This is a genomic window from Microbacterium sp. lyk4-40-TSB-66 (assembly GCF_030209475.1).
GTDB lineage: Bacteria > Actinomycetota > Actinomycetes > Actinomycetales > Microbacteriaceae > Microbacterium.
In genome coordinates, this window is record NZ_JARVRW010000003.1 from 461,374 (window position 1) to 563,730 (window position 102,357).

At 70.4% G+C, this 102,357-nt stretch carries 71 protein-coding genes (1 of these 71 only partly in view); 46 read left to right on the forward strand and 25 right to left on the reverse strand.

All coding sequences use genetic code 11. The features are described 5' to 3' along the window. Positions 1-64: the beginning of a LacI family DNA-binding transcriptional regulator gene (locus QRO03_RS07195; RefSeq protein WP_285136835.1), read on the reverse strand. 971 nt of this gene lie to the left of the window's left edge; only the first 64 of its 1,035 coding nucleotides appear in the window; the start codon lies at positions 62-64; its stop codon lies off the left edge, out of view. 12 nt (positions 65-76) lie between these two features. On the opposite strand from QRO03_RS07195, the gene QRO03_RS07200 reads away from it, so the two are divergent. Next, a complete protein-coding gene (locus QRO03_RS07200; protein WP_285136836.1) occupies positions 77-754 on the forward strand; it encodes an MFS transporter in 678 nt (225 codons plus the stop codon). Positions 755-793: 39 nt separating this feature from the next. Here the strand turns inward: QRO03_RS07200 and QRO03_RS07205 are convergent, their stop codons facing one another. After that, positions 794-973, reverse strand: coding sequence for a hypothetical protein (locus QRO03_RS07205; RefSeq protein WP_285136837.1), 180 nt, complete (start codon positions 971-973; stop codon positions 794-796). Positions 974-1,173: 200 nt separating this feature from the next. Beyond that, complete coding sequence (locus QRO03_RS07210; RefSeq protein ID WP_285136838.1) at positions 1,174-5,514, reverse strand: family 43 glycosylhydrolase; 4,341 nt, start codon at positions 5,512-5,514, stop codon at positions 1,174-1,176. Between the two features lie 373 nt (positions 5,515-5,887). Here QRO03_RS07210 and QRO03_RS07215 point away from each other — a divergent pair, with 373 nt between their 5' ends. The 12 genes from QRO03_RS07215 to araA all read left to right on the forward strand — a co-directional run bounded on the left by QRO03_RS07215 (position 5,888) and on the right by araA (position 21,420). After that, positions 5,888-8,869 (forward strand): immunoglobulin-like domain-containing protein, encoded by a 2,982-nt coding sequence (locus tag QRO03_RS07215; protein WP_285136839.1) that lies wholly within the window; start codon positions 5,888-5,890, stop codon positions 8,867-8,869. A 312-nt stretch (positions 8,870-9,181) separates the two neighbouring features. Continuing rightward, the gene (locus QRO03_RS07220) at positions 9,182-9,820 is read left to right on the forward strand and encodes a hypothetical protein (RefSeq protein WP_285136840.1); all 639 of its coding nucleotides are present in this window, start codon (positions 9,182-9,184) and stop codon (positions 9,818-9,820) included. Between the two features lie 127 nt (positions 9,821-9,947). Then, the gene (locus QRO03_RS07225) at positions 9,948-11,063 is read left to right on the forward strand and encodes a hypothetical protein (RefSeq protein WP_285136841.1); all 1,116 of its coding nucleotides are present in this window, start codon (positions 9,948-9,950) and stop codon (positions 11,061-11,063) included. Further along, positions 11,060-11,302: an LPXTG cell wall anchor domain-containing protein gene (locus tag QRO03_RS07230; RefSeq protein ID WP_285136842.1), complete on the forward strand. Its 243-nt coding sequence runs from the start codon at positions 11,060-11,062 to the stop codon at positions 11,300-11,302. The genes QRO03_RS07225 and QRO03_RS07230 overlap by 4 nt, the downstream gene beginning before the upstream one ends. A 195-nt stretch (positions 11,303-11,497) precedes the next feature. After that, complete coding sequence (locus QRO03_RS07235) at positions 11,498-12,529, forward strand: LacI family DNA-binding transcriptional regulator (protein WP_350224125.1); 1,032 nt, start codon at positions 11,498-11,500, stop codon at positions 12,527-12,529. A gap of 198 nt (positions 12,530-12,727) precedes the next feature. Then, positions 12,728-13,735: a substrate-binding domain-containing protein gene (locus QRO03_RS07240; RefSeq protein WP_285136843.1), complete on the forward strand. Its 1,008-nt coding sequence runs from the start codon at positions 12,728-12,730 to the stop codon at positions 13,733-13,735. Between the two features lie 112 nt (positions 13,736-13,847). Continuing rightward, positions 13,848-15,419 (forward strand): sugar ABC transporter ATP-binding protein, encoded by a 1,572-nt coding sequence (locus QRO03_RS07245; protein WP_285136844.1) that lies wholly within the window; start codon positions 13,848-13,850, stop codon positions 15,417-15,419. Next, positions 15,419-16,456 carry an ABC transporter permease gene (locus tag QRO03_RS07250; RefSeq protein ID WP_285136845.1) on the forward strand — a complete coding sequence of 346 codons (1,038 nt, stop codon included), beginning with the start codon at positions 15,419-15,421 and terminating at the stop codon, positions 16,454-16,456. Before QRO03_RS07245 ends, QRO03_RS07250 begins: the two co-directional genes overlap by 1 nt. Next, positions 16,453-17,505 carry an ABC transporter permease gene (locus QRO03_RS07255; protein ID WP_285136846.1) on the forward strand — a complete coding sequence of 351 codons (1,053 nt, stop codon included), beginning with the start codon at positions 16,453-16,455 and terminating at the stop codon, positions 17,503-17,505. The genes QRO03_RS07250 and QRO03_RS07255 overlap by 4 nt, the downstream gene beginning before the upstream one ends. Further along, a complete protein-coding gene (locus QRO03_RS07260; protein WP_285136847.1) occupies positions 17,502-18,263 on the forward strand; it encodes an L-ribulose-5-phosphate 4-epimerase in 762 nt (253 codons plus the stop codon). Before QRO03_RS07255 ends, QRO03_RS07260 begins: the two co-directional genes overlap by 4 nt. Then, positions 18,260-19,867: a xylulokinase gene (locus QRO03_RS07265; protein WP_285136848.1), complete on the forward strand. Its 1,608-nt coding sequence runs from the start codon at positions 18,260-18,262 to the stop codon at positions 19,865-19,867. Before QRO03_RS07260 ends, QRO03_RS07265 begins: the two co-directional genes overlap by 4 nt. Positions 19,868-19,908: 41 nt before the next feature. Next, positions 19,909-21,420, forward strand: a complete 1,512-nt coding sequence (araA, locus tag QRO03_RS07270) for an L-arabinose isomerase (RefSeq protein ID WP_285136849.1) — start codon at positions 19,909-19,911, stop codon at positions 21,418-21,420. A 685-nt stretch (positions 21,421-22,105) separates the two neighbouring features. Here araA and QRO03_RS07275 read toward each other — a convergent pair. The 3 genes from QRO03_RS07275 to QRO03_RS07285 form a co-directional block, all read right to left on the reverse strand. After that, positions 22,106-25,033, reverse strand: coding sequence for an immunoglobulin-like domain-containing protein (locus QRO03_RS07275; protein ID WP_285136850.1), 2,928 nt, complete (start codon positions 25,031-25,033; stop codon positions 22,106-22,108). Between the two features lie 327 nt (positions 25,034-25,360). Continuing rightward, complete coding sequence (locus tag QRO03_RS07280) at positions 25,361-28,753, reverse strand: family 43 glycosylhydrolase (RefSeq protein WP_285136851.1); 3,393 nt, start codon at positions 28,751-28,753, stop codon at positions 25,361-25,363. A 35-nt stretch (positions 28,754-28,788) separates the two neighbouring features. After that, positions 28,789-32,001, reverse strand: a complete 3,213-nt coding sequence (locus QRO03_RS07285) for a LamG-like jellyroll fold domain-containing protein (RefSeq protein WP_285136852.1) — start codon at positions 31,999-32,001, stop codon at positions 28,789-28,791. Between the two features lie 380 nt (positions 32,002-32,381). On the opposite strand from QRO03_RS07285, the gene QRO03_RS07290 reads away from it, so the two are divergent. The 6 genes from QRO03_RS07290 to QRO03_RS07315 all read left to right on the forward strand — a co-directional run bounded on the left by QRO03_RS07290 (position 32,382) and on the right by QRO03_RS07315 (position 42,636). After that, positions 32,382-35,090 carry a LamG-like jellyroll fold domain-containing protein gene (locus QRO03_RS07290; RefSeq protein ID WP_285136853.1) on the forward strand — a complete coding sequence of 903 codons (2,709 nt, stop codon included), beginning with the start codon at positions 32,382-32,384 and terminating at the stop codon, positions 35,088-35,090. A 53-nt stretch (positions 35,091-35,143) separates the two neighbouring features. Further along, the gene (locus QRO03_RS07295) at positions 35,144-38,110 is read left to right on the forward strand and encodes an immunoglobulin-like domain-containing protein (protein ID WP_285136854.1); all 2,967 of its coding nucleotides are present in this window, start codon (positions 35,144-35,146) and stop codon (positions 38,108-38,110) included. 101 nt (positions 38,111-38,211) lie between these two features. Further along, positions 38,212-39,264, forward strand: coding sequence for a permease (locus QRO03_RS07300; protein WP_285136855.1), 1,053 nt, complete (start codon positions 38,212-38,214; stop codon positions 39,262-39,264). Continuing rightward, a complete protein-coding gene (locus tag QRO03_RS07305; protein ID WP_285136856.1) occupies positions 39,257-40,006 on the forward strand; it encodes a TIGR03943 family putative permease subunit in 750 nt (249 codons plus the stop codon). Before QRO03_RS07300 ends, QRO03_RS07305 begins: the two co-directional genes overlap by 8 nt. After that, the gene (locus tag QRO03_RS07310; RefSeq protein WP_285136857.1) at positions 39,987-41,366 is read left to right on the forward strand and encodes a hypothetical protein; all 1,380 of its coding nucleotides are present in this window, start codon (positions 39,987-39,989) and stop codon (positions 41,364-41,366) included. Before QRO03_RS07305 ends, QRO03_RS07310 begins: the two co-directional genes overlap by 20 nt. 208 nt (positions 41,367-41,574) lie before the next feature. Continuing rightward, complete coding sequence (locus QRO03_RS07315; RefSeq protein WP_285136858.1) at positions 41,575-42,636, forward strand: PDDEXK nuclease domain-containing protein; 1,062 nt, start codon at positions 41,575-41,577, stop codon at positions 42,634-42,636. Between the two features lie 278 nt (positions 42,637-42,914). Here QRO03_RS07315 and QRO03_RS07320 read toward each other — a convergent pair whose 3' ends face one another. After that, positions 42,915-47,060: a beta-L-arabinofuranosidase domain-containing protein gene (locus QRO03_RS07320; RefSeq protein ID WP_285136859.1), complete on the reverse strand. Its 4,146-nt coding sequence runs from the start codon at positions 47,058-47,060 to the stop codon at positions 42,915-42,917. A 284-nt stretch (positions 47,061-47,344) separates the two neighbouring features. Continuing rightward, positions 47,345-48,775: a hypothetical protein gene (locus tag QRO03_RS07325; RefSeq protein WP_285136860.1), complete on the reverse strand. Its 1,431-nt coding sequence runs from the start codon at positions 48,773-48,775 to the stop codon at positions 47,345-47,347. Between the two features lie 362 nt (positions 48,776-49,137). On the opposite strand from QRO03_RS07325, the gene QRO03_RS07330 reads away from it, so the two are divergent. The 4 genes from QRO03_RS07330 (at position 49,138) to QRO03_RS07345 (ending at position 53,045) form a co-directional block, all read left to right on the forward strand. After that, on the forward strand, positions 49,138-50,445 hold the full coding sequence (locus QRO03_RS07330) for an ABC transporter substrate-binding protein (RefSeq protein ID WP_285136861.1): 1,308 nt from the start codon (positions 49,138-49,140) through the stop codon (positions 50,443-50,445). A 91-nt stretch (positions 50,446-50,536) separates the two neighbouring features. Beyond that, the gene (locus QRO03_RS07335) at positions 50,537-51,409 is read left to right on the forward strand and encodes a carbohydrate ABC transporter permease (RefSeq protein ID WP_183418823.1); all 873 of its coding nucleotides are present in this window, start codon (positions 50,537-50,539) and stop codon (positions 51,407-51,409) included. Beyond that, on the forward strand, positions 51,406-52,305 hold the full coding sequence (locus QRO03_RS07340; protein WP_285136862.1) for a carbohydrate ABC transporter permease: 900 nt from the start codon (positions 51,406-51,408) through the stop codon (positions 52,303-52,305). Before QRO03_RS07335 ends, QRO03_RS07340 begins: the two co-directional genes overlap by 4 nt. A 2-nt stretch (positions 52,306-52,307) precedes the next feature. After that, entirely contained in the window at positions 52,308-53,045 is a 738-nt protein-coding gene (locus QRO03_RS07345; protein WP_285136863.1) for an alpha/beta fold hydrolase, read from the forward strand. Positions 53,046-53,178: 133 nt separating this feature from the next. Here the strand turns inward: QRO03_RS07345 and QRO03_RS07350 are convergent, their stop codons facing one another. The 3 genes from QRO03_RS07350 to hisD (QRO03_RS07360) are packed head-to-tail and all read right to left on the reverse strand — an operon-like array spanning position 53,179 to position 56,014. Then, positions 53,179-53,946: an HpcH/HpaI aldolase family protein gene (locus QRO03_RS07350; protein ID WP_285136864.1), complete on the reverse strand. Its 768-nt coding sequence runs from the start codon at positions 53,944-53,946 to the stop codon at positions 53,179-53,181. After that, a complete protein-coding gene (locus QRO03_RS07355; protein WP_285136865.1) occupies positions 53,943-54,701 on the reverse strand; it encodes an SDR family NAD(P)-dependent oxidoreductase in 759 nt (252 codons plus the stop codon). The genes QRO03_RS07350 and QRO03_RS07355 overlap by 4 nt, the downstream gene beginning before the upstream one ends. Next, positions 54,698-56,014 carry a histidinol dehydrogenase gene (hisD, locus tag QRO03_RS07360; protein WP_285136866.1) on the reverse strand — a complete coding sequence of 439 codons (1,317 nt, stop codon included), beginning with the start codon at positions 56,012-56,014 and terminating at the stop codon, positions 54,698-54,700. The genes QRO03_RS07355 and hisD (QRO03_RS07360) overlap by 4 nt, the downstream gene beginning before the upstream one ends. A 109-nt stretch (positions 56,015-56,123) precedes the next feature. On the opposite strand from hisD (QRO03_RS07360), the gene QRO03_RS07365 reads away from it, so the two are divergent. From QRO03_RS07365 to QRO03_RS07380, 4 genes are all read left to right on the forward strand, one after another. Then, positions 56,124-57,122 (forward strand): LacI family DNA-binding transcriptional regulator, encoded by a 999-nt coding sequence (locus QRO03_RS07365; protein WP_285136867.1) that lies wholly within the window; start codon positions 56,124-56,126, stop codon positions 57,120-57,122. 118 nt (positions 57,123-57,240) lie between these two features. Then, positions 57,241-58,221: an ester cyclase gene (locus QRO03_RS07370; RefSeq protein WP_285136868.1), complete on the forward strand. Its 981-nt coding sequence runs from the start codon at positions 57,241-57,243 to the stop codon at positions 58,219-58,221. A gap of 20 nt (positions 58,222-58,241) precedes the next feature. Then, complete coding sequence (locus tag QRO03_RS07375) at positions 58,242-59,408, forward strand: cupin domain-containing protein (protein WP_285136869.1); 1,167 nt, start codon at positions 58,242-58,244, stop codon at positions 59,406-59,408. Further along, on the forward strand, positions 59,300-60,223 hold the full coding sequence (locus tag QRO03_RS07380; RefSeq protein WP_285136870.1) for a nitrilase-related carbon-nitrogen hydrolase: 924 nt from the start codon (positions 59,300-59,302) through the stop codon (positions 60,221-60,223). The genes QRO03_RS07375 and QRO03_RS07380 overlap by 109 nt, the downstream gene beginning before the upstream one ends. Positions 60,224-60,242: 19 nt before the next feature. Here the strand turns inward: QRO03_RS07380 and QRO03_RS07385 are convergent, their stop codons facing one another. After that, entirely contained in the window at positions 60,243-61,169 is a 927-nt protein-coding gene (locus QRO03_RS07385; RefSeq protein ID WP_285136871.1) for a LysR family transcriptional regulator, read from the reverse strand. Between the two features lie 78 nt (positions 61,170-61,247). On the opposite strand from QRO03_RS07385, the gene hisD (QRO03_RS07390) reads away from it, so the two are divergent. Continuing rightward, on the forward strand, positions 61,248-62,570 hold the full coding sequence (gene hisD / locus QRO03_RS07390; protein ID WP_285136872.1) for a histidinol dehydrogenase: 1,323 nt from the start codon (positions 61,248-61,250) through the stop codon (positions 62,568-62,570). A gap of 67 nt (positions 62,571-62,637) precedes the next feature. On the opposite strand, the gene QRO03_RS07395 is transcribed toward hisD (QRO03_RS07390), so the two are convergent. Continuing rightward, positions 62,638-63,852 carry an amidohydrolase gene (locus QRO03_RS07395; protein ID WP_285136873.1) on the reverse strand — a complete coding sequence of 405 codons (1,215 nt, stop codon included), beginning with the start codon at positions 63,850-63,852 and terminating at the stop codon, positions 62,638-62,640. A gap of 278 nt (positions 63,853-64,130) precedes the next feature. On the opposite strand from QRO03_RS07395, the gene QRO03_RS07400 reads away from it, so the two are divergent. Continuing rightward, the gene (locus QRO03_RS07400; protein WP_285136874.1) at positions 64,131-65,324 is read left to right on the forward strand and encodes an NAD(P)/FAD-dependent oxidoreductase; all 1,194 of its coding nucleotides are present in this window, start codon (positions 64,131-64,133) and stop codon (positions 65,322-65,324) included. Between the two features lie 108 nt (positions 65,325-65,432). Further along, on the forward strand, positions 65,433-66,527 hold the full coding sequence (locus QRO03_RS07405) for a DUF4190 domain-containing protein (protein WP_285136875.1): 1,095 nt from the start codon (positions 65,433-65,435) through the stop codon (positions 66,525-66,527). Between the two features lie 32 nt (positions 66,528-66,559). On the opposite strand, the gene QRO03_RS07410 is transcribed toward QRO03_RS07405, so the two are convergent. Further along, positions 66,560-68,467, reverse strand: a complete 1,908-nt coding sequence (locus tag QRO03_RS07410) for a DUF4012 domain-containing protein (protein ID WP_285136876.1) — start codon at positions 68,465-68,467, stop codon at positions 66,560-66,562. Positions 68,468-68,803: 336 nt separating this feature from the next. Between QRO03_RS07410 and QRO03_RS07415 the strand changes: the two genes are divergently transcribed. Further along, positions 68,804-74,203 (forward strand): FlgD immunoglobulin-like domain containing protein, encoded by a 5,400-nt coding sequence (locus QRO03_RS07415; RefSeq protein WP_285136877.1) that lies wholly within the window; start codon positions 68,804-68,806, stop codon positions 74,201-74,203. 24 nt (positions 74,204-74,227) lie between these two features. On the opposite strand, the gene QRO03_RS07420 is transcribed toward QRO03_RS07415, so the two are convergent. Next, complete coding sequence (locus tag QRO03_RS07420; RefSeq protein WP_285136878.1) at positions 74,228-75,217, reverse strand: glycosyltransferase family 2 protein; 990 nt, start codon at positions 75,215-75,217, stop codon at positions 74,228-74,230. Beyond that, positions 75,214-76,311, reverse strand: coding sequence for a glycosyltransferase family 4 protein (locus QRO03_RS07425; protein WP_285136879.1), 1,098 nt, complete (start codon positions 76,309-76,311; stop codon positions 75,214-75,216). The genes QRO03_RS07420 and QRO03_RS07425 overlap by 4 nt, the downstream gene beginning before the upstream one ends. Before the next feature lie 111 nt (positions 76,312-76,422). Here QRO03_RS07425 and QRO03_RS07430 point away from each other — a divergent pair, with 111 nt between their 5' ends. From QRO03_RS07430 to QRO03_RS07450, 5 genes are all read left to right on the forward strand, one after another. Then, on the forward strand, positions 76,423-77,112 hold the full coding sequence (locus tag QRO03_RS07430; RefSeq protein ID WP_285136880.1) for a Pr6Pr family membrane protein: 690 nt from the start codon (positions 76,423-76,425) through the stop codon (positions 77,110-77,112). Positions 77,113-77,255: 143 nt separating this feature from the next. Next, positions 77,256-78,389: a glycosyltransferase gene (locus tag QRO03_RS07435; RefSeq protein WP_285136881.1), complete on the forward strand. Its 1,134-nt coding sequence runs from the start codon at positions 77,256-77,258 to the stop codon at positions 78,387-78,389. Then, on the forward strand, positions 78,386-79,669 hold the full coding sequence (locus QRO03_RS07440) for a hypothetical protein (protein ID WP_285136882.1): 1,284 nt from the start codon (positions 78,386-78,388) through the stop codon (positions 79,667-79,669). The genes QRO03_RS07435 and QRO03_RS07440 overlap by 4 nt, the downstream gene beginning before the upstream one ends. Continuing rightward, a complete protein-coding gene (locus QRO03_RS07445; RefSeq protein WP_285136883.1) occupies positions 79,666-80,940 on the forward strand; it encodes a lipopolysaccharide biosynthesis protein in 1,275 nt (424 codons plus the stop codon). The genes QRO03_RS07440 and QRO03_RS07445 overlap by 4 nt, the downstream gene beginning before the upstream one ends. Beyond that, on the forward strand, positions 80,937-82,454 hold the full coding sequence (locus QRO03_RS07450; RefSeq protein WP_285136884.1) for an O-antigen ligase family protein: 1,518 nt from the start codon (positions 80,937-80,939) through the stop codon (positions 82,452-82,454). The genes QRO03_RS07445 and QRO03_RS07450 overlap by 4 nt, the downstream gene beginning before the upstream one ends. On the opposite strand, the gene QRO03_RS07455 is transcribed toward QRO03_RS07450, so the two are convergent. The 3 genes from QRO03_RS07455 to QRO03_RS07465 form a co-directional block, all read right to left on the reverse strand. Then, on the reverse strand, positions 82,383-83,729 hold the full coding sequence (locus tag QRO03_RS07455) for a tyrosine-protein kinase domain-containing protein (protein WP_285136885.1): 1,347 nt from the start codon (positions 83,727-83,729) through the stop codon (positions 82,383-82,385). The genes QRO03_RS07450 and QRO03_RS07455 overlap by 72 nt on opposite strands. Before the next feature lie 247 nt (positions 83,730-83,976). After that, positions 83,977-84,978 (reverse strand): LacI family DNA-binding transcriptional regulator, encoded by a 1,002-nt coding sequence (locus tag QRO03_RS07460; protein WP_285136886.1) that lies wholly within the window; start codon positions 84,976-84,978, stop codon positions 83,977-83,979. 44 nt (positions 84,979-85,022) lie between these two features. Continuing rightward, a complete protein-coding gene (locus QRO03_RS07465; RefSeq protein WP_285136887.1) occupies positions 85,023-86,702 on the reverse strand; it encodes a glycoside hydrolase family 13 protein in 1,680 nt (559 codons plus the stop codon). 152 nt (positions 86,703-86,854) lie between these two features. Between QRO03_RS07465 and QRO03_RS07470 the strand changes: the two genes are divergently transcribed. Next, positions 86,855-87,379 carry an adenine phosphoribosyltransferase gene (locus QRO03_RS07470; RefSeq protein WP_285136888.1) on the forward strand — a complete coding sequence of 175 codons (525 nt, stop codon included), beginning with the start codon at positions 86,855-86,857 and terminating at the stop codon, positions 87,377-87,379. A gap of 211 nt (positions 87,380-87,590) precedes the next feature. On the opposite strand, the gene QRO03_RS07475 is transcribed toward QRO03_RS07470, so the two are convergent. Beyond that, positions 87,591-88,154 (reverse strand): FAD-dependent monooxygenase, encoded by a 564-nt coding sequence (locus QRO03_RS07475; protein WP_285136889.1) that lies wholly within the window; start codon positions 88,152-88,154, stop codon positions 87,591-87,593. On the opposite strand from QRO03_RS07475, the gene QRO03_RS07480 reads away from it, so the two are divergent. Further along, positions 88,153-88,629, forward strand: coding sequence for a MarR family winged helix-turn-helix transcriptional regulator (locus QRO03_RS07480; RefSeq protein ID WP_285136890.1), 477 nt, complete (start codon positions 88,153-88,155; stop codon positions 88,627-88,629). The genes QRO03_RS07475 and QRO03_RS07480 overlap by 2 nt on opposite strands. Positions 88,630-88,717: 88 nt before the next feature. On the opposite strand, the gene QRO03_RS07485 is transcribed toward QRO03_RS07480, so the two are convergent. The 5 genes from QRO03_RS07485 to QRO03_RS07505 all read right to left on the reverse strand — a co-directional run bounded on the left by QRO03_RS07485 (position 88,718) and on the right by QRO03_RS07505 (position 92,301). Continuing rightward, positions 88,718-89,221 carry a GNAT family N-acetyltransferase gene (locus QRO03_RS07485; protein ID WP_285136891.1) on the reverse strand — a complete coding sequence of 168 codons (504 nt, stop codon included), beginning with the start codon at positions 89,219-89,221 and terminating at the stop codon, positions 88,718-88,720. Positions 89,222-89,364: 143 nt separating this feature from the next. Continuing rightward, complete coding sequence (gene hpxO, locus QRO03_RS07490) at positions 89,365-90,549, reverse strand: FAD-dependent urate hydroxylase HpxO (protein ID WP_285136892.1); 1,185 nt, start codon at positions 90,547-90,549, stop codon at positions 89,365-89,367. A gap of 9 nt (positions 90,550-90,558) precedes the next feature. Beyond that, a complete protein-coding gene (uraH, locus tag QRO03_RS07495; RefSeq protein WP_285136893.1) occupies positions 90,559-90,879 on the reverse strand; it encodes a hydroxyisourate hydrolase in 321 nt (106 codons plus the stop codon). A gap of 34 nt (positions 90,880-90,913) precedes the next feature. Next, positions 90,914-91,441, reverse strand: a complete 528-nt coding sequence (gene uraD, locus QRO03_RS07500) for a 2-oxo-4-hydroxy-4-carboxy-5-ureidoimidazoline decarboxylase (protein ID WP_285136894.1) — start codon at positions 91,439-91,441, stop codon at positions 90,914-90,916. A 200-nt stretch (positions 91,442-91,641) separates the two neighbouring features. Further along, entirely contained in the window at positions 91,642-92,301 is a 660-nt protein-coding gene (locus QRO03_RS07505; RefSeq protein ID WP_285136895.1) for a helix-turn-helix domain-containing protein, read from the reverse strand. Between the two features lie 159 nt (positions 92,302-92,460). Between QRO03_RS07505 and QRO03_RS07510 the strand changes: the two genes are divergently transcribed. The 8 genes from QRO03_RS07510 (at position 92,461) to QRO03_RS07545 (ending at position 102,296) form a co-directional block, all read left to right on the forward strand. Beyond that, on the forward strand, positions 92,461-94,173 hold the full coding sequence (locus QRO03_RS07510) for an NCS1 family nucleobase:cation symporter-1 (protein ID WP_285136896.1): 1,713 nt from the start codon (positions 92,461-92,463) through the stop codon (positions 94,171-94,173). After that, on the forward strand, positions 94,170-95,123 hold the full coding sequence (locus QRO03_RS07515; protein ID WP_285136897.1) for an aspartate/glutamate racemase family protein: 954 nt from the start codon (positions 94,170-94,172) through the stop codon (positions 95,121-95,123). The genes QRO03_RS07510 and QRO03_RS07515 overlap by 4 nt, the downstream gene beginning before the upstream one ends. 51 nt (positions 95,124-95,174) lie before the next feature. Then, positions 95,175-96,509, forward strand: a complete 1,335-nt coding sequence (gene allB, locus QRO03_RS07520; protein ID WP_285136898.1) for an allantoinase AllB — start codon at positions 95,175-95,177, stop codon at positions 96,507-96,509. Continuing rightward, positions 96,506-97,909, forward strand: coding sequence for an acetamidase/formamidase family protein (locus QRO03_RS07525; RefSeq protein ID WP_285136899.1), 1,404 nt, complete (start codon positions 96,506-96,508; stop codon positions 97,907-97,909). Before allB ends, QRO03_RS07525 begins: the two co-directional genes overlap by 4 nt. Then, positions 97,906-98,085 (forward strand): hypothetical protein, encoded by a 180-nt coding sequence (locus QRO03_RS07530; RefSeq protein ID WP_285136900.1) that lies wholly within the window; start codon positions 97,906-97,908, stop codon positions 98,083-98,085. The genes QRO03_RS07525 and QRO03_RS07530 overlap by 4 nt, the downstream gene beginning before the upstream one ends. Further along, complete coding sequence (locus QRO03_RS07535; protein WP_285136901.1) at positions 98,082-99,710, forward strand: AtzH-like domain-containing protein; 1,629 nt, start codon at positions 98,082-98,084, stop codon at positions 99,708-99,710. Before QRO03_RS07530 ends, QRO03_RS07535 begins: the two co-directional genes overlap by 4 nt. 44 nt (positions 99,711-99,754) lie before the next feature. Further along, complete coding sequence (locus QRO03_RS07540) at positions 99,755-100,942, forward strand: pyridoxal-phosphate-dependent aminotransferase family protein (protein ID WP_285136918.1); 1,188 nt, start codon at positions 99,755-99,757, stop codon at positions 100,940-100,942. A gap of 70 nt (positions 100,943-101,012) precedes the next feature. After that, complete coding sequence (locus QRO03_RS07545) at positions 101,013-102,296, forward strand: allantoate amidohydrolase (RefSeq protein ID WP_285136902.1); 1,284 nt, start codon at positions 101,013-101,015, stop codon at positions 102,294-102,296. The last annotated feature ends 61 nt before the right edge of the window (positions 102,297-102,357 follow it).

The following is a 102,357-nucleotide window of genomic DNA, read 5'->3' on the forward strand; positions in this document are numbered from 1 at the left end:
CCGAGACCCCCGCCCGCGCAGCCACGTCGGCGATGGTCGCCGGTTTGGTGCGGGGGGTGTCCATCGTGCTCCGTCCGTGCTCGCCACCGTCGCCGCGATCGCCACCGCGTGGCGGGTGCCCGCGCTCCCCGTGCTTCCGAAGCAGCGCGTCACCGTGATCGAGTTGTTCCGTCAGTCGACCGCGGCAGCGTTCCTCGGGCCGGTCATCCTTCTCGCCGTCGCCACCTCCGCCCTCGGGATCGCCGTCGGATTCTTCCCGCTCATCGCCGCGCAGCTCGGGGTGAACCCCATCGTGGGAATGGGGATCGTCAGCGTCACGGCGGTGGTCTCGGCCGTCATCCAGCCGCGCATCGGGCGGATGCACGACGTCGCCGCCCACCGAACCGGCGCACTCATGGTGGCGGGAGCCGCCACCCTCGTGCTCGCGCTCGTCCTCCCGGCTCTCGTGCCCGCGTTCGCGGTCCTGATCGCGGCGGCGGCCCTGGTCGGTGTCGGCGTGGGTGTCATCACGCCCCTGGGCTTCGCCCGTCTGGCCGCCACCACTCCGCCCGACCGCATGGGACGCACGATGGGCAGCGCCGAACTCGGCCGTGAGATCGGCGATGCCGGTGGCCCGATCCTGGTGGGCGCCGTCGCCGCCGCGGCGAGTCTCCCGCTCGCCCTCGTCGTCGCCGCCGTCGCGACCGCCGCTTCGGCGGCACTGGGGTCGACGCTGACCCGTCGAAAGGCGCCCGCGCCGCAACGCGACGACTGATCGACGCGATCGCCGGCGATCACGCCTCGCGCACGCGCCTCACTCGAGGACGAAGGCGCGACCGTTGATGAACAACGTGTCGGGCTCCGCGGCATCCATCTGGAAGACGGCGCTGCTTTCGACCTCGGCCTGCTCCCAGGCCATCAGTCCCACGGGGGCGACGGCGGATGTGACGAGGAGGCCTCGGGCGAGGACGGAGAGAATCTGTCGACGGGTCATCGGGAATCCTTCTCGAAGCCGTCGACGTCGACGGCCCCTTCGCGGGTTCGGGGGAACCCTGGTCGGTGGGTGAGCGTGAACTCGCATCTACGCTAACCCGGTCCTGTTCTCGGTAACAAGAGGTTTTCCTGGGAGAACGACAAGTGGGCCCCGGCCGAAGCCGGGGCCCACTTCCTCACCGACTCGTGAGGCTCATCGTGTCAGCCGCACGTGCGCGCGCCGTACGTGGTCTTCACCTCCGTCGCGGCACCTCCCGCGTCGGTGGCGGTGACCGTCACCGCGCCGGCCGCCAGCGACGGCTGACGCACCGTGAAGCTCTGCGTCGTCGTCTTGCCCGCGGCGAGGGAGGCCACCGTCTTCGACCCGTGATCCGAGGTCATCGAGAGCGACACCGGGGCATCGTCGCGGTTGGTGACGGAGACGGTCAGCACGACCTTGCCCGCCACGCACCGGCTGGTCGCCGCGGCCGTGACCTCGGGACCCGCCGCGGGAACGGTCTGCGGCTTCACGCTCTCGAGCGTGGGGGTGACCTTCTGCATGAGACCGTCGGCGCCGAAGGTCACCTTGTCGATGGTGGTCTCGCGGTTGTTGCCGTTCCCGCCCGGGATCGCGAAGCGGTGGTAGGCGATGTACCAGTCGTCGGTTCCGGGCACGTTGATGATCGAGCTGTGACCGGGCCCCTTGATGCCGAGGGACAGATCCTTCTCGAGGATCACGCCGCGGTAGGTCCAGGGCCCGTTCATGCTCGTCGCGGTCGCGTATCCGACGCGGTAGTTCTCCGATCCGGTGTCGTCGATCGCGTAGGTCAGGTGGTACAGACCGTTGCGGTAGTTGAAGAAGACGCCCTCACGGAAGTCGGTCAGCCCGTTGATCCGCTGGTACGTGCCCGGCTTGATCGACTTCATGTCATCGGCCAGCTCCGCCAGCACGGGGGAGCCGTTGCCCCAGCCGAGGTACCACTTGCCCGTCACCGGGTCGTGGAAGGCGGCGGGGTCGATGGCCTGGCCCGAGGTGACGGCCTCGTTGTTGAGGATCATCGCGTTCGGCTCGGCCGTGAAGGGCCCCTCGGGGCTGTCGGCCACGGCGACGCCGATCGTCTTGCGGTCGACGGCGGCGTTGTGTCCGCTGAAGTAGAAGTAGTACTTCCCGTCGCGCTCGATGATGGTGGGCGCCCACGCGTTGCCCGTGGCCCACGGCACGTTGCCGTTGGCTCCGTCGAGCGTGAGGAACGGCTTGTCCGACCGGGTCCAGTCGGTGAGGTTCTTCGACTTCCAGACGTAGAACTCCTTGCCGCCCCAGCCGGGGAAGCCGTCGGACGTGGCGTAGATGTAGTACGTGTCGCCGAACACCGCGATGTTCGGGTCGGCGTACAGACCGGGCAGCACGGGGCTGTTGACCACGCGCGCCTCGATCTTCCACTCCGCCTTGGCACCCTTGGGTGTCGTGACCGTGTACGTCACTGGCTTCGTGAGGTCGACGGTGGTGCCCGAGGCGGGCGACACCGTGGAGCCGGGGACCGTGGTGAAGGTGGGTGCGAGCTTGGACACGTCGGTGCCCTTGACCACCGGCAGGATCGCGGTGCGCGCCTTGCTGTCGATGATCGGCGCCATCTTCAGCTTCTCCGGCTGCGTGAGCGACACGTCGAGCAGCTGGTCCTCGACGCCCGCGTTCTGCAGGATCTCGGTGTTGGAAAGCGCCCGGTTGTACACCCGCACGTTGTCGAACCAGCCCTTGAAGGCGGGGTCGCCGCTGTAGAAGGACTTGCCGAGGTACCCCGCGAGGTTGGTCCCGAGCTCGCTCACCGAGGTGTTCAGCGCCAGGTTCTCCGACACCTTCACCCCGTCGATGTACATGCGCATGGTCTTGCCCTCGTAGACGAGGTCGTACTTGTGCCACTGGCCCTGGGAGATCTGACCCGACACCGCCGACTCGTTCTGCCACGACGCCTTCGTGATGGCGTTGCGGGCCTCGCTGCCGCGCACCCGCAGGAACGAGTAGCGGTCCTGGTTCTGCCCGAACGCGAAGGTGAAGAAATTGCCGCTGGAGAGCTCCGACTTGATGTCCAACGACACCGTCATCGTGTCGCGGCGATCGAAGAAGCCGGTGGGGAACGAGGCGAACCCGTTGGCCGCTCCCGTGAGACGCAGGGCGGAGCCCTTCTCGGCGTCCGTCGCGACGGATGCCGCGCCGGAGGCGGTGAGGTCGGCGTCGCCCACGGTGTCGGCGAGCGAGCCGTTCTCGAAGGTGTACTCCGCGATCGGACCCTGTTGAGGCTGCTCGGGCTCGGTCGGCTCGACCGGCGCGTCGCCGTACTTCGCGAGCAGGCGCGCCTCCTCCGCCTTCGACAGGCGCAGCACCGAACCGTGGCGGAACTTCTCGTCGAACGAGAACTGGTTCGCTCCCGATCCGGCGCTCAGCTGGGTGTACTTGTTGCTCGCGAGAGTGTCGGCGGTGTGGGCGTAGTAGTTGAACTCATCGCCCATGACCGACCAGCGACCATCGGGCAGCTGGTAGACGGTGAGGCCCTCCATGCGGCCGCGCAGACCCGCCGCGGCAGCTTGCCCCGGAGCGATCTTCTGCGTCCACGGACCGTCGAGCGACGGGGCGGTGTCGACGACCGTGTCCCAGTCGGAGGTCGAGAACCGGTAGTAGGTGTCGCCTTCCTTCGCGATGGTCGAGTCGATGATGTTGCGACCGCCCTGGCCGTCGCCCTTGGGGTTCAGCGTCGTCCAGATCTCGGGCTTGGTGAACGTCGTGAAGTCTCGGGTCTTGGTCAGGTACATGCGCAGCGCCCAGTCGGGCGTGTTGTTGTCGGTCTGGTCGCGAGCGGCCCAGTACACGTAGTACTCACCGGTCGCCTCGTTGTAGATCGCCTCGGGCGCCCACACGCAGCCGGCCTTGTCGAAGCCGGCGAAGACGATGCGCTGGTCGCTCCAGTTCACGAGGTCGGTGGATTCCCACACGACGATGTTCTGGCTGGCGTTCAGCTGGTCCCAGCCCGAGCCACCCGCGCCGCCGCCTTCGGCGTGCAGGTCGGTGCCGATGATCCAGTACTTGTCACCCTCGGGGGAGCGCACGAGGTGCGGGTCGCGCACGCCGAGGTCGCCGCCCAGGTTGGCGAGGATCGACTTGTTGTCGTTCAGCTTCTCCCAGTGCAGACCGTCGGTGCTGTGCCCCATGAAGATCTTCTCGTAGCCGCCCTCGGTGGCGAAGTGGGTCCACAGGTAGCCGGCCGTGTAGTCCTTGTCGAGACCCGCCGGAGCGGCCTTGACGGTGACCTCGATCTGTCGGGTGACGGAGGTTCCGGATGCCGCGGCGGTCAGCGTCACCTTCGTGTCGGTCGCACCGCGCGTGACGACACCGGCGGCCTTGCCGCCGGCCGGGGCCGTCGAGACCACACCCGACGGCGAGGCAGACCACGTGATGGCCGTGCCGTTGACCGACCCGGTGGCGGGGAGGGTGATGTTGCCGCGTACGTCGGTGGCGTTCGGGATGCTGATCTTGTCGAGATCGGCCTTCGCGAGCTCGGCGCCACCCGGCATCGCGGCCACGGTGACGGCGAACGTGCGGGTCTCGGTGGCCGAGCCGCGTGTGAGGGTCGCCGTCAGCGTCGCGGTGGCGGGCTGCTGCCCGGCCGCCGGGCGCGTGACCTTGCCGGCCGCGCTCACCGCGGCGGTGTTGCTGGAGGCCCAGCTGATGGCGGCTCCGTTGACGCCCGTCGCGGGAAGACGCAGGTCGGCGGTCACGGCGCTGAGGTCGCCGAGCGAGAGGGCCGCGGCGTCGCGCTGCAGGCGGGTGGTGTCAGTGGGTACGAGGGCGGCGACATCGGATGCCGACAGGGCGGCGTTGTAGACCCGGAAGTCGCGCACGCTGCCGGCGAGGCGGCGGTCGGCGTTGTAGACCGAGCGGCCGATGTAGTTCGCGGCGGTGGATCCGCCGCCGATGGCGCTCGGCTTCGTGGTGACGCCGGTGGCCTGACCGACCTGGGCGCCGTCGAGGTAGAGGCGAGCCGTGTCTGTGGCGTCGTCGAGCGTGTAGGTGAGGGTCTTCCACACGTCGCGCTGCAGGTTGGCGTTGCTGTTCACCGTCTGCTCGGTGCTCCAGTTGCCGGTGGCGATCGACGACTTGAACGTGTTGCCGGTCGCGTACAGGTATCCGTTGCCGACTCCGGCGGCGTCGGTGTTGCCGAGTCCGTAGATGAAGTACGGCGTGCCCTGGTCTGCGCGCACCAGGACGTCGGTGCTGATGGTGATCGAGTCGAGGCCCGCCAGCAGGTTGTCGGGGAGGTCGACGTAGTCGTCGGTGCCGTCCAAGCGCACGCCCTCGCCGCCCGTCAGGGCCGCGCCGCCGACGTAGGTGGCGTTGCGACCCTTGCCGGACGCGTCGACGGCCGTGGTGCCGCTCGCGTCGGTGAGGGGGTAGTGGGCGACGAGTCGGTCGTCGGCGGCGGCAGCGGGCTGCGCGGCGACGAGGGCGCCGGTCAGCGCCAGGGCCAGTGTCGCGACGCTCGCGAGCGCGCGGCGGGGCAGGGGGTGCTCCATTGCGATCCTTTCGGGCGGCCCTCGTTGGCCGTCGTCATGCGGGGATGCTGAATGTTATCGCTCACAGGCGGCTGAAACAAGACCTCGCAGCCTCACCGCCCGCGCGGGCGGTGACGCAGCGGGTGCCCGTCGCAGTCGCACGGGAGCACGCGGATGTTGACGTCAACGAATGATTGCCCCGCGCGACTGGTACCGCTAACGTGTGCAGCACGATCGGCATCCGCCGTCGCCTCACGGGAGCGCGCGAGCGCTTCCGAGGTCGTCCTTCCCGGGGGCGACCGACGCGCCGCCGCCTCGGCGCACCACCCCACCGCTTCGCCTCGGCCCCCACCGTCGAAGCCGCGCGCACAGCGCCGAGAGAAAGGTCTCGAAGATGAGATCACCGGTCACCCGCCCACCCCGAGCCGTGCGTTCGCGTCGTGTGTCGAAGGCGCTGACCGCGTCTGTCACCGGCGTGCTCGTCGCCTCGACGATGAGCATGGTCGCGCCCGCCGCGCACGCCGCCGACGTGCCGGCACCGACGGCGCACTACGACATGTCGCACTCCGGCACGTCGCTGCTCGACGTCTCGGGCAACGGTCGCAACGCCTCGCTCACCGGTTTCACCGACGCGTCGTTCGCCGACGCCGCCGGTGACTCCGTGCTGCGGTTCAAAGCCGACGGCTACGCCGCGCTTCCCAAGGGCCTGGTCACCGGAACCGACAACGACTTCACCGTCGAGTACACGGTCGCGGCACAGTCCGCGGCGAACCACTTCGGGTGGGTCATCGGCGACGGCGTCGGGCCGTGGAACACCACGCAGCTCGGCAACCACATCTTCCTCAGCCCGCGCTCGGCGCAGGGCGGCTACACCGACCAGGTGCTCGCGGCGATCCGCGTCAAGAGCGGCACGAGCAACGGCGAGACGCGCATGCCCGCGGGCGGCGGGCTCAACCCCGGCTTCACCACCCTCACGATGGTGGGCGCGGGCAACACCCTGACCCTCTACCGCGACGGCAGCGTCATCTCGACCCTGACGCACGCGAACTCGCTGAGCTCGATCATCCCCTCGGGCAACGTGCTCGGCTACCTGGGTCGCTCGCTCTACCAGGGCGACTCGCTGCTGCGTGCCGACGTCACCGACGTCAAGTTCTGGGACGCGGCGCTCACCTCCGACCAGGTCGGGTCGAGCATGCCGACCGCGTCGCAGAAGTCGTCGACCACCTCGGCGCTGCTGCGCGGCGACGTCGCGGCCACCATGCTGCGCTCCAACACCTCGCTCGACAGCGTCTCGAGCAACCTCAACCTCGCCTCGTCCGTCAATGGCGTCGCACTGACCTGGGCGTCGTCCAACCCGGCCGTCGTGTCGACCACCGGTGTCGTCTCGCGCTCGATCACGGCGAACACCCCCGTGACCCTCACGGCGACGAGCTCGCTCGGCGTCCTGACGTTCGACGTCACCGTGATCGCCCCCGACGTCGCAACCGACCTGAATGCCATCTCCCTGGCATCCCGCACGACCGAGAACCTGCCACTGGCGACCAAGGGCGCCGTCAACGGCGCCGCGATCAGCTGGACCTCGTCGAACCCCGCGCTGGTCACCTCGACCTCGGCCGCGTACGTCGCTCCGGCCGTGGGTGCCGCCGACCCGTATCGCGGCGGCGGTCTCGTCGCACGTCCCGCCTACGGCGCGGGAGACGCGAAGGTCACGCTGACGGCGACGGCCACCCTCAACGGTCAGTCGGCCCAGAAGACGTTCGACGTCACCGTCGCCGAGAAGGGTCGCTGGGCTCCGGATGCCGGATACGCCGCGGCGTACTTCAAGTCCGACGGCGACGAGAAGATCTACCAGGCGGCGACGTCGGGCAACGACTTCTTCTCGTTCTCGCCGGTGAACTCGGGCCAGCCCGTCATCACGTCGACGACCGACACGAAGGGTCTGCGCGACCCGTACATCCTGCGGTCCAAGGACGGCGACAAGTACTACATGGTCGCCACCGACCTGTGCATCAGCTGCGGCACGGGCTGGGGTCCGGCGCAGTCGAACGGTTCGCTGAAGATCGAGGTCTGGGAATCGACCGACCTGGTGAAGTGGGACCGCACGAACGGAGCCAACGAGGGCATCACGGTCAACCAGCCCGAGGCGGGCATGACCTGGGCGCCCGAGGCGTACTGGGACGACGCGCTGCAGTCGTACGTCGTGCACTTCTCGTCGCGTCTGTACAACAGCGCGGCCAAGACGAACACCGATAACCTGCACGCCCGGGTGTTCTACGTGCTCACGCGCGACTTCAAGACGTTCACCTACCCGCCCACCGAGTGGCAGAACACCGGCTTCGCCCGCATCGACTCGACCGTGCAGAAGATCGGCGACTACTACTACCGCTTCACCAAGAACGAGGAGGGCGGCGCAGCCGACGGCCTCGAGGCGGGCAAGGACATCTTCCTCGAGCGGTCGAAGGTGCTGACCGCGCCGACGACGCGCTCGAACTGGAACGCCGACCCCGAGAAGACGTGGCAGCTCACCGACACCTACATGACCCGTCTCGAGACGAACGAGGTCGGCGAGGGTCCGCAGATCGTCAAGCTCAACGAGGGCGACCCGAACAACGCCGGGGGCGACGGATACGCCTTCCTCGTCGACAACTTCGGGGCGGGCGGCTACCGCGCGTTCGTCACCACCGGTGGCGCCATCGCGAGCAGCTCGCAGAACGACCGTCTGTCGCGTCGCGCCGACTGGAACGTCCGACCGGTCGGCGGCCTGCCCGCCAGCCCGCGTCACGGTTCGTTCGTGAGCGTGAACCAGTCGGTCCTCACCGCGATGCGCGAGTGGACGTCGGTCAAGGCGGTCGCCTCGACCACCACCCTCACGCGTGAGGGGCGGACGGCCACGGCCGTCGTCGCCGCCGCCGACCGGGGCGACGTCGCGGGCACCGTGACCTTCACGGGCGAAGGCTGGACGCAGACGGTGAAGCTCAGCCAGCGCTCCGCCTCCGTCGAGGTGCCGGCCACGGTGCGATCGGTGACCGCGCGGTACGACGGATACACCGACGGCCGGGTCACCGCGTCGTCGTCCGACCCGCTGTCGCTGGGGCTCGACCTGTCCGCCGCCGTCGCCAACCGCTGCATCGCCGGAAAGGTGACGCAGGTGGTCACGGTGACCAACGCCGACTCCGTCGCGGCCGACGTCACGGTCGCCGGCGCCTTCGGCAGCAAGAAGATGACCGTCGCCGCGGGCAAGACCGCATCGGCGACGTTCTCGACCCGCGCGACGTCGGTCGAGGCCGGCACGATGTCGATCGACGCAGTCACCAGCGGTACCAAGAACGACGCTACGACGTTCACCGTGCCGGCCCCCCGGGGCAGCTGCGGCTGATCCCACGTCACCGGTGGGCGGCCCGACTCGTTCGGGTCGCCCGCCGGCGCGTGCGTTGTCCCGAAAGCCCCTGGGGTCGGGCGCCACCGCTCGTGAGGGCAGTGGTGCCGCGGCCCACGCGCGCTTCGCCGCGCACCCCACGATCCCGATTCCCCGTCCGCTGACGAAACTCTTGTCATCGGATGGTGTTCTCGCTAACATTCATGATGTCGCGGGGCGGGGATGACCCGGATCCTTCCCGCAACGACCGGAGCGTCCGGTGAGCTTGCTAGTCGTTCGACGTCGGTGTCGAGCGAAGAAACGGAGTACACAATGAAGTTTTCCAAGGGTGCCGCGGCTCGTATCGCCGTGGCTGCTGCCGGTGGTCTGGTGCTCGTGGGCACGGCTGGTGCCGCGTTCGCCGCCGAGGTCGACGACTCGGACGTCAACGTCAACGTGCAGATCGCGCCCGTCGTGGGCCCGGGCAGCCTGAGCCTGACGGTCGCCGGCACGTCGGCCACCCTGACGGAGTCGGCATCCGGTGACGCCGACGTGCGTCAGTTCGACGGCGCGCTGCCCACCGTGACCGTCACCGACACCCGCGACGTCGACGACATCCCCGCGAACCACGCCTGGTACGTGGTCGGGCAGGCCTCGGCCTTCACCAGCCCCGGCGGCGCCACCATCTCCCCCGATCACCTGGGCTGGACCCCCCGCGTCGTCGACGGCGGCGACACCGGCCTCGTGGCCGAGGGTGAGCCCGTCGGCACGTCGGAGGACACCGGCGCCGACGCCGTCGGCCTCGTAGACCAGGAGCTGCTGTACCTCACGGTCGACTCGACCGACGTCCGCGCCGATGGCGAGTCGTCGTGGACCGCGGACGCCGCGCTGGTGTTGAAGACCGGCTCCGACGTCACGCCCGGCGCTTACTCCTCCACGCTGACGCTGTCGCTGTTCGAGGACGTGTACTGAGTCGCCTCGGCGTAAGCTCGACTGACCCGTGGGCCGAGTCCTCGATGAGGGCTCGGCCCACCTCTGTACGCGCGACGACGACGTCGCGATAGACGAAGATCCGGGATGGTGACGTAGCGACATGTTCGTGATCCGTACATTTCTCACGCGCATGGCCGTCGCTCTGGTGGCGGTCACCGCGGCGGTGTCCTTCGGGGCGACCGCGGCGTCCGCGGCATCCCCCGACGACATCACATGGTCCGTCACTCCGGCCGACGCGTCCGGCGCCGACAATCGCGGCGTCATCGAGCAGGAGATCGACCCCGGGGCATCGCGCGCGGACTTCCTCGCCGTCCGCAACCTCAGCCGCACGGAGGTGACGTTCGCCCTTTCCGCTGCGGACGGGTACTACACCGACAAGGGGCGGTTCAACATGCTGCCCTCCGATAAGGAGTCGGTCGACGCGGGTCTGTGGATCGACCTGCCCGACTCGGTCACGGTCGGCCCGAACGGCACCGTCGTCGTGCCCTTCACCACCACGGTGCCGGAGGGTGCCATTCCGGGTGACCACGCGGCGGGCATCGCCGCATCCGTCTCCTCCACCGGTACCGACGCCGGCGGCTCCCAGGTCGGCGTCGAGAGCCGCGTCGGTTTCCGCGTGATGACGCGCGTCACCGGCGACATCGTCCCCTCGTACTCCGTGTCGGGAGTCGAGTCGGGGTACGACCTGTCGTGGAACCCGTTCCGCCCGGGCTCCGCGAACACGTCGTTCACGGTGGAGAACACCGGCAACGCCAGCCTGCTCGTCACCGGGGTGACGACGATCGGCACCGGGTCCGCGGCCTTCCCCGCCGAGGGTGCACCACGACAGGAGCTCCTGCCGGGGGAGTCGCGTTCGTTCACCGCCGAGGTCGCCGACGTGTGGCCCACGTTCTTCGTGCCGGGATCCATCGACCTGGCGCCGACGGCGACCGATCTGGGCGGCGGTGCCGTCGAGGTCGCACCCCAGTCGGCGGATGCGTCTCTCTGGGCGCTCCCCGTGCCGCAACTGCTCGTCCTGCTCGGGATCCTGCTCATCATCGCGGCCCTGTTCTGGCGCCGTCGCCGCTTCTCCGCCGCCCTCGACCGCGCGCGCGAAGAAGGGCGTCTCGCGGCGAACGGCCCCGCCGATGTCGCACTCGCCGACGTCTCGCCCGCGGCGACCGGCGCGGGTCCCGTCCGCGCTGAGGCCGCGGATGCGCCCCCGGCCGAGGGGCGCCGGTGACCCTCGCCGCGACGGCGCCGCAACGAGACGACATCGTCTCGATCCACGTCGACATCGTGCCTCTGCCGACGCACCTGCCCACAGCCCCCGCGGGTGCCGTGCCGTCGCCGTCCGGTGTGCCCGACCACGGATGGCTCGCGGCGACCGGCTTCGAGCCGGCCTGGCTGATGGCCGCCGGGGCCGTCGTCGTCGTGGCCGTCGGCGTGGCTCTGCTGCATCGTCGCCGCCGCCGCGCGTGAGAGCGCGGCCTCTTCGCGACGCGTGTCGCGGGGCGGCCGGGGCAGGGGGCGCAGACCCGTCGTGCGGCCGTGGGGCGTGCGGGCCCGGCGCATAATATGGAATGTTGTGATCAGGCCTTTCTTCGGCGTGGTCCGTGGCCTGCCGTGTGCGTCGGGATCGTCCGGTGCGCACCTCGCCCATGATGTTCGGATCGGATGACCTCAATGCCCCAGTCCTCGAGTCGCGGGTGGCAGCGGCCCAGCATCTACGACGTCGCGCGTCGCGCCGGTGTGTCGCACATGACGGTGTCACGGGTGCTGAACGGTCATCCGAACATCCGCGAGACGACGCGTGCGCGCGTCCTGCAGGCGATCGAGGAGATGAACTACACGCCGAGCTCGATCGCGCGGGCCCTCGCCACACGGAGAGCCCGTCGGATCGGCGTGCTCATCGACGGCCCCGTGCAGAACGGTCCGAACAGCACCCTCCGCGCCCTCGAGAAGGCCGCGCGAGAGGTCGGCTACGCCGTGAGCGCGTTCTCGATCGGCGATGACGACGCGTCGCAGATGGACTCCGGCGTGATGGAGCTCGTCACTCAGGGGGTCGACGCGCTGTGCGTCATCGCCCCGCGCGAGTCGTCGCTCGATCTGCTGCGGCAGCAGACGACGGGACTCCCCACGATCGTCATCAAGGCCGAGGCGGATGCCGCGTGGCACACCGTCGGCGTCGATCAGCGTGAGGGCGCGCGACTGGCTGTGCGTCATCTCATCGGTCTCGGACACCGCCGCATCGCCCACCTGGCGGGTCCGATGGACTGGTTCGACGCCCGCGAGCGCATGGAGGGCTGGCGCGAGTGCCTCGCCGAGGCGGGTCTGCCGGAGGGACCGATCATCATCGGCGACTGGACGTCGGATTTCGGCTTCGAGTTCGGGAAGTCCTTCGACCTCGCCGACACCTCCGCCGTGTTCGCGGCGAACGACCAGATCGCGCTGGGCGTCATCCACGGGCTGCACGGTCGCGGCATCCGGGTCCCGGAAGACGTGAACGTGGTCGGGTTCGACGATCTGTCCGACGCGCGACACTTCCTCCCCCCGCTCACCACGGTCCGCCAGAACTTCGCCGAACTCGGCGAGTTGGCGCTGCAGCAGCTCATCGCCGCCATCGAGGGCGACACCGATCCGAGCCACGACACGATCCAGCCGAAGCTCATCGTGCGCGAGTCGACGACGGCCGTCGTACCCGGCTGACGCCTCCCGATCGTCGCGCCCGAACGGCCCGATCGGGCCGTGATCGAGTTGTGATCTGAAACCGGGAAATTCTCGTGAAAAAGTCTTGCGCTCTTGAATGTTAGCGCGCACACTGGTCAATACCAGGAGTGCCGCTCACAGCTGCACAGCATCCCCTCTCCAACCCGAATGCTGGAGAGATCTCAAGGAGGAGAACAAATGTCGATTTCGAAGCGCATGCGCGGCGTCGTCGGATTCATCGGTGTGGGCGTCGTCGCCCTGGGCCTGGCCGGCTGTGCCGGTGGCGCCGACGCGGGCAGCGACGGCGGTGCCGCCGATGACGGCGTCACCACGGTCGGCTTCGTCGCCGTCGGCCCCGAGGGCGGATGGCGTAACGCCAACGAGCAGGCGATCAAGGACGCGTTCACCGCGGATGCCGGCTTCGACCTGAAGTACGCCCCGGCGGCCAGCCCCAGCGACCAGAAGTCGCAGCTCGACGCCTTCGCGACCTTCGTCAACGACGAGGTCGACGTCATCCTGCTCACGGCCACCGAGGCGTCGGGCTGGGAGTCCTCGCTCGAGCTCGCCAAGGAAGCGGAGATCCCGGTCGTGCTCCTCGACCGCGGTGTCGACGCGTCCGACGACCTCTACGTCACGCGCATCGCCCCCGACAACAAGCAGGTCGCGGAGTCGGTCGGCTCGTGGGCCGTCTCGGCCTTCCCGTCGGGTGCGAAGTACTTCGTCCTCGAGGGCGTCCCCGGCCTGTCCGTCGTGAACGAGCGCAACGAGGGCTTCGACGCCGAGGTCGCCAGCGCTTCGGGCTTCACCAAGGTCGGCGCTCAGACCGCCAACTGGAAGACCGACGAGGGCAAGTCCGTCGTCGAGACCGTCCTGAAGGCCAACAATAACGACATCCAGTTCATCTTCGCCCAGAACGATGAAATGGGCATCGGCGCCGCTCAGGCCGTCTCCGCCGCGGGCCTGACCCCCGGCACCGACGTCAAGATCGCCACCATCGACGGCACCAAGGGTGCGCTCGAGGCCCTGGCCGCCGGCCAGCTCAGCTTCGTCGCCCAGTACAACCCCTTCTTCGGTGACACCGCCGTCGACGCCGTGAAGTCGGCCATCGCCGGCGACACCGTCGAGAAGACGATCATCGTCGACAGCGCGACCTTCGACTCGCCCGAAGCCGCCGAGACGGCGCTGTCCGAGGGCCTGGGCTTCTAAGCCCCGTTCCACCCGCTCGACAGCACCACTTCAGGAGTGGGGGCGGCCTGCCCGGGCTGCCCCCACTCCGCATTCCCCACCCGCTCCGTACCAGCGAGGAAGTTCGTCAGCGATGACAGAATCCCTACCGATCGTCGAAGTCCGCGGCGCATCGATCACGTTCCCCGGCGTCAAAGCCCTCGACGAAGTGAACTTCCGACTCCTGCCGGGAGAAGTCCACACCCTCATGGGCGAGAACGGCGCGGGCAAGTCCACCCTCATCAAGGCGCTCACCGGCGTCTACCAGATCGACTCCGGATCGATCCTCATCTTCGGCGAGGAGCGACGCCTGACCGGCACCGCTTCGGCGCAGGCGGCCGGTATCTCGACCGTGTACCAAGAGGTCAACCTCTGCACGAACCTCACCATCGGCGAGAACGTCATGCTGGGCCACGAAGTGCGCGGTCCGTTCGGCATCAACTGGCGCGCCACGCACGCCCGCGCCAAAGAGGCGTTGACCGGCATGGGGCTCGGCCACCTCGACCCCCGTGCCCCGCTGTCGTCCATCTCGATCGCGCTGCAGCAACTCGTCGCCATCAGCCGCGCCATGGTCACCGACTCGAAGGTGCTCATCCTCGACGAACCGACCTCGAGCCTCGACGCCGCCGAGGTCGAGGTGCTCTTCACCGTCATGCGTCGCCTGCGCGACCAGGGTGTGGCCATCCTCTTCGTCTCGCACTTCCTCGATCAGGTGTACGCGATCAGCGATCGCATCACCGTGCTGCGCAACGGCGGCTTCGTGGGCGAGTACCTGACCCGCGACCTCGACCGCACCCAGCTCATCTCGAAGATGATCGGCAAGGACATCGAGGCGCTGCGCGCCCTGGGCTCCAACCGTCAGGTCGACGCCCGCGATCGCAACGCGACCCCCGTCTACGCCGCCGAGGGCATCGCCCGCGCGGGAGCGCTCGCCCCCACCGACATCGAGATCCACAAGGGCGAGGTGGTCGGGTTCGCCGGTCTCCTCGGCTCGGGTCGCACCGAGCTCGCCCGCCTGATCGCCGGCGCCGACCGCGCCGACGCGGGCACCGTGCGCCTCAAGGGCAAGAAGGTCAACGTCACCTCCCCGGTCTCGGGCCTGGGCAACCACATCGCCTACTCGACCGAGAACCGTCGCGACGACGGCATCATCGGCGACCTGAGCATCCGCGAGAACATCATGCTCGCGCTGCAGGCCAAGCGCGGATGGCTGCGCCGCATCCCCGCCAAAGAGGTGGACCAGCTGGTCTCGACCTACATGGAGCGCTTCAGCGTCCGGCCGAACGACCCCGAGCGCCCGATCCGCCTGCTCTCCGGCGGCAACCAGCAGAAGGTCCTGCTCGGCCGCTGGCTGGCGACCGACCCCGAGCTGCTGCTGCTCGACGAGCCGACCCGCGGCATCGACGTCGGCGCCAAGGCCGACATCCAGGAGACCGTCGCGGAGCTCGCCGAGGCGGGGATGAGCGTCGTCTTCATCTCGTCCGAGCTCGAAGAGGTCGTGCGCCTGTCCGAGCGCATCGTGATCATGAAGGACCACGAGAAGGTCGGCGAGATCGTCAACGGCCCCGACGTCACCGCCGAGCGCGTCGTGTCGATCATCGCGGCCGAGACCGAAGAAGAGGCGGAAGCCCAGACCGAGGCCCTCGCCGAAGGAGAGACCCGCTGATGTCCGTTTTCAAGTCGCTCCTGCGCACCCCCTGGTTCTGGGGCATCATCGGCATCGTCCTGCTGCTGTCGCTGAACGTCATCAAGGACCCGACCTACCTCTCCGTCGGCATCAACCCGACCACCGGGCAGCTCTCGGGCAACCTCCTCGACATCCTGCGGGTGTCGGCGCCGATCATCATGATCGCCCTCGGCATGACCTTCGTCATCGCCACCAAGGGCATCGACCTCTCGGTCGGATCGATCATGGCCGTCGGCGGTGCCGCCGCGATGGAGCTCCTGCGTTCGCTCAACGAGGCGAGCTCCTTCGGCGCCATGTTCATGGCGATCGGCCTCGCGCTCCTGCTCGGCGCCGTCCTCGGCCTGGTCAACGGCCTGCTCGTCTCGGTCGTCGGCCTCCAGCCCTTCATCAGCACCCTGGTGATGATGCTCGCCGCCCGCGGTATCGCCCGCGTGATCACGGGCGGTCAGAACACCAACTCGCAGAACCAGCCGTTCCAGCAGATCTCCAACGGTCAGGTGCTCGGTCTCCCCATCAGCTTCGTCACCGCGATCGTCATCGTCGTGGTCGTCACGGTGATCATGCGCCGCACCGCCCTGGGCCTCATGATCGAGTCGATCGGCGTGAACCCCGACGCGAGCCGCCTCGCCGGCATCCGCCCCCGTCCGATCCTCATCACCGTCTACGTGCTCTCGGGCATCCTCGCCGCCGGCGGTGGTCTGTTCACGGTGTCGGAGGTCATGACGGTCGACGTCTCGGGCACCGGCTACCAGATGGAGCTCGACGCGATCCTCGCCGTCGTCATCGGCGGCACCTCGCTCGCCGGAGGCAAGTTCTCCATCCTCGGGTCGACCATCGGGGCGCTGCTGATCGCGACCCTGAACAAGACCGTTCTCTTCCTCGGGGTCTCCGCCGCGGCGACCCCGGCCTTCAAGGCCATCGTCATCGTGCTGCTCGTCCTGCTGCAGTCCGAGCGGGTGAGGACCTTCGTCCTCCAGGCCGGACGCCGCCGTACCCGTAAGGAGGTCGTCGCATGAGCACGACCGTCTCACCCCCGTCGCCCTCGCACGGCACCGAGGTCCCGGTGCGGGGCCTGGCGATCTCCCGCATGTGGGGTCGCAGCCAGTCCGCCGTCCCGACGCTGGCCGCCGTCGTGCTCCTCGTCGCGATGCTCGTGTACGCCGAGTTCGCGTACGGCCGCGTGTTCCACGCCGGCACCATGTCGAGCCTGCTGGTCAGCTTCGCGCCCACGATCATCCTCGCCGTCGGCATGACCATCGTCATCCTGTCGGGAGGCATCGACCTCTCGGTCGGCGCCGTCGTCGCCTTCACCTCGGTGTCGGGCGTGATGCTGATGAACAACGGCGTCAACGGCTGGGTCGCCGTCATCCTGATGATCGTGTTCGGAGCGCTGTTCGGCCTGGTCTCGGGCGTGCTCATCCAGTACTTCAACGTGCAACCCTTCATCGCCACGCTGGCGATGATGTTCCTCGCCCGAGGTCTGGCATCCATCCTCTCGACCGTGCCGGTGCAGGCGCCCGACAACTCCCCGATCCTGGTGCTCGCCACCGACTGGAAGCTGTACGACGGCCCGAAGACGAACGACCTCGTGCTCACGCCCGGCTTCTTCATCGCCGTGCTCGTCGTCGCCGCGGCCTTCATGCTGCTCCACCGCACCCGCACCGGCCGCACGGTGTACGGCATCGGCGGGGCCGAGAACTCGGCGCAGCTGATGGGTCTCCCCGTCGCCCGCACCCGCGTGCTCATCTACGTGCTCAGCGGTGCCCTCGCCGGCCTCGCGGCCGTCGTGTACACGGCAGAGGTGGGCGGCAAGGCGCAGAACGTCACCGGTATCGGATGGGAACTGGATGCCATCGCCGCCGTCGTCATCGGCGGAACGCTCCTGACCGGTGGCGCCGGGTACGTCCTCGGGTCGGTCGTCGGCTCGCTCGTGCTCGCAGCCCTGGCCATGATCATCACCAAGGACGGCGGCATCCGCCCCGAGTACTTGACCATCATCACCGGCGGTATCCTGCTCGCGTTCGTCCTGCTGCAGCGCGTGCTGACCGCGCGGCGCCGAAAATGAGCACCGTCGTCGACCCGCACCCCCTCAAGGAGAACCCCGTGGCAGCGTCCCCTGCTGACATCACCCCCGACGTCCAGGAAGCCATCGACCGCGTCCGCGAGGACGTCGCCCGGCTGCACGCCGAACTGGTGCGCTACAACCTCATCGTGTGGACCGGTGGGAACGTCTCGGGCCGCGTGCCCGGGGCCGATCTGTTCGTCATCAAGCCGTCGGGCGTCTCGTACGACGACCTGGCGCCCGAGAACATGATCCTGTGCGACCTCGACGGCAACACGATCCCCGGTACGCCGGGCAGCGAGCGCAGCCCCTCGAGCGACACGGCGGCCCACGCCTACGTCTACCGCCACATGCCCGAGGTCGGCGGCGTCGTGCACACGCACTCCACCTACGGGGTCGCGTGGGCGGCCCGCGGCGAAGAGATCCCCTGCGTGATCACGGCCATGGCCGACGAGTTCGGCGGGCCCATCCCGCTCGGGCCGTTCGCCATCATCGGCGACGACTCCATCGGTCGGGGCATCGTGGAGACCCTGCGCGGTCACCGCTCGCGCGGCGTCATCATGCAGAACCACGGTCCGTTCACGATCGGCTCGAACGCGAAGGACGCCGTCAAGGCGGCCGTCATGCTCGAGGACGTCGCGCGCACCGTGCACATCGCCCGTGAGGCGGGACCGCTGATCCCGATCCCGCAGGAGCACATCGACGCGCTCTACGACCGCTACCAGAACGTCTACGGCCAGAACACGGACGCGCGTCGGTGAGCGCCGTCACCACCTCGCCCGCCGAGGTCATCGCCTCCGGCCGCGCCGTGCTGGGCATCGAACTCGGTTCGACGCGTATCAAGGCCTGCCTCGTGGATGCCGACGAGCCCACCCGCGTGCTGGCCACCGGCTCGCACGCCTGGGAGAACCGCTACCGCGACGGCAACTGGACCTACTCGCTGAACGACGTCTGGACCGGTGTGCAGACCGCCTACGCGGCGCTCGTCGACGACGTGCAGCGTCGACACGGCGTCGCGATCGAGACACTCGCTGCCGCGGGCGTGTCGGCCATGATGCACGGCTATCTCGCGTTCGACGCGGAGGGGGAGTTGCTGGTGCCGTTCCGCACCTGGCGGAACACCTCCACCGAGCGGGCCGCCGGCGTGCTGTCGGAGCTGCTGGGCACGAACATCCCGCTGCGCTGGTCGATCGCGCACCTGTACCAGGCGGTGCTCGATGAGGAGGACCATATCCCCGACGTGGCGTCCTTCACCACGCTCGCCGGGTACGTCCACGAGAAGCTGACCGGACGCCGGGTGCTCGGCATCGGCGACGCCTCCGGCATGTTCCCCATCGACGTCGCCACCCACGACTACGACGCCGTCATGGCGGCGAAGTTCGACCGCCTCGTGGCGGAGCGGGCCCCGGGCCTGCGCCTCCGTTCCCTGCTGCCCGACGTGCTCGTCGCCGGCGAGGCCGCCGGAGAGCTGACGACCGAGGGCGCGGCGCTGCTCGACCCGACCGGCGCACTGCGTCCGGGCGTGCTCTTCTGCCCGCCCGAAGGTGACGCCGGCACCGGGATGGTCGCGACGAACTCGGTCGCCCCCCGTACCGGCAACGTCAGTGCCGGGACGAGCATCTTCGCCATGGTCGTGCTCGAGGGGCCTCTCCGCCGCGCGCACGACGAGCTCGATCTCGTCACGACCCCCGCCGGCGACCTCGTCGCGATGGTGCACTGCAACAACGGTGCGAGCGAGCTCGCCGCCTGGGTGGGACTGTTCGAACGCTTCGCGGCCATCGCCGGCGGCACGCTCGACCCCGACGAGGTGTTCGAGGCGCTCTTCGTGGAGTCGCTGGACGGCGCACCCGATGCCGGCGGCCTGCTCGCCTACAACCACCTGGCGGGTGAACCCATCGCGGGTCTCCCGGAGGGGCGGCCGCTCTTCGTCCGTACGCCCGACAGTCGCTTGACGCTGGCGAACTTCATGCGCGCGCAGCTCTACGGCGTGTTCGGCACGCTCGCCCTGGGCATGCGCGTGCTCGCCGCCGAGGGTGTGGAGCTCGACCGCATGTACGCGCACGGCGGAGTCTTCCGCACCGCCGGCATCGCGCAGCGCTTCCTGGCCGGTGCGCTGGACGCGCCGGTCGCGGTCGCGGCGACCGCGTCCGAGGGCGGGGCGTGGGGGATCGCGGTGCTCGCCGCGTTCGCCGCGGACACCGCGGGCGACCCGATCGACACCTACCTCACCGACCGTGTCTTCGCGCAGACGCCCTTCGTCTCGATCGACCCCGATCCCGAGGACGTCCCCGGGTTCGCCGCGTACCTCACCCGATACCGCGCGGGGCTCGCCATCGAGCACGCCGCGATCGCGGCGACGTCCTGACCTCGGCCGTCGCCACTCCCACCACAAGAAGGAAATCCCGCATGACCCGCACCACTCTCCGGAACGATCTCGACGGCTACGAGGTCTGGTTCGTCACCGGCAGCCAGAACCTCTACGGCGAAGAGACGCTCAAGCAGGTCGCCGAGCAGTCGCAGACCGTCGTCGAGGGCCTGAACGGCTTGCCGGTGAAGGTCGTCTGGAAGCCCGTGCTGAAGGACTCCGACAGCATCCGGCGCATGGCGCTCGAGATCAACGGCCGCGACGACGTCATCGGCGTGATCGCCTGGATGCACACCTTCAGCCCCGCGAAGATGTGGATCTCGGGTCTCGACGCGCTGCAGAAGCCGCTGCTGCACCTGCACACCCAGGCCAACGTCGAACTGCCGTGGAACGACATCGACTTCGACTTCATGAACCTGAACCAGGCCGCCCACGGCGACCGCGAGTTCGGCTACATCCAGACGCGCCTGGGCATCTCGCGCAAGACCGTCGTCGGCCACGTGTCGAACCCGGCCGTGCGTCAGCAGATCGAGGACTGGGAGCGCGCCGCCGCCGGCTGGACCGCCGCCCGCACCCTCAAGCTCGCCCGCTTCGGCGACAACATGCGCTTCGTCGCCGTCACCGAGGGCGACAAGACCGAGGCCGAGCTGCGCTTCGGCGTGCAGGTCAACACGTGGGGCGTCAACGAGCTCGTCGAGGCCGTCGAGAAGGCATCGGATGCCGACATCGACGCGCTCGTGCAGGAGTACGTCGACACCTACGACGTGGTCTCCGAGCTGCTTCCGGGCGGCGCACGCCATCAGTCGCTGCGCGACGGTGCGGCGATCGAGCTGGGCCTGCGCTCGTTCCTGGAGGAGGGCGGCTTCGGCGCCTTCACCACGTCGTTCGAAGACCTCGGTGCGCTGAAGCAGCTGCCCGGTCTCGCGGTGCAGCGCCTCATGGCCGAGGGCTACGGCTTCGGCGCCGAGGGCGACTGGAAGACCGCGATCCTCGTGCGCGTCGCCAACGTGATGGGCGCGGGTCTGCCCGGCGGTGCCTCGCTGATGGAGGACTACACCTACGACCTCGTGCCCGGTGCCGAGCGCATCCTCGGCGCCCACATGCTCGAGGTCTCGCCGTCGCTGACGTCGAAGAAGCCGCGTCTCGAGATCCACGCGCTGGGTATCGGCGGCAAGGACGACCCGGTGCGCCTGGTCTTCACCGCCGACCCCGGCCCCGCGCTGGTCGTGGCGATGAGCGACATGCGCGACCGTTTCCGCCTGACCGCGAACGTCGTCGAGAACGTCGACGCGCCCGACCTGCCGAAGCTGCCCGTGGGCCGCGCGGTGTGGAAGCCCGCGCCCGATTTCGCGACCTCGGCCGCCTGCTGGCTCGCCGCCGGAGCCGCCCACCACACCGTCATGACGACGGCCGTGGGCATCGAGGTGTTCCGCGACTTCGCCGAGATCGCCAAGACCGAGCTCGTCGTCATCGACGAGGACACCACGGTCCGCGGTTTCCAGAGCGAGCTGCGCTGGAACCAGGCGTACTACCGCCTGGCCCAGGGCCTGTAAGACCCATCGTCCCGGGCGCCGCATCGCCCCGGGACGATGCGGCACTCGCGCGTTCCGGTCACCCGGAGCGTGTGCCGCGTGCCGGTTCGCCGGCGCACGGACAGTGCCCCGGACTCGAGGTGGCGGTGGGCCATCGGAGAGTCCGGGGCACTTCTGTTTCCGGGGCATGCGTGGCGGCTCGGCCGGCGGTTCGGGGGCTTCGGGGCGGGATTCGCGCTTCGGGGCGGGTGTCGCGCGCCCCGAACGGGCGGAACGCGCCCCAAACGGCGGAACGCGCCCCAAACGGCGGAACGCGCCCCGAACGGCGGAACGCGCCCCGGACGGCGGAGCGCGCCCCGGACGGCGGAACACGCCCCGGACGGCGGAACACGCCCCGAACGGCGGAACACGCCCCGAACGGCGGAACACGCCCCGAACGGCGGAACGCGCCCCGAACCCGGATGAGGTGGAAACCGAGTGCGGTGGGGGCGTGGCGCGGTGAGGCTGCTTCTCCCCAACCCGTCGGTTGCAGGGTGCGGCCTTTCCTCCGGACGGATGCCGTCTCGCGGCGCCTCGTGGCCGCGCTGTGCCGAGCGCCCGCGAGGGAGGGAAGCCGGCGACTCGCGCCGAGAACGACAAAGGCCCCGGTGGAGGGGGAATCCACCGGGGCCTTCACCGTCTCACCAGGGGTGGACGGTGCGGGGGGTCAGCTGCAGGACTTCGCGGGGTAGGCGGCCGTGACCGTCCCCGTCGCCGATCCCTGGGTCACGTTCGCCGTCGCCTCGCCGGCGGTGACCGACGCGGAGCGGGTGGCGAAGACGGCCGAGGTGGTGGCGCCCGCGGCGACCGTCGCGTTCTTCGAACCGTAGGTCGACGACATGGCAAGCGTGGCCGCCGCGTCACCGTTGTTCACGGCCTTGAGAACGAGCTGCACCTTGCCGGCGACGCAGCGCGCCTCGGCCGAGAACTGCACCTTCACGAGCGGGCGGACGGTGACGGTGGCCTCGACCGGCATGCGCGAGTCGTCCTGTGCGACACCCGACACCGTGAAGGTGCCCGCGGCGGCGTACGCGGCGGCATCCACGGCGTCCCACTTCACGTCGACCGTCTGCACCGAACCGTCGGCCTTGGTCAGGCGCGCCTGGGGCAGCACGGGAGCCGTGCCGGCGTCGGTGGCGACGTCGATGGCATCCACGGTCTTCACCGCGATGTTCGGCGCGTACGCCTCGAGCACCTTCTGGTACTCGGCGCGCGTGACGGGGATGACGGTGCCGTGACGCGGCTTGCCGCCGTCGGCGTTCTGCGGCAGGCCCTGACGGAGCTTGCTGCCGAGCGCCTGCCAGCTGCCGGCGCGGTCGAGGTCGTTCGTGCCGAACGGCACGTAGTGGTTGGGGCCACCGTGGTAGTTCGGCTGGTCGATGAAGAGGAACCAGTCGAGGTTGTTCACGTCGCCCTCGTTGGCCGCGAAGATGTTCGCGCCCTCACCGCTGGAGTACGTGCCGCCCGGCTCGCCGTTGGGCAGGCCGCTGGCGACGCGCTCCTCGACGAGGGTCCACTGGTTCGCGGGTCCCGTCGTGCCCGGCAGCGTGCCCGAGATCGTGGCCAGCAGGTCGGTGGACTTCTCGTGGCGGATCGTCATGCTCGCCTCGTCCTTGGTGAAGCGGTGGTAGACGCCGTCCTTCTTCGCCACGGTCGAGTCGATCAGGCCGAGACCGTTGCCGCGACGCACGTCGCTCCACACCTTCGCGTCGGAGAAGGTGACGAAGTCGTCGGTGGTGGCGTACATCATGCGGTTGTATGTGACACCGGTGCGGTCGGCCACGTTGGTGGTCGGGTACAGGTTCGATGCCCAGAAGACCACGAACGTGTCGAGCTCTTCATCCCAGTACGCCTCGGGCGCCCAGGTGTTGCCGGCGAAGTCGGACGACACCTTCACGTGACGCTGCTCCGACCACGTCACCATGTCGTCGGACTCCCACACCTCGATGTACTTCGAGCCGGAGATCTGCGCGGTGGTGAAGCCGCCGGCCAGGCCCGCGACCTTGAGGTCGGTGGCGATCATATAGAACTTGTCGCCGTGGGGCGCGCGGATGATGAACGGGTCGCGCAGACCCTCGGTGCCGACGGTGGAGCTGAAGATGGGCTTGCCCTGGTTCAGGGTGTTCCAGGTCAGCGCGTCGTTGCCCTTCGACGCGGCGATGCTGACGCGCTCGGCGCCGTCACCCTCGCCGGTGAAGAAGGTCCAGAAGTACGCCTCGGTCTCCTGCGATCCACCCGGCATCGGCTGGATGCGGGCGGTGAAGCTCCGGCTCGACGTCGCGCCGCCGTTGGTGGCGGTGGCGGTGAGCTGCACGTCGACGGCGGGGGAGCCCGCGGCCGGACGCTTGACCTCGACCGTGCGGGAGTCGTCGCGGACGCCCGCGCGCAGTTCGGCGTTGGCCGCTCCGGCGGCGGCGATCGACCAGGAGATGCTCGAGCCCTCGGCGCCGGTGGTCGGCACCGAGAAGTTGCCGCGGACGTTGTCGAGGTTGCGGATCGAGACCGCGGCGAGGTCGCGCGACACCTTCTCGGCGTCGGAGAGCTGCTGCGGCACGGTCACGCGATAGGTCTGGGTGCGGGTGTCGGTGCCGACGGTGAAGGTCGCCGTCAGGGTGACCGACGCGTCGCCCGCACCGGCGGTCGGGCGGACCACGGTGGCGGTGGTGCCGTTGACGGCGATCGCCGCGTTGTCGGACGCCCACGTGACCGAGGCGCCGGCGCTGGTCGTCGGAACGGTGAAGTTCGCCGTGGCCGTCGCCGGGACGCTCACACCGGCGACCGCGCGGTCGAGTGCCTGTGCGCCGTAGAGGGCCTTGACGTCGTTCTCGCTGAGGGCCGAGGCGTAGACGGCGTAGTCGTCGACGAGACCGTTCCAGCCGGCGTCGGGGTAGGTGGAGCGTCCGAGGTACGAGACGAGGTTCTGGCCGAACGAGGCGACGTCGCGACCGATGGCGTTCTGCGCGATGCGCGTGCCGTTGACGTAAACGCTCAACTGGCCGGTGGTGCCGCTGATCACGGTCGTGTAGAGGCTGAGTCCGGCGGGGGTGCGGGCGCCGGTGGATGCCGCGTTGGTCGCGCCGGGGCCGACCTCGGTGCCCCACGGGGCTCCCGCGTTCACCGTGTTGGTGACGACCGACTTGACGTAGCCGTTGGGGTTGGCGGGGTTGAGCAGCCAGTAGCCCGAGGAGAACGAGGCGCCGGAGGCGACGGGGGCGCCGATGAAGGCGGCCGCGACGTTGCCGTTGCCCGAGCGCGGCGAGAGCCACGTCGAGATGGTGAGGTCCTTCTTGCCGACGAGGCCCGCGGTGGGGATGTCGAGGTAGGCCGCGGTGCCGGCCGAACCACCGGGCAGCGACAGGGCGCCGCCGGTGACGGAGCCGCCGTTCTGGCGGATGGTGGCGTTGTAGTTGTTGCCGCTGCTGTCGGCGACGGTGGTGCCGTTGGCGCCGTCGAAGGAGTAGTGGATGAGCGGCTGTGGACCGTCGGCGGCCTGGGCGGCCGTCGCGGTCGCGCCCAATCCGGTCAGGGAGACGGCCATCGCGGCCGAGACGGCCAGGCCCTTCCTCCACAGGGGTGAACGTGTGCGGGTGCGCATGGGCGGGCGTCCTTGCTCTCTGGGCGACGCGAGGCGCATCCGGGCCCGGGACGGCGACGTCGGGAGCGCCGGGACACGCGTCTTCGCGGTCTTCGGGTGACCGCGGGGCGGTCGAGGGGCTGTGTTGTTACCGGAAACACCCGGTGGATTCACGGTAGAACCGGCGCCGTTTGGTGTCAAGCACGGATGCGTGGACGCGCGGAATCATCCCGCGAACGCAACGCCCGTCCGCGATAGACGACCATTCCGAGGCCCTGCGATGGTCGACCCGGACGACGAAGGGTGCGCCCGGCCCACGGCCGGACGCACCCTCGTGTCCAACGCTGCTCAGCCGCAGCTGCGCGCGGCGTAGTCGGCTGTCACCGTGTCCTGCACCCGCGTTCCGTTCACCTCGGTCGACACCGTCGCCGTGAGCGATCCGGCGGCGAGGCCGGCCGACCGGGTGGCGAAGGTCACCGACTTCGACTTCCCCGCCGCGATGCCGTTCGCCTCGGCGGAGCCGAACGGCGAGGTCACGCGGGCGTCCGCCGTCACGGTGCCGGTGTTCTTCAGCGTCGCGAAGAGGGTCACCTTGCCCGCGACGCAACGGCTGCCGGCGACGACCTCCACGGCGGGCTCCTCCGGGCTCGTCACCGTGACCGTCGTGGTGACCGTGCGGTTGCCCGCGGCGAGCCACTCGGCATCCGTCATGTCCAGGATGGGGGTGTCGTCCTGACGGAAGTAGACCATCCGGATGCCGGAGTCCCGGCTGCCGTTCTGCGTCGCCTTGGCGTGGAAGACGTTGAGCAGATTGCCGTCATCGTCGTAGGTGTACGAGTTGTGGCCCGGACCCCAGTTGTTCGCGAACGCGCCCTCGTAGCTCCAGATGGAGCTGTTGCGCACGTTCCAGACGGCGGGGTCGAGCAGGTCGGCACCCGACTCGGCGGTCAGAAGGCCCACCGCGTAGGTCCAGTCGACGCCCGAGCCCGAGAACGTGATCATGACCTTGCCGTCGCGCTGGATGACGAAGGGTCCCTCGACCACCGGGGTGGTGTTGTTCGACCAGCCGCGGTCGGGGAAGGCGACCGTCGAGCGCGGGCTCGCCAGCTGCCACGAACCGGACGCCTTGGGGGTGACCTTCGCGATCTTCAGCACGGCGGGTCCTGTCGAGGGCGCGACCACGCGCTCCGACCACATCACGTAGTCGGTGCCGTTGTCCTCGAAGTGCGTCATGTCCAGCGTGATGCCCTGACCGTACGTGGTGAGCGGCTGACCGGCCTGATCGACGACGCGCTGCGGGGCCTCCCAGTCGGCGCGCACGAGCGGGTTGCCTCCCGGCTTCAGCCGCATCGTGTACGACTGCACACCGGCCCACCAGTTGCTGCTCTCGGCGTTGGCGGCGAACAGGATGTACAGGTCGCCGTCGACGACGTGCAACTCGGGTGCCCAGAGCTGGGCGTTGACGCTGTTGCCCGAGAGGCCGAAACCGAGGATGCGGTTGTCGGGGGCGCTCGAGATCCCCGCGATCGTGTCGGCCTGACGGATGAAGAATTCGTCCTGGCCGGCGTCGTCGGTGGCGATGTACAGCCACGTCTTCTTGCCGTCGGGCAGCGTGTAGCGCAGCACGTGCGGGTCGGCGCGGTTGGCGATGAGCGGGAAGGTCGTGTCGGTGCGCTGCAGCGTTCCGGTGGCCGTGTAGGTGCCGGGCGTGGTCGTGTCGACCTGCGAGGTGTCCCATGCCACGCGGAAGTCGTGCGTGCCGCCATCGGAGTAGTCGGCGGTGACCTTCTCTGGCAGCGACAGCGTGTCGCCGGCGGTCACGCCGATCGGCTTCGGAGCCTGCAGTCCCGTGTTGCGCACGCGGCCGAGTCGATCGGATGCCGCCTCGGCCTCGGCCGCGGTCACCGGGATGGCCGTCGCGTTCTCGGCGTACGCGACGCCGATGCTCGCCGATCGGCCGCTGGGCTGCTGCCCGGCGCCCTGCGCGGTGACCGACTCGAACGCGGTGGTCGTGCCGGTGAGGGCGGAGCCGGCGGGGCTCGTCCATACGACGCGATACGCGCTCGCGCGGGCGTCCCACTCGGCCGACACGGCGCCGGTCTGCCCCTGCCCGGGCAGAGGCAGGTAGCTGCGCTCCGACCAGGTGACCAGGTCGGGGGAGGTGAACACGAGCGCACCGTCGGTGTCGGCGGCACCCGCGGCGTTGGTGCGCCGGGCGATGAGGCCGTACCCCTGGTCGCCCTCCAGGCGGAACACGTAGGGCGAGCCGAGGTAACGGGTGGTGCCGTTGGTCTGCTCGGTCATACCGGTGACCCGGGGGAACACCACGCCCGCACCGCTGTTCAGCGGGGTGTAGGCGGTGCCGTCGCCGCTGAGCGCGAGGTGGGCGCTGCGCGTCACCTCGGGGTCGTCTCCCCCGCGGGTGTTCTTCGACGTCGTGTACGTCGCCAGCCGCGAGGCGCCGGCCTCGGCGATGCGCACCGGGATCTCGGTGGTCACCGCGTCGGCGCCGGTGCCCACGACGGCCTTGAGGGTGGCGGCGGCGAGACCGGTGGCGGGGGCGGTGGCGATGGTGCCGTTCGCGACGGAGCCGGCACCCGAGACGTGCGACCACGCCACCGGCAGGCCCTGCGCGGTCGTCGGCAGAACGTAGCCCTTCTCGAGCACCGACGGCAGCAGCAGGGTCGCGGCCACCTTCGCTGCCTGCTCGGCGGGGGTGGCTGCGGGCAGCACGGTGACGGTGAAGGCGCGGGTGGCGGTCTTGCCTCGGACCGTCGCCGTGGCGGTGAGGGTCACCGAGGTCGACGAGGCCGGTCGGGTGACCTTGCCGTCGGCGGCGACGACGCCCGAGGGCGACGAGGTCCAGGTCACGCCGCCGGCCGACGGCAGGACGAGGTCGGTCTCGACGGACGAGAGGCTCTGCGCGTTCGCGCCGGCCAGGTCGATGGATGCCACGACCTCCGACGCCGTGGCGGTGGCATCCGTCGCCGACGCCGTCGCGATGTCGGTCGCCGACAGGGCCGCGTTGTACACGCGGAACGACGAGACGCCGCCCTGGTACAGCGAGTCCTCGTTGTACGCGCTTTTGCCGATGTAGTTCATCGTGTGTGTCGCGAGATCGCTGAGCGCGGTGGCCGAGTCGGCCTTCTGCGCGACGAGTGCCCCGTCGATGTAGAGCTTCAGCGTCGAGGTGGTGGCGCCGGGGTTCTTCTCGATGGTTGCGGCGACCGACTGCCAACGCCCCTCGGCGAGCTTCGTCGACGAGGTGACGCTCTGTTCGCCGGCCCAGTTCGTCTTCGAGATCGCCAGACGCGGCGCGACGGGCTGGATGAAGAACTGTCCGGTGGCGTTGTTGCCGGATCCGCCGATGTTCCAGAGGAACTTCGCGCCTGACAGGGCGGTCGGACTGGTCTCGATGATGACGGTGGCCGCGCTCTGCCCGGCGAGCAGGTTGTCGGGCAGTTTCACGTGGTTCGCGCCGGTGAACTGCATCGAGCCGCCGCGCCAGGCGGCTCCCCCCACGACCGCGGCGTCGCGGCCGGCGCCCGAGGCGTCGCGCACGACGGTGCCGCCGGTCTCGGAGAAGTCGTAGGACGCCACGAGCGAGGCGGGTTCGGCGGCGCTCGCCGCGGAGACCCCCACGCCGCTGACGACGAGGGCGAAGCCGAGGGCGCTGGAGATCACCCCCGCACAGCGTCTGCGGAACGCGCCTCGGGCGGGCGCGATGGTCTTTCGGGTCACGGTGTTTCTCCTCTTCGTCGAGTCGAGCTGATCGGTCACTTGCAGGTGGCGGCGCGGTAGTCGGCCGTCACGGGGGTGGGGCTGCCCTGCACGGTCACGGTGACGGTTCCTCCGTCGACGGATGCCGCACGGGTGGCGAGCGTCTTCGAAACCGACTTGCCCGCCCCGAGGCCCGTGAAGGTCGTCGAGCCGTAGGCGCTCGCGATGGTTCCGGACACGGCGCTCGTGCCCGTGTTGGTGACGGTGGTGACGAGCGTGACCTTGCCCGCGACGCAGCGCGTGGTGGCGCTCGCCTGAACGGTCGTCGGGGCTGCCGCCACGATCACCCGGGCGGTCACGCTCCGGTTGGCCGGCGCGACCTCCTGGGCCGCCGTGAGCGAGAGGTCGAGCATGCCGTTGGCGCGCACGTTGACCGCCTTGAACCAGCTGTTGCGGTCGGGGTCGAACAGGCCTCCCGCCGCACCGCCGCTGTGCGGCTCGGGGTACGGGCGCGCGTGGTACGCCAGCACCAGGTTTCCGGCCGGGTCGGTCGCGAACGAGTTGTGCCCGGTGCCGCCTTGACCCGTGCCGCCGATGCGGCCGGTGAAGGTGTCGTTGGTGGTGAGCACGGGGGAGGGCACGAGGGTCCAGCTCGCCGGGTTCTTCAGGTCGGCCGTCTTGGCGGCGCGCAGCATGCCGATGTCGTAGTACTTGTCGACCGTGCCGCCCGAGTAGGTGAGGTAGATGTAGTCACCGTGCTCGACCATGTAGGGCGCCTCCACGATTCCCTGGTCGCCGCCTTCGTTGGTGTCGGACGGCGTGGGAGCCTGCTTGCCGTACTCCCACGGCTGGCTGATCGCGTAGACCTCGCTGAGTCCTCCGTCGATGAGCGGAACGGTGCCCTTCGGGCCCATCTTGGCCTTGCCGATGAGCAGCTTCGCGCTGTTCGGCATGACCCAGTAGCCCTGCGTCACGCCGTTCTCCTCGCGCTCGAGATACGAGACGTCGAACGCGGCGCCCTCGAGGATGGTCGGCTCGCCCCAGTTCTCCTGGTTCGTGAGGCCGCCGGCTCGCAGCGACTCCTCGGTGCCGGTGTAGGGGATGAGGACGGTGTTGTCGCACCAGCCGTTGGTGGGGGCGTAGCCGCGGTTCATGCCGGCGACGATCCACCACTGCCCGTTGATCTTGTGGAACTCCTGCGCCCAGATGTAGCCGCCCCAGCCGTAGAAGGTGTTGGGGTACTGGGCCTGCTTGCCGGGGGTCCCGGCATCCGGATCGATGACGATCTGCTCGGGGGCGTCCTTCAGGCCCGCGATGGTGGTCGCGCGCTTCAGGCCGATCTTGCGGTAGGCGTTGGCGTCGATCAGCTGGTCGTTCGAGGCGGTGGAGGGGATCGAGTAGTGCGAGCCCGTGAGGTACCAGAAACCGTCGTCCTCGTTGAAGAAGAGGTGCGGATCGGCCCGGGCGTCGTTGACCATCTGCTCGGCGGTCTGCTGAACCGAGCCGGTCACCTCGTACGTGCCGGGGGTGCGCGAATCGATGGATGCCAGGTCGTCGGCGTCCCACGTCACGGGCAGGTTCTTGGTGGAGCCGTCGTTGTAGTCGAGGGTGACGGTGGAGGGGAGGGCTGCGGCATCCACCCTCTTCCCGTTCTCGACCTGCACGTCGGCGGGGGCGCGGACGCCGGTGTTCTGCAGGTCGACGTAGTTCTTGAAGAAGACGTCGAACTCGGTCTTCGAGAGGGCGAACGAGCTCGCCTGCGACTGCGCGGTGAAGCCGGGCAGCCCCGCGCCGGTCACGCCGAGCGTCCGCACGTCGGCCTTCGTCGCCGCGGTCGGGGTGCTGGTGGCGGTGAGCCCGTCGAGTCGCGCGACGCGCCCTTCACCGGTGAGCTCGTCGGTCCAGTACGCCTTGTACTTCTGGCTGGCGGCGTCGAACTCGATGCGCGGGTTCTTCACGATCGATCCGTCGGAGGCGATCTTCACGGTGCGCTGGTTGCGGAAGGTGGCGCCGTCGGGGGCGTCCCAGACGTACACCGAGTCGGTGGCGTTGTTCTGCGCCGCCATCGCGCCGAGGGTGCCGTCGGCGAAGCGGAGGAGGGTCGGCGAGCCGACCTGGGCGTTCGGGTTCGCGGTCTGGGAGCCGTTCCATGTCGCGTACAGGATGGCCTGCGAGCGGTTCAGCGGCTCCCAGGTCGAGGTGCCGGACGGGCGGGCCGAGACGTACAGGGCGTCGGCGCGGCGGTCGTCGTTGTAGGCGAGCGGGTCGTCCTTCACGCCGTTGATCGTCGTGACCGTCTTGACGTAGGTGGCGATGTCGCCGCCGGCGTCGAGGATCTGCGCCGATGCCGTGACGGGGGTGGCGACACCGGCGATCGTCGCGGTCAGCTCGACCGCGACGGGACCTGCGGCGGGGCGGGTGACCGTGCCGTCGGCGGCGACCAGCGAGGAGCCGGCGCCGGTCGCCGTCCAGGTCACCGCGCTGCCGAGCACCGTCGAGGGGAGGTCGCCCGAGATGCGCGCGGGGATGCTCAGCGCCGCGGCCGGGTCGGCGGCGACCGTCGCCACGCCGAGTTCGGAGGGGGTGAGGGCGCGGTTGTAGACGCGCAGGTTGTCGAGGAGGCCCGAGAAGAACTCGCCGCCGCCCCAGTTGGCCTTGCCGACCTGCAGGACGCCGCCCGAGGACCCGAGGATCTTTGAGAGGGCGGGCCCGGCCGCGTTCGTGGACACGAGCTTCTTGTCGACGAACAGTCGCGCGGTGCCGCCGGAGAGCACGAGGTCGACGTGCTTCCACTCGGCGTTGGCGCTGGTGGCGGCGAGGTTGCCGGAGGAATTGCGCGAGCCCGCGTTGTCGTAGCGCTCGACGGTGACGCCGGTGGTGCGGTCGAGGAAGCCGAGGTAGTGCTCCTGGGCGTACGTCTGCGTCGCGGCGCTGCGGGCGGCGAACACCGTCCACCCGGTGTTGCCCGAGGCCGCGGGCTTGCTGTCGTACGAGATCGTGACGTCGTCGAGCCCCGCGAGCAGGGGGGAGCCGTTCGTCTTGGCGACGTTCAGCCAGAACCCGCTGCCCAGTTGGGCGGCGTTGCCGCTGACGCCGGGGACCAGTCGGGCGGTGCCCTGGGTGGTGGCGGTGGCGCCCGCCCCGGTGAAGCTGGTCGTGCCGCTGTCGAACGTGAAGTCGGCGATCAGCGCGTCGTCGGCGCCGGCGGCGCTGGCGGCCCCGGGCGTGAGCAGGCCCGCGCACAGGGCGGCGACGGCGGTGGTGCCCACGGCGACCGCGGCCATTCTGCGTCGCGCGCGTCTGGGCGGGGTTTCGAGGTGTGCGGGGGGCGTCGTCGAACGGGCCGCGAAAGGCAGGCGCATAACCACTCTCCATTAAGTGACTGACCACAGGTGCTGTGTTATCGCTCACAATAACCACATGGATGCCGTCTGGCCACCGCGATTTCCGTTCGCGTCGAGGCCGGGCGCCCGGTCGGCGCGATGCGGGGAGTGACCGTTCGCGGACTCCGCGCCGGTGCGGCGGTGATCGCCGCACCGTCGCCCGACCACGACGGGATGGATCTTGCCCCCATCCGAAGTGAGCGGTAACATCCAGAATGTTCCTGCGTCTCAGGGGCCCCGATCATCCTGGCAAAGGAGCTGGAGTGATGACCGCACACTCGACCGCCCCCACCGCACCCGCGCGACCGTCGACCCGACGCCGGAGGAGCGCGATCCTCAGCCTCGCCACCGGGGTCGCCCTGCTCGCTGGCGGCCTCGTCCCCCTGACGGCGGTACCGGCCGTGGCCGAGACGGCGATCCCCTCTTCGGGCCTGCGCGCGGAGTACGTCTTCGACGAGACCGCCGGCGCCAGCGTGCCCAACAGCGCACCGACGACGCTGGGGGCGGCGACCGTGGTGAACGGCACCGACGCCCTGTGGACGGGATCGTCGCTCGTCTTCACCGGGGGCGCGAAGACCAGCCCGACCGCCAGCTGGGTCCGACTGCCGAACGACGCCCTCGCCGGCGCACGATCGGCGACGGTGACCATCGAGACCAAGCTCGACGCGTCGATGAAGAACAACTTCCACTTCCTCTGGAACATCGGAAGCGACTCCCCGACGCGGTCGTACTTCGCGTCGGTGCGCGACAACCCCCGAACCGTCATCACCACGAACGGCGGCGGCGGCGAGGTCAACGCCCGTTCCGGCTCCGCCCTGTCGGCCGACCGCTGGTACAGCCTCACGTCCGTCATCGACGGAGCCGCCGGCCGCATCACCTTCTTCGTCGACGGGGTGCAGGTGGCATCCACCCGGACGACCCTCTCGCCCGCCGACATCACCGATCAGACCCTGAACGCGATCGGCCGCGCTCCTTACCCCGACCCCATGTACAAGGGCGAGGTGTCGACGTTCCGCGTATACGACCGGGCGCTGTCGGCCGACGAGGTCGCACAGGTCTCGACGGCGGATGCCACGATCCACGCCGGCGCGCACCGTCAGGCGGCGCAAGCCGTGGTGGACACCGTGTCGCCGGTCACCGTCGACGAGAGCACGACCACCCTCCCCACCTACGGCGGGCGCGTGAGCTGGGCCGCGACCGACGCGAGCGCGACGGTCGCCGCTGACGGCACGACCCTGAGTACGACGCTTCCCGCCGCAGGCTCTGCCGCGCGGACCACCACGCTGACGGCGACCGCGACGGTCCGCGGGGTCACCGCGTCCCGCGCCGTGGCCGCGACGATCCAGCCCGCCCGCACCGCCGACGACGCGTTCGGGTACGCCATGGTCCACTTCATCGAGGATGCCAACGGCTACGCCGAGAAGATCTACCTCGACGTCTCGCGGGGCGACGACCCCGAGGCCTGGGACCCGCTCAACGGCGGCAAGCCCATCCTGGCGTCGCAGCTGGGCACGACGGGCGTGCGCGACCCCTACCTGACCTACAATCCCGAGACGAAGACGTACTACATCATCGCCACCGACCTCCGGGTCTTCGGCGGCGACCGCGGCGCAGCCGGCTGCACCGACTGGTGTTACTGGAGCTCGCAGGGCAGCACGAAGCTCAATGTCTGGGAGTCGAAAGACCTCGTGAGCTGGAGCGACCTGCGCCAGTTCGACGTTGCGCAATCGCCCGCCGGTTCGAAGGTCGCCGAGCTCGGCATGGCCTGGGCGCCCGAGGCGACGTGGGTCCCCGGCTACAACGCCGACGGCAGCGGAGCGTTCGTCATGTACTGGTCGTCGAACGTCTACGGCAACTCCGCCCACACCGGGTCGACCTACTCCCGCGTGCTGTGGGGCGCGACGACCGATTTCACCCAGCAGACCTACCGCTACGGCGGCACCATGATCGACACCGGCGGCAACGCCATCGACACCACGGTCATCCAGAACGCCGGCAAGACCTATCGCGTGACGAAGGACAACTCCTTCGGCCGGGGCATCTACATGGAGTCGACCACGGCCACCGACTGGTGGAAGCAGACGACGTCGTGGACGACGGTGCAGGAGCGCATCGGCGCCAACTACGCGGGCGGCAACCCCGGCGGCGTCGAGGGCCCCGCGGTCTTCCAGCGCCACGGTGAGAACGAGTGGTACCTCTACGTCGACGTGATCCCCTCGATCGGCTACCGGCCGATGCAGACGACGAACCTGGATGCCGGGTTCACCCCGCTCGTGTCCGACACCTTCTCGATGGCGCCCAGCACCAAGCACGGCGGCATCGTGCCGCTGACCTTCGGCCAGTACGACGGGATCCGGAAGGCGGATGCCGCGGCCGTCGTCACCACGGACCTCGGTGACGCCACCGTCACGCAGGGCGCCACGGCACCGACCATCACGGCCGCCCTGCCGCGGGAGGCGCAGGTGACCCTGGCCTACGGTCGGGGCACCGCCGCGCAGCCGGTGACCTGGAACCTCGCCGGCGTCGACGCGACCACGCCCGGGACCTACCCGGTCACCGGGACGGTGCGCACGATCGGCGCGAACCTGAACCAGTGGTCCGGGACCAATGGATCGACCGCGTACAACGCCCCCGATCGACGCCTGTTCAGCTCGACCGCGCTCACGGTCACCGCGGACGTCGTCGTGACGGCCCCCGCGCTGGCCGTCACGGCCACGGCCGAGACGCGGTGCGCCGCGGGCAAGCCGATCGTCGTCACCCGCATCGCCAATGGCGGAGCGGCCCCGGTCGCCCTGCAGGTGGACTCCGCGCACGGCTCGAAGACGATCGCCTCCCTCGGCGCCGGCAAGAGCACGGTCGTGACCTTCACGGCGCGGACCACCCCGCTGGCGGCGGGCGAGGTCACCGTCGCCGCCAGCGCCGGCGGCGCCACCTCGTCGGTGACGGCGCCGTTCGCGGCGACCACCTGCCGCTGACCTCGCGGCACGCCCCGCATCGCCCATCGACGTCGACCGACGGTCAGGACACCATGCCCTCCCACACCCCCTCTCGCCACACCCACCGCGACGGGAGCGATGAAGGCCGCTCCACCGGGGCCGCTCCCGGCGCACGGCGCATCCTCTCGATCGCGGTGTCCGCGGCCGTCGCGGTGAGTGGCGTTCTCGGCGCGGGGGCCGCGACCGCAGCGGCACCCGCCGACGCGCGCGACGACGGTCTCGTCGCGCGGTACACCTTCGACGAGACCTCCGGCGAGGCGGTCCGCAACACGGCCGACGGTTCGGATGCCGCCGGCGACCCGCTGGATGCCACGGTGCGCAACTACACCGCGTCGCAGCGGTCGGAGGCGGGGACGCTGCAATTGACCGGGGGTGCCAAGACCTCGACCGGCAACTGGGTGGAGCTGCCCGACGATCTTCTGAAGACGGCGACCTCGGCCACGGTGTCGATCGACGTCAAGGCGGACGCCTCGATGCTCGGCTCGAACCACTTCCTGTGGAACATCGGCAACGACACGACCCAGCAGTACTGGTTCGCGAACGTACGGGCGCCGCGATCCGGCATCACGACGGCCTCGGCCGGTGGCGAGAAGAACGCGACCGCCTACCCGGTCAAGGCGAACAGGTGGCACAGCCTCACGGCCGTCATCGACGCGGATGCCGACACCCTCACCTTCTACACCGACGGTCAGCTGTCGGGGGTCGTCAAGACGACCCTCACCCCCGCCGACATCCCGCAGACCCTCAATACGATCGGACGCGCCCCGTGGCCCGATGCGCTCTTCAAGGGCACGGTCGGCGCGTTCCACGTCTACGACCGCGCGTTGTCGAGCGGTGAGGTCGTCTCGCTGTCCGAGAGCGACGCCACCCCCCATCAGGCCGCGCTCCGCGCCGTCGCCGATGCCAAGGCCGCGGTCATCGACCTCGGTGACACCTCTGCCGTGACCTCCGATCTCGACCTCGGACTCTTCGGCATCCGGGAGATCTCCTGGTCGTCGTCGAACCCCGCCGTCGTCTCCACAGACGGCGTGGTCACGCGCCCGGCGGTGGGGGAGCCCGCCGCGACGGTCACGCTGAGCGCGACGGCTGAGGCTCGCGGGGTCGCCGCGACGACGCCGCGCACCTTCACGGTGATGGTGCCGGCGCTGACCGCGGCCGACGTCGCGGCCGATCGCGACACGATCGGGGTGCCCTCGGTCGTCCGAGGGAACGTCACGTTGCCCACCCGGGGCGCCGCGGGGGCGCCGATCGAATGGACCTCGTCGGCCCCCGCAGTGATCTCCGACCGTGCAGTCGGCGCCGCCGCCGCCGGCGTCGTCACGCGTCCCGCGTGGGGTGCGGACCCGGTGCCCGTCACCCTGACCGCGACGATCGGCACGGGGGCCGCTGCCGTCGCGCGCAGCTTCGCCGTCACCGTCGAGCCGGCTCAGCGTCCGGCCGTCGACAGTCGCTACATGTTCGCCTACTTCACCGCCGACACCGTCGAGGGTGAGAAGGTCTCGCTCGCGGCGTCGCAGGGGAACAGCGCGATGACGTGGGACGTGCTCAACAACGGCGCCCCGATCCTCTCCTCGACGCAGGGCACGCGTGGGCTCCGCGACCCCTTCGTCATCCGCTCCGCCGAGGGCGACCGCTTCTTCCTGATCGCCACCGACCTGTCGATCGGCGGGGGGACGTCGTGGGAGTCGTCGCTGGACGACGGCAGCCGGCACCTCGAGATCTGGGAGTCCACCGACCTGAAGAACTGGTCGGCTCAGCGGCACGTGCCCGTGTCGGGGCCGTTCGCCTCGATGACGTGGGCGCCCGAGGCGTTCTACGACACGGACGCCGGTGAGTACGTCGTGTACTGGTCGTCGCGGGTGTTCCTGGATGCCACCCGCCCCTACGACAAGGTCGGCACCCCCGATCACACGTACTCGAAGGTCATGTACGCAACCACACGGGACTTCGTCACGTTCTCGGATGCCAAGATCTGGCAGGACGCGGGCGACCGGATCGACTCGACGATGATCGAGGATGACGGCACCTACTACCGGTTCACCAAAGAGATCACCGGCTGCAACGACGTGGTGCAGGAGTCCGCAGCATCGCTGTACGACCTGTCTGTCCCCGGCGACTACGCGTGGTCGACCGACGCGACGTGCGTCTCGAAGACCGCTCGCGCCACCGGTCGTACCACCGAGGGGCCCACCATCTTCCGCGCGAACGCGGGCGACACGTCGCTTCCGGCGGGCGTGAACGAGGGCTTCTATCTCTTCGTCGACGACTTCACGGGGCAGGGGTACCTGCCGCTGTTCACCGAGTCGCTGGCCGCTCCCGCGTGGCGCACGGTCGCCGGCGCACTGCCGAAGTCGCGGCACGGCAGCGTCATGCCCGTCACCCTCAACCAATGGGAGGCGGCGAGAGGCGTGGCCGCCACGCGCACGGCATCGGCGACGACCCTCGTCGATGTCGCGGGCGGCGCCGTGCTCGTGCCGGGCGCGAAGATCACGGCTCAGGTGACCGCGAACGACGGCGGTGCCGTCGCCGGAACGGTGCGGTTCACCTTCGGCGACAGGACCGTCGATGCGCGTGTGATTCCCCGCGACGGGACGTTCGTCGCGGAGGCGGCGGTTCCGGACGCCACCGGCGACCTGCGTCTCTCGGCCGCGTACCAGGGCCTCGACGTGCTGTCGGCCTCGACGTCGGCATCCATCGATGTCCGTGTCGGCGACGCCGCGGCCCCGAGCGTGGACGGTTCCGTGTCGTCGCGCTGCGTCGCCGGCAAGGTCACCGTGATGGTGAAGGTGACCAACACCGGGTCCGCTCCCGTCTCGGTGACGGCGGCCAGCGTGTACGGCACCAAGACCTTCTCGGCTCTCGCGGCCGGCGGCACCGCGACCGCTGCGTTCTCGACGCGCGCGGTGGCGATCCCACCGGGGTCCATGTCCCTCCGCGTGGAGGGTGACGGGCAGACGCGGGAGCTGGCGGTGCCCATCGAGGCGCACCGATGCTCCTGACGGGCCGCGGTCGCGTGCGGCGGCGTCCCCGACCCGCGGGTGAGGTCGCCGCCGACGACCTCGGCGCGACCGCCGCGAGACCCCCCGGATAGGACCGCCCCATGCCCACCGCGCGCAGCTCCTCCGCAGCGCCCGCGCGCGCCCGGCCCGAGCCCGCACCACCGCAACCCGGCTCAGGTGCGCGGCGGGTGCTCCTCGTCGCCGCGGCGCTGATCGCCGCCGCCATCGTCATCCGGTGGCTGACCATCGACGCCGACGGCTCCCTCCCCAGCGCTCTCTCCGACGGCATCACCCTCGCCGCGAGCGTGATCATCGAGTCGCTGCCGTTCGTCTTCCTCGGCATCTCGATCTCGATCGCCGTGCAGCTGTGGGTGCCCTCTCGAGTGCTGGATGCCGTCATCCCGCGCGCCGGCATCCTCCGACGTGCCGTCCTCTCCCTGCTCGGGGTCGTCCTGCCGGTGTGCGAGTGCGGCAACGTGCCCCTGGCCCGCGGGCTGATGATGCGCGGGTTCACCGTTGCCGACTCGGTGACGTTCCTGCTGGCGGCACCCATCCTCAACCCGGTGACCCTCATCACGACGTACCAGGCGTTCGGGTGGAACGACGGCATCCTGATCTCCCGCCTGGTCGGCGGGTTCGTGCTCGCCAACCTCGTGGGATGGCTCGTCAGCCTGCACCCGGAACCGCAGCGGCTGCTCACCCCGCAGTGGGCGGCGGCCTGCGCGTCGGCGGCGTCATCGGCGCGGGAGCCGGCGACCCTGCGGCGCGCGGCCGTGATGTTCCGCGACGAGGTCTCGGCCATGCTGCCCGCGCTCTTCCTCGGCGCCGCGGTCGCGGGTGTCCTCCAGGTGGCGGTGTCGCGCGACACGTTGACGGGGATCGGCGGGCATCCCGTGCTCGGCATCCTGGCCCTGATGGTGCTGGCCTTCGTCATCGCCATCTGCTCCAACGTCGACGCGTTCTTCGCGCTGTCGCTCGCGTCGTCGTTCTCGCCGGGCGCGCTGGTGGCGTTCCTCGTGCTCGGTCCGATGATCGACGTGAAGATGCTCGTGATGCTCTCGACGACGTTCCGTCTGCGCGCGCTCGCCGGGATCACCCTCGTCGTGGCGCTCGGCGCCCTGACCCTCGGTCTGGTGGTGAACCTGCTTGTCTGAACTCGTCTCGCGCTGGGCGGGTCTCGCCCTGTGCGGCATCGGTCTCGTCGCCACCCTCGCGCTCGCCGCCGCGGGCGACCTCACGCTGTACATCCACCCCCGTTACGTCGTCTTCACCGTGGTGCTGAGCATCGTGGGGGTGATTCTCTTCGCCGCGGCCGTGTGGGTGACCGCGACCTCACGGCGGGCGGCCCACGATCACGATCACGATCACGATCACGACCACGGCCCCGGTCCGCGAGGGCGCGCCCGGACGCTCTCGACCCTCGTGACGGGAGCACTCGTCGTCGTCGCCGCGGTCGCCCTGCTCGTCGCGCCCCCGACGACGCTGAGCGCCGAGCGGGCGTTGTCGACGGCGAGCGCGGCCGACGGCGGAGGCGATGCGCCGCGTCCGTCGCTCGTGGGCAGCGACCCGACCCGTTTCTCGGTCCGCGACTGGGCGAGCATCCTCGGAAGCGGCGCCTCCGCCGGCGATCTCGTCGGACAGCAGGCCGACGTGACGGGGTTCCTGCTGATCGACGATGCCGGCGCCGTCCGCGTCGGACGCTACGCGGTCACCTGCTGCACGGTCGACGCCCAGCTGTTCGCCGTGCCCGTCGTGGCATCCGGTGTTCCCGACGATCTCCGCTCGGGCGACTGGGTGCGCGTGACCGGGACGTTCACCGACGACGCCGGTGCCACTCACCTCAGCCCCGCGACCGTCGACGCCGTGGAGGAGCCCGATGCCCCCTACCTCTCCTGATCCGGATGCCGCCCGCCCGCGCTCCTCGCGCCGCTGGGCCGTGGCCTCGATCGCTGTCGTCGTCTGCCTCGCCAGCGTCAGCGCGACCCTCGCCGCGGCGGCTCTCGAGCGCGGGCCGCGCATCCGAGGTGTCGACGGCGACCCCTCGCTCGCGGTGGAACAGGCGGGCGTCACGCTGGTGTTCCACGCCGATCAACCCCTCGACCCGCGCTCCGCGGAGGGGGTGCGAGTCGAGCCCGCGGCGCCGTTCGAGGTGGAGGTCACCGGATCGACGCTGCGTCTCCGATTCGCCGACACGGTCGACCACGCGCGCGACTACCGCGTGAGCGTGCCCGCGCTGCGCGGCCGGGCGACGGGCGCCACCGCGGAGGCCGCCTTCGACTTCACGACACCCCCGCTGACGGTGACCACCCTCGAGCGCGGCGGGAGCTTCGACCGCGCCGGCGGTGACGACGATCGGATCGTGCGGCACGACCTGTCATCCGGCGCCGACGAGGTGGTCTTCGCCGCTCCCCGCATCCAGGAGTACGCCGACGACGGTGCCGGGGTCGTCGCCGCCGTGGTCGACGAGGACGGACGCGCCACGCTGACCCGCGCCGGCCAGGGGGCGGACCCGGTGCCGCTGCCCCTCCCCGGCGACGGAACGGTCGGACTGCTGCGGGCCTCGGCCTACGCGGGTCGCGCGGGCTTCGTCTTCACCGGCACGGGGGCGGACGCGCAGACGTACATCAGCACCCTGTTCCTGCTCGACCCGGCCGACCCGGATGCCGGCGCGCGTGCCGTGCTCGACCTCGACGGTCTCCCGCTGCAGGCCGACTCGTGGTTCTTCGTCCCCGGCAGCTCGTACCTCGTCGCGCAGACGCCCACGGGCTCGCTCATCCTGCTGGATGCCACCGGCTCGGCGCCCCCGCGTCTGCTCGGCGAGGTCGGGGGGCTGCGCGCGGTCCTTCCCGCCTCGACCTCGCTCGTCGTCGACGGTGCTGCGGGTCCCGCCGTGCTCGATCTGACGAACGGGACGCTGAGCGACATCGTCGGGGCCGCCGCCGACGATGTGTCGACGGGCACGGTGTTCCTCTCCGATTCCTCGTCGGTGCAGTGGACGGCCGACGACGTCGTGCGCCGGACCGCCGCCGAAGCGCCGGCCGGGGTCTTCCAGGTCGGCGCCGGCGACCGGATCGAAGAGGTCTGCGTCTCGACGAGCGGGCGGTACGCGGCGGTCGGCGTCGTCCCGACGGACGACGAGATCGACGACTACCCCACCCGCGCGGAGTGGCTGGGTCGCACCTCGACCGTGATCGACGTGTTGTCGGGTGACGTGCTCGCCGAGGTGGCGGGCACGCGTCCGGACTGGTGCGCCTGAGGCGTGGATCACCCTTGCACTGGCTGCGTGCTGATCGCACGCGGGCGACGGCATCCGGGTGAGGTGAACCGCGCTGGTGTGCGGTGCGCGGGCGCGCGTCACCTGCTGTGACATGCGCATCCTGGCGACTCATCGCCATTCGGTGACGACGTGTCGGTGACCTGTGGAAAGGGCTCAGCTCCCCGGGGCGGTAGGGGATGCTCACAGGATGACTGAGACCCTGCCCTCCGGCTACGCACAGACCCTTGCGCTGATCATCGAGCGTGCTCATCGGGCTCGGTTCGCGGTGCAGCGAGCAGCGAACACGGAAGTCGTCGCGCTCTGGTGGTACATCGGACACACACTCATCGAGCGGCAGAGAGTCGAGCCCTGGGGGAGCGGGGTGCTGGCGCGCCTTGCAGCCGACCTTCGCGCCCAGTTCCCTTCCATGAAGGGCTTTTCGGAGTCGAATCTCCGATACGCCCGACGATTTGCGGAGGCGTGGCCCGACGAGAAGACAATCCGCCAACAGCCCGTTGGCGGATTGCCGTGGAGTCATACCATCCAGCTGCTCGACAAGCTGGACGACCAGAACCTGCGGGACTGGTACGCCGCCCAGGATGCGTCGAATGGATGGAGCCGTGCGGTTCTGCAAAACCAGATAGCCACACGACTTCACGAGCGAGCGGCGGCAGCCCCGTCCAACTTCGCATCAACGCTGGGTGCCAGCGACTCCGAGCTGGCTCAACAACTCACCAAGGACCCATACACCCTGGACTTCCTGGCTATCGGCGTAGGCGTCAGTGAACGAGAGCTCGAGGAGCGGCTCGCTCTCCGCGTCGTGGAGACGCTCCGTGAACTGGGGGCCGGATTCTCTTTCGTCGGCCGCCAGGTGCATCTCGATGTAGATGGTGACGATTTCTATGTCGATCTTCTGTTCTTCAACTGGCAGCAGGTGCGCTTCGTCGTCGTCGAGCTGAAGACGAGCAAGTTCGACCCTAGGGACGCCGGGCAGCTGGGGTTCTACGTTGCCCTCGTGGACGACCGATTGCGGATTCCTGAGCTGCACGCCCCCACGGTCGGCATCCTGCTGGTCGCGGACAAGAACGAGACTGTCGTCCGATACTCGCTGGCGGGTTCGAAGCAGCCGGTGGCGGTCAGTAGGTATGAACTTTCGCTCACCGAGCAGGCGACGCTCCCGGCGGAGGAGACGCTGACGAAGATCGCCGCTGACGCGGTAGACGGTGCCGTCCGATCGATCCTCGGTGTCTCGGCGGATGGGGCCGGCTGATCATCCGTGCAGCGTCCTCTCCTCCCGCGTTCGATCGTGGCCTTCCGCGTTTCGAAACTCGCGACGCCCTCGATGTGACCGCCTCCGGCCAGCTCAGGGGTGCGCGCGTCCTCGCCTTGGAACGGGGCGTCGACCGGACATCACCTGCGCGCGATCGTGTGGCGCACCCCACGCTGCACGCCGAAACGCCCCGGGCCATCCGTGAAGGATGCCCCGGGGCGTTCCCGGTGGATGCACCGGGCGGCTGAGCGTCGACGCGTCAGCCGCCCGGTGACGGTTCAGCCGCAGCTACGGGCGTCGTACCCCGCCTTCTGCGTCGCGGTCGCCGACGTGCCGTCGACCTGACCGGCGGCGGTGATCGACACCTCGCCCGCGGCGATCTGCGCCTGGCGGGTCGTGAACGCCTGGCTGACGCTCTTGCCCGGAGCGAGGCTCGCGATGCTCTTCTTGCCGTAGGCGCTGGTCATCTCGATCGAGACGGGCACCGTGCTGGTGTTCTTCACCGTGGCGGTGAGGGTTACCTTGCCCGTGATGCACCGCGTCGCGGCCGAGAGCTCAGTCGTGAGCGCGGGGGCGGCGGGGGCACGGACGATCTGCACGTTGTACGTCTTCGCCGTCGTGTGATCCTGTGCCAGCGATCGCATCGTCACCGTCGTCGGCGCGCCGTCCGCGGCCAGGGCGACCGTGCGCTTCTGCGTGTCGTCGATGAGGATGTCACCGAGGTAGACCAGGCCGCTGGGGGTGGCCGGGTCGGCGTCGAACGTCGCCGTCGTCGCGTCGTGGGGAACCGTGACGGTGTAGTCGTAGGTTCCGTCGGTCAGCTTCGGGCTGATGGTGCCACTGTCGAAGGTGAGAGCGTTCAGGTCGGCGTCGGTGGCGTACGTCGTGGTCGTGGTCGTGTAGACCCCGAACACGCCGCCCACGAAGCTCGCGCCGGTGCCCTGGAAGCGCACGGTGATGATGGGGATCTTGTTCCCCTGCTCATCGAGCACGTAGGCGCCGGACTGATCGCGCTTGTGGCGGTCCTTGGCCGCGATGTCGGCCAGCGCCGAGGCGGGGATCTCGTCGTACTGGATGTAGAACGAGTTCGCCCCGTTGGCGTTGGTGATGCGCTCGGACTTGAACTTGACGTCGTTGATGTAGACGTCGAAGGTTCGCCCGTTGTCGCCTCCGAAGTACCGCACGCCGAGGTAGTTCTTCGGTGCGGACGGGTCGACGGCCATGTCGTACTGGAAGAACGCCTCGGCCGACCGCTCGCCGTCACGGTACTGCTGTCCGAGGTGCGCGCCCACCGACGAGCGGTTGAACTTGTAGTTCTTGCCGGCCTCGCTGTTGTTGTTGTCGAACGAGGTGAGGGAGTCCGTGGTCATCTCGTCGATGCGGAGCTTCTCCTTGTCGCTCTTGATGAGCGCCTGCGCGGCGGCGGAGTCCGGCTGGATGAGGTTCATGTACAGCGCGTAACGGGCGTTGTACATGCTGTAGTACGGCTCGAAGGTCAGCGCAGCGGATGCCGCGTCGACGTTCTGCAGCTGGAACTTCATCACGGTGCGACCGTTGTTGTCCGCTCCGTTGTCGCGACGGACGAGGTTCTTCTCGATGTCCTTCTTGAAGGCCTCGACGTCGCCGACGCGGACGCTGTTGGTGACCGACTTGTCGGCGGTGCCCATGCGGACGAGGATGCCCGCCTGCGTGGTCGCCTCGACGTTGGTGCGGTTCAGCTCGGCCGACAGCACGACCGGGCCGTAGCGGAACGCGACCCAGTTGGGGTCTTCGGTGCCGGCCTCGACCTGCACCTTTGCGGGGAGCTTGTACGAGATCTTGTCACCGGCCGAGACCGGGACGACGACGTACCCCTTGTCGGTGGCGGCCGCGACGTCGCGTGTCTGACCGTTCACCGTCAGGGTGGGGTTCGGCGACCACGACGGCACACGCAGACGCAGGGTGGTGCCCTCGACGAGTGCTCCGCCATCGGCCGCGTCGACCGCGAAGGTGACGGTGTCGGTGTTGGGCACGTCGGCGGTCTGCGTGAGCTTCAGGTTCTGCGGTTTCGAGGTGAACTCGGTCGAGCGGAACATGTTGACGTAGACCGATGATCCCTTGCGGAAGTAGATCGAGTCACCGAGCTTGGTGAAGCTCTCGGTCGCCGTGCCGTGGTCGCACCAGAACTCGTCCTCCTTCCGGCCGAACACCTTGGCGTATCCGGCCGTCTGCGGCTGGAAGTACGTCATCATGCCGGTATCGGGGTTCTGCGACGCCAGGATCGTGTTGATGTAGGTGTTCTCGTACCAGTCGGCGTACTTCACATCAGGGTTCACGCGGAACAGCCCGTGCGTGAGCTTGAGCATGTTGTACTCGTTGCACCCCTCGACCGTGGACTGTTCGCCATAGCCGTTGGTGATGCCGTTGGTGGCGAACTCGTGCAGGGTGCCCGGCTGCTGGAAGTGCTCCGAGTAGCTGTTGCCGCCGCCGATGTAGGAGTGGTCGTTGACGACCATCTGCCAGAAGTTCTCGGCCGCCCGACGGTAGATATCGAGGTCGGACTTCTCCGTCGCGGTCAGACGCGCGTACAGGGTGGGGTTGTCGGTGAACACCGTGTAGCGCTTGAGGGCGCCGACGAGCTTGGGGATGGTCGTGTTCGCGTGCTTTCCGGCCAGGACGTCCTGGTTCGCGGCGAGCTGACGGAACAGCGAGACCTCGTCGAAGAGCTCGGCGGCCTTCTTGTGCTGGTCGTTCTCGGTGATGCTGTACAGCTCGTACAGCGCCTCGTTCATGCCGCCGTACTCGGTGCTGAGCAGCGAGCTCGGGTTGGCCTGGCGCGAACCCCAGACGTTCAGCCACGAACCGAAGCCGCTGGCGACGGAGAGGGCCTTGTCGGCGACCTCCTTCGGCGCGTACTGGTGGGCGTCGATGAGGCCGGCGAGCACCTTGTGCAGGTTGTAGAACGGCACGATGAGACCGTCGGAGCCGTGCGGGAGGTACGACACCGGGAAGGGTGCGACGTAACCGGCGTTGGACGGGTCCTTCTGGCCGTAGGCGGCCTGCGCCGCGGCAAGGCCGTCGACGGCGGTGGTGAGCTTGGCGAGCAGCTGAGCCTTGCGGCCCGCGTCGGTCTCGGTCGAGTAGGCCTGCGAGAGCGCCGACATGAAGTGGCCGAAGAAGTGGCCCTGGAAGCGCGCACCGGTGGTCCGCTCCCATCCGCCGTACGGCTGCGCGGTGGTGGGGATGCCCGCCTGCTGGTCGAAGGAGTAGAGGAAGCGCTTGGGGTCGAGCGTGAGCAGCCAGTCGACCATCTTGGCGTTGCTGTTCTGCAGGTACGGGTCGAGCAGGAGCACTTCGTTGAGGTCGGTGTCGTCGACGTAGATCGAGGTCGACGCCCCTTCCTTCGCGACCTCGACCGAGAAGGTCTTGGTGCGCGGGGCGCTGCCGGCGTAGGTCGCCGACGCGGTGAGGGTGACCGTCGCGTTGGCATCCTTGGGGCGCGTCACGGTCGCCTGACCGCCGTTGAGGGCGATCACGGCGGGGTTGGAGGAGGTCCAGGTGAAGGCCGTGCCGTTCGAGGAGGAGGTCGTCAGCCCGAAGCTGGCCGATGCGCTCCCGGGAACCGACAGCTGCTCGAGCGCGCGCCCGGCGACATCCGCCGGGTCGAAGGCCGGGTTGTTCGCCTTCGTCAGGGCGACGACATCGGATGCCGAGGCGACGCTGTTGTAGAGGGCGTAGTCGTCGAGCGCGCCGCGGACGTAGGCGCCGTTGTACTGCGGGCCGTTGAAGCCGATCGACTTCGTCGTGGTGGTGTCGGAGGTGAGCGCGCCGGTGGCGGCCCCGCCGGTGGCGTAGGCGACCGATGAGACCTGCTGCTCGCCGTTGCGGTAGAAGGTGACGGCCTTGGTGGCCTGGTCGTAGGTGACGGCGACGTGCGTCCACTGACCGGCGGGGAAGAACGTGTCGCGCGGACCGTTCACCGTGACCTTGTACGGCTGGCCGCCGCCGGGGCCGATCGACAGGGCGAGAGGGGTGTTGGCGTTCTCGGCGGTGAGGTACCAGCCCGCCGAGTTGTAGACGCTCTTGTTCCAGGTGAAGACCTGCTCGCCCGTGCCCATCGACCCGTCCGGCTTGAACCAGAACGAGAGCGTGAGGTTCTCGGGCTGCAGGGCGGAGCTGGTTCCGAGGCTGACGGCGTCGGTGCCGCGCAGGCTCAGCGCACGGTCGTGGATGCCGTCGACGTAGGCGGCCTGCCCGCGCAGCATCGAGGTGGGGATCTTGTTGGGGCCCGCGTCGGTGAGGGAGTCGTCGAAGCGGAGGTCGAGGACCTTGGAGGAGTCCAGCGTGGTTGCGGCCATGGCAGCTGTGGGGGTGATCACCGCCAATCCACTGGCGATCATCATCGCGGTCGCGCTGAGCGCCACCGTCTTTCGGATTCGGGACATCGGGGTTCCTTTCTGCGGCTCTGCAGAAGTACGGTGGTGCGATCTCAGGACTGTCGGACTCGCTCGAGGTGCGGCGATCGGGGGTCTTCTCTGAATGGCCGACTCTCAACATGTTAGTGCTAACAAAGGCGGAGGGCCAGCGAATTCTTCCGCCTCCCTGCCGCGACTCGGCTGGCGAATCTCGTGTTGACGTGAACACCCGCGAGGTCTCGCGCAGCGGTCTGCGCGTCGCGAACGCGTCGCGCGTCGCAGCTTCCCCGGGGGAGGGATCCGTCGTTATCCGGCTATCGACCGGTGTAAGCGGCGGTGAGTGTTCGCGTCGCCGATGAGTCTCCCGACCGCGTCGACAGCGTCACCGTCGCCTCGCCCGACGGTGGGGTCGACTGACGCGTGTTCATGGTGACGGTCACCATCTTGCCCGGGGCGACCGAGGTGAAGGTCCGCTTCCCGTACGGCGTCGCGATCTCCATGTCGACGGCGACCGTGGATCGGTTGGTGGCGGTGACGACCACGTGCGATGACGCACCGATCTTGCGCGTCGAGGCGATCGCGTCGGCTTCGAGGGTGGGCGAGGTGACCGGCGTGCACGTGCGCTCGACGGTCACGTCGGCACGGTCGGTCCCCGATGCCACGGGAGACCACGAGACCCGCGTGCCGTCGGTGAGCGTGACGACCTCGTCGGCGCGGACGAGCTGCGCCCAATCGCTGGAGTCGCCGGGGCGCTTCAGCACGGTGGCCCCGAACGGCACCTCCGGGTCGGTGCGCAGGATCTGGAGTCCCGATGACCCCGGCGTGAAGGCCCACCCGCTGACGTGGAGGGGAGCGTACTTGGCGCTGGCATCGCCGTCGCGGTAGTCGACCCAGTACCGCACGCCCGGCTCGGCCGCGCTCTCCCACGAGATCGCGTCGCGCTCACGCGCTCCGGCTGCGGCCGAGGCGACGGTGGCGGTCGCGGTGACGTCGCACCGGGGAACCAGCCGCGTCGGCAGCATGCCGAGGCGGTCGAGCGACGGGCTCGAGAACGGCGTCAGGGTCCAGCTACCGCCCATGTTGTCGAGTCGGTTGCCGTACTCCTGGCGCTCGCACTCCCCGGGGGTCCGACCGTCCACCGCGCGGAAGTCCCACGTGCTCGCGCACGCCGTCGAGAACGCGTGCGCCTGAGACATGTTGTGACCCCACTCGTGCGCCAGGGTCGACGCGTCGGGGCCGGGCTGGAACGTTCGGCCACCGGCATCCACCGACCCGCCCTGCTCTCCGTTCGCCCACCCCGGGCACGGGTCGCCCTCCGGGACCATCACGGTGAGGTGCCGGCCGTTGCCGCGCTCCCACCCCAGCTGTTGCGCGGCGAAGTCCTGCCAGACGCTCTCCCAGGAGCACGGTGCGTCGTTCGGCGCCGACATCCAGTCGGTGACCTGCTCGATCTCGACCGTCAGCGCACCGTCGGTCTCGCGAGCGAGGAACTCGGCGGCGGCGTTCGCCGAAGCGATCGCGTCATCGCGGGAGAAGTTCGGCTGCGTCCCCGGGGGAGCGACGAGCGCGATCGTGACACGTGCCGTGTGCGGCTGGACGTCGCGTGTGACGACGTCGAACCCCACGGGCGCGTCGAACCCCACGGGCGCGTCCGGGATCTCCGCCACCGCGGGCGGTGCGACGAGAAGGCCGGCCAGAACGAGGAGCGAACCCGCGATCGCGGATCCGTGCAGCAGTCGTCGCATGTGCGCCTCCATCGGCGGTCGGGACGCGCAATGTTATCGCTCACAAATCGAAGATCGCAAGCTCCGAGAGGCGCATCGCCCGTTCATCGTCTTCCGCGGCGCGCGCCGTCGATGCGTCCCGGGAGGCAACGCGGGGCCGGAGTCACCGCAATGCCGCGCGAACACCCGACGAGCCGGTCGGCGGGCAGGTGTCGGCGAGAAGATGGACGGACGCGGATGCCACCCGTCCACCCACGCGCGGTGTTTCGAGCCCCGACCCGTTGAGGGCTCTCACTTATACGTATTCATGAAACACGATCGTTACCCGAAAAGCTGCGTACTTAGGCTTCCCTAAACGCTATGCATACGTATACGGTTTGGCCATGTCATCCACAAGAAAGCGCGCTATCGCCTTCGTCGCCATGGCGACCCTGGGTGCACTCGCCCTCTCGGGATGCGGCGCGGGTAGCCGCACGGGGAACGAGAATGCCACCGAGGTCGCCTGCGACTACACAGCACCCGAATCCGCGACCACGGTCAACGTGCTCGCCTACAACTCCTCCGCCATCGACCCGTTCACCGACACGATGGTCTCCAGCTGCACGAAGGGGGACGTGACGGTCAAGCACGACCCGATCGACTTCGGCGGGCAGGTCACCAAGACGACGGCGACGCTCTCGGGCGAGACCGGCAGCTACGACATCGTCGAGACCTACGGCTTCGTCATCCCGAGCCTGGCCGTCGACGATAAGTTGGTGCCCCTCGACGACCTGTTCGCCGAGTTCGCCGACAAGTACGACCTCAACGCCATCAGCGAGTCGATGCGGCAGGGCATGTCGTACGACGGCAAGCTCTACGCCCTGCCCATGCAGGCGCAGATGTTCGTCATGGCCTACCGCACCGACGTGTTCGACGAGCTCGGGCTCGAGGTTCCGCAGACGTTCGACGACATGATCGCCGCCGCCGAGGCGATCAAGGCGTCGGGGAAGATGCAGTACCCCATCGCCCTGCCGTGGCTCGCCACCGCCGATGTCGCGACGAGCTTCCAGGCCGTCATGAACTCCCTCGGTGCCGACTTCGTCACCGCCGACGGAGAGGTCACGCTCGACACCCCCGAGGCGAAGGAAGCCCTGCAGGCCATGCAGAGCCTGCAGCCCTACATGGATCCCCAGGTCACCACCTTCGATCAGCCGAAGGTGCAGCAGCAGATGTACAACGACACCGCGGCCATGTCGATCATGTTCTCCGGTCGCATGAGCGACCTGACGAACGCCGAGAACAGCAAGCTGTCCGATTCGTTCGGGTTCGCGGCACCGCCCAAGGTCTCGACTTCGGCGCCGTACCTGTACGACCGGCTCTCGATCGACGGGTGGTCCATCCCGTTCAACACCAAGCTCGACCACAAGATGCTGTTCGAGATGATGGCCTCCGCCGTCAGCGAAGACGCATCGACCGCGTCGGTCCCGGCGGCCTACCCCGCCCGCGAGGGCATGGTCACGCCCGAGAACTCGCCCTATGGTCAGGCGGCCAACGACTCCATCGCGGGTGCGATGCCGCCGGTGGTCTCGCCCATCCTCGCGCCGATCAGCAACGAGATCACGCCGATCGTCGCGCAGTTCCTCGCCGGCGGCCTGTCGGTCGACGACGCGGCGACGCAGATGCAGGCAGCGGGGGAGAAGATCGCGGGCTGACCCCGCGATCACCTCCCCACCGACGGCGAAATGGTGAGTCCCGACCCGGTCGACGACGACCGGGTCGGGATGCACCGAAAGGAGACGTTTCGTGAAAGCACGTGAATTCTGGGTGCTGTTCGCCCCCAGCCTGGCCATCATGAGCGCGCTCCTGGTGTTCCCCCTCCTGCGCACCGTGCAGTGGAGCCTCGAGAACGTGCGGTACGGCGTTCCGGGCACCTTCGTCGGTCTCGCGAACTTCACCGACGCCCTGAGCGACCCCCGCTTCCATCGGGCGGTCGTGTTCACCGTGGTCGTGACCCTCGTCACCACGGTCATCCTTCTCGTCTTCGGCTACCTGATCGCCATCGCGGTCAACACCCTGCGGCTGTCCCGGCCGCTGGTGCTCGGCATCATGCTGGTGTCGTACGTGCTCCCCAACCTGGTCGGGGCGGTCGCGTTCTCGTGGCTGTTCGACGACAACTTCGGCGGCGTGGTCAACAGATTGATCGGGCTCCTGGGCGGCACCCAGGTGCTGTGGTTCACCGATCAGGTGCCGAACGCCCTGCTGGTCATCCTCAACACCGTCTGGCAGATGCTGCCCTTCGCGATGCTCATCATCCTCGCCGGGCTCCAGGGCGTTCCCGTCGAGCTGCGCGAAGCCGCCCGCATCGACGGCGCGAACGCCTTCCAGACGCACCTCAGCGTGATCATCCCCACCATCCGCGGCGTGCTGGGCTTCGTCTGCCTCATCACGATCATGGACGTGCTGCGCATCTTCGACGCCCTGATCCCGCTGTCGCCACAGGCCGAGACGATCGGCAACGAATCGATCATGTTGTACGTCTACGCCGTCGCCTTCGCCAACGGCGCGCAGGAGCTCGGTCTCGGCAGCGCCATCAACGTCCTGACCATCCTGCTCATCCTGGTCATGCTCATCCCCTTCATCCGGGGCATCTTCAAGGAAGCGAAGGCCGCCCGATGACCCTCAGCAGCGAGACGCTCTCCACCCGCGCCATCACCACCGGTGACATCGAGGGCAAGGGTCGGCGTCCTCGACCGCGGCGCCGCATCGTGGGCGTGACGGGCCTGCTCCTCGGCATCCTGTGCTTCCTCATGCTGAGCCCGTTCGTCTGGATGATGCTGTCGGTGACGAAGCCGACGGACGTCGCCTTCGCCAATCCGCCGGTCCTCTCGGGCTACGAGCCGACGCTGAAGGCCTTCGTCGACCTCTGGGAGACGACGTACTTCGCCGACTACCTCGTCAACACGCTGGCCGTCGCGGTCATCTCCACGTTGCTCGCCCTCATCATCGGCATCCCCGCGGCCTACGCGCTCTCGCGCTTCCCGAGCTACATCTCGGCGCTTCTGCTCGTGCTCGCCCTGATCTTCCGCGCCCTGCCGCGCTTCGCCGTGGTGCTCCCGATGTACGACATCAGTCGCGCGCTCGGCATCTACGACACCCAGTTCGCCCTGGCGATCGCGCTCGTGGCGATCAACCAACCGTTCACGATCTGGCTGCTGCGCAACTTCTTCGCCGAGATCCCCCGCGAGCTCGACGAGGCGGCGATGATCGACGGCTGCACGCGCATCGGCATGCTGCGTCGCGTCATGATCCCGCTCATGGGGCCCGGCATCCTCACCGCCGGCATCTTCGTCTTCCTGTTCGCGTTCCAGGAGTACCTCACCGCGCTCGTCCTCACGGACACGTCGTCCAAGACGGTGCCGGTGTTCATCGCGACCCAGCTGGGGCAGACGCTGCCGATGCTCCAACAGGCCGGGGCGGCGTCGATGCTCCTCACGATCCCGGTCGTGGTCATCGCCTTCATCGCCCAGAAGTATCTCGTCGCGGGGCTCAGCGACGGCGCCGTCAAGGGGTGAGTGTGCCCGCCGGGCCGTTCGTCCTGCTGGCGGGGATGAACTGCACGTCCGACCTGTGGACGGGATGCGGGCTCGACCACGCGCTCACCCCCGCGGTGGATGCCGACGATCTCGACGCCCAGGTCGACCGCCTGCTGAGGGAGCTGCCGCCCGCCTTCGTGATCGGTGGCCTGTCGCTCGGTGCGATCGTGGCGATGGCGGTGACCGTGCGCGCGCCGGAGCGGGTGCTCGGCCTCTGCGTCACGGCGACGAACGCGAAGGCCCCCACACCGGCGCAGCGCGCGGGATGGGCGGGATGGCGGGACCGCCTGTCGGCGGGCGAGACGCCGGCCGGACTCCAGAGCGAGATCCTGCCCCTGCTCCTCTCGGAACGCGTCCGCGCGACGCGGCCCGATCTGGTGGAGCGCACGCTGCGGATGGCGGAGCAGACCCCGGATGCCACGCTCGCGGCGCAGCTGCGCCTGCAGGCGACGCGTGTCGACCTGCTGCCGCGGCTCCGCGCGGTGCGCGTGCCGTCGCTCGTGATCGCCGGACGCGACGACGCACTGTGCCCGCCGGGCTTCCACGACGAGATCGCGACGGCCCTCGCGGGGTCACGGCTCGAGCAGCTCGATGCCGGGCACCTCGTGCCCCTCGAGCGGCCCGCCGCGTTCGGCGCCCTCGTACGCGGCTGGTTCGCCGGTCTGGATGCTGTGCCGCGCGACGATCAGCCGCGCTCGGGCCGCGTCGCTGCCTCGTGAGTGCGCCGCGCCCCACCTGAGACCCGGGCGGAGCCGCGTGCGGGTGTCGTCGCGGGGCGCGGAGCCCGCGTCGCCGTGTGCGGGCGGTGCGCGGGCCCGGCTGCCTTCGGCGCGCGATGGCGCTCGCGGCGGTTCAGTCGCCGGCGCCGCGCAGGCCGCGCAGGTGCGCCATGAGCGACGACGCGAGGTTGTAGACCACGAGCCGTGCGCCGTCGTCGAAGGCGGCGGAGGCCGAGGCTGCGGTCCCCACGATGTCCATGCGCATCTTGCCCGTGGCGGCCACCGCCCGATTCACGATCGCGGTCGCCTCGGCGACCGGCGGGTCGCCGGGTCCGGAGGACGCGGCGAGGTCGGCCGGGCCGATCATGATCCCGTCGAGGCCCGGGGTGTCCGCGATGGCGTGGGCCGCCGCGACGCCCGTGGGCGATTCGATCATCGCGAGCACGAGGGTGTTGTCCCGATACCAGTCGCGATGGTCGCCGGGAGGCGTCTCGCCGAAGAACCCGGCGCGGCTGTAGGTGGCGAAACCTCGGGTGCCGAGCGGGGGGTAGTGCGCCGCGGCGACCACCGCGGCCGCCGCCTCGGCATCGTCGACGTGGGGGACGAGCACGCCCTGCGCGCCCTGATCGAGCGCGCGGAGCACCATTCCGGGGTCGTCCTCGCCCACCCGGACGATGACGGGAACGCCGTGCAGGCCCGCCACCGCGATGTGCTGACGGAGGGCGATGACGTCGGCGGGGCCGTGCTCGGCGTCGATCAGCACGAAGTCGAAGCCGGCGACGGCGAGCATCTCGACGAGCTCCTCGCCCGGCATGCGCAGGAGCGCGCCGATGAGACGCTCACCCGCCTCCGCCCGGGCGCGGAGGGATGCCGGGCGCGGCGGGCGAGGCGACGCGCTCACGCGATCATCCCCGCCGACAGGTCGACGTCGGCTCCGCACATGCCCGGCATGGAGAGCATCGCCCGCACGGCGGCGCCGACCTCGTCCTCGGTGATCATGCGTCCCAGGGCCGCGCGCGACACGAAGGCGGTCTCGGCATCCGCGACGCTCTTTCCGGAGCGTTCCGCTTCGAGCCGGAAGTTGCGCGACATGCGTTCTCCGGCGACGGGCCCGGGCGACAGGGTGTTGACGTTCACGCCGGCGGGTCCCACCTCGAACGCGAGCGTCGCGGTGAGTCCCAGGACCGCCATCTTCGACGCGGTGTACGGGGTGCGGTGCGCCAGGGGCCGTTTGCCCGAGACGGAGGCGATGTTGACGACGTCGCCGCGACCCCGTTCGACCATCGCCGGCAGGAACGCCCGGCACAGCAGGAAGGTCCCTCGCACGTTGACGGCGAACACCTCGTCCCACTCGGCGACGCCGATGTCGGTGAGGGCGGCGACGGGGCCGGCGATCCCGGCGTTGTTGACCAGGATCGAGACCTCGGTGTCGGCCAGTTCGTCGCGCAGGCGTGCGACCGACGCCTCGTCGGCGACGTCGCAGACGAGGGCGCGGGCGGAGCCGGGCAGCCCGGCCGCGACGGCATCGAGTTTGCGCCTGTCGCGACCGACGACGACGAGGTCGGCTCCGGCACGCGACAACGCCCGGGCGATGGCCGCACCGAGACCGCTCCCGCCGCCGGTGACCAGTGCCGTCCGCCCACCGAGCTCGGTCATCGGGCGCCCGCCCGGCTCTCCTCGATCCAGGGGAACGTCGCGCCGCCGTGGCGCCAGGCGCGCGCGTCACCCGAACGGGCGTGCCCTTCGAACAGCTCCACGCGCGCGGCGCGGCCGCAGACCTCGCCGAGCATCGCCGACGAGGCGGGGTCGGTGATCTCCTGATACGTGATCGTGCGCAGGTACTTGCCCACCCACAGGCCGCCCGTGTAGCGCGCGGCGCCGAGGGTCGGCAGCACGTGGTTGGTGCCGATGACCTTGTCGCCGTACGACACGCAGGTGTTCTCGCCGAGGAAGAGGGCGCCGTAGTCGTGCATCTTCTCGAGGGCGGCGCGGGGGTCGTTCGTGAAGATCTGCACGTGCTCGAAGGCGAAAGCGTCGGCGAGGGCGTAGGCCTCGTCGAGGTCGTCGACCACGATCACCTGGCCCCAATCGCGCCACGCGGGCTCCGCGTAGTCGCGCGTCGACATGCCGGGGAGGATCTCCTCGACCAGTTGCATCACGCGCTCACCGAGTGCGCGCGAGGTCGTGATGAGGACGGCCGGCGACTCGGGTCCGTGCTCCGCCTGCGACAGCAGGTCGACGGCCGTGAGGAACGGATCGGCATCGTCGTCGGCGACGATCAGGATCTCGGTGGGACCGGCGAACAGGTCGATGCCCACCTCGCCGAACAGCTGCCGCTTCGCCTCGGCGACGTAGGCGTTGCCGGGGCCGGCGATCATGTTGACGGGGGCGATGCTCTCGGTTCCGACGGCCATCGCGGTGACCGCCTGCACGCCGCCGAGGATGTAGATCTCGTCGGCTCCGGCGAGCTTCATCGCCGCGACCGTGGCCGCGGGGATCTCGCCGCGGATCGGCGGGGTGCACGCGACGACGCGGGGGACTCCGGCGACCTTCGCCGTGATGATCGTCATGTGCGCGGAGGCGGTCAACGGATACTTGCCGCCGGGGATGTATGCGCCGGCGGCTCGGACGGGGACGTGCTTCTGACCGAGGTGGACGCCCGGCAGCGTCTCGACCTCGATGTCGATGAGGGAGTCGCGCTGCGCCTGAGCGAATCGGCGCACCTGATCCTGCACGAAGCGGATGTCGTCGATCACCTGGGGTGCGAGGGTCGCCATGATCCGCTCGACTTCCGCGTCGTCGAGCCGGAAGGGCCCGTCCCACCGGTCGAACTTCGAGGCGTATCGGCGCACGGCGTCGTCGCCGTGTTCGCGGATGTCGTCGATGATCGTGCCGACAGTCGCCGCGACGTCGCTCTGCGCGGTGTCGGTGAACGACTTGGTGGGCGCCTTCTTCAGGTACAGGGGCATCATCGCTTCCTTTGCTTGCATACGTATGCTGTCATCATGACTGCGTATGCATGCGAGGTCAACCTTTCGCTAGACTTCGACCCTCAGCACCCGATCGCCAGGGGGGTCCATGGCCGTCACGAGCAGAGACGTCGCTCGACTGGCCGGCGTCTCGCAACCCACCGTGTCACGGGCCCTCCGCGACGATCCGCGCGTATCGGAGGAGACGAAGAAGCGCGTCCGCGACGCGGCCCTGCTGCTCGGCTACGTCCCGAGTGAGGCGGGGCGCGCCCTGTCCTCCGGGCGGACGCGTCGGATCGGTCTGCTCGTGACCGACCTCGAGAACCAGTTCTACGCCCACATCATCGCGCCCCTCCATCGCGAGCTCGAGTCCTGCGGGTACCAGCTGGTTCTCCATACCGAGACGACCGACGAGTCCGTCGCCGAGCGCCTCATCGCCAACGGCCTCGACGGCGTCATCCTCGCCACCACGACGGTGGAGTCGGTCGTGCCCCTTCGCCTCCGCGACCGGGGGCTGCCGTTCGTCTACTTCAACCGCACGGCGGCGCTGGTCGACGCGGATGCCACGGTCGTCGCTCCCGCGGCGGGATTCGAGGTCGCCGTCGATCGCGCGCTGGCGCTCGGCCATCGGCGCATCGGGGCCGTCCTCGGCCCGCAGAACACCAGCACGGGGCGTTCGCGAGAGGTGGCGCTGCGAGCGGCGCTGGCCGCGAAGGGCATCTCGCTGGACGCCGAGGTCGTGCGCCACGGCCCCTTCGACACGGCGGCCGGAGACGCCGCGACCGCCGAGTTGCTGGCCCTGACCGATCCGCCGACCCTCGTCTTCTGCGGCAACGACGTCATGGCCTACGGCGCGCTGAACGCGGCTCGTCGGGCCGGCGCCTCGGTGCCCGACGACATCTCGATCATCGGCTTCGACGATCTGCCCCCGGCATCCTGGCCCATCCTCGAGCTGTCCACGATCGCCTACGACTACGTGCAGATGGCCCGCGAGGCGGGTCGGCTCATGGTCGAGCGCATCGAGGAACGCCCGCAGGAGTTCGCGCACGTCGAGTTCGCGACGACGTTCGTGGAACGGCGGACGCTGAGCGCACCGCGCGCCCGCTGAGGCCGCGACCCGGCTCTTCCCGCGGCGGGCGATGCTTGCGTCCGTGTTGTGCATACGCATACACTGCCGACATCGCCCCGCGCGTCCCTCGCGACGCCGCAACCCGAAGGAGCCCAGAGTGCCTCTCGACCCGGTCGCCTACCAGCCGTATGCGGATCCCGACGACTTCATCCGCGAGGTGACGGACCTGATCTGGGTGGACCGGTCGATCAGCTTCATCCGCGACAACTACGAGCCCGACTCGATCGTCCACGGCGCGTACGGAACCTCGACGACCCGCGACGAGGTCATCGAAGGCACGCTGATGCGCATCTCCGCCACCCCCGACCGCACCGGCCAGGCCGAGGACGTCATCTGGGAGGCGCGCGGCGACGACGCCTTCCTCAGCTCGCACCTCGTCCTCTCGGGGCACCTGCAGTCGTCCGAGTACAGCCGCACCATCGCCAACTGCCTCTACCGTCGGGGTCGCATGGTCGAGGAATGGGTCGTGCGCGACACCCTCGCGGGGGCCCTCGTGCTGCAGAGCGACCTCGACGAACTGGCGAGGGCGCAGGCGTTCCGCGGCTACACCGGCACGTGGACCGAACCGGCGCCGGCCGATCCCATCGCCGTGGGCGACTCCGGCCCCCGCCCCGACGAGTACCGCTCCGAGGTGGAACGCGTCGTCGAGATGATCGAGACGGTGTGGAACGACCGCGACCTGCAGAAGGTCGAGACCTTCTTCCATCGCGACCTCGTCCTGCTCACGGTGGGCAACCGCCTCGTCATCCGCCCCGAGGGCTACCGTCGCGCCCTCCTCCGCTTCCTGGAGTCGTTCCCGTCGGGACGCTTCCAGATCCGCGACATCCAGACCAACTACGACGTGCGCTACGCGGGCCTGCGGGTGGCGGTGACGTGGAAGTTCGTCGGCGACTACAACGGCGTCGCGAACTACGGCCCCCTGACGGGGCACCCCGTCGACGTGCTGGGCATCTCGCAGTTCACCTTCCACCAGGGCTCCCTCGTCAAAGAGGTGCGGTTGTGGGACGACATCGCGCTGCGCGCGCAGATCGCCGGAATGCGGGGCGACGAGCCCGTCGTCCTCGGAAACATCTACTGATCCAACGAAGGAAGAAGAAAATGAGCACGGACCACCTGAGCCACGACGTCGTCGTCGACGGGGCCGAGATCGAACGGCGCACCATCCGCAAGACCGACTGGGCGCCGCACAACGCCGCCTTCATCGACTGCCGCACCCCCGGCTCCGACCGCAAGCAGAACTACGCCTTCATCGGTGGAGGGGTCTCGCAGAACGCCGGCCAGGTCATCAACCTGACCGAGGAGCACGGCTTCAACACCGGCGCCGCCGGCATGCCCAACGGGATCTCGAACAACCTGCACCTCCACTTCACCGCCGAGGTCTTCGTCAATCTGGGTGGCGAGTTCCGCCTGCGTTGGGGGATCGACGGCAAGCAGGGCGAATACGTCAGCACCGACGGCGACATCATCTCGATCCCCACATGGATCTTCCGCGGCTTCACCAATGAGGGTCCCGACGACGGCATCCTGTGGACCGTCCTCGGACGCGACGTCACCGGAGGCATCATCTGGGGACCGTCGGTGCTGAAGGAGGCGGAGTCGTACGGTCTCCACCTCACGGCCGACAACCAGCTCATCGACACCGTCGCCGGCGACGAGCTGCCCGAGGGCGCCGCCCTCATCAAGCCCATCCAGCAGCGCTACATCGACGGGCTCACCCCGTTCACCGTCGAGCAGATGCGAGAGCGCGTCATCCAGCCGGGTGACCGCGTCTACAGCGACAACGCCCTCCTGTGCGCGAGCCTGCCGGGCGGGGCCGCCGAGCTGAGTCTCGCGATCGGATACGGCATGACCGAGGACCGCCGTCAGGTCCCCCGCATCCACGAGCCGCACTCCTTCAACATGGCGTGGGTGCGTGCCGCGGCCGACGAGGGACTGCTCCGTCACCGCCACGACAAGAACCAGGCGGTGCTGGTCAAGAGCGGCCGGTGGGCGGTCACCCTGAACGGCGACCCCTCCACCACGGTCGAACTCGACCCGTCCGACTCGTTCTCGGTGCCGGCCGGCGCCTGGCGCGCGTTCCGCTGCATCGACGGCGGCGAGACCGGCAAGGGCGAGCTGCTCGTCATCAACTCCGGTGACGACCGCGTCTACCTGGAGTGGGCCCCCGAGGTCGTCGACGCCGCCCGCGACGCCGACTGGATGCTGGACCCCAACGGCTACCTCGCGCCCGTGGGCGTGATGGTGACGGCGACGGAGGACGACTGATCGTCGAGCGCCGGCTCACCGTCGCCGCGACCTCCCCCCGTATCGGCGTGGGGGAGGTCGCGGCGAACATCGAGGCGCTCCGGGCCGCGGTCGCCGAGGCCGTGGCCGCCGGGGCGCAGCTCGTCGTGGCGCCCGAGCTCGCCACCAGCGGGTACGTCTTCGCCGATGGGGAGGAGGCCCGCGCGGCGGCGCTCCGGCGCGACGATCCGCGGTGGGAGGCGATCACCGCCGACCTCCCGGACGGGGTCGTCGTCGTCGTCGGGTACGCGGAGGACGCCGGGGATCGGGTGTTCAACACCGCCGCGGTGCTCACGCGCTCCGGCCGTCTGGGCGACTATCGCAAGTCGCACCTGTGGGGCGAAGAATCGCGTTTCTTCGCGCCCGGCGACGCGGCTGGGGCCGTCTTCGACACACCCGTGGGCCGCCTCGGGGTCGCGGTCTGCTACGACAACGAGTTCCCCGAGGTGCCCCGCCGTCTCGCGCTCGCCGGCGCCGAGGTGCTGGCCCTGCCCGTCAACTGGCCGCTCGTGGACCGGCCGGCGGGGGAGCGGGCGCCCGAGACGATCCAGGCGATGGCGGCGGCGCGTTCGTCTCGCCTCGCCACCGTGATCGCCGACCGCCACGGATCCGAGCGCGGCGTCGCCTGGACCGGGGGCACGGCCATCATCGACGACGACGGGTGGATCGCCGCGGCGGCGGCGGCTGGCGGGGCGGGTCCGGTCGTGGCGACGCTGCGACTGCGGCATCCCGGCGACAAGTCCCTCCCCCCGCACAACGACCTCTTCCGCGACCGTCGACCCGATCTCTACACGTGAGCCCTCCGGGGTGCGTGGCTCATCGGGGGGCTACGCGTCCCGGATGCCGGGCCATCCGCGCTCGCAGCATGTCCTGCGCCATCTCGGCCAGACGCCCTGCCGCGGGGGAGAGGTCGGCGCCCTCCCGGCGGGCGAGGGCGACGGTGTCGTACAGCGGTTCCGCGAACGGGACGACCCTGATCTGCGCCGGGAAGGTCGGCGACTCGGCGATCGAGCGCGACACGATGGTGTCCGCGGTTCCGGATGCCACCAGGCCCAGCGCCGTCTCGACGTTCTCGACCTCGATCGCCGGTTCCACGGAGTGCCCCTGCGCACGCGCCCTCTCGCGCAGCTGGCGGCGCGTGGGGTCGTCCCAGCCGGCGTAGGCGTCGTAGAGCACGAGCTTCGCCGTCGCGACCTCGGCGAGTCCGACGGGTGCCGTCGGCGCATCGGCGCGCGCGGAGGCGAAGACCACCTCGTCGCGGAACAGGGGGGTGATCGACAGGCCGGTCTCGTCGACGGGCAGGACGAGGAGCCCGGCCTCGACCTCGCCCGCGGCGATCGAGCGGGCGACGAGGGCGGAGTTGATGCCGACGAGTCGCACGCGCACGCCGGGATGACGCTCGTGGAAGCGCTGCAGCAGCTCCGACAGGTCGTAGTAGGCGGCGTTGCGCAGCACCCCGAACGTGCAGGTGCCGGCTTCCAGCGCGGTGAGCGCGCGCATGGTCTCGATACCGTTGTGGATCGCGCCCACCGCCCGCTCCGCGTGCGCGCGCAGGGCCAGAGCCGACTCCGTCGCGACGAGGCGGCGGCCCCCGCGCCGGAAGAGCACGACGCCGAGCTCGCGCTCCAGGCGGGCCACCAGCTCCGAGACGGACGCCTGGGTCGAGTCGAGGTCGACGGCGGCGGCGGTGAACGACCCCTTCTCGAGCGCGGCGAGGAAGGCGCGGAGCTGGGCGATCGTCACGAGCCAATGGTAAACCCTGTGCATTCCATTGGATCCATCGTTCTTGTGGGGTGCGTCGGGATCTTCTAGCGTTCCGGTATGCAGTTCACGCCCGCGCTCCTCGAGCGCCTCGACGGTTCCTTTCACCACCTCAAGACGCCGCTGGTCGACGCTCCCGCCGCCCAGCGCGATCCGGCCGTCATCGAGACGGTGTCGAAGATGCTTGGCGACATCCAGCGACGCGGTCTCGACGCGGTGCTCGACTACGCGCGCTCCCTCGACCGGTACACGGGCGGCGATATCGAGCTGACGAGCGCGCAGATCGCGTCGAGCGGCGACCGGCTCGCCCCCGACCTGCGCGCCGCGATCGAGCTCGGGTCGGAGCGGACCAAGGCCTTCGCCGCCGAACAGCGGGGTCGCCTCCATGACTTCGAGACCGAGCTCGTTCCGGGCCTGACGACCGGCGTCCGCTACGTGCCCGTCTCCCGCGTCGGCGCGTACCTGCCCGCGGGACGCTTCCCCCTCACCGCCAGTGCGTTCATGACGGTCGGGGTCGCCAAGGCGGCGGGTGTGCCCACGGTCATCGCGTGCACACCGCCGCAGCCCGACGGGGGCGCGAACGACGCCGTCGTCTACGCGGCGCACCTCTCCGGCGTCGACCGGGTGTTCGTGCTGGGCGGGGTCCAGGCGCTCGCCGCGATGGCCTACGGGCTGCTGGGCGACCTGCCGGTCGACATGCTCGTGGGTGCGGGGAACGCCTTCGTGGCCGAGGCCAAGCGCCAGCTCTTCGGAACGGTCGCCATCGACCTCCTCGCCGGCCCGTCGGAGGTGGCCGTCCTCTCCGACGACAGCGCCGACCCCGAGATCGTGGCGGCCGATCTGCTCGGTCAGGCCGAGCACGGCCCGAACTCACCCGCCGCGCTGGTGACCACGTCGGACGCGCACGGCCGCGCCGTGATGGCGGCCGTCGACCGACAGCTCGAGACCCTCGCCACGGAGCCGATCGCCGGACCCGCGTGGCGCGACTACGGCACGGTGACGGTCGCTGCCGACCGTGACGTCGCCGTGGCGCTGATGGACGACCTCGCCCCCGAGCACCTCGAGGTCATCACCACAGACGACGCCTGGTACCACGACAACCTCCGCAACTACGGCTCGCTGTTCCTCGGAACGTGGAGCACGGTGGCCTACTCCGACAAGGGGATGGCGGGCACGAACCACGTGCTCCCCACCGCCGGGGGCGCCAAGCACAGCGCGGGCCTGTCGGTGTCGCGCTTCGTCAAGCCGCTCACCTACCAGCGCATCAGCCGCGAGGCGACGCCCTCCCTCGCGGAGGCCGTGCAGACGATCTCCGACTCCGAGGGGATGGCGGCGCACAGCGCGACCGCGACCATGCGTCTCGCCACCTACGCGCAGGACTGAGGCACGCGGCCCCGCACGGAAGCCGCCGGCTCGGCGGCGTCGGTGCGTCAGCCGTTGGGGGCCGTGATCAGCCGAGGAACTCCCGCGCGGCCACGACGAGGTTCTCGACCCCGCGGTCGATGGTGGGCTGCATGACGGGCGCGAAGAACGGCGAGTGGTTCGTCGGGATGTCGCGCTCCATCGTGCCGCCGGCCATGGCATCCGCGAACTTCTGCGGGTCGACGCCGCCCCAGAACCAGAACACCAACGGAGCGCCCGAGTCGCGGGCGAACCACGACACGTCCTCGCTGCCGGTGAACATGCCGGGGTCGACGACCGAGCCCTCGCCGAACGAGCGCCGGAACGCCGCGGTCAGTCGAGCCGTGGCATCCGCGTCGTTGATGGTCGGCGGCAGCGTGTGATCGGTGCTGATCGTCGGCTCGTCCTCGGCTCCGGATGCCGCAGCCTCCGCCCGGATGATGCGCTCGACCTTCGCCATCACACGCTGGCGCGCGGCGTCGTCGGGGTAGCGGAGGCTGAGTTCGAGCTTCGCCTCGGCCGGGATGATGTTGTTCTTCAACCCCGCGTGGATCGAGCCGACGGTGACCACGGCGACGTCGCGCGGGTCGATCTCGCGCGAGACGACGGTCTGCAGGCGCATGACCGTGGCCGCGGCCATGACGACGGGGTCGATGGTGGAGTGCGGGCGCGAGCCGTGACCGCCCCGGCCGTACAGCATGACGGTGAGCCCGTCGGATGCCGCCATCTGGGTGCCCGGACGCACGCCGATGACACCGGCGGGCAGGGGCGTGACGTGCTGGCCGAGCACGATGTCGGGCGTCGGATAGCGATCGAGCACGCCGTCGGCGATCATCGCCTGCGAGCCGGCGCCGTACTCCTCGGCGGGCTGGAACACCGCCACGACCGTGCCCGACCACTCTTCGCGGGTCGCGACGAGGCGCTCGAGGGCGCCGATGAGGGCGGTCACGTGCATGTCATGACCGCACGCGTGCATGACGGGCACCGCGTTGCCGGCGGGATCGGTGCCGCGCGCGGTGCTGGCGTAGGCGAGACCGGTCTGCTCCTCGACGGGGAGGCCGTCCATGTCGGCGCGCAACCACACGACCGGACCCTCGCCGTTGTCGATGCGCGTGACGACGCCCGTGCGGCCCACACCCTCTTCGACCTCGAGTCCCAGCTCGCTCAGGTGCCGCGCGATGACGCCGGCCGTGCGCGTCTCCTGAAACGACAGCTCCGGGTGGGCGTGCAGGTCGGTGTACAGGCTTTCGAGGTCGACGCTCATGGGTCGAGCCTAGTTCGCACCCCCGACACCGGCACGGGTTTCGTCCGGCGCCCGGATGTCGCCGTCGCGCCCGCCGTCGCGACGCAACGCAGGAGATTCGCGCGCTCGACGCCCCGCCACCGTGTCACCGTGCGCCGCGCCACCCCGGATCGCCTGCGTCGTGCCCGGGCGTCGCCGCGACGGACACCCGCCCGCCGTCCGTCCCGCACCCGCTACCGGATGCCGCGGACACCCGCAAGCCGTCCGATCCGGTCAGGTGCGGCGGGGAGGCTGACCGCATGACCACGACACACTTCGACTACCTCATCGTCGGCGGCGGAATGGTCGCTGACACCGCGGCTCGCGGCATCCGCGAGATCGATGCCGACGGGACGATCGGCATCCTGAGCGACGACGTCGACGAGCCGTACACGCGACCCGCCCTCAGCAAGAAGCTGTGGACCGACGACGAGTTCACCTGGGAGAAGGTGCCGCTCGGCACGGCCGACGACACCGGCGCCGACATCCGGTTGCGCACCCGCGCGACGGCGATCCGCCCCGACGCGCACGAAGTGGATGCGGACGGCTCGACGTTCTCGTACGGCAAGCTCCTGATCGCCACCGGAGGAACGCCCGTCGCCCTCCCCATCGACGACCGCTCCCACGGCGAACGCGCCCTGACGTTCCGCACCGCCGCGGACTACCGGCGCCTGCGCGCGCTCGCCGAAGAGGTCGATCGCATCGCCGTCGTCGGCGGCGGATACATCGGGTCCGAGCTCGCCGCAGCCCTCGTGCAGAACGGCGTCGACACCGTGCTCATCCACACCGGTGCCGTCCTCGGCGACGCCGTCTTCCCCGCCGCCCTCGCCGAGCGGTTCGAGAAGCTCTTCCGCGATGCGGGCGTCGAGATCGTCGCCGGGTCCAAGGTCTCGGGCGGAGAGGCGGATGCCGACGGCGCCCGCCTCGAACTCGAGAACGGCGACGAGGTGCGTGCGGACGCCGTCGTGAGCGGTCTCGGGATCGCGGTCGCCGCCGAGCTGGCTGAGGACGCCGGAGTGCGCGTGGACGACGGCGTGCACGTCGACGCGCAGCTGCGGACGTCCGCCGACGACGTGTACGCCGCGGGGGATGTCGCCAGCTACCCCGACCGCCTCCTCGGACGCCGCCGTGTGGAGCACGTCGACAATGCCAACGAGCAGGGCACGGCCGCGGGCCGCAATCTCGCCGGCGCCGCCGAACTTTACACCCACACGCCCTACTACTACTCCGCGGTCTTCGGCATCCGTTACGAGGCGGTGGGCACGCTCGACTCGTCGCTCGAGACCGTCGAGGACTGGATCGACGCTGAGCGGGGAGTCGTGTTCTACCTCGACGACGATCGCGTGGTGGGCGTGCTGCTGTGGAACGTCGAAGACGCCCGGGACGCCGCGCGCGAGGTGCTCGCCGCGGCCGACACGTTGACGCGTGACGACCTGGTCGGCCGCATCCGCTGAGCCGGACGGCGTCGCCGGGGAGCCGCGGGCTAACCTGGACCGACGCTGCGAGCCCGCGGCGGATGAGCAAACGCCGCGAGTTCGCGGCGCGTGACCTCGGGAGCACCCATGGCGGCCGCCGAACTGCGACTCTCCCTCTCCGCGGATCCGGCGCGCGATGCCGTCGCCGCGGCCCTGACCGATCAGGGCTTCGACGTCGCCGCCTCCTCCGATGCGCTGGTGGCGTCGCGGGTCCCCGCGGACGACGGCGCCGTCGTCCCCGACCGCTTCGACGTGCGCTTGTCGGAGGTGCCGGAGGGGACGCTCGCGGTCTTCGCACCCTCGGACGACGGCGCCGAAGCCGCCGCTCCCGCGGCCGACGGCGCGGCGGGTGAGGCCGCGCGGCTCGTCGGGGCGCGACTGGCGCAGCAGGGCGTGCTCGCGATCGCCGCACCCGCGGCCGGTGGGCTCGCGCCCATCCCGGCCGCTCCGCTGTCGGCCGGGGCCGCCGGCATGGCGGGGTATCCCGGGGGCCCTGCCGCCGACGCGTCGTCGGCTCCCGGCGCGGCCGGGGGGAGCCGCACGAACGTCGTCGCCATCGTCGCCCTCGTGCTGGGGTTCGTGGTCCCGGTGGCCGGCATCGTGACCGGCGCCGTCGCTCTGGCGCAGATCAAGCGCACCGGTGAGAAGGGCCGCGGTCTCGCGCTCGGCGGCATCGTGGCGGGAGGGGTCCTGACCCTCTTCATCTCGACCCTCGTCATCGGCACCCTGGTGTTCTCGGCCCTGACGGTCGCGGGTGGCTCCGCCGACCCCTACGCGCCCCCGGAGGAGGGCGGCGTGACCGTCGCGCCCGACGAGCAGGCGCCGTTCGATCCGTCCACGCTCGTCGTCGGTTCCTGCCTCGACGACCTCCCCGGCGGGTTCGTCGCGGCGGGGAACGTCGTGGACTGCGAGCTCCCGCACTCGTACGAGGCCTTCGGGGGATTCGACGTGGCCGGGGGCGATTACCCCGGTGATGCGGCGATCGAGACGGCGGCTCTGCAGGGCTGCGAGGCGGCCTACGGCGCGTACGTGGGGGTGTCGTACCAGGAGTCCCGGCTCGACTACTACTACGTGGGGCCGACCGAACAGACCTGGGCCGTCGGAGACCGCGAGATCTTCTGCCTGCTCTTCGACCCGAACGCCGAGCAGACGGTGGGATCCCTGGCCGGTTCGGGTCTCTGACAGCCCCGGTCGCGCCGGCGCTCGTGGGCTGGTCAGCCGGTGATCGCGGCGTCCGGGCCGAAGAGCGCGTCGCACGACCCGTCGACGGTGACGGTCGTCGGTGAGGTGAGCGGGGTGTGACGCAGGTCGAGCGGCCCGAGAGCCCCGTCGGGCAGACGGATGGTCGACGAGACCGTGCGCGACTCGCCCTGGGGTATGACCACGAGTCGGCTCACGGCGCTGTTGCCGCTCTGGCTGCCCGCCCGGTCGAACTCGGCGACATCGCCCACGGCCGGATCGGTCGAGACGATCTGGGCTCCGGGAGGGGCGAAGAAGAGGACGTCGATCATCATCGCGGTGCGCGGGTAGCCGAACCGCGGATTGCGTGCGCCCAGCGTGTACGTGCTCTGGATGCTCGACGGGATCTCATTGGCCAGCGCGGTGGTGGTCGTCACTGTGCGCGCCGCGGCATCGCACGTCGCGATGACCGTCTGGCGGAGGTGGTACTCGAGTTTGCCGACCGAGTAGTCGTTCAGGTACGTGCCGATCTGGGTCGATTCGACGGTGTCCGCCCGTAGCGACCCGTCCAGGTCGAACTCCTCGGCGAGGGCCTGCGCCGCCTCGTCGCGGAAGCTCATCAGCAGCCTCTGCTCCGTCGCCGACAGCTCCAGGGCACCGAGCATCTGGGTGGGGTCCCACCGCGACGTCGTGAGGTACTGGAAGAACCCCTGCGAGATCGCGGTGAAGAACGCGTCGGACTCCTCGCCCGTGGGGAATCTCTCGTACGCGTCGCTGAGCAGCACCTGGACGGCGTTGTCGGCGGTGAGCTCGAGGTCGTCGTAGTCGACCGGTCCGGTCACGGCGAGCATGTGCGACAGCACCACCGGATCGATCGAGATGACGCCGTCGAACTCCTCACCGCTGGTCTGGCGCCAGAGGTCCTGGAACAGCCGGACCGTGGTGGGGAAGTCGGGGGTCATCGTGAAGTCCTGCGAATACAGCGCGAACGTCGACGGATACAGCGCCAGTGTCTCGGGCGGGAGGTCTGCGAACTGACGACCGGCGTCGCCCGCCGCATCGAACGTCAGCGAACTCGCGCGGTCGAGGATCTCGACTCGGCCCTGGTCGGCGCGCACGATGAGGCTGGCGGCCGGATTGCCGCCGGTGGCGCGCACCTCCGCGTTGTTCTGGAAGAGCACGAGGTAGGTCTGGGGCGATTGACCGCCCGCGACGTCGAGCAGTGTCGGCAAGTACTTCTGTGCGACATCGAGGAGGTCGGTCGCGTCATCCATGAAGGTGCGCACTTCGGAGACGGAATCGGCGACGGCCGGCAGCAGGTCGGAGACGTCGATGGCGTCGGTCTGCCCGCGCGCGTCGGCGAATGCCGCCGCCACGAGCGGGATCGAGGCCTGAGACTCCCGGAACGGTTGCAGATCGACGCCGCCGTCCGCGAGCGCGATCTTGTCGACGCTGAGCTTCGACAGGATGACCGACCCCGGGGGGAGCGCGTCGGTCGCGAGGGTCTGCACCGCCGCGGTCAGATCGGTGATCGCCCTCAGGTTCGCTCCCACCGCGGGGATGACCGACCCCGCCTCCCAGAGGGGGCCCCGCACCGTCTGGCTCGCCCTCGAGACGCGCTCCGACGCCTCGGCGGCCGCGGACTGCAGCGCATCGGCGTCTCCGGTCACCATCGCGGACTGCAGCGAGGCGATCAGCTCGTGAGCCGAGCGGAGGTCGTCGCGGACGCTCGCGGCCTGCGCGGCGAGGATCACGGCCAGGACACCCACGAGGGCGGCCACCGTCCCGAAGAACAGCGCCGCGACGCGCGTCGGTCGGCGGTACCACGGACGTCGCGCGTTCTTCGCGGCATCCGCCTCGGTGCGATTGCGCAGCGCTCGTCGAGAATGCTCCCCCGCCGCGGGGCGGGGTGGCGATTCATTCCTGCGCGCACGGCGGGTCATGCCGACGATTCTAAGGTGGCCGCGATGGTCGCCTTCGTCGCCGTGAATGCGATCTCCGCATCCTCCGCCACCCCGGCCCCCTGGCACGCACCCGGCCCGCGGCTCGCGAGGACGCGGGGCGAACCGTGGGGTGAAAAGCGACCGTCGGTCATTCCATTGGACGGTCGTGAACGCCAGTATTCGGGCAGAGGGTCTTGAAATACCCGCAGCAAAACAAAAATGATAACGCAAACAATGCCCGCTGTCTGTGCCCACTGAATGGCTTGTCCGTGAGCTTTCCAGCCAATACTTTGTGCCGTACACGGGAGTCCCGGGGTGTGGCGAATGGAGCTGGACATGAGGCAGCAGCCGTGGCGCGACGTGATGCGCGGAGAGTCTTCGCGCGCGGCAGGGCGAGGACGGGACCGCGAGGGTGGTGGACTCGGTCGCTCGTCGACGTTCCGTGCTCGTGCGGCCGTCGCGCCGTCGGTGTCCGCCGCTCTCGCCATGTTGATGGTGCTCACGGGCGCGGTCGGCGTTCCCACGGCCGCGGCCGCGGCCGGATCGGGCGTGTCCATCGACACCTTCGATGACGCGGCGCCCCGCGTCTCGACGATCACGGGGTCGGCCACCCCGTCGCGATCGACCGACGCCGCCGAGGGCGAAGCGGCGCTCGCGGTCGCCTACGACGTCACCGACGGCATGAGCGAGGTGGCCTACCCGGCTGCCTCCGCGCCGGCCATCCCCACCTCCACGACCGCCCTCACCCTCGTCATGAAGGGGGACGGCACCTACAACACCGTGTACCTGCGCGTACGCGACGCCAGCGGTGAGACCTTCGTCCACCGCGTGGACGCGATGCGCGACTCGGTGTTCCGGACCCACACCATCGACCTCACCGGTGAGCCTGTCGCGCGGGAGGGCGGCAACGCCGACGGCGTGCTCGATGCGCCGCTGACGGTCGCCGGGATGCTCGTGGTGCGAAACGGCGCGCAGCCGCCCACGGGCACGTTCGTGCTCGACGACCTTCGCGCCGTCACGACCGGGTGGGGGCTGCCCGTGGCGTCCCCCACGTTCTTCGACCCGCGCGCGGGTGTCGACGCCGAGGTGTCGTTCGACGCGGCCGGCCCCGGTGAGTGGGAGCTCCGCCTCATCGACGAGGGCGGGCGGACGCGAACCCTCGCCGGCACCACCGAGGGCGCCGGTACGGTACGGACGTCGTGGGACGGGCGCGACGACGCGGGGCAGGCGATGGTCGGCCAGGTGCGCGGGGTCTTCCGTCACGCGGTCTCGTCGAACGGCGTCGCCGGCGTCGCCCTCACGGTGGGTGTCCCACCGCTGCTGACCGTCGCCGAGGCCGATGACGACAGCTCCACCTCGTTGATCGAGGGTTTCGAGTCGGGTGGCGACGGGTGGAGCGTCGCGACCGGTTCCGCCGGCATCGACCGCGCCGCAGTGGCGGCATCCGGCGACGTACGTCGAACGCAGGGCGACGACGCGCTGAGCATCGATTACGACCTCGGCCAGGGAATGGTGAGCGTCGTGCGCAGCGCGCCCCTCGACGTCTCCGACTCCCCGGTGCTCGGGTTGAAGGTCGACATGCGCGGCGACAGCACGTACAACACCGTCTACGTGCGTGTGGCCGACGCCACGGGCGAGGCCTTCACCTACCGCGTCGACGCCATGCGCGACGCGGCGTGGCGCACGGTGGCGGTGGATCTGACCCAGGAGCCGGCGCTGGTCGAGGGCGGCAACGGCGACAGGGTTCCCGACATGCCCCTCACGCTCGCCGGATTCTTCATCGTGCGCAACGGCGAGCAACCGGCGACCGGCTCGCTGCTGCTGGACAACCTGCGCGTGGTCCGCAGCGGCTGGAGCATGCCGCGATCGGACGTCGACTTCCTCTCGCCCGATGCGGGGCAGACCGCCACCCTCGACTTCGACGCCGCGTCGGCCGGCAACTGGCTCATCGAGCTCCGCGACCAGGAGGGACGCGAGCGACGCATCTCCGGCCGGGCCGACGAAGCCGGCGACGTCACTGTGGCCTGGGACGGCAAAGCGGGCGACGGCGTCGAGATGGAGGGCCCGATCCGCAGCACGCTGCAGCACGATTCCTCCCCGGATGCCGAGTGGTCCGCGACGCCGGCGCGAGCGGGAACACCGACCCTGCTGACGGTCGCCGCGGCCCCGACCGCGACGGCGCAGACCTCCGAGGACTTCGAGGCGGTCGCGTCGGCCTGGCGCGTCGCCATGGGCACGGCATCCATCTCGCGCGTGAGTTCTCCGAAGACCCAGGGCTCGTTCGCCCAGCGGATCGACTACGACGTGTCGTCCGGCCTCGTCGAGACCGTACGGAACTCCCCGGCGACCGTCGTCGCCCAGCCCGCGACGGGCCTGCGCGTCGACATGCGCGGGGACGGTTCGTACAACACGGTCTACGTGCGGGTCCGGGATGCCGCCGACGAGGTGTTCACCTACCGCCTCGACGCCATGCGCTCGACGGCGTGGACCACCATCGACGTCGACCTGACCGCTCCGGCGGCCCTGATCGAGGGCGGCAACGGCGACAAGGTCCTCGACCTGCCGGTGCAGCTGTCGGGGTTCATCGTCGTACGCAACGGCAATCAGCCGGCGACCGGCTCGGTCGTGCTCGACAACCTGCGCACGCTGTCGACGGGGTGGACCCTGCCGCAGGCGGCGACGTCGTTCTACACCCCGACCTCGCCCGCCACGTCGCTGTCGTTCTCGGCCGCGGGTCGGGGCAACTGGAGCATCGCGCTGGCCGACCAGGAGGGTCGTACGAAGACCCTCGCGGGGTCCGCCCAGGCCGCCGGCACGGTGACGGTGCCCTGGAACGGAACCGACGACGCCGGCACCCCCATGCGTGGAGACGTCCGCGCCACGTTCGCGCACGACGACGCCGCTCCGGCGTCGACGGTGGCCGCGACGGCGTCGCGCAGCGGCATCCCGCTGCTGCTCACCCTCGCCCACACCGACGCCGACGCCACCCTCGCCGACGGCTTCGAGAGCGCCGGTGACCAGTGGATCTCGGCCGCCGGCACCGTGACCCCGACCACCTCGACGAAGGCGACGCAGGGCTCGGGCGCCCTCGAGATCGCGTACGACGTGTCGTCGGCGGATGCCGAGATCGAGACCACGTCCACGCCCAAGGCGTTGCTGACCTCCCCCGCGTCGGCGTTGAAGGCCGATCTGCTGGGTGACGGCAGCTGGAACACGGTCTACCTGAAACTGCGCGATGCGACCGGGGAGATGTTCTTCTACCGTGTCGCGGCGATGGGACTCTCGCGCTGGACGACCGCCACGATCGATCTCGGCCAACCGGCGGCGACGACCCATCTCGGCAACGACGACGGCATCCTGGACTATCCGGTGGCGCTGGTGCGGGTCATCGTCGTGCGCAACGGTTCCACCGCCCCCGCCACCGGAACAGCGGTGCTCGACAACCTGCGGGTCGTCGACCAGAACTGGACCCTGCCCACCTCCAGCGCGGAACGGTTCTCGCGCGCCAACACCGGAAGCACGACCATCTCGTTCACCGCGGGTACCGCCGGCGACTACGCCCTCACGCTCCGCGACAACAGCGGACGCGTGCGTACGGTCGGCGGCACCGCGGCGGCACCGGGGGCGGTGAAGGTGACGTGGGACGGCACCGACGACGCCGGCGTCGGCATGACCGGAAGCGTCTCCGGCCGCCTCGCGTGGGACACCACCCCCGACGGCACGCTCACGTCCGCGGCGCAGGCGGCCCAGCCCTACCTCACCGGGGTCTCGGCCCGACCGACCGTCGCCTCCCCGTCGTCGATCAGCGGCATCAACAGCTTCCTCACCGAGCAGGACGCGCCCGCCGAGGCCGACCGTCAGGCGGCCCTGCTCGAAGACGCCTCGGTGCGCTGGGCGCGGGAGGAGTTCGAGTGGAAGCGGGTGGAGCCGCGCAAGGGGTACTACGACTGGGCGAAGTTCGACCAGGCGGTGGCCATCAGCCGTGCGCGCAACGTCGACATGATCGGCAAGCTCGTGTACTCCGCCCCCTGGGCCTCCTCGGCGCCGGCGGGAACCCCCGCGGCCGACGCGCAGTACTACCCGCCCGCCGACAACGCCGACTTCGCCGCGTACGCGGCCGCGACCGTGGCACGGTACAAGGACCGCGTGCGTGTGTGGGAGGTGTGGAACGAGCCGAACACCGAGTACTACTGGCGCGGCGGGGCCACCGCCCAGCAGTACGGCGCGCTGCTGAAGGCGACCTACGACGCGATCAAGGCGGTCGACCCGACCGCGACGGTGCTGGTGGGCGGCCTCGACCAGTTCAGCGACCCCTTCATGCAGGGCGTCCACGCCGGCGGGGCGGGCAACTCCTACGACGCCCTCGCGATCCACGTGTACACCATCGACGGGGCGCCCGAGACGGGGGCGATCCCGACCTACCTCGACGCGGCGCAGGCCTTCCTCAACCGCAACGCGCCCGGCCGCGGGCTGTGGATCACCGAGGTGAGCTGGTCCACGTGCACGACCTGCCCCGGGGCGACGAGCGAGGCCGATCAGGCGGCGTACCTGAAGCGCATCTACCTGGACGCCGCCGCCCGCGGCATCCGGGGGATCGCCTGGTACAACCTCGTGGGCGGCGACGACCCCGAGTCCTTCCTCGACACCTACGCGGTGAGCGAGAAGTCGGGCCGGCTGAAGCCGGCGTACACCGCCCTGAAGGAGGTCGGCGCCGTGCTGGCCGACGGGGCCGCGGTCGGTCGCGCCGGGGTGAGCGCGACGAGCGTCCCCACCCGCGTGGACGACATGGCATCCACCACCGGGTATGCCGCCTCCGGCATCAACGGGGGTACGGCGACGCTTCGGACCACCTCGACGGCCTACGCCGGCAGCGGTGCCCTGCAGCTGTCCTACGACTTCTCCGGTTCGTCGCGTGGCGCCCAGATCCAGACCGACAAGACGATCTCGGGCCAACCGACCGCCGTGTCGGTCTGGGTGAGCGGCGACAACAGCGCGAGCCCGGTCTACCTGAAGATCAAGGACGCCACCGGCGAGACCTTCCAGGGGCTCGTGGGAAACGCCGTCGGCCCCGCCTGGACGAAGATGACCCTGTTCTCCGACGGATTGAACGCGAACTACACCCGCTCGGGCGGCGACGGCGACGGCGTGTGGGACTACCCCATCAAGGTCACCGACGTCTTCGTCTACAAGAGCACGTCGGGGGTGTCGGCCGGGAACATCTCGTTCGACGACCTCACCGCCGATTACGGTGTCAACCTCCACGGCACGGTGCTGCAGACCTCGGCGGGCACCGTGCAGGCGCTCTACACGACGACGGGCTCGTCGGTGTCGGTGCCCGTGTCGGGCGGGTCGGCCGCGATCTGGACCCAGAGCGGCCTCACCCCGGTGCCGGTGGCGAACGGACGCGCATCGGTGTCCCTGACCGGGACGCCGACCTTCCTCACCTCCTCGCCCGCGGTGACGCCCGCCACCACGACGCGCGGGAGCACGGTGACGGTGGGCTGGGTCTCGGGGGAGGCGAGCGTGACGACGGTCACCGTCCTGAACTCGTCGGGCGCCGTGGTGCGGACGCTCGCCTCGGGCAAGAGGTTCGGCGCGGTGGCGCAGTCGCTGCAGTGGAACGGACGCAACTCCAGCAACGCCGTCGTCCCCGCCGGCGCCTACACGGTGCGACTGAGCTTCACCACGGCCGATGGTCGCGCGAGGATCGCGAACCTGCCCCTGACCCTCACCTGACCGAGGAGCCGACGCGGCGCACGCTCACAGCCACCGGGAGAACGCCTCCCGGTCGCGCGTGAGGGGCGCGCGGCGCAGCGCCGACGCGTAGATGCCGAAGCGGCGGATCTGCGCGGCGGTCGACTCCGGGTCGTGACGACGTCGGGCCGCCGCGCGGAACCACCACAACCGGCCGTGCATGCCCGCCAGCACGATCGCGCGCCACAGCCGCTGCTGCAGGTCCGTGCGCGCCATCCGCCACCCGTACAGGTCGAAGAGATTGACGATCCACGCCGTGTTGACCGACCCCTCGACCCCGCTGGACGACCCGCCCAGCGCGTGCTGTGCGCGTTCCCCGGCGTCGATGATCACGCGCAGGCCCGCGGTGCGAAGGCGCAGGCAGAACTCGACGTCCTCCGCGTACATGAACCACCGGTCGGTGAGGCCGCCCGCGCGGATCCATACGTCCCGGGGGACCATGAGGCATCCGCCGCTCACCCAGTCGACGTCGCGTACGCCCGCGCGGACGTCGGCGGCGAAGAGGTAATGCCCCTCGAGGGCACTCCACCGGCGACCGAGGCGCGAGAGTCCCGACTGGTGCAGGAACATCCTGGTCATCGTGGGAGCGTGGCCCGCGGCGAGGATGACGACCTCTTCGCCCTCGTTCTCGAGGACGGGTGAGGCGGCGCCGATCGAGGGATCCGAATCCAGCTGTCGCGACAGGCGCGCGACACCCTCCGGCGAGATGCGCGCATCGGGGTTGAGCAGCAGCAGGTGTCGGCCCACGGCGTGAGCCGCGGCGAGGTTCACCGCGCGCGAGAACCCCGCGTTGGAGTCGTTCTCGATCACGCGCACCCACGGGTGGTGCTCGCGCAGCACGGCGACGGTGTCGTCGGTCGAGAGATTGTCGACCACGATCACCTCGGTGTCGGCCGGGGGCTCGCCGTCGCGGGTGAGGGCATCGAGGCACGAGCCGATCACGCCGAGGCTGTTGTAGGTGACGATGATGATCGAGACGGCCGGTCGGGCGCTCATCGCGCGCCCTCCGTGATCGCCGCGCGCATGCGATGCACCGCGTTCTCCCACGTGTAGTGATCGAGCACCGCCGTGGCATCGGCGGGGGGTCGCGGCGCCGCCATCAGGGCGGTGATGGATGCCGTCACCGCGGCGACATCGCGCGGGTCGACGAAGGTGGCGCGATGTCCGAGGATCTCGCGGAACACCGGGATGTCGCTCGCCAGCAGCGGAGCACCGGTGGCCAGCGCCTCGAGGGTCGGCATCCCGAACCCCTCGTCCAGGGTCAGGAACAGGAAGAGGGCGGTGTTCTCGTAGAGCCAGCGCAGCTCGTCGACGTCGATGCGCCCCAGGAAGCGCACGGAGCCGTCGGCCAGGGCGGCCTCCACCGAGTCGGGAAGCGCCGCGCCCCGGCCCGACTTCTCTCCCACGACCAGGAGGGGGAACGACGGCGTGGCCGCCCCCGACTCCCGCGCCGCGCGGATGGTGGTGGCGAGGTTCTTCCGCGCGTTCAGCCGGCCGACGGTGAGCAGGAACCCGTCGACGTCGTCCAGTCCCGCGGGCCGGCGCGGCGTCGCGTTCTCGAATGAGCGGTTCAGGCCCAGACCGACCGCGGTCGCCGTGGTCGCGCCCGACGTCCGCGTGATGCGCTCCGCCTCCGACGCGGTGCTGGTGAGCACGACGTCGGCTCGACGGATGGTGGCGGGCATCAAGGAGAAGTACGCCCGCTCGGCGCGGGTGAACCACTGCGGATCGGTGCGGAACAGGAAATCGTGCACGAACACCGCCGAACGGCCGTACAGCGGAGTGAAGTTGTGGGTGACGGTGACATCGGGCCGCAGGCGCGCCGCCCGGAGCGCCAGCTCCAGGATGACGCCGACCCCGTGCGGTCGAATCCGCGTTCCGATCACGCGCGCGGAATGGCCCACCTCCCGCTGCACCGCCGCGACATCGCCGTTCGGCACGGTGATGATCACCGAGTCATCGGGGAATTCTCGCAACCAGGCGAAAATGAACTCGCGTTGAACTTCGCGATTAGCCAAGGGGCCGTCAATCCACCAACTACCATCGAAGAGCACCTTGAGGCTGCGCCCCGGTGATTTGTCGTCGGGCATAGAACCCCTGTCTTGATGGCCATCTCGGTTTGTCAGACAGACTGTACCGAACACGCTGAAGAACGAAATCGTCCGCCGCAGGGCGCGCGTTACCCGTCGTCAGGAGAATCGTTGGCATCCAACCGAGTGGTCGCTTTCTCGCGCTGGGCGATCGCCGCGACGGGCGCGGTGACCGTCGCCGTCGCCACGTACACCGCGCAGGCCTCGTCCGGCCGCGCAGCCACCGAGGACTTCCTCAGTTCGGTCACGGCCCAGACGAACATCCTCTCGGTCGTCGCGTTCGCGATCGCCGGCGCCCACGCGTGGCGGCGCGGTGGGCGGGCCCCCGGTCGGGCCGGAGAACGGGCTCAGGACGTCCACGCCCGCCGTGCCGCGCGTGTCGCACTGATGCGCACCGTCAACGTCGCGACGCTCGTCGGTATGTCGGTGCTGTTCCTGGGCATCTACGGCCCCGTCGTGATCGCCGACCCGGCCCAACTCAATCCGACTTCGGTGCTGCTGCACGTGGTGATCCCCGCTCTCGCGGTCATCGAGTGGGTGGTCTTCCCGTCGGAGAGCCGCGCCGCCGTCCGCGGCGTCCTCCTCGTGATGGTGTATCCCGTGCTCTGGTTCGTCTTCACGAACGTCCGCGGTGCGTTTACCGGACGGTATGTCTACGAATTCCTCGACCCGTCCGGATCGAGCGGGGTCCAGGGGGCGGTGGCAATGACGGTTCTCATTCTCGCGAGCTTCTTCCTCGTCGGCGTGCTGGTATTCGTTACACAGCGGTCGCGCGGTTCGCGTTCGCCGACGATATATTGATCGGCAACGCCATCACCGATCGGATCTGTCCCATTCGTACGCGAATCGAATTTATCGTTTCTCGGCCGAGGGTCGACGCGCGGGACATTCCTGTCGCAGGCTAGAGCCCGGTGGTGCGCTTTTAATCGGGGGGGACGAAGGGCTTGAGCAGGTCTGTCGCGATCATTGGAACACGGGGATACCCGAGCTACTACGGAGGATTCGAGACGGCGGTGCGTCGCCTCGCCCCCTACCTGGCGCAGCAGGGTTGGGACGTCACGGTCTACGGTCGCCGGGGGACGACCGTCGACGATGACCCGGACCTGGATCCCCGCGTCATCCGGCGCATCACCGGTGGTGTGGAGACGAAGTCGCTCAGCACGCTCTCGTACGGATTCACGGCGACCCTGGATGCGGCACGGAGGAAGCCCGACGTCGCCCTCGTGCTGAACTGCGCGAACGGTTTCTGGCTGCCGTCGCTGAAGCAGCGCGGCATCCCCACCGTCGTCAACGTCGACGGCATCGAGTGGGATCGTGCCAAGTGGGGTGCCGCCGCGAAGAAGGTGTTCCACCAGGGGGCGGTCTGGACCGCCCGCTACGCCGACCGCATCATCTACGACGCCGCCGAGATCGAGACTCGCTGGCGCGACGAGTTCGGTCGAGACGGCGATGTCATCCCCTACGGCGGCGACGTGCCGCCCGACTACCCGGTCGAGCCCGGACTCACCCATCGGGGCTATGCGCTGCTCGTGGCCCGGTTCGTACCCGAGAACACGGTGCCGGAGTTCATCGAGGCGGCACGACACATCGCCCGCACGAGGGACGTCGTGATCGTCGGCTCGTCCGGCTACGGCGGTCCGATCGACGACGCCGTCGCCGCCCTCACCCGCTCGAACGCTCGCGTGCGATGGTTCGGCCACGTCAGCGACGATCAGCGACTGCACTCGCTCTGGCAGCACGCCGGTGCGTACTTCCACGGCCACAGCGTGGGCGGCACCAACCCCGCCCTCGTGCAGGCGATGGCGTGCGGCGCCCCTGTCGTGGCCCGCGACACCGTGTTCAACCGGGAGGTGCTCGACGGCGCCGGACTGCTGGTCACCCCCGACCCGCACGACATCGCCGCGACCGTGCTGGCGCTGATGGACGATCCCGACCGCCAGCGGTCCCTCTCCGAGCGCGCGCAGCGGCGTGCGGAGGCGGCCTACTCGTGGGAGTCGGTCCACGCCGCCTACGAGCGTTCGCTCCTCGCCGCCATCTCCGAACGGCGGTCCCTGTTCGCCGGCGCAGGACGCGCATGACCGGGCTGCGGAACCTCGGCTACGACGACCTCACGATCTGCTACATCCTCGGCCCCCTGGTCGACCTCAGCCCCGAGCGGGCGCTGACGGCGCTCAAGGACGTGCTGCGCTCCCCGCGCGGCGCGGTGCTGCTGCGCCTGCGCACCCGGGGTCGACGGTGGAAGCGCGTCGACCGGCCCACGGCTCTCGCCGCCAGCGGGCACGCGCTCGAGACGGTGGGGACGGTCCTGGACCGCTCGGAGCTGGCCGCACGCGTCCTCGAGACCGAGTTCGCATCTGGTGAGCTGCCGGTGCGCATCTTCGTCAACGACGGGATGCTGGCCCTCGCGCTTCCGCACAGCCTGTTCGACGGCACCGGAGCCACCGCCGTCGTGAGCCTCGTGATGGAGAAGCTGGGTGCTCCGGGGGCGGACGAGGTGGCGCCCGTGCCGTGGGCCGAGGCGCCCCTGCGCGCGGCGATGAAGAAATTCGGACTGAAGGGGGTGGCCGGCATCCGGTCGGCACGGCAGACCTTCCGGTCCCTGACCGCCGCGACCGAGACCGGGTACCAGCTCTCCGAGACGCTCACGATCGCCGAGTCGCTTGCTCGCACGCGCACGGTGTCGACGTTGCTGAGGCCCGAGTCGGTGCGCATGATCGCGCTGACACCGGAGAAGGCGGTCGACGGACGCCGCCCCGCGCGCCCGCCCCTGTCGGTGAAGACGGCGAGCCTGGTGCTGCGCTGCCTGCGCGAGAGCGAGCGAGAACCCGTGGACTTCCGCGTGGTGGTGCCCGTCGACGCCCGCCGCTGGGTGGCGAAGGGGTTCGACGCCGAGGGGAACTTCTCCCCGTCCGTGCCCATGGGGCGCCTGCTCGCCGACGACTGGAGCGCGACGGCGCTGGCCGAGCGCGTCTCCGCCGCGAACAAGGCGGGCGTGCCCATCGCCTGGTTGCTCGCGACCACGCTGAGCGCCTTGAAGAACGCCGTCCGTCACCCCCGCGCCGCGCGACGATCGGGTGAGGCGACCCCGCGGGTCCCCTTCGAGATCCACGTTTCGCTGCCCACGACCGAGGTGGCTGTCTCCGAGGAGCTGATGCCGCGTGTCGAGGCCGACACCTTCGTCGGCGGCATGCCGGCGCACCGGCACCTGCCCCTGGGCGTCTGGGTCGAGGTCGCCCCCCTTCGGGACTGCCTGCACGTGATCGTCCGCGACGAGACCGGTCTGTTCGACCTCGACGGATTCGGTGAACGGCTGCACGCCATGATCGCCATGACCGCCGAGTCGGGGAGACGTCCGTGAGCGCTGTGATGCGGGTCTTCAACTCGCCGATGACGATGCTCGGCTCGCGCCTGTCGGTCGCGGCGCTGGGCTTGATCAGCGCTCCGCTGATCGCGCACGCGCTGGGTCCGAGCGGCCGCGGCGAGACGGCGTCGGCCCTGGCCGCGATGTACCTGGTGCCGATCGTGCTGGCATTCGGGATGCCGTTCGAGGTGCGCCGACGCGTGCTCGCCGACGGGAGCATGGGCGCGGTGCGCACGGCTCGGCGGCTGGCCCTGCTGACGGTGGTTCCGGCGGGACTGCTCGCGTGGCTGGCCGTGTCCACCCTGTTCGCGGGATTCGACACCGGCGCCGCGGTCGCGGTCGTGGTCGCGTTGGCCTGCACGCCCCTCATGGTGTGCTGGATGATCGACATCGGCGTGGTCGGTGCCCAACGGCGTTTCGGGGCGGTCGCCCTCCTGCAGGCGACCCAGCCGATCGTGTACGTCGGCGGCATCCTGCTTCTGGCGCTGATGGATGCCATGAGCGTCGCCGGCGTCATCTGGGCGAACGTCATCGGTTCGGCGGCCACCGCCCTCCTCGGCGCGATGCTCAACCGCACCCATCGGGCGGAGCCGGTGCCGTGGAAGCCGCTGCTGCGCGGCAGCTCGACCTTCTACGGGGCGCAGGCCTCGGACGCGGCGTACCAGCGGCTCGACCAGGTGTTGATGCTGCCGCTGATCGGCTCGCACGAGGCGGGGCTGTACTCCGTCGCGGTGACCATCGGAACCCTTCCGGTCTTCCTCGCCCACGCGGTCGCGGCCCCCGTCTTCGCCGACATCTCGCACTCGAGCGGCCGTGCCCGGGTCCGCGCCACGGGTGAGGCGATCCGGTCGGCGTTCGTGGTCGGACTCGCCTCGGCGATCTTCCTCGCGGTCGTCTCCCCGTGGGGTGTCCCTCTGCTCTTCGGCGCGGCGTTCACCGACGCCCTGCCGGCGGTGATGGTCGCGATCCTCGGCTCGCTGTTCGTCGTCGTGGCCGTCAGCGCCGGGGAGGTGCTCTCGGCGCAGAACCTGGGTATGCGTCTGACGATCGCGCAGGGTTCGGGTCTCGTCACGTGCCTCGTGCTGCTGTTCAGCTTCGGCCCGATCTTCGGCGCCAACGCCGCGGCGATCGCGAATGCGAGCGGTGTCGTCATAGCGTTGACCGTGATGCTGCTCTCCATCCGACCCCCGGTCCGCACGATCGTGCCGCGTCCCTCCGACGCGCTGCTCGTCGTGCGTCGCCTCACCGGCCGAGGCGGCACGATGTGACCGCAGCCACGACCGCCGTGCACACGCGCCGAGCGCCGCTCGGCGCCCGCATGATGTCGGCGATCGCGCCGTACGGCTGGTCGGGGTTGGGGGTGTTGTGGCTCGGCATCCTGCTCCTGGCGTTCGTCCTGCCCGCCAACGGCGTGACCTCGGCGTTCCTGAAGGGGTCGGCTGCCACCGCGTTCGGCGCGATCAAGGACGCACTCCTCCTGGGGCTGTTCCTCCTGGTGATCGTGACGGGGCGGATTCGGCGCGTTCCCGTCCCGATCGTCGTGATCGTGCTGATGATCGTCGGGCTGGGGCTGGTCTCGGGGGCGTGGACGTCGAGCTTCACCCAGGCGGCGTACGGGTGGCGGAACGACTTCCTGCCGTTCTTGGCCCTCATCGTCACCCCGGCCGTGCTCGACCGGCGCCATGTGCCGATCCTGGCGACCGTCTTCATCGTGGTCGCGCAGATCGCCGCGATCACCACGATCGTGACGTGGAGCCAGGGGCTGAAGTGGCTCTTCACGCTCGGGGTGTTCCCGGTGCCGGAGGGGGAACCCTTCCCCTCGTCCCTCTTCGTCGCCGGCAGCATCGTGCCGCGCGGGTTCAGTCCCTACACCGCTCCCAATGAGAGCGCGGCGGTGGCGACGATGATGCTCGCGGTGCTGTGGACGCGCCCGCGCTGGCCCCTGTGGCTGAAGGCGGGTCTCACGGTCCTGCCGCTCGTGGCCATCTACCTCACGCAGTCGCGCAGCGGGTATCTCGGGCTCGCCCTCCTCGCGGCGGCGCTGGTGTCGTGGGGGATCTTCCGTGCGCGTCCCGTGATGACGTGGGCCTTCCTGACGATCATGGCAGCCGCGGGTGTCGCGGGGATCACGCTGTACCTCTTCATCGACAAGGTCGTCTCGCATATCGCCGACCCCTCACTCATCGGACACAGTGACAGCCTTCTCGAGAACATTCCCTTTCTCGTCACGCACCCGTTCGGATACGGATTGGGAATGGTCGGGCCGCGCGCCCTGAATTACTCGAGCGACGCGATTCTGGTGGAGAGCTTCTTCCTGCTCCTCGCCATCGAATCCGGAATTCTCGTGATGCTGCTGTTCGGCGTGCTGCTGGTGTACCTGTTCCAGGGCGGCCTGCGCGCGCGCACGCTCGACGGGTTCCTCCCCGCGGCGGTCATCGCGGCCTCGCTCGTCAGCTTCACCGTGCTCCCGACGCTGCAGGAGGGCCCGGTGGCCTACACCCTGTGGATCCTGTGCGGCATGGGAGTGGTCGCCGCGCGCGCCGGAGGGACGTACCGTCCGGTGGCTCGGCGCGCGGTCACGCCGGCCGGCGACCCCTCGACGCCGACGCCGACGGCCCCCGAGACGGGCACGGCGACGCCCGTCGGCACTCCCGTCGGCACGCTCGACGTTGCGCCCGGGCAGCGCCGGCGCCGGGCCCCCGCGGGAGCGTCAGGCGAAGGGGACGACGGGCGCCGCGGGAGCCGGCGAAGCCTTCGGGGCGCGGGAGACGACGGCGCCTAGCACCTCGCTGCGGACCGTGCGCAGCCGGTCGGTCGCCGTGGCGATGTCGGCCGCACCCGACACGCCGACACCGGCCACCAGCAGCGTGGTGTCGGCCAGCTTGCTGAGCAGCACTGCGTCGGTGGCCGTCAGCACCGCGGGCGAGTCGATGAGGACGTGGTCGAACCGACGGGCCAACTGGGACAGCACGCGTTCCATGGCGGCGGTGCCGATGAGGTTGCTCGGGTTGGCTGCCGTCCGCCCGGCCGGCAGCACGGTGACGCCCTCTGCGGTGCGGGTCAGCGACGCGGGGTCGGGCAGCGCCGCGCTGTTCAGCAGCTGGACCAGGGTGGGCGCGCCGCGGGGCGTCTTGAAGACGTCGACCATCACCGGGGAACGCAGGTTCGCGTCGATGACCAGCACCGAACGGCCGACTTGGGCCATCGCGGCGGCCAGATTGGCGACGACGACGCTCTTGCCGTCGCCCTCGCGGGCCGAGGTCACCAGCAGGACGCGCGCCACCGAGGGCGTTCCGTACAGCAGTGACGTCCGCAGCATCCGGAACGACTCGGCCGCGGGGCCGTCCTCGTCGACGAGCGTGGGTCCCTTGCGCAGGCCGCCGTCGAAGGGCACCGATTCGACGACGCTCAGGTCGGTGTGCGCGGTGACGTCGGCGGCGGAGTGGATGCGACCGTCGCGGAGGTGGCGGAGCGCGATGATGCCCACGCCGAGGATGAGTCCGGTCGCGCCGCCGATGAGCAGATACACCGGCAGGTCGGGGGTGAGGGGCGAGTTCGGCACCGGGGTGGACTCGAGAACGCGCAGGTTGACACGGCTGGGACCGCCGTCGGACGTGCCCTCGAGCTCGCGGACGTACTGGGTTAGGCTGGCCGCCACGGTGTCGGCGATCTGCGCCGCGCGCTCGCCGTCGGCATCCACGACGTCGATGGACATGATGGCCGTGTTCGGCATGGGCACGGCGGTGATCTCGGCCGCGAGCTCGCTCACGGTCATGTCGAGATCGAGCTCGGAGATCACCGGCTCGAGCACGGAGGCCGAGGTGGCGAGGGCGACGTAGGAGGGGACGCGCGCCGCGGCGCTGGTGAAGGAGGCCCCCACGTCGGTGCTCGACTGGCTCGAGACTGTGCTCAGCGACACCAGCACGGTGGTCTGAGCGCGATATTCCGGCACCGCGGTGACCGTGACGGCCGCCGCCGCCGCCAAGCCCACGGCGACGAAGATCGAAATGGTCAGCCAGCCTTTACGAATCAGTCGTCCGTATTCGCGTATCCCCACGTGTGCGACTCCTGTCGATTCGATGATTCGTATACGCATCGAATGACACGTAGTCGGATCTGGCAGAACGTCCCTCGATTATGTCGCACACCAATGATCAGACCGTTTCATTGAAGGCAATTCGGGGGAATACGACGCGTAACGGACACATGGCGTGCGCGCCGTGCGTGTCGCGTCCGATCGTCGACCCGGTGGGGTGGTTCGCGGCACCCCGCGTCGCGTCGGGCGACGGGTCCGCCGGGGCGGGTCAGTGCGTCGGGGGCGCGGTCGAACCGCGGTCGACCAACTCGAACGGCAGGGTGCCCCGTCCGCGAGCCGGCCGGGCGCCGTCGAGCGCGCTCAGCACCACCTCGGCGGCGCGCTCGCCCTGCCCGCGCGCGAACTGGTCGATGCTCGTCAGCCCGAACCAGCGGCCGAGCTCGTGCCCGTCGACGCCGATGATCGAGACATCGTCGGGGACGCGCAGACCGAGTGCACGTGCAGCCAGGATCGCTCCGATCGCCATCTCGTCGGATGCCGCGAACAGTGCCGTGGGCGCATCGTCGGACGCCAGCAGGCGGGCTGCCGCGGTCGATCCGCCCTCGATGGTGAAGTCGGCGGGTTCGACGCCGTGCGCCTCGATGCCGGAGTCGGCGAGCGTCTGCTCGAACCCGCGGCGGCGGAGGGTGGGCACCGTCGAGGCGGCCGACGCCACGGCATCCGCTCCGATGTGGGCGAGGCGACGGTGGCCGAGCTCGAGCAGGTGCGCGGTGGCCAGGCGCCCCACGGCGAGATCGTCGACGGTGAGCGTGGTGAGCAGAGGGTTGGGGCCGGCGATCGCGACGATCGGCACGCCGAGTCCGCGCAGCGACGCCGACTCCTCGGCATCCAGTTCGAGGGCGACGGTGATGACCGCGTCGATGCGCCGCCGCCGCAGGTGGTCGTCGAAGACGCGGCGCCGTTCGGTCGGGTCGGCGCTCACGCTGTAGAGCGTGATGTCGTAGCCGCGGCGCACGAGCGCGTCGGAGATGCCGGCGAGGACGGTGCTGAAGAACCACCGATCGAGGAACGGCACGACGACCCCGACGGCCCGCGCGCGGCCGGTGGCGAGGGTCGAGGCGGCCGCCGACACCACGTAGCCCAATCGTCCGGCGGCGGCCAGCACGCGCTCGCGCGTCGCGCTGGAGACCACCCCGCGCCCGCTCAACGCCCGCGAGACCGTGGCCGTCGACACTCCCGCGGCGCGGGCGACGTCGTCGATTCCGGCCACGGTCTCGCGTTCTCGGATGGAGCGTTCTGGGATGCCGCGGCTGCTCAGGCCGTGGCGATCCAGACGGTGGTGTCGGTCGGCAGGCGCGTGCCGTCGAGCGGGCCGCTGGCGATCAGGACCTCGCCCTCGGGCAGCTCCACCGCGTCGTCGCCGAGGTTCGCGATCACGACGAGACCGCTGTTGCGCAGCGCCACCACGTCGTCGTCGAAACCGTCGAACCACTCGATGGCCCCCGCGCCGAGGTTGCGGCTGCGGCGCTCGGCGAGCAGAGCCCGGTACAGCGTGAGCGTCGAGGCGGGGTCGTCGACCTGCACGTCGTGGGCGAGCTCGGCCCATTCGGCGGGCTGCGGCAACCACGAGGCGCCCGTGTCGTTGAAGCCGTACGCGGGGGCGTCGGCGGTCCACGGGATCGGCACGCGGCAGCCGTCGCGGCCGTAGCGCTCGCCGTTCGTGCGGAACCACGTCGGGTCCTGGCGCGCGTCGTCGGGCAGATCGATGACCTCGGGCAGGCCCAGCTCCTCGCCCTGATACAGGTACGACGAGCCCGGGAGGGCCAGCATCAGCGAGGTGGCGGCGCGGGCGCGATGCAGACCCTTCACGGGGTCGGGCTTGCCGGGGGAGTCGGGGCCGATACCCGCGCCCTGCGGGTTCTCGGCGGTCAGCGCGAGGCGCGAGGCGTGGCGCACGACGTCGTGGTTCGACAGCACCCAGGTGCTGGGCGCACCGACGGCACCGTACGCGTCGAGCGACTCGGCGATGACGGCGCGGAGCGCGGCGGCATCCCACGCGGTCTCGAGGTAGTGGAAGTTGAACGCCTGGTGCATCTCGTCGGGACGCACCCACAGCGCGGTCTGCTCCACCGTGGGCAGCCAGGCCTCGGCGCACAGCGCGCGGTCGCCGTCGTAGGCGGCGAGCACCTCGTGCCACTCGCGCCACACCTCGTGCACGCCCGGCTGACCCCAGTACGGCACCTCGTCGGCGTCGCCGCCCATGGAACCCGCGTCGGGGTCGGGGGTGTAGTCGGGCAGGCCCTCGGCCTTGATCAGGCCGTGCGCGACGTCGACGCGGAACCCGTCGACTCCGCGGTCGAGCCAGAAACGCAGGATGTCGCGGAACTCGGCGCGCACCTCGTCGTTGGTCCAGTCGAAGTCGGGCTGGGTCTCGTCGAAGATGTGCAGGTACCACTGGCCGGGCGTGCCGTCGGCCTCGGTCACGCGCTTCCACATGCCGCCGCCGAAGACGCTCTCCCAGTTGTTCGGGGGCAGCTCGCCGTTCTCGCCCTTGCCGTCGCGGAAGATGTACCGCGCCCGCTCGGGGCTGCCGGGGGCGGCCTTCAGCGCCTCCTGGAACCAGACGTGCTGATCGCTGGAGTGATTGGGGACGAGGTCGACGATGACCCGGATGCCACGCTCGTGCGCGCCCGAGAGCATCTCGTCGAAGTCGGCCAGGGTGCCGAAGATCGGGTCGACGTCACGGTAGTCGGCGACGTCGTAGCCCGCGTCCTTCTGCGGCGAGGTCTGGAAGGGGCTGAGCCAGATGGCATCCACTCCCAACGTCTGCAGGTCGTCGAGGTGCGCGGTGACGCCGGGGAGATCGCCCAGGCCGTCGCCCGACGCGTCAGCGAACGAGCGGGGGTAGATCTGGTAGATGACGGCGGTGCGCCACCACTCCGAGCCGGGCGCCGAGGCGAGGTCGGCGCGCGCGTCCTCCTGCGTGAAAGTCATGCGGGCCACGTTAGTGCAAGCGCTTGCAGTCCTGTCAATCGCGCGTGCGCGGTGGGGTGCGTGTGGTGGGTGTGCGGCGGAACGGGCGAGAAGCGGGATGCCGCGGCGCCGAGGCCTCGGTTCAGGAGAGCGCTCGCGATTAGGCTGGGTGCGTGCCCGACGCCTCCGCCCTCGCCCGCGCTGAATCGCTCATCACGAGCATCCCCGACTACCCGAAGCCGGGCATCATGTTCCGCGACATCACTCCGCTGCTGACGGATGCCGCTGCCCTGCGCACCGTCGTCGAGGCGCTCGTGGAGCCTTTCGAGGGGCGCTTCGACGCCGTGGCGGGTGTCGAAGCGCGCGGGTTCCTGCTCGCGGGAGCCGCGGCCATCGTCGCGAACGTGGGGCTCATGCCGATCCGCAAGGCCGGCAAGCTGCCCCGCCCCGCGGCGAGCGTCGAGTACGACCTCGAGTACGGCTCCGCGACGATCGAGATGCACGACGACAACGCCGCCGGCGCCCGCGTGCTGCTGCTCGACGACGTGCTCGCCACCGGAGGGACCCTCCGCGCCGGCCGCGACCTGCTGCAGGCGGTCGGCAGCGAGGTCGTCGGCATCGCGACGCTGCTCGAGATCGACGGCCTGGGCGGCCGCGAGGTGCTCGGCGACGACGTGCACGCGGTCTTCCACGTCTGACCGGGTTCGGCCGGCGGCGGCGCGCGGCCGTCGTGCAGGGTCGGTGATGTCCGTAACCTCAGCGTCCTGGCCCCGGGTGTAACGTCACCGGCGCCGCGGGCCGAACTCCGGAGTTCTGCACGTGAGAGCGTCCCTCGGCGTGCTGTGACGGCCGGAGCCCGCGCGATCTCCGGAGTTCCGCCCGCCGCACGGCGAGACAGCGCTCCGGGAGCTACGCCTGGAGCGCCGGCAGCTCCTGATCGGTGTCGGCGACCTGACCGAATTTCCCCATCACGTGCGACAGCGGCGGTGAGGTCATGATCTTGATGAGCACGTCGCGCGCCCCGAGCCCGAGCCGCGTCCGCGGGTAGGCGAGGCGCAGCATGCCGCGCGGGATGCCCTGCACCTGATCGACCAGCGGACGCATCCACGCCCCCATTCGCTCCAGCGCGTCGTCGAGCGCATCGCGGTCGGGGCGTCCGTCGATCTGCGAGAGGAAGGCGGCGAGCACGTATCCGCCCGTGAGGGCGAGCGAGGCCCCGCCTCCGCCCAGAGGGGTCACGCACCACGCCGCGTCACCCAGGACGCAGATGCGGCCGCGGTGCCAGCCCGGCATCCGGATCTGCGTGAGCTCGTCGATGTAGACGTCGTCCGAGTCCTCGAACCCGTCGAGCACTCGCGGGGCCTGCCAGCCGGCGTCGGCGAAGCGCTCGCGCAGGATGCCGAGGGCCTCGGCGCGGTCGACCGCTCCGAACGCCCTCTCGACCTCGTGGTCGGACGACGAGGTCGCCGTCATGCATCGCCTCCGCGACTGGACGATGGCATCCGACGAGCTCAACAGGCACCTGTCGACGTGGCTGGGACTCTCGGCGGCGGATGCCGAGGCGCTCGGCCGGATCGTCTGGGCCGATCGCGCGGGGCACCCGATGTCGCCGATCGAGCTCGCGCGGCAGATCGGCATGACCTCGGGTGCCGTGTCGGTGCTGATCGACCGCCTCGAACGCGCCGGATTCGCCTCGCGTCACCGCGACGAGGGCGATCGACGGCGGGTCGGTGTGCGTCCGACACCGTCCGCGCTCGAGGGGGTGTCGGCGTTCCTCGATCTCGCGGGTGCTGAGATCGCCGCCGCGGTGCGCGAGACCCCGGCCGAGGAGGTGCGCGTCGTCCGCGCCTTCCTCGAGCGGATGACGTCGGCGTCGGCCGACGCGAACGCACGGCTGCGGTCGGGGGTGGCGGCGCGCGGGGCCGGGTCGGCGCGCGCCGTCGGGTGACGCGAGCGACCGCGTGTCACGCCCGCGTGAGCGGCATCCCTCCCCTCGCCCCGGATCGCCACGGGCGTGACGGACTCGCGGCGGGCCGTCAGAGATCGATCCCGAACGCCAGCAGGTCGAGGAAGCGCCCCGGTGCCACCTCGACGGGGTGCTCGCGCTCGGGCAGCCGGTGGAAGCCGAGCTTGAGGTAGAGCGCGTGAGCGCCGACCATCTCCTCGTCGCTGTTCATCACCACCCGGTGCGCCCCGCGGGCGCGGGCCAGCGCCAGGACGTGCCGGGTGAGGGCCTCGCCGACACCGCGGCCGCGAGCCGACGGGGCGACCGCGAGCTGGCGGAAGTCGATCTCCCCCTCGGACGCGAGGGGCGAGAGGCGCTCGCCCGGGCGCGGCGTCCACACCGTGCCCACCAGCTCGTCGCCGTCGACCGCCACCCACACCTCGCCCTGCGCGACCCGGCCCTCGACGTCGGCGAGCGAGTGGAGGTAGTCCTCGTTGAGACCCGGGTAGCTGTGCCGATAGGCCCCGGCGGTGAGTCGTCCGGCATCCGCGTACTCCTTCGGGGCGACGAGGCGGATGGTGACGGTGGCGGTCATGGCATCCATTCTGCGACGCGGGCGCGGGCGCGGGCGCGGGCGCGGGCTCGGACCCGGAACGCCGGGGACGGCCCGGCGACCGGCGTAGCGCGTTGCGCGGCGTGCCCGTGAGCGATCCCGGCGGTCGGCCGGGCAGGACCGCGTCAGCGCATCACGCTGGCGCCGAGCTCGACGGGGCTCCCCTCGATGTTGCCCACGATGCCGCGGATGACCCCCGTGCCGTCCTCGCGGCGGAGGCCGTCGTACCAGGCCTGCGTCGCGGCGAGGTCGAACGCGTGGGTCTCGTGCGCGCGCTTGCGGGCGCGCATCACCAGGTCGCCGGCCCGCTCGGTGCGGATGCGCTCGTAGCGCTTCAACGAGTCCTCGACGCCGAGGGTCGAGGTCGCGAAGACGATGCCGAGGGCGAAGCTGTCCTCCAGCGCCGAGCACGCGCCCTGGCCGATGTCGGGAGCGGTGTTGTGGGCGGCGTCGCCGAGGATCGCCACGCGACCGCGCACCCAGGTGTCGAAGGGGTCGATGTCCCAGATCTCCACGCGGTTCAGCGACTCGTCGGGGTCGATGCCGTCGAGCAGCGCCCGCACGCCGGGGGCGCCCCATGACCCGAAGGCGGCCTCGAGGGCGGCCATGCGGTCCTCCACCACGCCCGAGGGGCCCGGCACGTCGACGAAGAAGTAGAAGCGATCGCCCGCCACGGGCATGACCGCGCAGCGCTTGCCGTCACCGACGTACGTGGTCCACTGGTCGAGCGGCCCGATCCGCTCGTCGGCACTCACGAGACCGTTGTAGTTGACGTACCCCGAATAGGACCGTTGGGGACGGATGCCGGTGGGCTCGGTGACGTAGTCGCGCACGAGCGAGCGCGCACCGTCGGCTCCGATGAGCAGGTCGGCGGTGTCGGTGGAGCCGTCGGCGAAGGTGGCCGTCACCGTCCGCCCGTCGTCGGCGACGGCGACCAGCTGCTTGCCGAGGCGGATGTTCGCCGGGCCCACGGCATCCATCATCATCTGCTGCAGGTCGGCGCGGGCGACGGGGTAGGGACGCTGGCCGGTCTGCTCGGTGACGGGGGCGAGGCTGAAGCGGCAGAGCTCGTCGCCGGTGTGCCCGTCGTAGTACGCCATGTCGTCCATCCGCCCGCCGAGGGCGGCGACCTGCGGGCCCAGGCCCAGCCAGTTCAGCACCTTGACGCCGTTGGACCACAGCGACAGCGCCGCCCCGACCGGCCGGTTCTCGCGCATGCGGTCGTAGACGACGACCTCGTGGCCGAGCTTCTGCAGTGCGAGGGCGGCGGAGGTTCCGCCGACGCCGGCTCCGATGACGATGACCTTCATGGCTCCTCCTCAGCTGCCGCGGTAGGTCGAGTAGGCGAACGGGCTCAGCAGCAGCGGCACGTGCAGGTGCGCGTCGTTCGAGACGGTGAAGGCGACGGTGACAACGGGATGGAACGACGCGGTTCCCTTCGCGCGGAAGTAGGCGCCGGTCGCGAACGTCAGCGCGTAGTCGCCGTCGTCGAGTCGCTCGGGGCCCAGGGCGAGGCGGCCGTCGGCGTCGGTGGCGGCCGCGTCGATCGTCGCGCCGTCGAGGTGGCTGAGGGTCACGGTGACGCCGGGGGCGGGGGTGCCCGAGACGGCGTCGAGGATGTGCGTGGTGAGGTGCGTCATCGGCGGCCCTCCGGGGTGTCGGCGATGCGGCGGGTCATTCCGCAGCCTCGGGTTCGGCGGGGGCGTCGTCGGCGAAGGTCGTGCGAAGGCGCAGCAGGGCGATCTCGGCGAGCTGGCGGGTGGCCTCGATGGTCTCGGCGTCGGAGGTGTTGCCGAGGCGGCGCTCCAGCTCGGTGCGCATCTCGCGGGGGGTCCGCCCGGCGGCGCGGATGAGGAAGACGCGCCCGAAACGCTCCTCGTAGGCGGCGTTGCCGGCGGCGATGGCTACGACGTCGTCATCGGCGGCGGTGCTCATCGAGCCCTGTTCGCGTCGGGATGCCGAGGCCTCGGCGCCGTCGCCCGAGACCTTCCCTCCGATGCGGGGGTGGGCGTGGAGGGCCGCTTCGAGGTCGGCGGGCGACCAGGCGGCGGCGAGGTCGCCCGCGTACGAGGCGAGGGCGTCGACGTCGGCGTACGGGCGACCCGCGACGACGGCGTCGACCCAGCCCGGCACGTCGGCCCAGACGCGGACCACCGCCGCGGCATCCGCATCATCGAGGGCGTGGAACTCCTGCAGGTGCATGCCGACCAGGCTAGGCGGCGTGCGTTACGGGGCTGTGGCGCGATGTGTCAGCAATGTTGCTGTGGGGAACATTTCGGCCGATGCCTCACGGGTTCGGGGCGGCATCGGCGGCTCGGGGCGTGCTTCTCGCGCCCCGAACGGCGGATCGTGCCCCGATCGGCGGATGGCGCCCCGACGCTGGACGAAGCGCCCGGCCCGGGTCAGGCGTGAACGATCAGCCAGTGCGCCACGGCATCGGTGTCGCCGGTGTTGTGCAGGCGGTGGGGGACGGAGCAGGGGTAGCTGATCGCGTCTCCCGCGCGCAGGACGACGCGTTCGGCCTCGAAGTCGATGGTGAGCTCGCCCGCGACGACCGTGCCGACCTCGTAGCCCTCGTGGTGGAACAGGTCGTCCGCGCCGTGGGCGGCGGCCCCGGGCGGGTAGATCGACTCGAAGTAGTCGATGCCCGGCGATGTTCCGGGCGTGAGGCGGCGGAACGACACCCCGCTGTCGAGCACGATGTCAGGCGTCTGCCCCGCGCGCTGCAGCGTGAAGCCCGAGGGGCCGGCGGGTTCGACGGGGCGGTCGGATGCCGGGTCGAAGGCCGCCACGAGGGGGACACCCAGGGCGTCGGTGATGGCGATGAGCCGCGAGACGCTCGGCTGCATGACTCCCCGCTCGATCTGCGAGACGGCGCTGGGGGAGATACCGAGGGTCGCCGCGAGTGCGCGGGCGGAGATGCCGCGTGACTGGCGCAGGTCACGGATGCGGGCGCCGACGGAGGCCTCGCCGGCGCCGACGGCGTCGGCCGCACCCGCGGCATCGGTGCGGGGGGCGTCGGGCGTGACACGGGCGTCGTCAACGGCGGCGGGCTGCGTCATGCCCCGAGTCTAAGGACGCCTCCCGCGTGAAGGTGTGACTTCACACGCCTGTTACATGAGCGAAACCGCCGGGGTGATGTGAACCCATAACTTCACATCAGAGCTCCACTCCGGCCGCGGACTCCACGTCGTGGCATCCATCGTCCTGAGAGGAATGACATGACTTCGAGCCCGCTCACCGGCCCCCACGATCTCGTGGAGGCCGCCGGCCACCCCCACGGGGGCGGCAACATGCTGCCGCATTACGACGACCGCCTCGCCAACGAGGACCTCGCGCCGCTCCGCAAGCAGAAGTGGTCGAGCTACAACATCTTCGCGTTCTGGATGAGCGACGTGCACTCCGTCGGCGGATACGTCACCGCGGGTTCGCTCTTCGCGCTCGGACTGCAGTCGTGGCAGGTGCTGGTGGCGCTGATCGCCGGCATCGTCATCGTGCAGGTCTTCGCCAACATGGTCGCCAAGCCCAGCCAGAAGACCGGCGTGCCCTACCCCGTCATCAACCGCGTGGTGTTCGGCATCCGGGGTGCGAACATCCCCGCGATCATCCGCGGCCTCATCGCCATCGCCTGGTATGGCGTGCAGACCTTCCTCGCGGCCGAGTCGCTGAACATCGTGTTCCTGAAGTTCATCCCGGGCGCCGCCAGCCTGCTCGACGTCTCGTTCGCGGGACTGTCGGCCCTCGGCTGGATCTCGTACGCGATCCTGTGGACCGCGCAGTTCCTCCTCTTCTGGAACGGCATGGAGGTCATCCGCCGCTTCATCGACTGGGCGGGCCCCGCGGTGTACCTCGTCATGATCGTGCTGGCGATCTACCTCGTCTCGCAGGCGGGCATCCAGAACATCTCGTTCACCCTCTCGACCACGCAGCTCGACTTCTGGGCGTCGATCCCGGTCATGTTCGCCGCGGTCGCGCTGGTCGTGTCGTACTTCTCGGGCCCGATGCTGAACTTCGGGGACTTCGCCCGCTACGGCAAGAGCTTCGCGGCGGTCAAGAAGGGCAACTTCTGGGGCCTCCCGATCAACTTCCTCTTCTTCTCGCTGCTGACCGTCATCACCGCCTCGGCCACCGTGCCGGTGTTCGGCTCGCTCATCACCGATCCGATCGCGACCGTCGAGCGCATCGACACCCCGTTCGCGATCCTCCTCGGCGGTCTGACCTTCGTCACCGCCACGGTCGGCATCAACATCGTCGCCAACTTCATCTCGCCCGCGTTCGACTTCTCCAACGTCGCCCCGAAGAAGATCTCGTGGCGCGCGGGAGGCATGATCGCCGCCGTCGGTTCGACGTTCCTGATGCCCTGGAACTGGTACTCCAACGCCGACGCCATCCACTACTCGCTCGGCGTGCTGGGTGCGCTGATCGGTCCCCTCTTCGGCATCCTGATCGCCGGCTACTACATCGCGGCCCGTCAGCGCGTGAAGATCGACGCGATGTTCACCATGGACACCGCCGGACCCTATTGGTACCGCAACGGCTTCAACCCCAACGCGGTGAAGGCGGTCATCGGCGCGGGCGTCCCGACGGTCGCGATCGCGATCTTCCCGAAGCTGTTCGCCGACCTCGGCCTGTTCAACGTGGCGGCGATCAGCGACTACAGCTGGTTCATCGGGTGCGGTCTGGGATACGTGCTGTTCCTGCTCTTCGAACGCCTCGACCCCCGCATCCCGACCTTCGACGGCGAGACCGAGGGCATCTCGGACGGCACCGTCGACGCGGTCGCGGCATCCGAGGTTCCGGTGCTCGCGCAGACGTCTCAGGATGCCGCGCCGGGCTCGGCTCCGGTGCTCGCGAACGAGATTCCAGATGCCGCAGCGCCCGCGTCGGCGCCCCCTCGACCGGCCGCCGGGCACTCCCGCGAGGCGCTCGCGTGAGGATCCTCCTGATCAACCCCAACACCTCCCGGGCGATGACCGCGAAGATCGCCGAAGCCGCTCGGGAGGTGGCGGGACCCGACGTGCTCATCCAGGCCGTGTGTCCCGCCACCGGAGCCGAGGCGATCGAGAGCCACACCGACGAGATCGCCGCGGCGGCCGCCGTGATCGAGGCCATCGCGGCCGATCGCGCCGGCCACGACCCGGCCGACGCGTACGTCATCGCGTGCTTCGGCGACCCGGGCCTCGATGCGGCGCGCGAGATCGTCGACGCCCCGGTGGTCGGCATCGCCGAGGCGGCGATGCACCTGGCGGCGGTGTCGGGTCGGCACTTCGGAGTCGTCACGACACTCGGCCGCACGCTGGGCCGGGCCGAAGACCTCGTCTCCCGGTACGGCATGGAGCGCGCGTGCGTGTCGCTGGCGGCGACGGGCATCCCCGTGCTCGACCTCGAAGACACGGGGTCCGAGGCGGTCACGACCATCGAGCAGTACGGCGCGCGCGCCGCGGCCGACGGCGCCGACGTGATCGTGCTCGGCTGCGCCGGCATGGCCGACCTGTGCACGGAGCTCACCGAGCGCATCGGCGTGCCGGTCGTCGACGGGGTCGCCGCGGCGGTCGGCATGGCATCCGGGATGGTGCGCATGGGCCTGGGGACGAGCAAGCGCGACGAGTACGCGCGGCCGTCGCGGGCGTGGGCCGGATTCGCAGGTTCGGGTGCGGCTGTGGGTGTGGGTGCGGGTGCAGGTGCAGGTGCGGGTGCGGGTGCGGGTGCGGCGGCGGGTGCGGGTTCGGGTGCGGCGGCGGCGGACCGGGGCAGGTCTCGTGCAGGGGGGCGGCCGACGGACGCCCCGGTGCACGTGCAGCGCCCCGGTGACGCGCCCGCCGGCCCAGCGGTGTCGACCGTCGCGCCTCCTCCCCAGCCCGCAGATGCGACGGCTTTCGCATGAATGTTGATGACGGTTACATTCAGGAAATGCGGGGCGCCTAGCGTGAACGACATGAGCACACGGATCGCCGCCCGACGGGTCTATCTCGACGGCGCCTTCAGCCCCGCCACCGTCGTGATCAGCGACGGTGTGATCGCCGCCGTCGAGCCCTTCGATGCCGCCGCCACCACCGTGTTGCCCGGTGACGCCGTGCTGTTGCCGGGGCTCGTCGACTCGCACGTGCACCTCGACGAACCGGGGCGCACCGAGTGGGAGGGTTTCGCGACCGGAACCGCCGCCGCGGCGGCCGGTGGGGTCACGACGGTGGTCGACATGCCGCTGAACAGCCTGCCCGTCACCACCACCCCCGATGCTCTGGACGCCAAGCGGCGGGCCGCGACGGGAAAGCTCGCCGTCGACGTGGCGTACTGGGGCGGCGCCGTCCCCGAGAACCTCGGATCGCTGCGCGCGCTCTCCGAGGCCGGGGTCGTGGGATTCAAGTGCTTCCTGTCGCCCAGCGGCATCGACGAGTTCGGACACCTCGACACCGACCAACTCGAGCGGTGCCTCGCCGAACTCGCCGAGTTCGACGGCCTGCTCATCGTGCACGCCGAAGATCCCGCGCATCTCCACGCCGATGGGCCGCTCGGGCCCCGCTACAGCGACTTCGAAGCCAGTCGCCCGCCGCTCAGCGAACGGGCCGCGATCCGCCGAGTGATCGACGCCGCCCGTCGAACGGGTGCCCGCGCGCACATCGTGCACGTCTCCGACGGCGGTGCGCTCGACGACGTGCGCGCGGCCAAGGCCGAGGGCGTGCGCCTCACGGTCGAGACGTGCCCGCACTACCTGACCCTCGACGCCGAAGACGTGCCCGACGGCGCGGGGGCGTTCAAGTGCTGCCCCCCGATCCGCGGCGGTGACAACCGCGACCTGCTGTGGGCGGGGATCGTCGACGGCACCATCGACGCGATCGTCAGCGACCATTCGCCGGCCACCGTCGAACTGAAGGGCAACCCCGACTTCGGTCTCGCGTGGGGCGGGATCGCCGGGCTGCAGACCGGCCTGTCGGCCGTGCACACCACCGCCCGAAAGAGGGGGCTGGCCTTCGAGAGCCTCCTGCCGCTGCTCACCACGGGCCCCGCACGCATCGCGAGCCTCGAAGGTCTCGGCGTGATCGAACCGGGCGCGCCGGCGCACCTCGTCGCCTTCGCCCCCGATGAGACGTTCGTCGTCGATGCCGCAACGCTCGAGTACCGCAACCCGGTGACGCCCTGGCACGGCAAGACCCTCACGGGCGTCGTGCGCGAGACGTGGCTTCGCGGTGAGTCGGTGTACCGCCGCGGTGCCGCGGTGACCGAGCGCGAGGGCCGCGAGATCCTGCACACGCCCGCGGCGGTCGAGGCGTGAGCGCCCCCGCGCACCAGGCCGCGGCCGCAGTCGTCGACCTTCTCGAGGGGACCCTCGCCGCGACGCCGGTGCCGATCCTCCAGCCGGGCGTCGGCCCCGTCCCCGGCGACCACTACCTCCGCGCCACGCCCGACACCGTGCTGTGGGGGCGGCTGCCGTGCGCGAGCGACACCGCGGTACTCGAGATCGCGTCGGGTGCGAGCGTCACGTTCGACACCGTGAGCCACGAGGGGATCCTCGACGACCAGGGCAAAGACCCGGCCGCCTACTTCGCGGCACACGGCGTTCCGCGCGAGCAGGTGCTCGACGACGCCGTCGAGATCGCGGCATCCGTCTCCCGCGACGTGACGGCCGACGGACCCCACGTCGTCGTCGGTCCCGTGCACGTGCGCGATGCCCATTCCGGCGACCTGCTCAAGATCACCGTCGAAAGCCTCGTTCCGCGGGTGCCCTACGGCGTCATCTCGAACCGGCACGGCAAAGGCGCGCTCGTCGGCGAGCTGCCGCGCGGCGAGCACAACGTCAGCGTGTTCGCCGCCGTCGCCGAGCGGGGCGGCATCCTGCACGGCACGCTCCCCGTCGTCGAGGGAGGCGAGCCGGTCGTGGCCTTCCCCCTCGCGCCGTTCCTCGGCACGATGGGTGTCGCCGTCGCCGGGGCGGAACGCCCGCACTCGGTACCGCCGGGCAGGCACGGCGGCAACATCGACATCAACCTCCTGGTCGAGGGGACGATCCTCTACCTCCCCGTGCAGGTCGAGGGGGCGCTCGCGTACGTCGGCGACCCCCACTTCGCGCAGGGCGACGGCGAGGTCGCGCTCACCGCTCTCGAGGCTTCCCTGCGCGCCACGCTGCGCTTCGAGGTGGTTCCCGCCGAGGCCGCCCGCGCGGCGTTCGGCGAGGTCGCCGGTCCCCTCGTGCGCACGCCCGAGTATCTCGTGCCGACCGGGATGGATCCCGACCTCGATGCGGCGATGCGCGCCTGCGTGCGCTCGTCTCTCTCTCTGCTGCACGGCCGCTGGGGAATGGACGAGCACCTGGGCTACGCCTACCTGAGCGCCGCGACCGACTTCGACATCTCGCAGGTCGTCGATATCGTCTCGGGCGTGCACGCACGCATCCGCGAGGCCGACTTCGCGGGAGTGCCGGCGGTGGAGCCCGAGGTGCGGGTGTCCGTCGATGTTCCGCGCGCCGCCGCCGCTACCCCTGCGCAGTCCGAAGACGCCGCGGGCACCGGCGCGTCCGCCGACCCTTCGTCCGCAGACGCCGCGGGCACCGGCGCGTCCGCCGCCCCTCCGTCCGCAGACGCCGCGGGCACCGGCGCGTCCGCCGACCCCTCGTCGGCACGCGCCGAGAGCACCCCCGCGTTCGCAGCCCCCTCGTCCGAAGGAGACGCCGAGTGAGCCCCGCCCTCTCCGCCGCACTGGCCCGCGCCGAGCCGTTGCTCGCCGACACCGAGCCCTCCCTCGCCGCCCCGACCCCCGGTCGAGTGTCCACGACACGCCGCATCGCGCGGGTCGTCACCGGCGTGTCCTGGACACTCACGCGCCGGCGCCGAGCGGGTGGGAGCGCGCGATGACGGATGCCACCATCCCCGCCGACCTGCGCGAGGCCTTCGACGCCTACGAGCGCGCCATCGTCGCGAACGACCTCGACGCCCTCGACGCGTTCTTCGCTCCCGGACCGGACACCCTCCGCGGCGACACGGCGGGGCTGCTCGTCGGCCACGACGCGATCAGCGGGTTCCGGTCGCTGCGCGGCGGTGTGCCACCGCGCGACATCGCCGAGGTCCACTACCGCCCGCTCGCCACGGCCACCCCCGACGCGAGCACCGACGGCGACGTCGCCCTGCTCATGTCGGTGTCGCAGTTCCGCGGCGGCGGGCGAGGCCTGCAGACGCAGGTGTGGCACCGCATCGACGGGCGGTGGCTCATCACCGCGGCGCACGTGACGCCGCGGACGCCTCCGCTCGACCGCACGATCTGGCGGAGCGTGGGCGACCCCTTCCTGCAGGGTGCCTGGGAGGGGCCGCTCGAGGGACTCACCGTCGCGGTGAAAGACCTGTTCGCCATCGCCGGCTTCCGCATCGGCGCGGGCAACCCGACGTTCCTCGAGGAAGCGCGGCCCGAGAAGGCCACGGCCCCGGCCGTCGCCGACCTGCTGCGCGCCGGCGCGTCGCTTCGGGGAATCGCCCGCACCGACGAATTCGCCTATTCGATCGCCGGCGACAACGCCCACTACGGCACGCCGCCCAACGGCGCGGTGGTCGGCGCCCTGCCCGGGGGGTCGTCGAGCGGTCCGGCATCCGCCGTCGCCCTCGGCCACGCCGACATCGCCCTCGCCACCGACACCGCCGGGTCCATCCGCGTTCCGGCGTCGTACCAAGGGCTCTGGGGGCTGCGCACGACCCACGACCTCGTCCCCCGACAGGGCATGCTGCCGCTCGCGCAGTCGTTCGACACGATCGGCTGGCTCACCCGCGACGGCGACACCCTGCAGCGGGTGGCCGACTGGTGCCTCAGCTACGACGGCTCCGCCTCCACCGAGAACGTCTACGGCGCCGGGGGCAGCGATCTTCCCTGGCGGTTCGTCATCCCCGAGGAGGTGCTCGACTGCGCCGACGCCGCCACCCGCGAGGAGTTCTCGCGCTTGCTCGCCGGCCTCGCGGCATCCGATGATCCGCCCTCGTTCCGCGCGGTGCACACGGGAGACCTGGATGCCGGCTTCGCGGCGTTCCGCACCGTGCAGGGCGCGGAGGCCTGGCGCAACGACGGCGAGTGGCTGCGCGCGCACCCCGGTGCCGTGGGCCCGGCGGTCGCCGAGCGCTTCCGCATCGCCGCGCAGATCACCGCCGATGACGAACGCGCGGCGCGGAACGGCCTCGAACCGATCGCCGCGCATTTGGCCGATCTCGTCGACGGTGCGGTCATGATCTTCCCCACCGTCCCGGGTCCCGCGCCCCAGCGCACCGCCGACGTCGACGCGGTACGCGCGGCCACCCTGCGTATGACGGCCCCCGCGGCCATCGCCGGCCTCCCGGCGATCTCGGTACCGTTGCTCACGGTTGACGGCGCCCCCGTCGGCGTCTGCCTCGTCTCGCGCGCGGGCACCGACATCGCGCTCGTTCGCCTCGCCCGCCGTGTCGCCGCTGTGTCGGCATCCCTTCGCGCTTCCGCCCGCTCCCGCACCATGGAGACCTCGTGACCAACCAGCTCCCCGGCCCCATCGACCCGCCCGCCCGTCTGCTCATGGGTCCCGGGCCCATCTCGGCGTACCCGAGCGTGCTGCGCGCGATGGGGGCACCGCTGGTCGGGCAGTACGACCCGTTCATGACCGCGACGATGAACGAGACGCAAGACCTGTACCGCCAGGTCTGGGCCACCGACAACGACGCGACGCTGCTCATCGACGGCACGAGTCGCGCCGGCATCGAGGCGGCCATGCTGTCGCTCATCCGTCCCGGCGATCGCGTGCTCGTGCCCGTCTTCGGGCGGTTCGGCCATCTGCTCGCCGAGATCGCCGAACGCGCGCTCGCCGAGGTGCACACGATCGAGGTGCCGTGGGGCCAGGTCTTCCCCGTCTCGGCGATCCGCGAGGCGGTCGAGCGGGTGAAGCCGCACCTCGTGGCCTGCGTGCAGGGCGACACCTCGACGACGATGCTCCAGCCGCTGGACGAGATCGGCGAGATCTGCCGCGCGCACGGGGCCCTGTTCTACACCGACGCGACGGCCTCGCTCGGGGGCAACCCGTTCGAGATGGATGCCTGGGGACTGGATGCCGCGACCGCGGGCCTGCAGAAGTGCCTCGGCGGGCCGTCGGGATCGGCGCCGATCAGCCTGTCGGAGCGGGCCGTCGAGGTGGTGCGCTCGCGCGCGCGCGTCGAGGCCGGCATCCGGGAGGAGGGCGATGCGGTGGCATCCGACTTCATCCGCTCGAACTACTTCGACCTCGCGATGATCCTCGACTACTGGGGACCGCGGCGCCTGAACCACCACACCGAGGCGACGACGATGCTGTACGGCGCGCGGGAGTGCGCCCGGGTGCTGCTCCTCGAGGGGCGGGATGCCGTGATCGACCGGCACCGCCTGCACGGCGATGCGATGCTGGCCGGCGTCGAGGGCCTCGGCCTGACGGTCTTCGGCGACGTCGCGCACAAGATGACGAACGTCGTCGCGGTGGAGATCCCCGAGGGTGTGGTCGGAGACGCGGTGCGCTCGGAGCTGCTGAGCGACTTCGGCATCGAGATCGGCACGTCGTTCGGACCTCTGCACGGTCGGGTCTGGCGGATCGGCACGATGGGGTACAACGCCCGCACCGACGCCGTGCTCACCACCCTCGCCGCGCTCGAGGCGGTGCTGCGCCGTCACGGCGCGACGGTCGCTCCCGGCGGCGGCGTCGAGGCCGCGCAGGGCGTCTACGCGGCGGCGCGATCGTGAGCCCCGTCGCCGCCGGGCGGGCGCCGACCCCGCTGCCGGCCGTCCCCGGCCCGACGAGCGAGGCGCGAAGGTGACGACCTCCACCCGCCTGCAGGTCGCGCCCGAGCGTATCGCCTCCGCGGCGCGACGGATCATGGGGCGGTGCGAAGAACTGGCCCGGGTCACCGCGACCCCGGGCGGCATCACGCGCGTGTACCTGTCGCCCGAGCACGCCCGGGTCAACCGGCTGGCGGCCGAGTGGATGCGCGAGCTCGGCATGACGACGAGACAGGATGCCGCGGGCAACCAGGTCGGACGCCTCGCCCCGGCCGGAGCCCCCGACGCCCCGGCGCTGCTGATGGGCTCGCACCTCGACACCGTCCCCGACGCCGGACGCTTCGACGGCATCGTCGGGGTGCTGATGGCCCTCGAGGTCGTGCGGCTCATCCGTCGCGTGGACGACGAGGGCACGGCATCCAGTCCCTTCCCGTTCGCGCTCGAGGTGATCGCCTTCAGCGACGAGGAGGGCACGCGCTTCGGCAAGGCCCTGCTCGGATCCTCGGCTGTCGCCGGGCAGTGGGACGCGTCGTGGTGGGACCTGACGGATGCCGACGGTTACACGCTGCGCCAGGGGTTCCGCGAGTTCGGTCTCGACCCCGGCCGCATCGGCGAGGCCGCCCGGCGCCCCGATGAGCTCGTCGCCTACCTCGAGGCGCACATCGAGCAGGGGCCGGAGCTGCACCGCAGCGGCCGGGCGCTCGCGGCGGTGTCGTCGATCGCGTCGGCCCGACGCTTCCAGCTCGTCGTCGAGGGCGAAGCACGTCACGCCGGCGGCACCCCCTACGACATGCGCCGCGACGCCCTGCTCGGGGCGAGCGAAGCGGCTCTCGCGGTGGAACGCATCTGCCGCGGCGAGCATCACATCATCGGCACCGTCGGCCAACTCGAAGCGTTCCCCGGCGCGGTGAACGTCGTGCCCGGTGAAGCGCACTTCTCGCTCGACCTGCGTGGCGAGTTCGACGCCACCCGCGACCACACCTGGGACGCGATCTCGCACGAACTGGACGCCATCATGGGCCGCCGTGGCCTGCGCTGGAGGGCCCGCGAGGTGCACAGCGCGCCGGCTGTCTTCTGCGCCCCGCTTCTGCAGGACGTGGTGCGCGCCGGTATCGGTGGCGAGGCACCGACCCTCTTCAGCCGCGCCGGTCACGACGCGATGGCGATCGGGGCCATCACCGAGGTGGGCATGCTCTTCCTGCGCAACCCCGACGGCATCAGCCATCACCCCGACGAAGCGGTGACCGGTGCCGATGTCGCCGCGGGGCTGCGGGCGCTCGCCGAGGCCGTGCTGCACCTGGGGGCCGAGCCGCGCTGACCCGGCGCCGCGCTGACCCGGCGCCGCGCTGACCCGGCGCCGCGCTGACCCGGCGCCGCGC

Excerpts from the sequence above, each read along its gene's own strand:
- QRO03_RS07205 (WP_285136837.1), bottom strand. The coding sequence starts at position 973 with ATGACCCGTCGACAGATTCTCTCCGTCCTCGCCCGAGGCCTCCTCGTC.
- QRO03_RS07210 (WP_285136838.1), bottom strand. The coding sequence starts at position 5,514 with ATGGAGCACCCCCTGCCCCGCCGCGCGCTCGCGAGCGTCGCGACACTG.
- QRO03_RS07215 (WP_285136839.1), top strand. The coding sequence starts at position 5,888 with ATGAGATCACCGGTCACCCGCCCACCCCGAGCCGTGCGTTCGCGTCGT.
- QRO03_RS07220 (WP_285136840.1), top strand. The coding sequence starts at position 9,182 with ATGAAGTTTTCCAAGGGTGCCGCGGCTCGTATCGCCGTGGCTGCTGCC.
- QRO03_RS07235 (WP_350224125.1), top strand. The coding sequence starts at position 11,498 with ATGACCTCAATGCCCCAGTCCTCGAGTCGCGGGTGGCAGCGGCCCAGC.
- QRO03_RS07240 (WP_285136843.1), top strand. The coding sequence starts at position 12,728 with ATGTCGATTTCGAAGCGCATGCGCGGCGTCGTCGGATTCATCGGTGTG.
- QRO03_RS07245 (WP_285136844.1), top strand. The coding sequence starts at position 13,848 with ATGACAGAATCCCTACCGATCGTCGAAGTCCGCGGCGCATCGATCACG.
- QRO03_RS07250 (WP_285136845.1), top strand. The coding sequence starts at position 15,419 with ATGTCCGTTTTCAAGTCGCTCCTGCGCACCCCCTGGTTCTGGGGCATC.
- QRO03_RS07255 (WP_285136846.1), top strand. The coding sequence starts at position 16,453 with ATGAGCACGACCGTCTCACCCCCGTCGCCCTCGCACGGCACCGAGGTC.
- QRO03_RS07260 (WP_285136847.1), top strand. The coding sequence starts at position 17,502 with ATGAGCACCGTCGTCGACCCGCACCCCCTCAAGGAGAACCCCGTGGCA.
- araA (WP_285136849.1), top strand. The coding sequence starts at position 19,909 with ATGACCCGCACCACTCTCCGGAACGATCTCGACGGCTACGAGGTCTGG.
- QRO03_RS07275 (WP_285136850.1), bottom strand. The coding sequence starts at position 25,033 with ATGCGCACCCGCACACGTTCACCCCTGTGGAGGAAGGGCCTGGCCGTC.
- QRO03_RS07290 (WP_285136853.1), top strand. The coding sequence starts at position 32,382 with ATGACCGCACACTCGACCGCCCCCACCGCACCCGCGCGACCGTCGACC.
- QRO03_RS07295 (WP_285136854.1), top strand. The coding sequence starts at position 35,144 with ATGCCCTCCCACACCCCCTCTCGCCACACCCACCGCGACGGGAGCGAT.
- QRO03_RS07300 (WP_285136855.1), top strand. The coding sequence starts at position 38,212 with ATGCCCACCGCGCGCAGCTCCTCCGCAGCGCCCGCGCGCGCCCGGCCC.
- QRO03_RS07310 (WP_285136857.1), top strand. The coding sequence starts at position 39,987 with ATGCCCCCTACCTCTCCTGATCCGGATGCCGCCCGCCCGCGCTCCTCG.
- QRO03_RS07315 (WP_285136858.1), top strand. The coding sequence starts at position 41,575 with ATGACTGAGACCCTGCCCTCCGGCTACGCACAGACCCTTGCGCTGATC.
- QRO03_RS07320 (WP_285136859.1), bottom strand. The coding sequence starts at position 47,060 with ATGTCCCGAATCCGAAAGACGGTGGCGCTCAGCGCGACCGCGATGATG.
- QRO03_RS07325 (WP_285136860.1), bottom strand. The coding sequence starts at position 48,775 with ATGCGACGACTGCTGCACGGATCCGCGATCGCGGGTTCGCTCCTCGTT.
- QRO03_RS07330 (WP_285136861.1), top strand. The coding sequence starts at position 49,138 with ATGTCATCCACAAGAAAGCGCGCTATCGCCTTCGTCGCCATGGCGACC.
- QRO03_RS07340 (WP_285136862.1), top strand. The coding sequence starts at position 51,406 with ATGACCCTCAGCAGCGAGACGCTCTCCACCCGCGCCATCACCACCGGT.
- QRO03_RS07355 (WP_285136865.1), bottom strand. The coding sequence starts at position 54,701 with ATGACCGAGCTCGGTGGGCGGACGGCACTGGTCACCGGCGGCGGGAGC.
- hisD (WP_285136866.1), bottom strand. The coding sequence starts at position 56,014 with ATGCCCCTGTACCTGAAGAAGGCGCCCACCAAGTCGTTCACCGACACC.
- QRO03_RS07365 (WP_285136867.1), top strand. The coding sequence starts at position 56,124 with ATGGCCGTCACGAGCAGAGACGTCGCTCGACTGGCCGGCGTCTCGCAA.
- QRO03_RS07375 (WP_285136869.1), top strand. The coding sequence starts at position 58,242 with ATGAGCACGGACCACCTGAGCCACGACGTCGTCGTCGACGGGGCCGAG.
- hisD (WP_285136872.1), top strand. The coding sequence starts at position 61,248 with ATGCAGTTCACGCCCGCGCTCCTCGAGCGCCTCGACGGTTCCTTTCAC.
- QRO03_RS07395 (WP_285136873.1), bottom strand. The coding sequence starts at position 63,852 with ATGAGCGTCGACCTCGAAAGCCTGTACACCGACCTGCACGCCCACCCG.
- QRO03_RS07400 (WP_285136874.1), top strand. The coding sequence starts at position 64,131 with ATGACCACGACACACTTCGACTACCTCATCGTCGGCGGCGGAATGGTC.
- QRO03_RS07405 (WP_285136875.1), top strand. The coding sequence starts at position 65,433 with ATGGCGGCCGCCGAACTGCGACTCTCCCTCTCCGCGGATCCGGCGCGC.
- QRO03_RS07410 (WP_285136876.1), bottom strand. The coding sequence starts at position 68,467 with ATGACCCGCCGTGCGCGCAGGAATGAATCGCCACCCCGCCCCGCGGCG.
- QRO03_RS07415 (WP_285136877.1), top strand. The coding sequence starts at position 68,804 with ATGAGGCAGCAGCCGTGGCGCGACGTGATGCGCGGAGAGTCTTCGCGC.
- QRO03_RS07420 (WP_285136878.1), bottom strand. The coding sequence starts at position 75,217 with ATGAGCGCCCGACCGGCCGTCTCGATCATCATCGTCACCTACAACAGC.
- QRO03_RS07425 (WP_285136879.1), bottom strand. The coding sequence starts at position 76,311 with ATGCCCGACGACAAATCACCGGGGCGCAGCCTCAAGGTGCTCTTCGAT.
- QRO03_RS07440 (WP_285136882.1), top strand. The coding sequence starts at position 78,386 with ATGACCGGGCTGCGGAACCTCGGCTACGACGACCTCACGATCTGCTAC.
- QRO03_RS07465 (WP_285136887.1), bottom strand. The coding sequence starts at position 86,702 with ATGACTTTCACGCAGGAGGACGCGCGCGCCGACCTCGCCTCGGCGCCC.
- QRO03_RS07480 (WP_285136890.1), top strand. The coding sequence starts at position 88,153 with ATGCATCGCCTCCGCGACTGGACGATGGCATCCGACGAGCTCAACAGG.
- QRO03_RS07475 (WP_285136889.1), bottom strand. The coding sequence starts at position 88,154 with ATGACGGCGACCTCGTCGTCCGACCACGAGGTCGAGAGGGCGTTCGGA.
- QRO03_RS07485 (WP_285136891.1), bottom strand. The coding sequence starts at position 89,221 with ATGACCGCCACCGTCACCATCCGCCTCGTCGCCCCGAAGGAGTACGCG.
- hpxO (WP_285136892.1), bottom strand. The coding sequence starts at position 90,549 with ATGAAGGTCATCGTCATCGGAGCCGGCGTCGGCGGAACCTCCGCCGCC.
- uraH (WP_285136893.1), bottom strand. The coding sequence starts at position 90,879 with ATGACGCACCTCACCACGCACATCCTCGACGCCGTCTCGGGCACCCCC.
- uraD (WP_285136894.1), bottom strand. The coding sequence starts at position 91,441 with ATGCACCTGCAGGAGTTCCACGCCCTCGATGATGCGGATGCCGCGGCG.
- QRO03_RS07505 (WP_285136895.1), bottom strand. The coding sequence starts at position 92,301 with ATGACGCAGCCCGCCGCCGTTGACGACGCCCGTGTCACGCCCGACGCC.
- QRO03_RS07510 (WP_285136896.1), top strand. The coding sequence starts at position 92,461 with ATGACTTCGAGCCCGCTCACCGGCCCCCACGATCTCGTGGAGGCCGCC.
- allB (WP_285136898.1), top strand. The coding sequence starts at position 95,175 with ATGAGCACACGGATCGCCGCCCGACGGGTCTATCTCGACGGCGCCTTC.
- QRO03_RS07535 (WP_285136901.1), top strand. The coding sequence starts at position 98,082 with ATGACGGATGCCACCATCCCCGCCGACCTGCGCGAGGCCTTCGACGCC.
- QRO03_RS07540 (WP_285136918.1), top strand. The coding sequence starts at position 99,755 with ATGGGTCCCGGGCCCATCTCGGCGTACCCGAGCGTGCTGCGCGCGATG.